Source organism: Vampirovibrio sp. (genome assembly GCF_041737375.1).
GTDB lineage: Bacteria > Cyanobacteriota > Vampirovibrionia > Vampirovibrionales > Vampirovibrionaceae > Vampirovibrio.
The window spans coordinates 1-114,080 of the sequence record NZ_JBGSRV010000018.1; the positions used below are offsets into that span (position 1 = coordinate 1).

Here is a 114,080-nt window from a genome sequence, read left to right on the forward strand (position 1 = left end):
TAGCGGCTTTCCAACCGGTTTTTTACAGCCGTTTCTTCTGATTTTTTTACGACGAAGTTTTTTTTGTAACCCAAAGAACTGGTCGTGATAAAATCCAAAAATCTCTAATTCAAAGTGGATCTAAATTAAGGACCCGGTCAAATGATCGGCAATTGATTGAGGACATCCAGTTGCTTACCATTGATTCAGCTAAATATGAGGCAGGGCAGCTAACTAAACAGGCCCAGACCAGTAATGCTGCTTATAATCTCTTCGCAGGGCCGCGTATTGGCACCATTGGATGGAAAGAAAAATACTGGGATCAGGGTAAACAATATGAAATCGATCAGGATGGCAATGAAAAGCTCATTAACCAGGCCCATCACTTTACCTTTTTCTTTATAAAATCCATTGAATATAAAGATAATCCAGAAGGTATAGCTTTACTGAAAAAAGCTGCGTACCTAATTGACACTGATAATCCTCAAGATGTAGCACTTGCCAAGCTTGCAATTGAGTTAGGAAAGCAAATAAATGACGGTAAACAAGTTTGGAATAAATTACCTGAAGCAATTTATAAGGAGCTTAATGGTTAATGATTATAAAAAAGACTGCAATCCCAATAATTAGAATTGAAAATTGAATGCCAATAATTGTACTTATCAGTTTTAATAGTGGATTTTCTTTGTTTTTCAAAAAGCTTATCCAGGCTATAAAAGGACCTGTTATAAGGATGATAGCTTCAATGATTAAAACCGCTGGTCTTGAAATAGCAAACATCATAGAAGCAGCACTAATTCCAGCATCATAATCAGTACAACAAAGATTGGCATACAGAACCAATAAAAACATTGGTAAAAAATAAGCCAAACCTATCGTAAAAAACACAATGGATAACCAGAACCAAAGCTTTGGCTTTGCTAAAAGTATAGATGTCTTTTGTAAAATTTTCATATTTCCACTCTACTACAAGCCTACAATTCCTGTAAAAGCCTATATGCTCGGTTTTTTGCTTCTTAACCACTCTCCCAAGTTTGACGACTGGCTTGGCTCACTCTATCCGAGATGCGAAAAGGCCCCCTGGGGTACCTGATTCCCAGAGACACAACGGGAACATCAAGGTGGTCGAGGATGTCGGTTTAGTGTAATTGTACCTGGAAACGATAAGACGCTGCAATTGACAGCCCTCACTGATGCATTCCGAGGCACGTTCATGGACGGCACCCTCATGCTGAGGCATCCGGGCTTTGCCGGAAGAGGCGCAAGTGACGGTCCGTCCGTTTAAGGCTTGCACGATCCGGTCAGGGACAAGATTTCTGCTGCGCTCACCGTGGCGATATCCCGGTGTAAAAGGGTCGTGTCGGGGTGATTCAGCCCGTAGGTCTCCACAGCGTTCTGCTCCCATTCAATGGCCAGCAACACCCGGCCACCCGCCATTTTGATAGCCGACCGAAGAGCCTCCCGCCCCGCAAAAGGTGGAAACCACCGAAAGGGGCCTGAGTGACGTGCATCAGGCATGAAAACGTTCTCCACACGCCGGGCATTGCACCGGCTTTGTATCCTGAGCACTCATCCCCTCAGCGGTCAGCTCCGGCTCCGTATCGGGAAAGCTGGGTAAGGTGAACAGGATGTCAATTTCGGCGGGACGAAACCCGCTTAAATTCAGGTCAAAATCAAGTTCCTGCAACCGTTGCAGCTCCAGTCTCAACAAGTCCAGATCCCAGCCCGTATTTCAGGCACAGCTTGTTATGAGCCAGTATATACGCCTTCTTCTGCGCTTCAGATAAATGAGGCATCGGATAACAGGGACGGTCTTCAGACCCAGTTGGCGAGCGGCTAGCAACCGCCCGTGGCCTTCAATGATCACGTTCTTCTCATCCACTGCAATAGGGTCGTTAAAGCCAAAAGCCTGAATGGAGGCCGCAATTTGGGCCACCTGCTCAGGGGGATGCAGCTTCGCGTTGCCCGCATGGGGTATCAACTGCTCGACCGCAAGGGCTTCTACCCGCAACTCAGCCAGCGGCCCTTGCATCGCAAAAGTTTTCTCTATCATATTAATTGCCTTTAAATTTATTAATCAATAATAACCAGGCTCAACTATACCTGTTTTTAAAAAATAAACAATACTTTTTGAAGCATTGTTACATTCAGGGCTGAATGCCCCTATTTTTTTTAACAATTCCCACAGGTCTATCTTTTGGAGGCTTAATATTCGGCGGCCAACATTACCATCAACACTCGCTGGATTTGACTGGCATCGGCAGGGTCTTCGCTGCCATCGGTTCAAGTGAGGTCGTAGTAGGTACTTTCACCAGCCAGTCCCAGTCCACCGCCTTGTGAAACAACTGTGAAATCAACCGCCAGATACCCAGATACCGGTTGCTTGTATCCTGTGACAAACCTTTCTGGAGCAGGTGACGCTTGTCTGAGATATTCCGCCCATTCGACAAATCCAGATTCTCCAGGTAGTGCTGGGCGCCTTGCTCGAAAGCCAGTGAGGCCATTTGCGGTAAGTCCTTGTTTCTCCCCCCCTCATCCAGTGTCAAAAGTAGGTATGGCTGACACCCCTCCCTTGCAAATCCTTGCATTCTCCGTCTCGGTTGGCTGGCCGGGATGACCACTCAAGAAAGCCGAACCTCGGGCTCCCTTTTTATAAGCACGACTTTCAGCCCGATTTTCACGATCCTGATCCGGTAACGGCTGGGGTTTTCACCCCATCCCCTACCCTGAAAATCGGTTTTTTGGGGTTCAAAATCGGGTTTTTCCAGATCATCGTCCTCAAAACACCCAAAAAGCCTCCAAACACAAGGGAGGCTTCCAAAAAGAAGGTGGTGCCACCTCGGAGAATTGAACTCCGGACACGCGAATTTTCAGAGGGTTTTGTCGTTTCTAAAGATAAAAGTAGAATCCGCGAGACCTTAGTCACGCTTTGCTTTCAGCCGAATCATTATCATGCGCTGAAAAACTTATATTCTCGAAATTGACTGGTATCCGTCCCCATAACCTCCCATGATTTTCTTTTACCGAAGAAAGCAAACTTGGTAACGCTCAAACGCTCTGATTGACCGGCCTGCTTTAAAGTGCATTATGGGCAAGTCACACATCACAGGAAAATTCTGAATATGGCGACCTTTGTGCGGCTTGTCAAAGCCGCCCTTCATTCTCTTGCCCCGGGAGAGCGCATATCCGAACATGGCATCTGTTATGAACGTCTGCCGGGAAATGATGGACGTTATTCCATCCAGCTTCGCATCGACGGGCAGAAAGTTCATCGGGTAATCGGCAAGGAAAGCGAAGGAGCCAGCCGACAAAATGCCGAAGCCGTGATTGAACGGCTGAAGACCGAAGCCAGAGAGCATCGGCTGCAACTGCCCAAAGCCCGTAAGTCCGCCATTTCCTTCAAGGAGTTATCTTCGCAATACCTGGAACGCTTACGCCAAATCAACGGCAAAAATACCAAGCGCAAAGAGGAGCAGCTTCGGCTTCACCTGATTCCGTTTCTGGGCACGCCCCCTTGCGACCGGATTAGCAGTTTTGATATCGAGCGCTACAAGGCGCACCGGCAAAGATCAGGATCGGCTCTTGCGACCATTAATCGGGAACTGGCTACCCTGTCCCATCTGTATTCTTGCGCCAAATCCTGGGAGTGGATCAAAGAACGGCCTTTTCAGTTCAAAAAGTTTCCTGAAGTAGTTACCAGAACCACCTACCTGACCCCGGATCAGTGTCGAGCCCTTTTGGATGAAGGGATCCCGAACTTTACCTGTTTATCCGCCTCGGCCTGGCGACTGGAATGCGAGCATCCGAGATTCTCTCCATCCGCATCGGGCATATTGATCTGCCAAACCGGTGCATTTTTCTTCAACAGGCCAAGGCGGGGGCTAGAAATCAGCCGATTGGCTTAGATATTGCGGAGTACCTTGATATCTATCTCAAGCAGCATTGTTGTTTGCGTCAAGTCTGGCTCTTTCCCTCCAAAAGCTCCAAGAGTGGGCATCGAATGGGAATCCGAAAGTCCTTCATTGCAGCGGTTAAAGCAATTGGCCTGGATCCTGAGCTAGTCGTCCGCCACACCCTGCGGCATACGGTTGTCAGCCTGCTCATCCAATCCGGGGTCGACATCCATACCGTAATGAACATCACCGGCCACAAGACCCAGGAAACACCCGCCAGAGAAATCGAAACGGCAAGAAAGCGCCGGGCTGACGACATTACCCAGCAGGAGGAACGAAAAAATGGCCAAAAAATTGAGTGATCTGGACAAGCTCGAATCCCGGCTGATGGAAGAACCGGCTTTTGTCAATGAATACAAGGCCAGCAAGCCCTTTGCCGAGGTTACCATGCAAATCATCCGGGCCCGCTACGATGCCGGGCTGACTCAGCAGCAACTGGCCGAGAAGATCGGCACCCGCCAGTCCGTAATTTCCCGGATCGAGTCCTTTGACTACAGCGGGATGAATCTGCGGACACTTCAGCGAATTGCCGAAGCCCTGGGTCTGGAGGTGGATATCCAGCTCAAGCGTGTGGCGAGTTAAAATCTCAAAAAGCGCTTAAAACAATGTTTGTCACTGTAACCAGAAAACCGACCTCATAATGAAGTCGGTTTTTTATTGAAGAGACAGGGTGGCCCTCATATGTCCCCGGAAATTTCAGAAAAAAGTTGTCACACATCATCTGGAAAACCGCTGGGGGAAGGTGGTGCCACCTCGGAGAATTGAACTCCGGACACGCGGATTTTCAGTCCGCTGCTCTACCAACTGAGCTAAGGTGGCTTGGTGTGAATATCACAAAGCTATTAACCTCTAAAGGTGTGAGGCTGTCAAGCGGAGGGTAAACGTTGGTTTTTCAAGGTAGCGAAACGCTTACTGATAGCCAGTTGATATCCACTCACTTTGACTCGCCATTGCTCCGTCTCTAAACTCCGACAATCCCAGAAATGCCAATGGAATGTTTTTCTAAAAACAAGTAAATCAGGGGCTAAAAATTTTTTTGTCAGCCTTTGTATTGCCATTGATATTTTTATACTGAATGCCTGCCGGGACTGCCTTCTAGCAAATGGCATCAAAATTTACCGGCTATTTCGCTCCTTAACGTATTACCAGCTGGCATTTGTTGGGGTGGTTTGCTACTCTGACGTAGTTCGCAGCGTAATACCAATTGCGCCATATAAAACGGAACGAACAGCGAAACAATCTGCTAAAGTTCAGTGGGTGGGGGGGGGCTCTGTGAGTTGGGCTGGCGTGGGGAGAGGAAACAGTTTACGAACCAGATTGATTAACAGAAAAGCCAAAACGCACATGCTGGCCAAACACGCCACATAAATGGGCAAGTAGTTCACATACCAAACCGAAATTAACCCTCCAACCACACAAAGGCTGTAGAGGTACGTCACGGTCTTCACTTGACCCATTCCGGCCTTCAGGAATTGATGATGAATATGATCAGAATCGGCTAAAAATGGATTTTTACCTTTTAACAACCGGCGAAAAACCGAATAGGTAATATCCAGAAGCGGTACACTGAGAACAAACATGGGCAGCAACATAACCGCCACCTTTGTCTTCAAAACCCCGGTTACCGCAATACAGGCCAGTAAAAAGCCACAAAAAAGAGCCCCGCTATCGCCCATAAAAATACGGGCCGGGTGAAAGTTGTAAACCAGAAAACCCAGGCTGGAACCGGCCAGCAAAGCCGCCAGCAAAGCCGAGGAGGGCTGATTGGTAAACATGGCCACAATGGTTAGGGTTAAGGCTGATATGGTGGTGACCCCTGCCGCCAGCCCATCAATCCCGTCAATAAAGTTCATGGCGTTCATTAAGCCCACTAGCCAAATTACGGTAACTGGCAAACTTAAAGCGTTTAACACCAAGAGCTGAGCGCCGGGTAAATCCAGATTGTTAATCTGAATGCCCAAAAAGAAAGCGGTTAAAGCGGCCACAAACTGAATGGCCAGCTTCAAATAGGGGGACAGGTTAAACAAATCATCCAGCAAACCCAGGGTGAATACGATGGTGCCACCGGCCAAAATACCTGGCAGCGCATTGTTCAGCTCTGGCTTCCACCCTAGTAACACAATAGCGCCCAAGGCCAGCATAAAACCCAGCCAAATGGCGATGCCCCCCAATCTGGGAATGGGGTACTTGTGGATCTTCCGCTCTCCGGGCGCATCGTAATAACCGGCGGCAATCGCTTGCCTACGAACCAGGGGGACCAAAACCAGGCTTATGATTAAAGCCACTGCAAACCCACTCGCATTCAATAAAAATAGCGGATGGGATCCTTCCAGCTTAATGATGGCTGAGTGCCTCCGTTTTTAGAGGGGTATTCAATTCCGGGTACAAAGGAAACCGCTGGCTTAATGCCTGCACTTTCACACCCAAACTTTCTGTATTCTGACCCTTTTTCAACGCTTCGGCAATAATCCAGCCCAATTCTTTCATGGCAGGCACATCAAAACCACGACTGGTCAACGCAGGAGTCCCCAGTCTCAACCCGCTGGTAATGAATGGCGATTGCGGATCGTTGGGAATGGTATTTTTATTGGCCGTAATCTGAATCTCTTCCAGCAGGTTTTGAGCGGCCTTGCCAGTTAAGTTCACATTTCTCAAATCCAGCATCATCAAGTGGTTATCGGTGCCGCCGCTTACAATATTGATGCCGTTCTCTATCAGGGAATCCGCCAGCGCCTTGGCATTGAGAATGACTTGTTGCGAGTAGGTTTTAAATTCTGGAGAAAGGGCCTCTTTAAAAGAAACCGCCTTGGCCGCAATCACATGCATGAGCGGGCCACCCTGAATGCCGGGGAATACCGCTTTATCCACCGCTTTGGCATAGGCTTCCTGACACATCACCAATCCGCCCCGAGGCCCCCGTAAGGTTTTATGGGTGGTGGTGGTTACAAAATGACAATGGGGAACGGGACTAGGATGCAACCCACTGGCCACCAATCCGGCAATATGAGCGATATCGGCTAGCAGCAAAGCGCCCACTTCATCAGCAATAGCCCGAAATTTGGCAAAATCAATAATTCGAGAGTAAGCGCTGGCTCCGCACACAATCAGTTTGGGCTTTTCTCTGAGCGCGATTTCCCGCACCTGCTCATAATCAATCAAGCCGGTATCGGGATTCACGCCGTAGGCCACCGCCCGGAAAAACAATCCCGAAAAGTTGACCGGGGAACCGTGGGTTAAATGCCCCCCGTGGGATAAATCCATACCCAGAATAGTATCGTTTGCTTTTAGCCCAGCGGCCAAAAAGACGGCCATGTTGGCCTGAGCGCCACTGTGAGGCTGAACGTTGGCATGATCGCATCCAAACAGCGCCTTTACACGGGCAATGGCGATTTCTTCAGCGGTGTCCACAAACTCGCAGCCGCCGTAGTAGCGCTTGCCGGGGAGTCCTTCGGCGTATTTGTTTGTTAAAACACTGCCCATGGCCTGCATCACCGCCAAGCTGGTGAAGTTTTCGCTGGCGATCATTTCAAGGGTGTTTTGCTCCCGGTCCAGTTCGGAGGCAATGGTTTGAAAAATTTCAGGATCGGTCTGTTTTAACAAATCAAGGTTTAACATGTAGGCGTCTCCTTTGGGGCGTCCATCCGGCCTTTTGGCCTGTGATGAACTGGGTTATCAACTTGCATATCCGTCATCATATCCACCCGCTTTTGATGGCGTCCTCCGTCAAAGGGCGTCTCCAGCCAGGTTTCAATCAGGGTTAAGGCTAGTTCGGGGGCCAGGATGCGTCCCCCCAGGCACAGCACATTGCTGTTGTTGTGGTTACGGCTTAATATCACCGTATTGTGATCATGAGCCTCCACTGCCCGAATCCAGGGGAAGCGATTGACCGTAATGCAAACCCCAATGCCACTCCCACAGCAAAGAATACCGTAGTGGCCCTGCTGGGGGCTTTCAGACTGAACGGTTTGAACGGCTTCGGCCAGCCGGGTAGAAATGGCCGGATAGTCCACTGAGCCTTCATCCAGACAACCCACGTCAATCACCTCAAACCCTTTTTGAGCTAGGTAGGCCGCAATTTTTTGTTTCAGGGCAAAACCGGCATGATCGGAGCCTAGAACTATTTTTTTCATAGCTGTTTTTTCATAGCTCTCAAAAGTACGCCTTCCACACTGATGAAACGTCACAGTAAATGATACCGGGACTGAAATGCGATTAGTCTAGCACAATGACCCCACTTCTCAAAAGATGAACCGCATCCATCTGGCAGCACCCAAACCACCGTGGGCGCTGAACTTTCCAGCAAAACGGTCATACCTGGACTTGCCTATGCGGGGTCAAATCAAGACTGCTATTTTACCCGAATTCAGGGCATGACTATCACAGACGGTTAAGCACCATTAACAATGCAACGCCATGATTCGGGGATACACTTAACAAAACGCTGATTTTTCCGTAGCATAGAAGAAGAGTGCTACCGTTTAATAGAGAACGAATGTAAAGAACAGAGAGTTTTCGATGGCTTCGAATTCCAGGATTTTAATTACCGGCGGCTCCGGTTTTATTGGCAGTTGGCTGATTCGTCATTTGCTGAGCGCGCAAACACCCGTTGAAATTACCAACCTGGATTTATTGACCTATGCGGGCAACCCCGAGAACCTGAAAGACGTTCAGCATGATCCTCGATATCGCTTTGTGCAGGGGGATATCTGCGATGAAGCCCTAGTGGGGCGTTTAATGGCTGATGCTGATATTTGTGTGAACGTGGCCGCTCAAACCCATGTGGATCGCAGCATTAGCGGCCCCGGAGAGTTCATTAGAACCAACGTGCTGGGTACGCAGGTGTTACTGGAAGCGGCGCGTAACAACCGCATTCAAAAATTTGTGCACATTTCTACCGATGAAGTGTACGGCAGCATTGAAGGCACCCAGAAATTTACGGAAACCTCCCCGCTGGACCCCAGTAGCCCTTATTCCTCCAGCAAAGCGGCGGCGGACCTGATTGCGCTAAGCTACTGGAAAACCTACGGCCTGCCGGTTTGCATTACCCGTTGCACCAACAACTACGGGCCAAACCAGTACCCGGAAAAGTTAATTCCCCTGTTTATTCTGAACGCTTCCAACGATCAGCCGGTGCCCGTATATGGCGACGGGTTGAATGTGAGAGACTGGATTCATGTGAAAGACCACAGCGCCGGGGTGAGCGCGGTGATTGAGCACGGTCAACCGGGTCAGGTTTACAATATTGGCTCGGGCAATGAATATAACAATCTGGAAATCACCCGCTTAATTTTGAAAACGCTGGGCAAACCGGAGCAACTCATTCGCTTTGTTACCGATCGCCTCGGGCATGACCGCCGTTACGCGCTGGATGCCACCAAAATTACCCGGGAATTAGGGTGGAGCAACACCATTGCTTTTGAACAGGGCCTGATGGAAACCATTGAGTGGTATCAAAAAAATGCCGAGTGGGTGGACGGGGTTCGCCAGCGTGAGCAACATCAAGTCGCCGCTTCGGTTTCGGCATGACCCTGAATTTAATCACCATACAACCGTCTCACAGTAAGGGTGTTTTGAATTATGGCCTTTAAAAATATTGTGGTGGTAGGCGCTTCCGGCATGCTGGGCCAAGCCTTAACCGGCTATTTAAGGGCCAAGGGCTACACCGTTTTTCCCACCACCAGCGAAACCCTGAACCTACTGGTGACTGAAGACGAGATGAAAGAAAAACTGGAGCCGTTTCAGCCGGAAGTGGTGATTCAATGCGCCGCCTTTACCAATGTAGACGGGGCCGAACGCGATCCTGATCTGGCAATGGCCATTAACAAAGATGGCACCCACAAGCTGGGGCTGGCTTCCCAAAGTCTGGGCGCTATTTTTGCCTACATTAGTACCGACTATGTGTTTGACGGGCTGAAAAACGAACCCTACTTGCCCACCGATCGGCCCAACCCCATCAACACTTACGGTTTATCCAAATATTACGGGGAACTGCTCACCTCTGAACAGCTGGAAGCCTATTACATTATTCGCACCAGTTGGCTGTTTGGCATTCATCGCAATAATTTTGTGCAATGGGTACTGGATCAGGCCCGCAGCGGCGGCACTATCAAGGCGGCAGAAGACTGGATAGGTACGCCCACCTGGACCGGCAATCTAGTGGTGGCCATTGAGAACATTATCAATTCCGGGGTCTACGGCACCTATCATGCAGCCGATTCAGGCGCCATTTCCCGATACCAGCAGGCCCTGCAAGTTTGCCATATGGCGGGCCTGCCCACCGATAACATTATTCGGGTCAATAGCGCCGATTTGGCCCTGCCCGCCAACCGGCCCAAGCAAAGTCCGCTGGCCTGCCCGGATTTAGCGGTTCCTAGCTGGGAAACCGGCTTTCAGGCTTACCTGTTACAGTACCAGCATCAATTAACGGCATCTTGAAAAACGTGATGAAAAAAAATAGCAAAGCCCCCCCAAATAAAAAAAATTCCCAAACCCCGCCTCAAAAACAAAAAGCCTCCAAAAAGTTCAAAAAATCGGGGGATCTGCATCCCAGTGTTTTGATTTCTGGCTATTATGGCTTTGACAATCTGGGGGATGAGCTGATTTTGAAGGTGTTGGTAGATGAGCTGAAAGCCCGTCAGGTCAACATTACGGTGCTGTCCCAAAACCCTAAAAAAACGGCTGAAACCTATGGGGTAAAAGCCATCAAGCGAACCAGCTTTATCGACGTGGTGGATGCGTTGACCCGCACTAATCTGTTTATCAGTGGGGGCGGTGGGTTGTTTCAGGATGTGACCGGCCCTATGAGCGCCCTGTATTATGGCGGATTGATTCATTTGGCCCGGTTTTTTGACGTGCCGGTGGTATTTTGGGCGCAAGGAGTGGGGCCTTTGAAAGGCAAATTATCCCAAAGCATGACCGCCTCGGCACTTAAAAAGTGTGAAAAAATTACAGTGCGAGACGAAAAAAGCGCCGCGCTGGTAGAAAGTTTAATGGGCCAAAAGCCCGATATTACAGCCGACCCGGTGTGGCTGCTGAAGGTCAACAAGCCTAAGGCGCTCAAAAGCGGAGCTAAGCAGAAGCCGGGCCGAAAGCTGGCCCCTTTTACGGAGTCGGCGGCTCCAACGCCTTGGCGGGTGGGGCTTTCCTTGCGCCCCTGGCACGAGCTGAGCGCTGACAAACTGGAGGCGCTGGCGGATTGCCTGAACGCTATGGCCGAACAGCGGGATGGCCCGGTGCAATTTATATTGCTTCCCTTTCAGAAAACAGAAGACACCGAGTTGCTGGAAAATTTTGCCAAGCGCCTGAATGTCAGTCGTCGTATTACGGTTGAAATGGTGGCGCCCATGGCGGTGCTTGAGGCGGTGGGCACCTGCGATATTTTACTGGGTATGCGGTTTCATAGCCTGATTTTAGGGCTGTTGTACGGTGTGCCTGTTTACGGCCTGACCTATGACCCCAAAGTGGCCTCCTTGCTGGCCATGTTTCATTTAAAAGGAACCAGCATCGCTACTTTAAAAACCATTAGCCCGGATGCGTTGAATGCGGCTTTTGCCCATTATCCCGACATTGATTTAAAGCCTTTTCGTGAGCAATCTCGCAAAAACCTGAAAGTTTTAGAGCAGTTACTGGAAATTCCCGAATCCAAACTGGTGTTATAGAACACTTTATCAGCCCAATTTCCGGGCTCATCCAGCTAGGGTATTTTAGGAGGCTGGCGCTGCACTGGGCGCTGGAACTCTTTATAATGAAACCAGTTCAGCTTTTTGGCACCAAACGTTCAATCAAAGGTCACTAACGGGGACATGAGATCGGGGTCGCATGCGGAAGCTCGTAAAATCTGGCCTTTTTTGGAACAAGCTTCCTCAACTGCTTAATTTGGCTCGCTATCGAATGCTTTCCACCCAGCAGGAAGCGGTTCTGGATTATGAGCCGTTGCACTTAAGCATAAACCCCCTGGAAACCTGGCCACAATTAGCGTTATCCCAAAGCACCCGACTGGAAACAGAAAATGCGAAGCTGGACAAGGACACCTTTCGCTTTTTACTGGAGCAAGTGCCTAGCATTCGAACCATCGAGTTTTCTTGTCAAAAGGCGGACCCTCTGGAAATGCCGGATTTATTCCGCCTGATTGATTATGCCTATCAGTTTAACGGCACCGAAAGCACCGTAATCACAGAAGGGTGGCATCTGGCTTCTCGCATGAGCGATATTTTATCCAGCCGTTTATCCACGCTGGTGATTCCATTGGGTGCCCATCGGCCTTCTCAATATTTCCGAATGACGCGCCGTCCCATGCAGCATTTTGTGACCTTAAAAAACATGATAGAAGAGCTTGTAAGGCTTAAGAAAAGTGAAAACCCCATGCTGGATATTGAGTTGGTCATGCGGGTTGATATCCACAATTACCGGGAAATGCCGGAGATGATCTCTTTTTCTGAAAATTTAGGGGTCAATGGCCTGCGGTTTGAAACCTACTATGATCCGGTACAGGATCCTTCGCTGGAGCGCACCTTATTTTCAGATATCAAGCCGGTGGTGCGCTTTCTGGAATGGATGCGCACCACCGTTCTGCCCGTCTCCCGGCTGTCGGTAGAATTGCCGCCCTTGCTGGATCGCGATATGCGTGAGCATCGGCATTGTCTGGATGCTTACAGTATTGTTTCGGTAGATGCTGAGTTGAATGTGTCGGGCTGTTCTCGCCATTTACTAACGTATCCGACCCTGGGCAAAATCTGGGATGAAAACTTTTTTAACAACCCTATGTACCAGTGGATGAGAGCCATTCATTGTAAAAATACCGCCTCCGAAATTCGGGAAGCCGTGCCGGTTGCTTGCCAGTCCTGCGCTCGGAATTTACCTAGAGACGGTTCCCCAAGTTGCGCGTTGAAATGATAAACCTTTTTAAGGCACGGCTACGCCTGTAAACAGAAAGATACCTTGGGTTTTGAGTTGTTTTGCTATAATATCAAGGCGTTGGATTCTGAGCACTGGGCTTGGTTATCGAGTTTCATAACAGGTCTAACGGAAGTTTTTAATGGACGGGGTCAACGAGATGATGGACTATACGGCGGTTTCCGCATATCCGCCAACTGAAGGCGCGGACAAAAGAAAAGCGGAGATGGGCAAACCAGAGTCAGGAAGTCCTTTCGCCAATCGCCCCGGAGCCGCAAGCGCATTGCCCGTGAACAATAATGGCACCTTTCAAATTTATCAACCGGCCCAACAGGACTATTCAACCTTTCAGTTTCGCCAACCGCTGGCCCCACCCCGTCCGGGTATTCCACAATCGCCTCAGCAACAAATTACCCCGCTGGGTTTATTGCCCGCCAATTTAGCCCAAATGGCAAATGGCAACCTTGAAAAACTGGCGGGCCAAATTATGAGCTTTTTTAACGGCAACCGAAAAGAAAAGCCCAGCGAAGAAGAGCGTTTGAACCGTCAACTCAATGATGCCTTTGGGGGCGGCTTGCTGGGCGAGGTTTTAAAGGTGGAAGAAGCCGCCAAAGGGCAAATGCAAGACGGCGGAGACAGTTAACACCGCTACCTGTCCCTGATTTGAACTTGCTTTGCTTACGCCACAAAAAAGCTGGTGACGTAATTCAGCAAGCGGAAAGCCAAAAAAGCATAGGCCGCGTTTTTGTGGAAAATCCGGCTGACCTCTTTGCCTTTTGCCAATCGGATGCCCGTGCCAATTTGAACCCAGTACAACACCAGCATAATGGCGGATACCAGCACATGAAAGTACAGCAGCCACTCACTCGCTGCCGTTGACACATCGGTTTGCAAGGTTTCAATGGCGTGTCGGGTCCACTCGATATAAAGCAGTAAAGAGAAATCAATGACAAAGGCAGAAACCATCAGCGGAATATGCACTTCCGCCCGTTTTCTGAACTTCCATCCCGCAAAAATCAGTAGTACAGCTACTGTTGAAACTACAATGAGCATGGGTGCATTCTAGTTTAAGGGAGCGGGGTATGCAAGGGCTTAATCACCCAAGGCAGCCTAGGGTTTTCTCTTTAACAGAAAGAAAACCCCAAAAAGCAGTAATTTGGGCAGTTGAAAGACCCTTCTAAAAGCCCGAGGCGCATTGATTCTGGATAGGCCGGAATGAATCCAGTCAAACGGCTTTGAAAGATGCCTGAAAAAGCTTTTACCGAGGGCCAGCTTGGCATTGATCAAATCTTTTAGCCCAGTGTAAATTTTACTGGATTTTTTGTTGGTGCCAATCATCAGGGCTTGCCGGGTTTTGGCGTCGTGCGCGTCGGGCAACAGATTTTTTACAAAGTCATCATACTGATCGGCCAGAACATCCAGAATCTCTTTGTTGTTTTTATCTTTTTTAATCTTTTTCCAGTCCCCGGACCAGGTTTCAGACATTTGAATCAGGTGGGTAAAAGGGTTGTTTTGGTTGGAAGCGTTTTTGCTGGCTTTTTCCACCAGAGCCCCACCCTTTTTGTTGGCCCAGTTGGCAACCGCAATACCGGGAAGCCCCAGCACCCAACCCACCACCGGAATGCTGAAAACCGCAGGCAAGGCCACATCGGGGATGTATTTAACCGCATAGCCTTTTAAATACTCTTTATTGCCGGGTTTATTCAAATGAGAAGCCAAGGTGGACAGTGTTTTTAACAGTCCCGGCTTTTCTGCCTCCTCTCCAAAGCGAACCTGAGCTTTGGCCAGTAAAGACGAACCAAAATCCCGCAACGCCACATTTTTGGGTGGGCTGAGCGGGTAAACCGGCTTTGGCTTTGGGTAAGTCGAACTGGGTGGTATCAAGGCAGGCCTTTTCTGTAGCAGATCATGGAATATGTCCGTGTGGCTATAAAACCCTGAGCATCAAAATTGTTGCGCCTTATTATAACGAAGTATTACGAAAATTTTCGATTCTCATCACACTCCCTTCAGTTTTGTGGAAACAAATCGATATTATTTAAATACAAACTATAAAGCGAAAAGCTTTCCCTTCAAGTCCAGGTAGCAACTGAGGAATTCCATATGGCTGGTGTGGTACTTAACTGTAAACGGTGCAACTCCATTTTTCAAAAAGTCACCACCAGTGTGAATTGCTCCGCTTGCGTGCGACTGGAAGAAGAACAAGTGACCCAGCTTTATCGACGGTTGCAAAAAAGCGCCAACGATGGCGGGATTAGCTTACAGGAGCTTTCCGCCGAACTCGACATCCCGGCTGAGGAGATTGAACGCTACTATCTGGACGGGAAACTGACCACCGGGGTGATGTTTCTGAAAACCCCTTGCCAAGGGTGCGGGGAAACCATTCGGGAAATTCAGCGAAAAGGGCGTTTCTGCGTCACCTGTAGCGAGGATACCGCCAATAAAGCGGGGGTTGAGGTCAAATACCTGCAATCCATTCAAAAGGAAGAAGAGGCAGAGCGTCGGCGTCAGGAGCAAATCAATTTGCTCAGAAAAAGCCAGCCTGTGAAAGAGCAGCCCCGAAAATTCGGGTTCACCCGTTCTGGCCAATAATTCATTATCTCAAGGCGTTTTTGGGCCAACCCATGCCAAATATGCGGCAATGGGATGGTCAAGACTGGGGAAAAGCAGCATAATAGAGGGTGGGGATAACGTGATGTTTGCGCTTTAGGGATGAGGGTTTTGATGAGCGATCCAGTAACTCGTGATTTGGCGGGGAAATCGGATGAAAAAGAGAGACTGGCCGTAGAAGAGGGACGGCGTTCGTATCGTCGTACCAGCGTGGCCGACCCCATTCATGGGTTGATTCAGTTTGACCGCAACGATCCTTCCCAAAACCTGCTGCTCAATGTAATGAACAGCAAAGCCTTTCAGCGGCTTCGGCGGGTGAAGCAAATGGGGCTGGCTGAATTTGTATTTCCGGGGGCCACCCATTCCCGGTTTGTGCATAGCATTGGTTCCGCCTCTTTAATGATGCAGGCCCTGGATCAGCTGAACCGCTCCCCTCATGGCAAAGCCTTGCTGGACAGTCATTACGGAACCACCAACATTCCACTCAGCCGATTGCTGTTGCTGGGCATTCTGGTGCATGACATTGGCCATGCCCCATTGTCTCACACCCTGGAGGATATTCTGGGGCTGGAAGCCCAGGGCTTGCTGCACGACAAGCACTGGAACCGAAAAATTCTGACCGAGGACAAGGAACTCCACCGAATCTGGAAGCGCTTTGGCGCCGATTTGCCTGAGGCCATGCTGAATTTTATGGGCGATGGAGCGCCCAAGCACTTTCTGGCCCAACTGGTGTCCAGCCAGCTGGATATGGATCGGCTGGATTATTTGCAGCGAGACAGCCACTTTTTGGGGGTTCAGTACGGGCGCATTGAGGCGGCTCGCATTATCGCCAACCTGGAAATTACCAAACTGCCCAATGGCAAAGAGGTGGTAGCGGTGCGGGAAGAAGCGGTGCCCGCCATTGAGCATTACCTGTTTGGTCGCCATCAGGCTTATAAAATGGCCTTGCACTCACTGGATAAAGCGTCTGAAGCCTTGTTGAAAAAAGTATTGCAGCGCTTTCAGTGGGCGCGTCAGCAAGGGATATCCACCGGGGCCCCCGCCGATGAACTCTACCAGCTGATGACCGACGGCAAATCGCTGACCACTGACCAGTACCTGCGCATGGATGACTGTTACCTGTGGGAAAAAATTAACCAATGGGCCAGCAGCAGCGAAGATAAACTGCTCAGTGATTTGGCTAACCGCATGCTGCGCCATAATTTACTCAAATTTGTGGACTTGGCCAAGTATGGTTTTGGCGGGGCCTCCGTTCAGGAGCTGGAACCGGTTTATGAAGCCCTGAAAGCCCATTATCAAAAACGGGGCCTGCCCATGGAATTTTGCTTTGAGGAAACCATTGTACATTCCAAGCCCATGTACCAGCCGCCCGATTACCGGGAACCCATCTGGATTCGCACCACTCGGGGCAACGTGGTGGATTTGCGGGAAGTGTCCTCTTTTTCGCTATCGGTTAAGCCCAAGGCCAACCTGAAGCATTTGCTGTTTGTGTGGGACCGGGATGCCATGAAGGTGCTGACCGAAGCGCTGGAGCATCACCTGCCCATTCCGCCTTTGCCCGATGAGGAGGATCAACTGGAGAACGAAGGTTGGTTATAATGATTTGCGGTTTGAAAAAACATTAAATCATCCTAAATATTTGGGGGGATTGGGTGATTAAACGTTGATAATACTGAAAATAGCACCGGTCAAAAATCCAGTTGGAAATACCTGTTTCCACCGGGTAACGACCGATAATTATTGAGATAGGGGACCACGGATCCGATGATCAATATGGACAAGCTGACCACCCAGGCGCAAGATGCGTTTGTGGATGCCCAAACCGTGCTGAAACGCTTTGAACAGAATCAGCTGGATGCCGAGCATTTATTGCTGGCCCTGATTGAAACTGAAAAAGGGCTAATTGCCAAAATTTTAAGCAAGCTGAATGTGGAAACCAAAGCCATGAGGCTGGAACTGGAAGCCCTGCTGGCCAAGCGTCCACGGGCCACCATTCATTCTCTAGAGTCCGGTCAGGTGTTTGTCACCCCCCGGTTGAACAAACTGTTGGAGGAGGCCACAGGTGAGGCCAATCGGCTTAAGGATTCCTACGTGAGCACCGAGCATATTTTGCTGGCCATGGTGGAAACCGGCGGTGAGGTTTCCGAGGTGCTGCGAAAAGCGAATATCAGCAAAAATAACATTTACGCCATTCTTAAAGAGATTCGGGGGGGGCGCAAAGTGGATTCTCCCAACGCGGAAGGCAATTACGAGGCGTTGGAAAAATACGGCAAAGACTTAACCGAAGTGGCCCGATCCGGCAAGCTGGACCCGGTCATTGGCAGACAGGAAGAAATTCGGCGGGTCATTCAGGTACTCAGTCGGCGCACCAAGAACAATCCGGTGCTGATTGGAGAGCCGGGGGTGGGTAAAACCGCCATTGTGGAAGGGCTGGCCTTACGCATCATTAACGGGGATGTGCCGGAAAGCCTGAAAAACCGCAAGCTGATTACCCTGGATATGGGGGCCTTGATTGCCGGGGCCAAGTTTCGGGGGGAATTTGAAGAGCGCCTGAAATCCGTGCTGAAGGAAGTTCAGTCTGCGGAAGGTGAGATTATTTTGTTTATTGATGAATTGCACACCGTGGTGGGGGCCGGAGCCACCGAAGGGGCCATGGACGCCAGCAACCTGTTAAAGCCCATGCTGGCCCGAGGGGAGCTGCATTGCATTGGTGCCACCACCATTAATGAATACCGCAAGTACATTGAGAAAGACGCCGCGCTGGAGCGCCGTTTTCAACCCGTTATGGTGAATGAACCTACCGTGGAAGACACCATTAGCATTTTGCGGGGCCTGAAAGAACGCTATGAAGTCCATCATGGGGTCAGAATCAAGGATTCCGCCATTATTGCCGCCGCCACCCTGTCGGCCCGTTATATCAGCGATCGGTTTTTGCCGGACAAGGCCATTGATTTAATTGATGAATCGGCCTCTAAAGTGCGTATGGAAATTGACAGCTTGCCTCAGGAACTGGATGAAATTTCCCGTCACCTCATGCAGCTGGAAATTGAGGCCGAAGCGCTGAAGAAGGAACAGGATGAGGCCTCTCGCGACCGATTGAGTAAACTGGAGCAAGAGATTGCCGGATTGCGTCAGCAAAAAGACAGCTTTGAAACCGCCTGGAAAGCGGAAAAAGAAGACATTAACGCCACCCAGCGCATTAAAGAGGCCATTGAGCAAACCAAAGTGGAAATTGAACGGGCCGAGCGGGAAACCGATTTGGCCAAGGCCGCTGAATTGAAATATGGCCGCCTGCGGGAATTGCAAACCCAATTGGTGGGAGAGGAAGTGCGCCTGACGGGCAGCCGAAAAGGCAACGGCAATGGCAAACCCATGCTGAAGGAAGAAATTGATGAAGAGGACATTGCCGAAATCATCAGCCGCTGGACGGGTATTCCCATTTCCAAATTGATGGAAGGGGAGGTGGAAAAACTGCTGAAAATGGAATCGTTTTTGCAAAAGCGCATTGTGGGTCAGGCCCAGGCGGTGCAAATTGTGTCGGAGGCGGTACGTCGGGCGAGGGCAGGCTTGAAGGATGAAAGTCGCCCCATTGGCAGCTTTATGTTTTTAGGGCCAACCGGGGTGGGCAAAACCGAATTAACCAAGGCCTTGGCCGAGTATCTGTTTAACGATGAAAACGCCGTAGTGCGAATTGATATGAGCGAGTACATGGAAAAACACGCCGTGGCTCGCCTGATTGGGGCGCCTCCCGGATATGTGGGCTACGATGAGGGTGGACAACTGACCGAAGCGGTACGCCGCAAGCCTTATTCGGTGGTTTTGTTTGATGAAATTGAAAAAGCCCACCCCGATGTGTTTAATGTACTGCTGCAAGTGATGGATGAAGGCCGATTGACAGACAGCAAAGGGCGCACCGTGGACTTTCGCAATACGGTGATTATTCTCACCAGCAATATTGGCAGCCCCATTATTCTGGAAGCACGCCTGAAAGGCAGTTTGGGGCAGCCTGACAACGATGAAGAATTGCGAGAACGGGTGATGGAAGAGGTGCGGGCCAGTTTTCGCCCCGAGTTTATCAATCGGCTGGATGACATTGTGTTTTTTGAGGCCCTGAAGCCGGAAGATTTGCGCCAGATTGTGGATATTCAACTGGGGCGTTTGCGTAAACTGCTGGCCAGCCGCAATATTGAGATGACCCTGAGCGAAGAGGCCAAGGATTATCTGGGGCGGCTGGGGTACGATCCCATTTATGGGGCTAGGCCTTTAAAGCGGGTGATTCGCAAGTACCTGGAAAACCCGCTGGCCACGCAATTACTGGAGGGCAGGTTCAAGGATGGTGATTTTGTGGAGGTGGTAGCAGACACCGATCATGACAAGCTGGTATTCACTCAAAAAACCGCCCCACAACCCACTCAAAAAGCGGGAGCAGCCAGCCAGTGATTGAAGTATCTCGTCTGAACGGCAGTATTTATTTTTTGAACCCGGACATGATTTTAACCCTGGAGGCCACCCCGGATACCGTGATTACCCTCACCAGCGGAGAAAAGCTGATGGTACGGGAATCACCGGCGGATCTGATCGATCGCTTTGTAGCCTTCAAGCGCCGCATTGTCAGCGAATTGCCGGAAATCAAGCCAACAGCGCCTTTATAAAACGCTTAGAGTCTAAAAATAAAAGAACCTAGGGCGCCTTAAAACGCTGCACAACCGACTGGCCTTCCGCTTCGGTAAACCCGTGTTGTTTCAAAATCTGGATCAATTCCACGGGATTGCCCCCAAGCCGCAGGTTGTCCTCAACCCAGCTGACCCAAGTTTCGGATAACACCAGCTCTGCGGGGGATTCCGGCAGATCAAGATCTAGAATATGCTGGGCCAGCACCCGGTCCATTTGGCCTTGATCAATTAAATGCTGCACCACGGCATGCCCGGAGTGGGGGTAAGGGAATAACTGGCATTGCGGCAGCGCCGCATAACGAAAGGCATGCAGGACATCCAGATTGACCGATTCTGTGGCCCCGGCATTGGGCTGAGTGCCAAAGAAAATCCGCAAATCCGACTGACAATGACGCTCCCGGAACAGCGTCGGTAAATCCAGATATTGAACCGGGGGCGGGTTCTCCTGTAAGTCCAGCATCACACTCAGCCAGCGCCGATCATGATAGGTCAGGGCTTGCGCCACAGTAAGAAAAGACAGCGGCCCAAACGAAAGAATGCGATCCACGTTCAGCAAAATACCAAATAAAATGGCCGCATAGCCGCCCATGGATTGCCCAATGGTGATCACCACACTGGGCTGAATCATGGCAATGACCTGGCCCAGGCTCTCGGCCACGGCATCCACATGCTGGCCCAGGCCGGGGATTTCACGATGGTACCACCCGTTGCTGCAATCCCGAACCAACACCCGGTTCAGGGGGCGCTGGGTGGTGGCTTCCAGCTTTTTTACCCGACCGTAAAAATCAAAGGCCGGACGAGCCTGCCAGTCCACAAAGCCAAAGCTAATCAGCAAAGGCGCTCCGGGGTGAATGGTATCAATCAGAAACGAGGCGTCGGTGTTTTCAACCAACGGGTTGGTTAAAGGGGTGACTGGAAACATGGTAATCCGCCCTCCCGTTTAGGCTAGGCCATTATGACAATAAGTCCGGGCGAAGGCGGCGGGTGCGTTCCTCGGATTGGGCCTTGCGCCATTGTTGAATGGCCGCATGGTTCCCGCTCAGCAACACATCGGGCACTTTTAGCCCTTTGTATTCCGCAGGGCGTGTATAGTGAGGGTGATCCAGCAACCCGTCATAAAAAGAATCCGCTTGCACCGAAGTGAATTTTTGAACGGCCCCCGGAAGCAGGCGGGTGATGGCATCCATCATGCTGAGGGCGGGAAGTTCTCCCCCGGTCAGCACATAATCGCCAATGGAAACCTCTTCAATCTGGGGAATCAATCCTTTAATCCGTTCATCAAACCCTTCATAATGCCCGCAAAAAATCACCAGTTGCTGGGCCTCAGACAGTTCCAGGGCGAAGGCATGATCAAAACGTCGCCCGGTGGGGGTTGTCATCAGCACCCGAGCGGGCTGTTGTAAGGGCAATAAGCTCTCAAAGGCGCTTTCCAGCGGCTGGCAAGTTAAAACCATGCCACTGCCACCCCCAAAGGGAGAATCATCCACCTTGCGGTGCGGATCGGTGGTGAAATCCCGGAAGTTAATGGCTTTCACCTCAATAACGCCCTGCTTGCAGGCCCGTCCCATAATGCTGGCAGAGGCGTAGGCGTCAATAATTTCCGGAAATAAGGTCAGAATGCTGAATTTCATGGGGAATGGCTACTGTTCCAGCCGTTCGGCAGTCACCGGCGCTGTAGACATCTCCAGAAAGTCGCTCAGCAAGTCAATGGTCACCGTCCTATTTTCCAAATCCACTTTTGGGAAAAAGCGATCGATAAAGGGAATCACCACAGTTTGCTCGGTTTCCTCAATCTGAATTTCCAGAAAATCAGAGCCGGTGGAAGAAAGCAGATCTTTGATCACGCCTCGCTTACGACCGTTTTCAGCGTCCACCACGTTCAGCCCAATCAGGTCATCCACCCAGAACTCATCCGCCTTTGGGAGGGGTAATTCGGCGATGTCCGCAAACAGGGTGCTGCCCACCAGAGGTTCCACGGCATTGCGATCTGGCACGCCCTCAAACCCAATAATGATTAAGGGGCCCTGTTCTCGGGCGGTTTTGATGGTGAAGTGCTGATGCTCTCCGGTTTTAACGTGCTTGAGGGTTAACTTTTGCCGGGGCTTGGCCCAGGCCGGATCATCAGAAGCCGGTCGCACCTTCAGATCGCCACGAACCCCGTGACAGCCCACGATTTTGCCGATTCTAACCAGTCGCTCGTTCATTTAGCCGTTAATGGCGGTAATCACGCCATCTTCCACCAGAATTTCAGCGTTTTGCAGGTGGTCATACAAGTTATCGCCAAGGCGTAGCTCCACGGTATTTTCCAGCATGCCGGTTACAATGAACTGTCCGTTTTCAATTTTGTCCAAATTGCCAAGCTCGGAAGAGATTTGCATTTTCAAGGAAGCCATTTGGCTGCGCTTTTGCTGGGCTTCCTGATTGAGTTGCTGCAACTGGCCCTGCACATTTTGACCCTGGTGGGCCATTTTTTCCAATTGTTGCAAAGAGTATTGAAACTGGGCTTCCAGCTGTTGTGACTGGGTGTCAATCAGTTTTAACTCATTATCCAGTTCACTTTTGGCCCGAACTCTAAAATTGTCGGTCACCTTGGTTTTTACGGTAATTTGGCGCTTGAGTTGAATGCTATGGTTGGAAGTCATAGGGGCGGCCTCAGTTAATGTGTCCATTGCTTTGTCTACTGTGGATTGCATCATGCGGTGGGAACCTTTAATCCAATGAATGAGTCCATTCTATCAGAAGCCAACGTGAATGTGCTTGAAACCACCATGCCTGCTTACGGTTGCTGTCGCATTTCCACTGTGCGAAAATACCCGGTAGTAATAACTGGTTTTGAATAAGATCCCTCCTCCTTCACTGCATCCGCCCAACAAAAGGCATTTTGTTATGACTCAAATTACAGTTCTGTACTCCAAAATTCATCGTGCCACGGTTACTGATGCCCAGCTGCATTACGAAGGCAGCCTGACCATTGACAAGCACTTGATGGATTTGGCTGGTCTGGTGGAATATCAACAGATTGATATCTACAACATCACCAATGGCGAGCGTTTTACCACTTACGCCATTGTGGGAGAACCCCATACCGGCATTATTCAGGTAAACGGAGCCGCTGCCCACAAGGCCAGCACCGGCGATTTAATTATTATCGCCTCCTACAGCGCCATTGATCATGCCCAAGGGCCAGAGTGGAAGCCCAAACTGGTTTTTGTAGACCGGGATAACCGGCCATCGGCTAATAAGCCAGCCCTGCTTCCGGTTTAATTTTGGTATTCAGCTTTTTAAGCCCTGTTATTTTAAACTGATTGGCCTGAACTAATTGGGCGTGCTGATTGGCCTGATTACGAAAAAATCGATCAAAACTGCTCCCATCTTTCTTTTCAGGATTTTTAGCCGAGCCATTTTTAAATTCAAAATCCATCAAGGCTTGAAACATTTTTTGAATTTCCGCTAAACCTGCCGATTTTTTGCGTAAGCGATCGCTGGGCAAGGTCTGGGTCAAGCTCTCCAATTGATCGGTGAGGCCATGGGTCTCATCGCTTAACAAGGTTTTGAAATCCGGGGGTAACGGCACCTCTTCGGTTATTTCCGTTACTTTGGGGTGGAGTTCTCGCATATGAAGTTCCAGTTTGTCTAACTGGCCTTCCAGTTGCTGAGGGTGCTTTTGGGGGATGGCGTGCCGGGTTTCCTTAATATCAAGGGCCACTTGCTCAAACTTGCGATCAATATCAGGAAAGGTGCGGCTAAATTTTTGAGGCGTATCAGCGCGATAAGAAGAATGCGACGGAAAATACAACATGGCATGCTCCTGCTTGAAAAAGCAAAAATAAAAAATAAACGATATGAAACCAAGATAAAGTATTACTGTTAAACCCAGTTGGCGCTAAAAATTGACGGGTTTGAGTATATATAAAATATTAAAATTAAACAACCGGCATCCCCGGATTCTTAAAGGCTTCCACAATAGCGGCATCACGTTTCAGCAGCACACTACTTTCTATTTCGGTTAACGACCAGGTGGGTCGACCTTCCAGCAGCAAGGGGCCATTCAAGCGTTGTTTCAAAATCGTTTGAATCTCTGGCACGGCGCTATCTACAATATCCGCCAACGGTTTTTGGTGGCGAATGGCCAAAGCGGCAGCGATGCCCACCCCTTCACCCAGTAAGGCGTTGTGTTGCACAATACGCCCAGCGCCCTGCCCAATGGGAGAGTAACCCGCCGAGCGACTCACAAAGGCAAAGTTTTGAACGCAGGGGGCATGCGGGGAGACATAAGGCAGGACCACATCCAAACCCACGTTAAAAACGGGTTTGGGCAAATGCTCCCCCGGATAAAGCTTCCAGAGCTGAGTACCCCGAAGATCCAGCCAGTAAGAGAAAGTACCAATTGATTTTTCAGGAGGCACCCCACCCTCAATGGCTTTGCGGGCCGTCATGTTTTCTCGGGCCATCAGGGTGGCGGTTTGACGCACGTACAACGATTCTGGCGGAATGACACAAGCGGCCTGAAAGCCACCCACTTCCCGCAGATAGCGCTCAAATTCACGCATTTCAGCATACAAAACCTCGGGGGTAGGGCCATCCTGAGACAGCCCAACCAGATGATCAAAGCCCAGATTCAGCGCGTTGGCCTGGGCCACCAGTCCGTTAAACCCCAAACTGCCATCGGCCAAACGGGAGACATTGCCGCCATCAATCAAAATATCGGCGTCCGCATAAGTACGGGCAGAGCCATGCCGCCAACAGTGATAATCAATGCCAATCACCGGATTCAGAATATCCAGATAATCCTGCCCTTCTGGGGCATAGGTGGGTCGATCTATCAATTCCTCCCGCAAAGCGGAGGGGTGGTAGGGTAAGGCTTCCTTTAGGATTTGGGGCAACAATGGGTTTTTGCGTAGTTGGGCTTCAAAGGCCTGAAATTCGGCCACCAACACCCCGGTAATTCGAAAAACGGGTGAAATCCCCAGAAAATCTTGATCCTCACCCAAAATCCCCCCCAAGCCTTGAATATAAGCAAGCCCGAGCGATCGGGCCACATCCGCATCCGGGGTGGCATCTATTACCACTTGCGGGGTTAAGCGCACGCTTTGATTGGGGGCGGTTAAAACCACCTGTCTGGGAAAACCTTCACCATCCAGCGTCAGCTGCGCTTCAACCCCGCTGAGGACTTCCACCTGGGCTTCTTGTAGCATGTCCCGCAAAACCTGATCCGCTTTATCGGGATTGAGGGCCACCCGAATGAACCCGCAGCGATCTAGAAAGGTTTTAAACAACCCGCATAAATACTCGGGGGTGATGTCCATATAAGACAAGCCACCCCGAACTGAAAGCCCCCCCAGCCGTCCTGAACTGCGGCGGGCCAAAACGGTTTTCGCCCCGGTCTGACTTGCGGAAATAGCGGTGAGGATGCTTTCAACTTCATCACCCATCACCAAAACCTGACAAGGATGCGGTTCCATCATCCAGAGGTCGCTTCAGTCTCTTCCGCTGGTTGGGAAGCGGCGTTGGGCTGAGGGCGGGGCTGATTTTTAAGCTCGTCTATTTCAAGCAAGGGTGGCCCGCTGACCACTTCCAGCTCTCCCCAGTAGCCCGCTAAAAAGTAGGTGTTTTCCTGCTTGTAAAAGTAGTCGATGGAGCCGTAATCCACGCTGCCGGTGCGAGGATCGATGTAGGGCTGAATGCGGCTTTGCCATTTGACCTGCTCCATATTGGGAAAAAACAGGCGGCCTCGTCGAAAGCTGAACTGAGACGATTCGGCTTCGCCTTCTTTAGACATATCAAACCCTTCCGGGGCTTCACCGTCAGAATCCTCATCCTCAAGCGGTTCAACGCTTTGAGGGGCTTCCGGTGGGGTGTAGAGCGGATAATTTTCATTAATGGCCAGTTCTAACTGGAAATCCACATAGCTCATGGTGGTTTTCAGGTTCAGCACAAAGCTCTCTTCCAGCACCACCATGTTAAAGCCGCCTTCAAAATCCGTATAATTCACCCGTTCCATCATCCACACCTTCATTCCGCAAACTGTATTTACTCCATATTATACCCAATACCCACCGCCACGACATCCCGCATCGCTCCCTTTCATTTATGCCAGCAGAACGAGATAACCAGAGACCCACCATTGAAAAAACGAATCTTATCAAATGGGATGGATCAAACGGCGTCCGTCAAAGGGCATCGCCAAAAGCGGCAATTAACTGTAGTGCTTTAAAGTGAATTGCTTGTAGGCCAGCATGCCCACAATGCCCACGGCAGGCAGCGCATAGATATAACTGGCCAGATCCTCGTTCAAATAACGGGGCATAAAGCGTGAATAGACCCCGCCAATGGCCTGAATATCCTGATAGGTAAGGGCCGCAAACAGAATCAGGGCCAAAATGGCCACTATAAAAGCCCCCATGCCCGCTAAATCATCTTCCATTTTCTGGCGAATTAACACCCCTGCCACAAAAACACTCAGTCCCATCAGGGCTGGCGCCATCCAGACTTCGTGAAACAGGCTATTTCGGGTGAATAAATAAACCGCCCAGCTCAGCAGTACGGAAGTTAAAACAGGCAACAGCGTAAAATAAAACAGCAAAAAGGCATGACGAGACAAGCTCACCCAAAATCCATCGGAGGACTTGTGGTTCTGGCGATTTACAGCCGAATAAGACGGTCGGAACAAACCAATCACTCCTTTGGAATCGCACTTATGTTAGGGGTATAATAAAAAACCACTCTTTTAATGCTGCTATCTATGTGCCAATATTGGTCGTTTTTTAATCAGCTTGCATCAATTTTCCGCCCTTGCCCCACAATTTCAGGACTTTTTTGAATGTATCGTTCCGGCTTCGTCGCCCTGTTGGGTCGTCCCAACGTTGGTAAATCCACCCTGTTAAACCGTCTGGTGGGGCAAAAAATCGCCATCACCAGCCCAGTGCCACAAACCACCCGCCATCGCATCAAAGGCGTTGTCAGTAACGAAAAAGGGCAGGTTATTTTTCTGGACACCCCCGGTTTCTCCAAGCCGCTGGACAAGCTGGGTACCTTCCTGACGGATGAAAGTCTGGCCGCCTTGTCTGAGGCGGACGCCTTTTTGATGGTGGTGGATGTCTCAGTGCCACCGGGCAAAGGGGATGAATGGGTGGCCGCTCAAATCAAGGCAACCGGCAAATTCGTACTGCTGGTGCTGAATAAAAGCGACATTCTAAAAAATAAGCCAGTGCAGTTGCTGGCCCATCGCAAGGCTTATAACGATTTGTTTACAGGGTACCCCAAGGCCAAAGCGCTTAGCGTTTCGGCCAAAACCGGGAAAAACCTCAGCGAGCTGATTGAAACCGCCATCCGCAAACTGCCGGAAGGCCCCGCTTATTACCCGGAAGACGCGGTGACCGATCAGCGCTTGCGGGAAATTACCGCCGAGATCATCCGGGAAAAAGTGCTTCTGAATACCCGTGAAGAGATTCCGCATAGCGTGGCCATTGGCATTGAAAGCTTTAACGAGGATAACCCCGAGATTACCCATATTGAGGCCACCTTGTACGTGGATCAAAAGTCTCAAAAGGGCATCCTCATTGGGCAAGCCGGTAGCATGATTAAGGAAATCGGTATTCAGGCCCGCTATGAAATTGAAAAACTGCTGGAGCAAAAGGTGCATCTGGCTTTGAACGTAAAGATAAAGGAAAACTGGCGTAAGGACCGGGTTTTCCTGAAATCACTGGGGCTGGCGCCGCCGGAACAAAAGTAATAGCCAAGCCAGCGATATGCGGCTTTGCATGAACATAAGTTCAATCAGCGGATCACAGGTTTGGGGTGATTGGCCCATTTGCGTTAAAATATTATATTGGCTCCAGTTAAATTTTGGACCCACTCATTTTGACCTCTCCCTGATACTTCAATCCTCAGGAATCCATAAGGAACCCCGCCCTATGATTTTTTCAAAAAAACGGTTGCTCACGGCTGTTTCAATCAGTGTGCTGGCCTTGCCATGGGCGGTCGCCCAGAATACGCCGACTCAACACAGCGTGGCCCCAGCCATCAAGGCGGGAGGGGTGATGGCGCTGGATTTACCCGATAGCAGCGCCCAGTCCATTTCTCTGGATATCCTGAAAGGCCGCTTTTCCGATTATTCGGTGGGTCGGGTGACCCTCACCGGCTCTGGCATTGACTTTAGAAATGGAACCCTGCAAGGGTTAAAAGCGGATATTTTGGCGGGCGACTTTGACAATTTGCTGGTTGATAAATTGGCCCTGACGGCCCCGGCCTTTTCATTTGACACCATGCAACTGCTGAACAACAGAGCCTTTGTGCTTTCTCAGCCAGTTAACGCTCAGGTGAATCTGGTTATCTCGGAAGCGGGCATCAACCGTTTTTTGGCCAACCCCAAAACCCTACATGTCGTGGAAAAGGCTGTGCAAAAGCAAACCGGTGGCATCCGGCTGGTAACCTTTTCCAACCCCAGCTTTAGCCTGGTGGGGGGCAATAAAATCAAGCTGAATGTGACCAGCGTGGTGGCACAGGGCTTGACGGTTCCCTTGCAGATGGATGGTAAATTGGCCATTCAGGCCGGTCAGCTCAGCATTCAGGATATGCATATCGCCTCTGGCGGCACCGATTTGGAGTTGCCGCTGGATGTGGCTCAATCTTTTCAGGCCAAAATCAATGAGCTGATTGATTTTAAACGACTGGGCAAAAACAGCATGGTGATTACCGCCGACAGCATGAAAATTAGCGGTAAAACGCTGATTATTGACGGGCATGCCCAGCTGACCAAATTAAAGTTTGGCGCCTAAGCGCACTTATCAATAGTGTTCGCGCTATTGCGGTCTGTTTATAAAAAGCCCCCGTCCACCGAAGCGGACGGGGGCTTTTTTCAGGCCTTAACTAGCCGCTATTGGCAGCATTCAGCGGTTGCGCCGCAGCAAGGGCCGGGGCAGCATCCACTGGCGGCAAAGGCAGCAGCGCCACCTAGTACGGTTGCCAATACGACCAATATGCTCAATAAAGTTTTCATAATATTTGACTCCTGAATTTATTCAATAAACAACTAAAAATGGGGGTAGGCACTTTCAGCGTCAACACGCCGAAAACACGACACCGGGCTCTTTCCTCTACCGGAGAAAGACCCCTGTTGTTTAAGTCAGAAGCACACCCAGTTCCAGATACCGTTTAGACTGATCGGGCCGAAATGCCAGATCCGTTCTGGATTGCATTAAAGCTGGCTGCTCGGCCAACAGCGCTTGATAGTCAAAGCCAAGCCCGCTGCTAGAAACCCATCCCATATTGGGCAAAGGGCCTGTAAAGCCGGTTTGATCGGGTTGAGTGACCGTAACCGGATTGACCACGCAGCAAGCGGGAAGCTGTTTTTGAGCCTCATGACGTCCCGGTGGGCAACAAGCATGAGAAGGGGGCATGAACAAGCACAGCGATACCAGCCATGCGGACACGGCTAAAAACAGCGCTGTTAACTTATGGGCGTTCATGATCAATGGCTCGTGTTTGAAGATAAGTTAGCATTCATGAGTAATGACGCGCCAGCATCTTAAAAGTTGCATGCCGCTTACAAGGCAAAGGCAAAATTAAAGTAAAAGACTACTTGAGCGACGGGCTTTTAATGTCCACCAAGGTGCACCAGTGGCTGTATTTGGGCACCTTGTTACGAACCACATCAAAGTAAAGATCTTGCACCCGTTGTGTAATGGGGCCGATTTTGCCATCGCCCACTGCCCGATGCTCAACCATGGTGACCGGAGCCACCTGAGCGGCGGTGCCGGTAAAAAAGATCTCTTCGGCCCGGTACAGTTCGGTGCGATCCACAATGCGCTCTTCAACTTCTAGCCCCAACTCTTCACGGGCCAACGTAATAATGCTGTCACGGGTGACGCCTTCTAGAATATTCTCGGTAGGGGGCGGGGTTACCAATTTGCCCTTACGCACCAAAAACACGTTCATGGCGCTGCCTTCAGAAACATGGCCTTCATTGGTGAGGGAAATGACCTCATCAAAGCCTTTGCGCTTGGCATCCGTAATCATAATGGCGGTATTCATATACGCCCCACCGGCTTTGGCCGCTGGCGGAATGGCATTGTCATCCACCCGTCGCCAGGCGGATACCATCACATGCAGGCCATCACGGGTATTCACGTAATCGCCCAGGGGATGGGTCCAGGCGCAAAAATCGGTTTTAACCTTATCCAGAAAGGGGCCAATGCTAACACCCGACTTGTACAGGGTAAAGCGGATATAAAAATCCTGCTGGTGTCCGTTGCGCTGGGCCAGTTCGCTGGTCATGGACATCAGTTGTTCCAGCGAGGCATCCGGGGTCATAAAGAAAATGCGGCTGTTGGCCAAAATGCGATCGTAATGCTCTTGCATACGAAAAATGGAAACCTGTCCGGTTTCCGGGAGCCAGTACCCACGAATGCCTTCAAACAGGGAGGTGCCGTACAAAAAAGAGTGGTTTTTGATGCCGAGATTGGCCTTTTCGGTCGGAATAAACTGGCCTTCAAAATAGGCAATATCGTTCATAGTGCGGTTGTTTCCTGTTTGCAGAACTACATATAGAGATTAGGATTGGCGGGGACTGTTATTCACTTTCAAAATACCACAAAGGAAACAGGCTGACTCAGCAGGAGGGATTGAAATATCAAACAAAGGTTACTGCAGCATCAGGCTGCTATTTTGGCACTCATACTGTTTCACTGAAATCAGGCAAACCTCATTCAACAAACTTTTATAAGCCGCTTTGGGTGGATGGTACTGGTTGCCGTTATGGCCCACTTCCCGCAGGTGAATTTCAATGACAGAACCCGGAGAAAAGGCGGGCATGCCAAAGGAATGAACCTGAAGGCCCCCACTCACAATGCCAACCACCCGGGTTCTTAGATCCAGCCGGTCCAGTTCGGCCCAGGAGGCCAGAATGTTATCGCTAAAATCATCCTCATACAGCAGAATAACCGTATCGTAGCTTTTAGCCGCCTCAACCATGCGCCGTATAGCAGGACCCAGCGTATCGGATATCACGATATCGGGTTCATTGAGTGGCTCAATCAAACGACTCATACCGTAGTGTCCCCAATCGAATTTATTATTTTTTGACTCAAAAAATGAACGAAAGGCATTTTCAAAAGTTCTGTAAACGAATCAGACACAGATACCCCACCGTGTTCGGCATCAACTACCAATGCCGTTTTGAAAGCCGGTGAAGCCATAGTCATAACAATAAGATGGTTGCCAACCGTAAATGTTCCCACCCATTCGGCCATTAACCGAATGAACAGGGGATATACCTTAGACCAACGAAGCTGTTAAGGGTTGTTTTCAACGTAGGCACCTGGCTTAAGAAGTTTGACTGACGGGTTGCTGGGCGTAGCGAAGCAATTTTTTATAAGCCGCCGCCAGTTCATCGGACTTTCCGGCTTCGGCCAATTCTCTGATAGACGCCATTTCGCCCACCCTTAATACCGCCTCATTGCTTAGCCCATATTGCTTTTGCAAGGCCAGAATTTTATTGGCGTTTATCAGCGCTTCATTGCGTTTTTCGGAATCTGCGGCGTTGTCCGCTTTATTCAGGGCCTCACCATCGGCAGACTCAGGCATGCGACTGCCGCCCACTGAGCCACTGGCCACGGGTGCGTTCAGCGATCGGACTGGGGGTTGGCCCCGGTTTACGCTGGTAGTTGGCGCTGGGGCATCTTCCCGTTCCGGGTCATCTTCAGTGGCAATGCCGAAAAACTTGAGATAGAAATATTTATTGGCCCCGGTCATGGCCTTGTAAATGGCTTTGTCAAAATTATCTTCTGCATAACCCGTAAACTGAGACTCTATGGCTTCCTCGCTGTCCACATCCACCACTCGGAATAACAGGGTGACCGAGGCCCAGCTTTTGCCATCCGGCTTAATGCCGGTTTGTTGATCCAGCACGGTGGGCAGCACCACCAGATGGTTGCTGTTAATGGCCTCTTTGACTGTTAAAATATCGGCTTCGGTGGCGTAATGATATTTATGGAAGGCGTTAAACCCTCGCTTGGGAACGGTATCAATGGCCTGTTGCACGGCCAGAATTTTAGCGTACAGTCCGTGCGCTTTGGTGGCGGACTTGGGAATGGTCATGTGCATAGCCCTCCTGTTTGCCCGGTAAAAAATGGGCGGATTCGTTGGCACGGCTGGCGCTGGCTGGCGGTTGCCGCAAAATATCCTGAAGCGCCTGCGGTCCATAACCGCCTTGCGGGGGTTGAAGCAGTCCCCGGATGATTAGGCCCAGCAAGTTGTATCCGCTGCCTTGGCAGTGAGGACAATCCTGAAGTTCATGGCCGGTTTCCGGGTCAAATACGCGAATGCCGCCTTGACCCTCGCAATAAAAGCAATCCAGATCGCTTAAGGCGCTCTGATCGCTAAAAATTTGCAGCACCCGGCACGGTGATGGCATGGAAATACTCACTTTCAAAATATGCGCTTTTAAAAAAATGGATGGCTGAAGCGTTCCGCTTTGGCGACAAATTCAAGGCAGTGAATGGAGATTGGCCGAAGCCAGCAGGACTGAGGTCGGTGATTTTACACAGTGGTTCACTTCTAATAGATCGCATCTTCTCGCACAAAGTTCCAATCTGTTAGAACGAATTTTCGATTTCAGGCGGGCCAGCGAACCGGCATGCGGAACCGCTCAGGTTTGACCGGCGGCGGCTTTGGTTTTACCGCCAATTCAAGTTTAAAGCAGGCGGGCCGATAATAAGGGTGGAGAAGCCCTATTGAATTAAAAGAGATTAAAACCACATGCGCTCAAGGCTTAACCCCAAACATTCAGGCTTTACGCTGGCAGAATTACTGGTGGCCTTAACCCTGCTGGGCATTATCGCCACCTTTGGCATTTCCAAAGTGTTAACCACCATGCAGTATCGCGATTATAAATACCGGGTACAAATGGCCGCCGCCCTCATTTCATCGGCCTACACCAAATACCGGGAAGACAATCAGGTCACAGGCGCCTTTAAACCCTCCGATTTAATCCCTTACCTGAACTACGCCAGTTTGGATACCAGCGGAACATTAGTGGATTACCATTATACTACATCGAGTTCTGCCGCTTGCAATAACACCAAGCCTTGTGTGGTTCTTCATAATGGGGCGCGCATTCGTTTTTATGATGATGAATCTTTTGGCCAGGTTGCTCCTGGATACGCAGTCATTTTCCAAGTCGATCCCGATGGGGTGTTAACCGACAACACCACCAATAACAATGGTAAGATGATTGAGCTTTATCTGTACGCCACTAATGGCCGAGTAGCCACACGGGGAGAAATTACCAACCCCACCTACAGTAATGCTACTTCTCGAACGCCTGATTCTGTCTATATTCCTCCCTGGTTCAGTTGGGATTAAACGCCCCCGGTGGCACTGAGCGTTATCATTGCCCATAAAAAAACCATTCTGACCCAAAAATCAGGATGGTTTTTCTGTATTCTGTAATTGAAGAGATAGGGTTACTTTGAATTAAACAGACCCTTATCCCATTCCGTAATACCCTGCTAACGCTTTTTAGAGGAAAAACAAATAGAAAAAATCGGAGAAGGCCCCACGCATGCGGGCAAACTCTCGCTGAATGCGGGAAACCGGTTTGGTTTGCGTCATTTGTTTAACCTGGCGGACAATGTCAGTCTGTGCCACAATTCCATCCTGTTCGCGTACTTAAATGCTCTAACTATCCTAAGAAAATAAATGTGCCAATTGATTGAATGTTTTAACCAGACTCTCACCTAAAAAAATTAACGACAACTGTTGAAACAACAGGAAGGCATTTCAAATTCCGAGTTCAGTCTAATGCGCTTCAGCCACCAAAACAATTACCTTGTTAGCCTATTATAGTGAACTGTTCGGCAAAAAGAAACGGTTCTGAAGGGTTGAGGGTTAAAGAATTTATAAAGATTCTCCATTGGGTTGACTGTTTCGGGCTATTTTGGGTTACATATCATTCAGCTAGAGTGTTTTCAGGGATTCTGGCAAAAGGAGACGGGCTTGTCCGAGAGAATTCTGTTTATTTGCCATGACGGGGATTTATACGGCTCTCAACGCAGTTTAAGCCTGATAGTGGCCCATTTACCGCCAGAACATTACCAGTGCTTCGTCTCCATGGCCCGCTCCGGCCCTTTGCAAGCCGTGCTGGAAAGCTATCCCAATGTGCAGGTACTCCGGCATCAGCGGTTGCAGTGGGTCAAACACGATCCTCGCAACTGGCTTCAAAAAATCGGGGATGTTATCAGCTTGGTGGCTTCCGCCTTTCCACGCACCTGGCTTCTGTTTAATACCATTCGCCGGGAAAAAATAAACCTGGTTCACACCAATGTAACAGTCTCTTTAGAAGGGGCCTTGGCGGCGGCCTTGGCGGGCGTTCCCCACGTATGGCATATTCGGGAACTGTTTATGGAAAAAAACCCCAAATTTCACATGGTGCTGGGCCGGGCCTTGAGCAGGCGCATTATTGACCGTTTTTCCGATCAGGTCATCTGTATTTCCCATGCGGTGCGCGATCAGTTTGGTCCCTGTGTGGAGGAAGACCCGGACAAATATCGCCTGATTTACAACGCCATGACCTTTCAGAACTTGCCCTCCCTGCTGCTGTGGAACGATCACCAGCGGGCCATGATGAAATCCCTGTCTCTGGCTTCGCTGCGGGTGGCCGAGCAGGATGTGTTCCGCCTGGGGTACATTGGCAGGCTATCAGCAGGCAAGGGATTGCACGAACTACTGGCCGCTCTGGCCATTTTGCGGCAGCGGGGTTACGCCCTTCAGCTACTGGTGGCCGGAAGTTTTGTGGATGCCCCTTACGAAGAGCGCATTCAGGCCATGGTTCAGCACGAAGGGCTGGCGGATGCCGTGGTGTTTCTGGGCTATCAATCAGACCTGACCCCCATGTACGAAGTGCTGGACTTGCTGGTGGTGCCTTCGGTGAATGAACCCTTTGGCCGGGTGGTGATTGAAGCCATGGCCAACGGAGTGCCTTGCATTGGGGCCAACGCAGGCGGAATCCCAGAAATTATCGAGCATGAGGAAACCGGCTGGCTGTATCCCCCCGGTGATGTGTGGGCGCTGGCCGATATGATTGAGCCTTTGACCAGTACATTCTGGAAACTCGAAACAATTCGTCAAAACGCTAGACGGATGGTTTGTGAACGGTTTAACATTGAGACTCAAATCAGGATGCTGCAAGAATGTTATCAGTCGGCGATGAATCGTCATCAGTTTTAACCCAACCCGCTCCCCGAAAAATCAGAATAGGCATGGTGCTGGATCAGTCCTTCCCGCCCGATGCCCGTGTGGAGCGCGAAGCCGTGGCCTTGACCGAGGCCGGTTTTGAAGTGCATTTGCTGTGCGTCGCCTTGCCAGAATCCAGAGACGCCTCTGCCAATAGCCCTTTGCAAGGGACCTTGAATGACGAAGCCTACCTGGGCTTTTACATCCACCGGGTCAACCCGCAGGAAGTGCGGATTCAACTGCCTTTTTCCAGCAAAACCTCTCGCTTTTTATACAAGGGACTGGTCAAGAACTACTTTCATCACTTTAAAAATATCGATACGGTGTGGCATACCCTGATCCATCGGTTTGTGAAGTCCTACGGCATTCAAATTTTGCACATCCACGATTTGCGTTTGGTGGATACCGGCCAAAGTGTGGCCCATCGCTACGGATTGCCATTGGTGGCGGATTTACACGAAAACTATCCCGCCCTGATGCAAATGATGCGGGGCCGAAACAACCCCAAAAAAGGCGAAAAGCAGCGGCTTCGCTGGGATAAAATTGAATCAGCTTCCATTCAGCGGGCCTCTCAGGTGATTACAGTGGCAGCCGAGGCCAAAGAGCGTCTGCTGGCCAAAGGGGTTCCCCCCGAAAAAGTGCTGGTTCTTGAAAACACGGTGGATGTTGAGAAGTTTCTGGCGGCCCCCGTCAATCAGGACGTGGTTCGACAATATCGGCCCCATTTTGTACTGACTTACGTTGGGCATTTGAACGATAAGCACCGGGGCATTCAAACCATTATTGAAGCCATGGCCATTCTGAAGGACGAAATCCCAGAAATGCGCTTTATCGGGGCTGGAGCCATTCGGGATCATTACTATCACTACCTGGAGCCCATGATTGTGGCGGCGGGCCTGCAAGACCGGGTTCATTTTACCGGCTGGCTGGATGAAACCGACTTTGTAACTTACATTGAGGCCAGCGACATTTGTTTATGCCCTCATATTGTGAACGATCACACCAACGCCACCTTTCCAAACAAGGTATACCTCTATCACTTACTCAAAAAATCAGTGATCACCAGCAATGCCGTTCCTTTACAGCGTTATATTGAAGAAACTGGCGGCGGGCTGGTTTATCAATCCGGCGATGCGGCCATGTTGGCTGATTTGATTCGCATGCTTTACAATCGTCCCGATGTGCGCCGTGAAATGGCTTTGCGGGGTCATCAAGCCGTCATCGATCATTACAATTGGAAGCAAACCGCCCAGGGTTTGATTACAATGTATCAACAACTGGCCAATCAAGTCCTCAGCCCGGTGGCTCATTAACTCTTTACCTCATAGCGGAGCTTATTTTCATGAATGTGTGCAGCGTTACCGACAATCCTGAAATCGTGGTAGTCAACGATTCCCATCCAGCCGTTTCCGAAAACTGGGCGGCTTTGGCCCTTTCCTATCGCCGCGTTTGCGTGGTGGGACTCGGCTATGTGGGCTTGCCAACCGCCTTGCTGTTTGCCTTACATGATTATTCCGTGCAAGGGGTGGATGTCAGCGAACGGGTACTGGGCAACATTCAAAATTCCAAAGTGGGAGACGTCTATCCCGAGCTGTCCGACTGGTGGTCGGAAGTGTCCGCAGAAGGGAATTTCCAAGCCTCTGCCAAACCCGAGCCAGCCGATGTCTTTTTAATTACGGTTCCCACCCCCATTCACGATGCTGATAAAACCTGTGATCTTTCCATGGTGCGGGCAGCCACCGCTTCTATTTTACCGGTTCTAAAGCCCGGTAACCTTGTTATTCTGGAGTCTACGGTACCTCCCGGCACCACCCGCAACGTGTTAAAACCCATGATTGAAGCCGAAACCGGCCTGCGGGTAGGGGAAGATATCCACCTGTGCTTCTCCCCGGAGCGGGTACTGCCAGGCAACACCACTTATGAGTTAATCCACAACGACCGGGTGATTGGCGGAACCACCCCGGAAGCCTCCATTTTGGGCCGCACCCTGCTTGGGCAGGTGATGCAGGGGCAGTTGCACGTTACCAATGATATTACCGCCGAATTCTGCAAGCTGGCTGAAAATACCTTCCGGGATGTGAACATTGCGCTGGCCAACGAGCTGTCGATTTTGGCCGATGAGTACGGGGTGGACATTACGGAAGCCCGTGAGCTGATTAACATGCACCCCCGTGTCAACTTGCTGAAACCCGGCATTGGGGTAGGGGGGCACTGCATTGCGGTTGATCCCTGGTTCTTTGTGGAAGCCTCTCCCATCAATACCCGCTTAATTTCCACCTCCCGGCTGGTGAACGATCGCATGCCCGAATACACGGTGCAAAAAATCCTGACTGCGGTTCAGGATATTCAAAACCCAAAAATCTGTCTGGCAGGCCTCTCTTACAAGCCAGAAGTGGGAGATACCCGTGAAAGCCCCGCCATGCGAGTGGTGGCCCTGCTGAAAGCAGAAGGCATTGACGTGGTGACCTTTGATCCCTTGTTGCCGGAGTATTCGGAAACGACACTGCTCCATGCCGCCAAAAACGCTGATTATTTAGCGGTTCTGGTGGGCCACTCCGCCATTTTGGAAGTGATTCGAGATCAAGAGCCAGAGCTGCACCAGGTAATGCGGACCCCACGCGTGCATGTTTTTTAAATCCGGCTTCAGAAGAACCTGCGTTCCAGGTTAGGGCAGCACAGGCTGCCTTAACTCAGTGGAATGGCGCCCAGCAATTCTTTTAAGGCTTTGGATTTCTGGGCATCGGTGTGACCAGTCATGGCATGGGCGAAATTAACCATAGCCTTGGCGTGCAAATCAGGACCAAAACCAGCTTTTTCAAAGCCCTCTGCCAGTTTTGAATGTCCAGCTCTGGACGCCTGAGCGGTTAAATTCCACCCTTTGTCATTCTGCTCAGGAATATCCAAAGCGGCAACCAAACGCCGCAAGGTTTCTGGATACTCAGCGGATTGATTGAACAGTTCCGCCGATTTCTCTTCTCTTAAAACCTTTAATCCCGCCTTTAATCCATTCTGATTTAAGTCAGACTGGATGCTTTTGGCAAAATCCTTTTTCAGGGCTTTGCCAAATTCAGAGAGGTCATAATGACCATCGTCTTGAATGAATTTTTCTAAAAAGCGTTTTCTTTCATTCGTAAAATTCAGATAAATATTTTTAATGGCATCGTTGTACGCAGTCGCCGCCAATTTCGGGTAAGTTTTCAATGCATTTTCATATTCAATCAGCGCAATTTCCGCAGGGGTAATACTCAAAGGCGCCCCTGATTTCAGGGCGGTAAACACATCAACAGCCGCACTGTCTTTGTTTATATCTTCATATCTAAAGCGCGGAAGATGGCCATTATTCCGCAAAGCGAATAGGCTTTTGAACAGCTTATAGGACATTGCCCGAGACTCACCCTCTGAAACATGGGTTGAGAAACGGCCCTGCGGATGGGTAGCTGGATTGATGGACATAACAAACAACTCCTTGCCCGACGGGCCAATGAACTGTCTATTTGAAAACAGAGTGCTTTCAAAAAGTGATCACGGCTCAATCAAACCTGCGACAGAGAGCTGATAATAAGGCCGCCAAGCAAGTTTTTTGACCGGTTTAAACTGTTTAATGGGCGTTTAAACGTTATAAACGCCCGTTTTGTACTGTTCCAGTGATGCGGCCACGCTGTCAATGGTTAATGCCAACCCTTCCCGAAAGCTGAACTGCGGGGTCCAGCCTAGCAAGTGCCGGGCCTTTTGGTTAGCGGCCAGCAACAGTCCCACTTCACTTTTTTCGGGGCGCACTCGTTGTTCATCAGTCACCACCGGAACGTGGGGTTGTCCTAAAATATCCAATATTAAATGCAAGGTATCGCCAATGGTTTGGGTTTGACCGTTGCCTATGTTAATGGTTTCCCCCACGCTGGCATCGCATTCCGCCACCCGGATAAACCCTTGAGCGGTATCTTTCACAAAGGTAAAATCTCGCTGCGGGGTTAAAGAACCCACTTTAATCGGCTCACCCGTTTGGGCATGCTTTAAGGCCTGACTGATGATGGTGGGAATAATGGCTCGGGCCGATTGACGGGGGCCAAAGGTGTTAAAGGGCCGAATGGTGGCCACCGGCAAATCAAAGGACAAGTAGTAGCTCTCCGCCATTTTATCGGCGGCGATTTTGCTGGCGGAATAGGGCGATTGCCCTTGCAGGGGGTGGGCTTCATCAATCGGCGTGTAGCGGGCGGTGCCGTAAGTTTCACTGGTGGAGGTATGCACCAGTTTTTCCACGCCTTCCTGACGACAGGCTTCCAGCACATTCAAGGTGCCTTGCACATTCACGTTGACATAATGCTGAGGGGCAATGTAGGAATAAGGAATCCCGATCAGGGCCGCCAGGTGAAAAACAGCTTTGCACCCTTTCACAGCCTCTCTTACAAAAAAGGGATCGGTGATGTCGCCAGCCATAATTTCAAGCCGGTTTTTCAAGGCATCCGGCAAAGCTTCCAGATTGCCCCAATCGTTTCGGGAATTGTATTTAATCATGGCCCGAACCTGGCAGCCTTGCTCTAACAAAGCTTCCACCAGATGACTACCGATAAAGCCACCGGCCCCGGTTACCAAGACTGACTGATTCCTTAAATCCATGTGGTAAAACCCTTTTGCTGAATGACTGAATGATCTCCCGAATAGAACCCTATTTTGATTGAACCAGGGGCAGCGTATCCCCAATGTTGGCCCGCCAGTACTGAAGCTCTCGGCGCAGGCCCTGCTCAAGCGTGACTTGAGGCTTCCAGCCGGTATGCTGACGAATTTTGGTGATATCCGCCCAACTGACATCTTTTTGCTGCAAGCCGTGCAGCTTTAAGGCCACGGTTTTCAGGGCGTCTTTACTCAGCGCTGAATGGGCCAGCAGCAAATCCAGAGCGGCGCTAATGGGGGTGCTAATCCCTGAGCCAATGTTATAGACCTGCCCGCTTAGTTCATTTTGAGTATGAATGGCGGATAAGGCCATTAAAGCCCCGGCCACGTCATCCACATGAATAAAATCTCGCCAGCTTCGGAGGTTATAAACCTGAATTTCGGACGGCAATGGCTGCAAGACTTCTGCCTGCACAATTTGGGCGGCCAGAGAAGCGATGGCTAAATGGCGCTCGGTGTTGCCATACACATTAAACACACGGGCAATCACCACCGGCAAATCGTAGCGACGGGCAAAGCTCTGGGCAATCTGGCTTTGGGCCAACTTGGAAATCCCATATTCGCCTTCCGGCTGACAAATGGTGTTTTCATCAACCGCCTCGCCCCGCAAACCATACTCCGCCGCTGAGCCAACAACAATCACACGGGGCCTCAAGCCATTATCAATCACCGCCTGCAACAAACGACGGGTGCCTTCGGCGTTCACCCGCAACTGATTTTCAAACGGAGATTTGGGACTGGTGCCAATGCAGTGATAAATGATGTGCGGCTGAATTTGCCCCAGCCAGTGCAATAAATTGGCATCCAGCAAATTGCCTTCCAGGCAGTGAGCGGCGGGCAGTTTCTCATCGTAGGTGCGGTTAAAACCGTAAACCTCGGTTTCCGGCAGACCCAACAACTGGCGGGTTAAATGGCGGCCAATGTACCCCGTGCTGCCAGTCACCAGAATGCGACGGTTCATGGTTGGGCCGACTCCGCCACAGGATCAACCACCGTGGGCAGCAATAATTCCCGCTTGTTTTGAAAATCGGTGACTGCGGTTTCATAGTCATCCACCCGGCCAATATCCAGCCAATACCCATTAAACGGGTAGGCCTGAATGGATTGCTGCTCGGCAATCAAGCGCTTCATGAGCTGATCAAAGCCAAAAAAAGTGTTTTCCGGTATGAAATCCAGAATGGCCCGGTTAAACAGGTAAATACCCATGCTTACGGAATGCTCCAGCATGGGCTTTTCAATAAAATTGTGAATGCGATGGGTGTCGCTATCAAATTCCAAAACCCCGAAATCAATTTTAGAAGTTCGACGGTAAACGGCAATGGTTGCCAAATTGGGTGCTTCTGACGGGTTGGCCTGACAGTGAAAATTAAACAAAGCGCCAAAGTTAATATCAGACACAATGTCGGCGTTCATCACCAAAAAATTTTCGGGCAAGTCGGTCATGGCCTTCAGGGGGCCTGCGGTTCCCAAGGGTTGATCTTCACGGGCGTAAGTTATCGAAAGGCCCAGTTTGCGGCCATCCCCAAAAAACGCTTCAATCAGCTCGCTCAAATGGCCAACGGCCAAGGTAATTTCTGTAAAGCCATGCGCTTTTAATTGACGCAACACCAGCTCCAAAACCGGCATTTCTCCCAGTGGCACCAGTGCTTTGGGAAACAGGGTGGTGTAGGGCTTCAGCCGGGTGCCTTGTCCACCCGCCAAAATAATGGCTCGACGACTGGAAGATGATGGCGTTAGGGAAGATGGGGGGACAGCGGTCATATCAGTCACGGATTGCTTACGATCAATGAGACAGGGACACAGGATTGGCCTAATATACCACAAACCCCTTGGTTTTCAGGGCAAGACCAAGACAGTTTAGCTGATCTTGTTTGGGAGTAGGCAAGGATCATACACTAAGGGGGCACTGATATTTTGGGAGACTGCACGCCAGATGACCATTCACACCAGCACCCTGCAATACCGGCTGGCACGGCCTGCGGATAGCGAGGCTTTAATTGAGCTGATTTTAGCCATGGCCTGGGAAAGCGAGCAAATTAAACTAAACCCGAAAACCCTTCAAGCCGGGGTGATGGCCGTATTCAACCACCCCCAACGGGGCACTTACTGGGTGATTGAACAGGAAAGCCAGCTGATTGGCTGCACCCTGATTACCGAGGAATGGAGCGATTGGAACAACGCCCCCTACTGGTGGATTCAAAGTTTGTATATCCAGCCCCCATTTAGAGGGCAGGGCATGTTTGAAGGGTTGCTGGCTGTGATAGAACAAGCCGCCAAATCACAAGGCGCGCCAGAGCTTCGCCTGTATGTGGCCCAAAATAACCAGCGGGCCATCCGGGTGTATGAACGTACCGGCTTTGAAGCGGATCACTACCGCTGTATGACCCGAGCGCTAACTTAAAACCCGGTTTACCGCCTGTTGCCAGCCCTGCATTAAACGGGCTCTTTCCGGTGCGGACATGGCAGGCTCAAAGCGTTCTGTTTGCTCGGCCAGCTGTTTAATTTCCTCCGGGTTTTGCCAGAATCCAACCGCCAACCCCGCCAGATAACCGGCCCCTTTGGCGGTCAGCTCCGGGTCATCGGCCCGCTCCACCGGAACATTCAGCATATCGGCCAAAAATTGAACCAGCACATTGGAGCGGGTCACGCCCCCATCCACCCGCAGGGTTTCCAGAGACAATCCCGCTTCAACTTGCATGGCATCCAGCACCGCCTTGGTTTGATAAGCCATGGATTCCAGTGCGGCCCGCACCAAATGGGCTTTGCCGGTATCCTGTGTAATCCCGAAAACGGCCCCTCGGGCGTTGGCATCCCAATAAGGCGCGCCCAAGCCCGCAAAAGCGGGAACCAGATACACCCCTTCATTGTGGGGAATGCTGCCAGCCAGGGTGTCCACCTCCCGCATGTCCTCAATAACGTCCAGTTTTTTGCTGAGCCATTCCAGAGCGGCCCCTGCAAAAAAAATGGCGCCTTCCAAAGCGTAAGCGGGTTGGCCTTCCGCATCGGTGGCCAGGGTGGTTAATAAGCCTTGAGCCGAATGCACCGGGGTTTGCCCCGTATTCATGACCAAAAAAGCGCCGGTGCCGTAGGTGCTTTTGGCGGTACCCGGCATCCAGCATTTTTGGCCATGCAAGGCGGCTTGCTGATCGCCCGCAATGCCCGCCAAAGGCACTTCTATGCCTCCGGTTAAAGCCAGATCCATCACCCCAAAGCGCTGATTGGACGGAATCACTTCCGGCAACAGAGTTCTCGGAATGTCAAACAAGGCCAGCAAATCGGCATCCCATTCCCGCTGGTGAATGTTATACAACATGGTGCGAGAGGCGTTGGTCATATCGGTTACATGGCATTTTCCGCCACTCAATCGCCACAAAATATAGGTATCCACGGTGCCAAACAACAGCCGATTGTCAGCCAGCAGGGTTTGGCATTCCGGCACGTTACGCAGCAACCATTGAATTTTAGAAGCCGAAAAATAAGCGTCAATCACCAGCCCCGTTTTTTGCTGAATCATGGCGGCATGACCGTTTTGCTTCAGTAACTCGCAAGCCTCCGCCGTGCGCCGACATTGCCAAACAATGGCGTTATGAACCGGCTTTCCGGTTTGGCGATCCCACAAAATGACGGTTTCCCGTTGATTGGTTAACCCGGTGGCCGCAATGTTTTCCCAGCCCAGTCCGGCGGTGGTTAAAGCCGCCTGAGCCACTTGCAAGGTGAACTCCCACAGGGTTTTGGGATCATGTTCCACCCAGCCGGGTTGCGGATAAATTTGCTCAAACCCTTGCTGAGCGCGGGCAATAATGGCCCCGCTGCCATCCATAATACAGGCCCGGATACTGGTGGTGCCATGATCAAACACCAACAAATGGGAACGACTCACTTCTTATAGCCTCAAATTAAGCCTCAAACGGGCGGGTCACGCTTTCGCCATCTTCCTGCAGGGTTTTCACCAATTCCTCAACCTTGCCTCTGGCTTCTGTTAATTTGGTTTGGCAAACCTTGATATGGCCCACGCCTTGCTCAAACAAGCCCAGCGCCTCTTCTAAGGGCAAAGATTCCGCCCGAAAGCGATCAACGATATCCTCCAGCGCCTGTGAAGATTCTGAAAAAGTGGGAAGCGATTGGGTCATGATCTTAGGTCCTTGATTCATTGGGATAATGCTTACATGGAAACGGCAGGAGCCGCCCCGATGGGGTGAGTTTCCGAAATGGTGGCGGACAGGGCGCCATCCGCAAGGCGTAGTTTAAAAGCGTCGCCTGTCTTTACTTGCTGAATGGATTGAATGACCTGCCCTTTTAAATCCGTGGCCACCCCGTAACCTCTGGCCAAAGTGGTTAAGGGGTTTAAGGCATTCAAAACCGCAGCGGCCTCAGCCAGTTGCTGCTCTTTTTTCTGAAAGGCCAAATCAAAGCGAGACAATAATCGTTCCTGCTTCTGAAGCAGTTGATGCCCACAGGTTTCCAGATAACTTTCGTGCAGCTCCACCATGCGGGTGGCGTTCAAATCCAGGGTTTGCTCATGATACAAAATGACTTCAGCCATGGATTCCAATAAATTTTGAGAAAGCTGGGTGTGATTTTCTATAATGGCTTGCAAGTCTGGCACCGCCCAGTCCGCAGCGGCGGTGGGGGTAGAGGCGGAATAATCAGCGGCAGCGTCCGCCAAGGCGTAGTCGGGTTCGTGACCAATGCCGGTAATCACCGGCACGTCACTTTCAAACACGGCACGAACTACCGCTTCCTCGCTAAAGCAGAATAAATCTTCAAATGAACCGCCCCCCCGGCCCACAATCAAAATATCCAGTTGGTACTGAGGATGATTCAACTCCCGAATGGCCGCCGCGATTTCCTGAGCGGCCCCTTCTCCCTGCACTTTGACCGGCCGTAGCAAGACATCCACCATGGGGTTTTTTCGACGAATCACCCGCAACATATCGTGAATCACCGCCCCGGTAGAGGAGGTGATCAGGCCAATTCGCTGAGGAAATTCAGGAATTTCTTTCTTGAATTCCTCCATAAACAGCCCTTCCGCTTCCAGTTGGGCCTTGATTTGCTGAAAGGCCAGTTGCAAAGCGCCCACCCCGACGGGTTCCATCTTGCTGCCCACAATTGAGTAATTGCCGCTGGGCCGGTATATTTCCAGCCGCCCGGTGAGATACACCTCCAGCCCGTCCTGCAACTCAAAATTCAGCCGATTGGCGGTGCTGGCCCATAAAATACAGCTAATGGAAGCGCCTTCATCCTTCAGGGTGAAATAGACATGCCCTCTGGAAGATCGTTTCACATTGGAAACCTCTCCCTGAATCACCATAGAACCGCTCAGGGCGGGATGGGCCTCAATGGCCTCTTCCAGCAAGGTGGTAATTTCAGACACCGAATAACTGGATTTCTGAGGGGCTGGTCCGCTTAAATCTCCAGCCAGCAAGGTGGTAAAATCCAGTTGCTGTTGCTTTGTATGGGATGCTTTTGGCTTTGGCACGTTGCCCGCTCCGCTTTTTCAGACCCTACCATTATAGACAAAACAAACTGAACAACCCAATGCCAAAGGCTTGAGCAACCCCAAAGCGCATTCCAAAAGACAGTAACTGACCATGAACGGTCGCCATCCACAGTAATTCGGCACTTAGTAATGATTTAAAAAAAACAGATGAACAATGAATGAAAAAACAGGGCCTCTAATCAGGCCAACACGCTATTGATCGGATTCAATCTCGCCTTCAAATTTGAAATCAGAAGCCTTCAAATCGGTTAAGAAGTTTTTGAACTCCTGAGCCTCAGCTTCGTCTCGCTCCTGATCAGTAGAAATGGTACCTTCGGCCATGACGTTGGCCGTTGCGAAAATTTGAACCTTGGCTTTCAGGGCAAGGGCAATGGCATCCGAAGGCCGGGAATCAATCACATGCACGGTACCATCGGAGTGGGCCATATAAATGCTGGCAAAATAGGTGTCTGAACTAATGTCGTTAATTTCAATTTTGGTAATGCTAAAACCGGTGGCTTCAACCACATTGGCCAAAAGGTCATGGGTCATGGGCCGAGCAGACTTGATGTCTTCCAACTGCCGAATGATGGCGCTGGCCTCAGCTGTTCCAATCCAGATAGGCAAGGCGCGGCGGTTTTCCTGATCGTTAAGCACCACAATGGGGGTGCCGGTCCGAGTATCCAGCGCAATCCCCATCACATACAATTCAACCAGAGGTAAACTCTCTAAATTTTTATCCTCAGCAGAAATAGCATAGCCCCTTTTCTCTCGATTCCATTGCTTTATTATACTTTATTTTTATTGAAATTCGGAAGTCTGCTCAGAGCAATGCTTCACTACTTAGTAAGCGGGCTTTGGCAAAGCGCCGATTCGATCCAGAGGCCAAATCCGAAACACGGCTCTTCCAATCACGCGTTCTTTTCGGGCAAAACCCCAGTAACGGCTATCCAGGCTTTGATTCCGGTTATCGCCCATCATATAGTATTGTCCATCAGGCACTTTGACGGCTCCGCAATAAGGCTCTGGCTTTACCAAAGTGCAGGTTTCAGAAACTTCGTTGACATAAGGCTCATCCAGTTTTTTGGAATTCACATAAACCCCGTCGCCGGGGCGAACCTCCACCATATCACCAGGAAGCCCGATTAAACGCTTGATGTAGGCCACATCAATGTAATCATCTTTTTTGTAAATCAGGCCAGAAAAACCTGTCCAGCGTAGAAACAAACTCCACGGATCTTTTTTCAACTGGCTCATGGGCGGATAAAACACCAGCACATCTCCCCGCTGATAAGGGCGGTTCAACCGGGTAACTCGCTCAATCACCAATCGATCGTTCACCTGAAGCCCCGGAACCATAGATTCAGAGGGAATCAGTCGTAACTCGCCCAAAAAGCTTTTGATTAAAATCAGGAAAAACAGAACAAAAACAATCACTTCCAGCAGCTCTTTGCCCAGAAACAATAGGGTATTTCGCCCCTGTTTCCGGTGAGCCTGTGCCATGGCCTGATCAACGCGCTCGGCAGAAACCCGGTTTTCTTGCATAATGGCCGAAACCACCGGATCGGGCGACAGGCAAAACGCTTTCAGTAAATGCTCCACTTCCATCAAGGCGGGTTTTCCAGCATTGGGCCGTGCGGCCTGCGCCATGAGTTCAGCGTTTTTTAACCAATCACTGGTGGGGGCAGGGGTGGGTGTTTTCAAATTATTTTTAAGGCGCTGAGCCGCTTTGCCGGGAGAAATCCCCAATTCCTGAAGCAGGCTGTCCAGCCGGTTAAATTTGCGATGGGTCATGAGCAAGCCCAACAAATAAACCCGATCCGAAATCGGGGCCTGTCCTTGCTTTTTGGCCAGTTTACCTGCCAGGTGAATGGCGTCCTTGACGTCTTCCGAGTAGCGTACGTCTTCCAATGGGGAATCCTCGTGCCTCTGAGTATGCTGACTGCCTTAACAAAACCTTCCAGTCAGGGCATCAGAACACTCATTTTAATATCAGTCGCTTGAAATCTCAATGCAATTACCCCCATTGTTACGGGCCTGAGTCAAAGCATTTTCTGCCTGATGAATCAGCACCGACATGGAGGGACACCCTTCACTTAATGAGGTTAACCCGCCGCAAATGGAAAGCTGGATGGAACCGTCCTGCCAACTCAGAGGCATTTCAGCAACCTTTAACCGGAACCGATCCAAGGCAATGAACGCCTGATCGCCCGGTGTTTGGGGTAACAAAATAGCCAGATTCTTGCCCCCAAAGCGGGCCAGAATATCCACCCCCCGAAAGGAGGCTTCCAAAACCCTGGACACATGACGCAGGATTTCATCGCCACAAGCGTGGCCCCATTCATCGTTAAGCTGTCTAAAGTTGTCAATGCCCACCAAGGCCAAGCTCAAGCACTGCTCATAGCGTTTTGCCGCTTTAAATTCTCGTTGCAGCACGCTCACAAAATGCTTGTGATTGACTAACCCGGTTAAACTGTCTGTAATGGCCAGCACTTCGGCCTGGGTGTACAAATGCCGCAGCTTCATTAGCAGGCGAATTTCATCTTCAATTAAATGCAAGGGGAAAATACGGGAGTAGTCCACCTTGTGTACCGAATAAAGCACCAAAGCGCCAATCAACCCCGAATCCAGCTGGATGTCTTTTACATACGTAGTGGCGTATTCCACCGGCACAGCCTGATCATCCAGCGCCCCAATCACTTCCGATTCCCGCAGTTCCAGTTGGGCGCTGGTTAATCCACGATCTTTGTAGCGGTTAAAAAAGGTGTCCATCAGTTTTTCAATTTGAGAGGCCGGTTGCTGGCGCCGCTCGGGCAGGTGAAAAGTTAAGACTCGGGGGCCTTTGTTGTTGTCGTTAAAGAAAATGGCCGCCGCATCATATTCCAGAATACTTTCCAGCAGGCTGAACAGCATGTAATTCAATAAAGCCGAATCATGCACCAGATCAGCCAGACTGCGAAACTCCACCATCAGCATGGATTCCACCAGCGCGGTATCTAAAATCTGATTGAGCCGGGTGCGGATATTAAATGGATTTTTTTCGTTGTTGATTTTTAAAAGCCGCTTTTCCTCAATATCCACCCGGTCATATATTTCCAGCACCATCTGAATTTTCTGGAGCAAGCGGGAAGACACTTCTTCCATAGACAGAAAATCATCCGCCCCGGCCTTCATGCCCCAGAACCGATCCATCTTGAAGGTTTGATCGGCCACCAGCAGCAATGGAATCTTTCGCATGACCGGATCATTTTTAACCAGTCGGCAAATCTGATAGCCATTCAATTCCGGCACAGCGCTGCCAGCCAGTATCACATCCGGGATCAACCGGTACACCTTCTGAATGCCTTCGGTTCCATCCAGGGCAAATTCAATCTCGTAACCGTGCTTTTCCAAAGCCAGCCGACAAGCGTTAATCATCAACTCATCCTGATGAATAATCAGAATCAGCGATTTATGGGCGCTTGTTGGGCTTAAGCCCTGCTCTGTAAGCTCTTGCGGTTTGTTTCTCTCTGAAACCACGGTAACACCAATCAAAAACTCTAAAACTTTAAACTCTATACTACCTCAATATCTCGTATTTGGGTCTTTTCTTGTCGAAACATCAAGTCGTTTGCCCGCCACATTCAAAACGCGCTTTCAAGTTCGGAAACCGGTGCTTTTTAAAACTCCATCAGTTGATGGACGCCAAATTCCGCATAATTTTCATATGATGCCTATAGGAGATTCTCTGCTTGTGCCAGTGCGTCCGTTTTTCTCCTTCAACCGCTTCTCTGGCTTATTCTTTACTGGCGGGGCGGACCCAGAGCGGTAAAGCCCGGATTGAGCATACATTGCACTTTAACCATTGCGATTACTGATAGAAAGCCCTATTGGAAGCATGACAAACGGTTCAGACAATCTGAATAGCAAGCCTTACGAAGATTACCCGCTCTATGATTCCATTGAGGGAATGGTGTCGGTTGGAGAGCCTGCGGGAGAAATTAACCAGTTATTTGCCGATCTGGAACCTGCACCTGTTCAAAATAAGCCCCTGAATGAAAAGGCCTCCGCCGAAGCCCGAACGCTTTACGAATCAGGGTTGCTGCTGAACTTCAAAAAGGATTCAGAAAAGGCGGTGGAAGCCCTGGAAAAAGCCTACGGGCTCTTTTTGATGGATCGTCATTTTTTGGGGGCCATTGAATGTTTGGTGGAACTGGCCTGGATTAAATACAACAGCGATGTTCAGGATGGCCCTATTAAGTCCGCTCGCCTGTTTACCGAATCACTCAAAATGATGAACGTGCATATGCATGAGCCGGGAATTAACGAGATCAGGGCCCGATTGCTGCACTATCAGGGCTTGACCAAATACCGGGAAAAGCATTACGGGGAAGCCGTCAAACACTTTATGTACGCCCGCACCTTCTGCCGGGCCGATGGCCTGGAAGCGGCCCGCATTCTGGACAGTCTGGCCGTTCATTATGAGCATACCAACGATTATTACCGGGCCATTCACTGCCTGCAAAACGCGCTGGACATTAAAAAACGGGTGGGCTGCGTGTATGAGCAGGCGGTCACTTGCCAGATTATTGGGCGCATTTATATTCTGCGGGAAGAATATGGCCGGGCCGAAGAGTTCCTGAATCAGGCCCTGCACATTGCCATCGATCTTCAGGATTTATACCGTTGCGCCCGGATTAAAAACGATTTAATCCGTTTGTGCATTTATCAGGCCGATCTGGACAAAGCCAAGGCGTTTATTCAGGAAGTAGAGCAGGAATGCACCAACAAAAGCATGCGGGTTCCTTACGGCAAAAGCCAGTTCTACAAAGCTTATATTCAATACAATCAAATGGATTTTGACAGCGCTTGCCAATTGCTGGAGCAGGAAGTGCTGCCCATATTCAAGCGTTATAATTACCGCAAGGGGTTTGCCATGGGCAGCCGCCTGCTGGCCTGTATCCATTACCGGCAAGGCGAAGAAGCCAAGGCCATTGAGGAAATCAGTGAAGTGATTGCCATTTTCAAGGAAGAGGGCAGCATTGCTGAACTGGCCAAAACCTATTATGAGCTGGGCAAAATTTATCTCAGCCTGAATGAACCCAAACTGGCGCTGGCCAGCATGATGGAATCCTTGAGAATTGCCGAGAGCAACGGCCTTAGTTTTATCATTAGCCATATTGAAGATGAGATTTTTCGGCTGGATGAGCGCAAGTGGCAAGAAATTGTAGAAAAACGGGCCAACCACGATCGGGTTTTTGAGAAAGAAACCAATCTGATGGAGGCTTTGTCTTCCCTCAGCGAAAAAGAAGCTGCTGAGGACCAGAAGAATCCCAACCAGCGACTGGTATCTCTCATGCGGGTAGGGCAAGCCATGGCTGCCGAGCGGGATTTGGAAAAACTGCTAACGCTCATTAAAGATGAAACCGAGCAAGCCTTAAGCGCCGATCGCTGCACGGTGTTTCTCTACGATCGCGAGCAGAATGAATTGTGGTCCAAAGTGGCCACTGGGTTTGATACCAGCGAAGAAGTGCGTTTTCCGGCACACCTGGGCCTGGCCGGTTATGTGGTTAAAACCGGCGAAACCCTGAATATTAAAGACGCCTATGAAGACCCTCGCTTTAATCAGGACATTGATCGCAAAACCGGTTATCGCACCCACAATATTCTGTGCATGCCCATGCGAAACCGGAAAATGGAAATTATCGGGGTCTTTCAGGTCCTGAACAAACGTGTTTCCCATTTTGACAAAGTGGATGAGGACTTGCTCACCGCCATTTCGGTGAACGCTGGCGTGGCCCTGGAAAACGCCACCATGGCCCAGGAAATGAAAATTTCTTTTGACAGTTTTGTTAAAACACTCTCCAGCACCATTGACGCCCGAGATCCCATTACCGCCGGTCATTCCGAACGGGTGGCCGAATACGCCCTGCTACTGGGCGAGGAAATGGAAATGCAGCACGCCGATTTGGAAGCGCTGAAATACGCTTCGTTGTTGCACGACATTGGAAAAATTGGCATTAAAGAAGAGATTTTAAAAAAAGACGGACGACTCACCGAAAAAGAGTACCGCCATATTCAAAAGCATGTGTACTACACCCACGAAATTTTAAAAAACGTACACTTTGAGCGCCATTTGCAACTGGTACCGGAAATTGCCGCCTCTCACCACGAAAAAATGGATGGAAGCGGTTATCACCGGGGGCTGAAAGGCAGTGAAATATTGCTCTCCGGTCGAATACTGGCCATTTCAGACGTGTTCGACGCCATTACCTCTCGTCGGCATTATCGAAACCGCATGGCTTTCGATAAAGTACTCACCATCATCAAGCGAGACGCAGGATCTCACTTCGATCCGGAATGCGTGGACGGCTTTTTCAACATTCCCCTGCACCGCCTCAGCCTGGTGCTGTTAATGGATCGGGGCAGCGGGGTGAGCGAAGAAGGGTTAATTCTGCACGAACAGGTGGATAAACAAATTACCATTGGCGAATATTACAAATGCATGAACAAGGAATCCATGAGTAAGGGCGAAGCCGATATTCACCGGGTGTTTACCAGTTTGTATCATCATAGTGGGGAGCTGGAGTAGAAAAAACGTTGCCCGCAAGGCTTTGGCAGCGATGACTCAAGAACAGCGGCGTTTTACAGGGGACAGGATTTTCCCTTAAGTGGATTTAAAGCGACGGGTTTTGTCGTTGGCGGGCGGGGTGTCATTTTTAGCGACCTCGCTTTTGTCCACCACTTGCAAATGCCGTTTAAATTCCACGTAAAAACCACAATTCTTGACCTGAACGTCTCCATCCAGATGAGCGACGCCAACTGCCAGCGCTTCCAGCAGCGGACACATTACCCCTTTGAGAAAATACTCACAGGAATAACACTGATCTTCTTCTTCGATATGGACGTGACCATCGTAGTACATGATTGGTATGTTCCTTCGAATGGGACTTTGGGTCGAATCCGATGCTCGCAAGTGGCATGTCGAGGACTTCGGAGGGAATCTGGTAATCGCCTGCATACCTTTCACTGCCACTTTAGTTCAAAAAGTATACCGACTTTCTTATTATAGATCTGATGGCCATGAATTTAAAGGGTCCCCTTGTTTTTTTTACACTACAAATGCATGACTTTTGTGGAATGATAGACCCTCAAACGGATTGGCCGACCTCTGCCAAAAAATTGGACTTTATATTCGTTTACAATTTGTTTGAAAGTCGTCTTTTTGTTACAAACAATGTAACCTGAAATCAGTATTGTTGGGTGATAAAGCAAATTAATGGCTTCTTTTAACCACTCAGACTTTTTAATCCGTTGTCAACACGGACTTTTTACCTTAGGCACCGTTTAGAATGAGGCAATCGGGGGCATGCGCACATCATGGATGTACTAAACACAACCATAAATACCCAGGACCCAATTTACCTGGAAAATTACGAAGCCATGCAACAGCAGGTAGAGTTACTTCGAGAACGGGTTAAAAAAGTTCATCAAGGCGGGGGCTTGGCCCTGATTGAAAAGCATACCCAGCGGGGCAAGCTGTTTGTACGGGATCGCATTAACGCCTTGCTGGACCCGGACGCGCCTTTTCTGGAATTCAGCCATTTGGCCGCCGACGAACTTTATGACAACGCCGCCCCCGGTGCGGGACTAGTAACCGGCATTGGGCGCATTCAGGGCATTGAGTGCGTCATTGTGGCCAATGACGCTACCGTCAAAGGCGGCACCTACTTTCCGCTGACCGTTAAAAAGCATTTACGGGCGCAGGAAATCGCTGAAGAGAACCAGTTGCCTTGCATCTATCTGGTCGATTCCGGCGGGGCTTTTTTGCCCATGCAGGATGAAGTGTTTCCCGATAAAGATCACTTTGGGCGCATTTTTTACAACCAGGCCCGTATGTCGGCCAAAGGCATCCCCCAAATTGCGGTGGTGATGGGATCTTGTACCGCCGGGGGCGCTTATATTCCGGCCATGTGCGATGAAAGTGTGATTGTGAAAAAGCAGGGCACCATTTTTCTGGCCGGACCACCGCTAGTAAAGGCTGCTACCGGCGAGGAAGTATCGGCGGAAGAGTTGGGTGGGGCGGATATTCATTGTCGCACTTCGGGCGTGACCGATCACTATGCCCTGGATGATGAAGACGCCATTGCCATCACCCGAAATATCGTGGAAAACCTGAACCGGCGCCCGAAAGCCCAACTGAATCAGGATACTCCCGAAGACCCGCTGTATGATCCCCATCAAATTTACGGCATCATTAACAAGGACATTCGCAAGCCCTACGATATACGGGAAATTATCGCCCGCTTGGTAGACGGCAGCCGCTTTCACGAATTCAAGGCCTTGTACGGATCAACGCTGGTGTGTGGGTTTGCCCGCATTTTCGGGTATCCGGTGGGCATTATCGCCAATAACGGGGTTTTATTTTCTGAAAGCGCTTTAAAAGCCGCCCATTTTGTGGAGCTGTGCGGGCAACGGGGCATTCCGCTGGTATTTTTGCAAAATATCACCGGCTTTATGGTGGGCCGTCAGTACGAGGCCGGTGGCATTGCCCGGGATGGGGCCAAAATGGTAATGGCGGTATCCAACGCTGCGGTCCCCAAATTTACGGTCATTATCGGGGGTTCTTACGGGGCTGGCAATTATGGCATGTGCGGACGGGCCTTTGGCGCTCGGCAAGTGTGGATGTGGCCCAACGCCCGAATCTCGGTGATGGGCGGAGAACAAGCCGCTAACGTGCTGCTCACCGTCAAAAAAGATCAGCTGGCCGCCCATGAAAAACCAGCCTTAAGCGCTGAGGCAGAAGAAGCGTTTAAAGCCCCCACCCTTGAAAAATATGCCCGTGAAAGCAGCGCTTACTACAGTACCGCAAGGTTGTGGGACGATGGCATTATCGATCCCGCCGACACCCGCATGGTTTTAGGCCTGGGCATTGCCGCTTCCCTCAATGCCCCATTCCCAGAGCGTGGCCACGGGGTATTCCGTTTTTAAACCGGTAAGGCTTGCACTGGAAATGGATCGCACACAAGCTCGCCCCTTCTCTCCCCCAAACAGTCTCTTTGCCGTTTTAGGGAAGAGGCTGTTTTTGTGGTCGCGGTTCTTCAAAAGCCCTCGTTTTCCTGCTACCCTATTGCAATGAGAGAGGCAAAGAAGAGAGCTAAGAGGGGAACCCCCAATGGGAGAATTTGTTCGGATTTCCATTGAGCAGGCCGCAGGCCAGCCCATAGCCCGCATCACCCTGAATCGGCCGGAATTGCACAATGCGTTTAATGAGGTCATGATTCAGGAGTTACAGTCTGCCTTCAGTGGATTCAACAAAAACTCACCAGTCAGGGCGGTCATTCTTCAGGCGGAAGGCAAATCCTTTTGCGCCGGGGCTGACTTGAACTGGATGAAAGCCATGGTGGACTATTCGTTTGAGCAAAACGTGGAAGACGCCCATGCGCTGGCCGCCATGCTGAAAGCCATTCACAACTGCCCCAAGCCGGTTATCGCCAGGGTGCATGGGGCCGCTTTCGGGGGTGGGGTTGGCCTGCTGGCCGCTTGCGATATGGCCTTCGCTGTGGATTCCGCCGTGTTTTGTTTAAGTGAAGTGAAACTGGGCTTGCTGCCTGCGGTTATTTCTCCCTTTGTGCTGAAAAAAATCGGGCAGGGTCACGCCCACCGCTATTTTTTAACCGCCGAAAAATTCAGCGCCGCCGAGGCCCAAAGAATCGGTCTGATTTCGGAAACACTGGCGGATGTGCCGACTTTGGATTTGAAGATTGATGCCATTGTTCAGTCCCTTTGCGCCAATGGCCCGGAAGCCATTACCCAAAGCAAGGTGCTGATTGAGCAAGTAAACCGCTACGATTGGGATCGGGCGGTGGATATTACCACCAAAATGATTGCCGAGCGACGCATTTCCAAAGAAGGTCAGGAAGGCATGAAAGCGTTTCTGGAAAAGCGAGCGCCTGAGTGGATCGCCGAAAGCGCCCCCATTCCATAGCCTAAAATTCATGTTAAAAAATTTAAAAAACTGAAAAAAGGGTCTGATGTGCAAAAGCCATTATTCAAAAAAATATTAGTCGCCAACCGTGGGGAAATTGCGGTTCGGGTCATGAAGACCATTCAGGAAATGGGCATTTTGGCCGTGGCTCTGGCGTCTGATGCCGACTTGAGCGCCGAGCATACCCGCACCGCCGATGAACTGATTCATTTGCCCGGAGAAAAACCGGCGGATACTTACCTGCAAGCGGACCTTATTCTGGAGCAGGCCAAAGCGCTGGGGGTGGATGCCGTTCACCCCGGCTACGGTTTTTTATCGGAGAACGCCGCCTTTGCCCAATCCTGCGCGCAGGCGGGCATTGTGTTTATTGGCCCTGAACCCGGTGTGATTCGGGATATGGGCGATAAAATCATTGCCAAAAATTTAATGCAGCAGGCCGGTGTGCCGGTGGTTCCCGGCTGGTCCGGCGATTTGCAAACTGAATTTTCCATCATTCAAAAAGAAGCCGCTGCCATTGGCTATCCGCTGCTGGTTAAAGCAGCCGCTGGGGGCGGTGGCAAAGGCATGCGGCTGGTGAAAGAAGCCGAAGGGCTGGAAGCCGCTTTTGCCGCCGCCGCCCGAGAAGCCCAAAGCGCTTTTGGAGACGCTCGGGTGTTTCTGGAAAAATACATTACCCGGCCCCGGCACATTGAATTTCAGATTTTTGGGGACCATGAGGGCAACGTGGTGCATTTGTTTGAGCGAGAATGCTCCATTCAGCGACGCCACCAAAAAATTATTGAAGAAACCCCTTCCCCGGCCTTAAATAACGACTTGCGGCAGCGCATGGGCCAAGCCGCCGTCAAAGCGGCCAAGGCCATGGGCTACACCAATGCCGGAACCGTTGAATTTATTCTGGCTGAAGATGGCGCTTTTTACTTTCTGGAAGTCAATACCCGCTTACAGGTGGAGCATCCGGTCACTGAGATGACCGTGCATCAGGATTTGGTTCGCTTGCAAATTATGGTGGCCGCAGGATTGCCGCTTCCCTTTACCCAAGCCGATTTAAAGCAGGATGGGCATGCCATTGAATGCCGCATTTACGCCGAAGATCCGGCCCGGAATTTTATGCCGGGCATCGGAAAACTGGCGGTGTATCGTCCGCCTCAGGGGCCTTTTATCCGGCTGGATGGCGGGGTTCGAGAGGGATCGGAAGTGACCGTGCATTACGATCCCATGCTGGCCAAACTGATTGTGTGGGGGAAAAACCGGGAGGCCGCTTTGCAGAAAATGAGCTGGGCCTTGTCCCGATTTGCCTTGCTGGGAGTGGCCAATAACCTGGCTTTCCTCAAGGCCATCATCGATCATCCTCAATTTCAGTCCGGGGATATTCACACCCATTTTCTGGAAGAAAACCCCATTCTCACCGAAGAAACCGAAACGCCTATTGAGGCCCTGCTACTGGGCGCTTTAAGTGCCTCTACTTTGAGTGCATCTACCCGCAATCAAAGCGGCACTCACTCACAGACCGGAAGCACCGCAAACGTCGTAATAAAACCATCGCCTTGGTCCCTCAAAGGCGGCTGGAGGCAACTGACATGTCAAAAATAAGCTTAAAAATTCCGAATCAAACGGAGCCCAAGCAACTGGATTGCCAGTTGGCGGGCCAGCAGTTTTCAATCACCCTGGATGGCGTGGTGCATTCCGGGCAGGTGAGCGTGACCGCCCCCGGCGAGGGATGGCTGCATTATCAGGGTCGCATTCTGCCCTTTTATCTCACTCAAAAACAGGACACGCTTTCCATCTGGCTGAGCGGAAAGACCTACCATCTCGACTTGGTGAACGCCGCCAGTCGTCGAGCCGGAGGGCAGTCCGCCGCCGCTGTTTCGGATGGCGCCATCAAAGCGCCCATGCCCGGAACGGTGCTGAAGGTATTGGTCAAACCGGGAGACTCGGTGGAAGCCAACCAGCCGTTGATTATTATGGAATCCATGAAAATGGAAATGACGCTATCCGCGCCTAAAACGGGCAAGGTAGAACAGGTGCATTGTCAGGAAAATCAACTGGTGGACATGGGCGCTATCCTAGTGACACTGTCCATTTAATGGCTATTTAAAACAGACAATTTACAATAAAATAACATTGGCAATCGGTGAAACAAGAGGTACCCCTCATGACTTCAGTAAAATCAGTCAAAATAACAGAAGTAGGCCCCAGAGACGGCTTACAAAATGAAAAAGCGCTGATTGGCACTGGCACCAAGCTGGATTTTATTCACAAGCTGGCCGATGCGGGCTTAAAGTATATTGAAGTCACCTCGTTTGTACACCCCAAAGCCGTTCCTCAGTTATCAGACGCACTGGAAGTGGTGCGGGGCTTGCAGCCCAGAGCCGGTGTTCACTACTCGGCACTGGTGCCAAATTTAAAAGGGCTGGAACGCGCTCTGGAGTCTGGCATTCGGGAAATTGCGGTATTTACGGCGGCATCCAATAGCTTTACTCAAAACAATATCAACATGACCATTCAGGAATCCTTTGCGGCCTTTAAGCCGGTGGTGGAAAAAGCTTTGCAGGAAGGCCTCTGGGTTCGGGGTTATATTTCCACCGCCTTTTATTGCCCCTTTGAAGGCAAAATTAAACACGAATCCGTACTAGAGGTTTGCCAACGCCTGCTGGAAATGGGCGTTCATGAACTGTCCATTGGAGACACCATTGGACAGGCCGTTCCCGACGATGTTCGCACCACCATGACCGCCCTTTTGAAAGCCCTGCCACTGGAAAAAATGGCCATGCATTTTCACGATACCAACGGCTTGGCCATTGAAAACGTACAAGCATCGCTAGATCTTGGGCTTTCCAGCTTCGATTCCTCTGCCGGTGGGCTGGGTGGATGCCCCTACGCACCGGGGGCTTCTGGCAACCTCTCCACCGATGCGTTGGTTCATTACCTGCATGCACAAGGCATTGAAACCGGCATTGACGCAAGCAAGCTGGCGGATGCCTCTGCTTCCATTCTCAGGGTTTTAAAAAACACCGATGATCTGGTTTCGGACATCGGCAATTTACAATATCTGGGAACACCCGATTGCCCCCCTATCCATCCAAGCGCATGAGTTCTTCACCGTCCAGCTTTCAATACATTGAATACACCGAACTGGATTCCACCAACGAGGAAGCCCGTCGTCTGCTGCAATCGGAAACGCTGGAACGCTTAACCCTGATTCGGGCGGACAGCCAGACCGCAGGGCGTGGCACGCAGGGGAGGCCCTGGATTTCGCCATCAGGCGCGGGGCTTTATTTTTCGCTGGTGCATCCTTTTAGTACTTTGGCCGAAATGCAACCCCACACTGTACCCCTCACCCCCACTTTCACCCTTGCGGCCGGTGCCGCTTGCGCCGAAACCATTGAGGAGCTGACCGGCTTGCGCATTCAACTCAAGCCGGTGAATGATCTGTATGTGCAGGGCCAAAAACTGGGCGGCATTTTGGTAGAAAGCCTCATGAGCAGCAACCAGTGCAAAGCCTTGATTACCGGCATTGGCATCAATCTGTTTCGACATACGGATGTGGCCGCCGGTTGCGCGCAAGAAGCCCGTGGCAATCAACCCGTTAGCTTGCAAGATTGCATTGCCGAGCAGATTTTTAACCAGTGGCACCCCGATGCCATCAAGCGGGAACTGTGCCAAGCCATTGCCCAAAACGTGCATCGCTTCTACCAGCAATTAATCAACGGACAAGAAGCGCTGATATTAGAACGCTACGAGCATTTTAAACAACAGAATGACGGCAAAACCCATGATTCCCCTGAAGACTAAACCAAAAGCCACCGGTTGGGCCGATGGCTTTTGGAGATTTAAAAAATATTCTTTGGATTAGAATTTAGGACTACAGTCAGGCCACGACATGATTCTGGCGATCGGTTTCCAAGCCGCTCCAAAAAGCGGCCAAGCCTTCCAGCATTTCTTTGCCTCCGGCTAAAAATTTAGCCCGATCAAAGCGTGGGTCCTGAAAAATTTCCTTTAGCTCTTCCTGAGTGTGGGCGGCATGCTGGGCTTCCAACCGGTTATGCCATGCAAAAAAGGCCAGCGATAAATCAGGAACCTTGCTTTTGCGGATTTTCAGCAACCCATCTTCCAGCTCTTGCCAAAAGCCAGCGGCGGCCCAATTCTCAATGGCAAAGCTGGCCCCGGCGGCAATACTGGCATCTTCACTGCCGTACAAGCGGGAAAGCTCATCACAGAAAAAGAGGGTAGACTGGGTGCCATGCCGACGCTTGCCCAAGTCATCAAACCCCAGATTGAGCGGCTTGCCAAACTTGAGCAACCACTCAAAGTGAGCGGCCCCAAAGCGAAAAGTACCGCCTTCAATGGTGCCTTCCGTACTCACAAACTCAGGATCGCCTTCCTGGTCCTGATTATCGGCATTCACCGCCACCACCTGCTTGCTTTTGTGGTTAAAAATCACACCCAGTTCATTGGCCAAAATTTCTTTGGCCTGATGCATGGATTCCAGCGAATCGGCGTTTAGCATTTTCTTCAACTGGGCAATCAAAAATAAATTGGAAAACACCGAAAACTGAATGGTGAAATGGCGCAACTCGGGCAAGGTGGCCTCGCCATGGGCGAACCATTGGGTGTAGCGGTTATTCACCACCACCGGGTGCTGCAAAAACTCGTGCTCCACCAGTTTGGTAAAGCTTTCATAGTCCATTTGGTTCAAATCCTGGGTTTGGTGAGCCATGATGTCGCCCTCTATCCCAATTGCTAATGTAGTCATGGTGCTTCCCCTCCTTCACTTTATACGATTTTTGACAAAAACGGAATGGTTGATTATTGGTTTATGTGCAACGCAGACAACGGCGGATGCGCCCGTTTCATAATGTTCAGCACGGTCATTGACTCCATGCGTTCAATGCAGCCCAAAGGCAGCAGCTTTTGATTGATAAAGGCAGACAGCCCCTGAATGTCTTTCACGGCGATATGGGCCAGAAAATCGGCATGTCCCAGCGTTTGAGCGCAAGTCAACACTTCGTCCATGTCTTGAATAATGGCCTCAAAGCGCGCAATTTCTCTAGGGTGCTGATCCTTGAGGGTAAACGTCATAAAAAGCTCCAGATTCAACCCCACTTGCCAAGGCTCTACCCGAACCGTGTAGCCCTGAATAACCCCCGATGCTTCCAGTCGCCGAACCCGCTCCAGCGTGGCTGATTCTGACAAGCCAATGGCTTTGGCCAGCTTGCTATTGCTCAGTCGGCCGTCCAGCATTAAAAGCCGCAATATCTGTTGATCGATAGCATCCATGAATATTATTTAGTTTAAAAATAGGTTAATAGCAATACCTTTTGTTTGGATGTCTCAATACCGAACAATCTAAGGCAGGCGTTTTTTGTGAAACCAACAGAACCCATCAGCGCATTGATTTGCTTTCAAGCACCAAGAGACTTTGAGAAAAGGCCTGAATCTTGATTGCCCCAACGATTACCGGGTTTCTACGTAGTAACCATATTGCTGAAGATTGAGGCCCGTCAACTGAGCCAGTTCACGATTATGATTCTGGTGTATCTTCATAATTTCAGCGCGAATGTTGGGCTTAATGAATTGATGTTTAATGTAAAACCAGCGGTCGATGGTGCGCTCAAGCAGGGGACGCAATAATTTTTTACGCGTTCCCCGGCCCAAAAACGTTAAACGGTTAAACCCAAGCGCCAAATAAGCGGAAATTAAAGAGTAACCCCGGTTTGACATTTTTTTTGACTGCGGAAAATAGGGTTTGATTTTAGCAAAATCATAAAAAGTACTTAAGAAACGACTGGGTTCATTGCGTAGCATTTCGAAAGGCAAAACCAGCACATTTTGAGGGCTAAACAAATGCTGATAATTCTGTATAAACCGACCCAGCTCCAGGGTGCGAACATCAATATTGGGGCCTTCTTTGTAGGCACTGGAAGCATAGCTGTGGAATCTTCCGTCAAAATAATTGAGAAAGTGATTGATGGAAATGGAAAGTCCAGCGTGAATGACTTGTTTGTAAGCCGATTCTAACCAGTCATCCTGTCTGCGAATTGTCACCAGAATTTTAGCATTGGGAAACATCAGCTTCAGGTAATCCGCAAACATTTTGTTGTGAGAATAATTTTCATGAAAAAATCCAAACAAAGACTCATTGCTGATCAGTATTTTGTTTTGAGGCAGGCTTTCTATAAAGGCCTCTATTTCAACCTTAATTTGCCCCAGATCCAGCAGTAAAACGTTTCTGGAAAAAAGGTGTTTCAAAAAACGCTTAATCGGATCAACAACAGTATTAACGCTCACCAGATAGACATCATCCAGTTTTGGAAAAATATGCTCTTGCAAATAAGTAGTGCCGGTTTTGTGCATACCGACATGGATAATGATTTCTTTTTCCATAATTGCGGTGTCCGATAATTCAAACAGGTGTTGGCGTTTGGCTGAATGAAAGCCCGTGCCTGTCTCTAATAAACTGTTGCGCTTGTTGATATACAGAAAACGTCAGTGATTCAATTTGCTCAATTTCATCCGCGCTCAGCGTGGCTTTATAGCGTTCTACCACCGCTGTATCGACATGATAAACCGCATCATAATGACTGTTGGACTGAATCGGCTTGCCATTAAAAGTGGGCTTTAACAGCGCCTCGGAAAACTCCAGTCCGGTAAAATGGCATATTTCAGCCATAATACGATCGGTGTCCAGTATCAAATCCTCAAAAAGCAGGGGATACACTTGCTCTGGATACTGCGCCGACATGGCCAGCGTAGCCAATGTGGACTCCATCCAGAATGCCATGATTTCGGGAATGCCCCCATGCTTTTGATAACCATGCTGAATCACTGAAGAATACCAGCTGGCCGGATGACGGATGGAAGAGAACATAAACCCATCGGGATAATCTCTGAAAAATCGATTCATGCTGTCGCTGTGCATGACCACACGGGGGGTGAAGCCGGTTACAAACTTTTTATGGGGTTGATGAAGGTCCTGATAATCACTCCAGGCATTAAAAAACGACGTATTATAAGCATCCAGAACGTCTCTTTGACTGAAAGGATTACAATGCGCCAGACATTCTGAAAAAATGGCGCGTTGTTGCTCTCGATCAAACTGGAATGGATAGGTTTCTACATTGGTTTTAGGATTTTTTTTGTAATAACCACGAGCGGCATAATCTTCCAGCCAAGGTTCATCCAAAGCGGAAAATAATTCAGAAGCAGATAAAGCGCTTAAATCCAAATTGGGCCAATGCCATTTTTTAGGCCGCCCCCAACTGATTTCATGAGGATGGGCAAAGCACTGAGGGTGGCCGTCAAACAGTTGAGACAGTAACGTACCCCCAGAGCGCTGCACTTCGGAAATTAACAGTAAAGGCTGATTAATTTTCACGACCGATCGGGTGTTAGAAGCCGGGGAAACGGGTAAAAATGAATTCATTAAAACCACTTTCAACTAATGAGAAGCTACAACTATTAAATATTAAAAAGGCCCCAGAATCAAACACAGGCATTATGACAACACCGCCGTCTGGCCCTCAGTCTTTGCCTGTGCGGACATCGCCTTGAGCGCATCGCAAACCTTCTCCATCAGCTCATGCACATTCCCAATGGGTTGGGAACTCACCTGTATCATGCTGGGATGCCACAAATCTTGCGAAGTGCCCGGCCAGACCCGCCAGGTATTGGCCGGGTGGGTGGTGTTAATCAGCCGCCAGGTTGGTTTACCCAAGGCCCCCGAAAGCTCCGCAATTAAAGTAGCGGCTGAGATCACCACATCCAGTTGATCGATCAAGGCTGCCATATCTTCCAAATCGTTTTTTAAATCCAGATCATCCCAACCGTGAATACGAACCCCCAAACGGGCCTCTTCTTCCTCAATTTCAGCCATGCCGCCATAATGCAGATTGACCCATGAAATATGAGGTAATTGCAGTACTTGTTCCCAGTGGCGGAGTAAGGTATATTCACGGCTCCGCTTGAAGTTGGAAACCCCGCTAGACCAACAAATCCCGACCTTTAAATCGGTGCCTAACGCTTGCACACGATCACGCCACTTTTCAACCAACGTAGGATTCGGCCTCAGATAAGCTTCCGATGCTCCGAAACTAGCGTAATCGGGTCTGAAAAAAACCGGTAAATCCCCCGCCAGAAGGTAATAATCAAACGAAGAGCTACCTCCCCATGTCGTTAAGCACACAGGATTTTTATTCGGCTTAACCGTACAACCCAGCGTAGAAAACAAGCGCCCCAAGCCCACCACGTTAGCCAGCGGAAAGGAGCGCTGAAACAGCGTCATCAAGCGTGGCTCACAGGCAATGGTGGTCTGACCCGCTGCCTCAATAACTTCATTGTAGATAGAAGCCAGTCTCACTTCATCTCCAATACCCTTCTCCGCGTAAATCAGAATATGCGCATCACTTAAGCTTTGGCCCGCCCACTCTGGCGTACTGTGAGGCAGTCTTAAATCCCGAGGTTTGTTTCTTAAACGAAGGCAAACCCAGGCTTCCTGAAGCCTGCCCAGTGACAGCAGAGGCAACGCTTGTAAATAACGCGCTTTGTGATCCTTGGGATTCAATAGAAGCGCCGTTTTAAAATAAGACAGTGATTCTTCAGGCAGGCCTTGTTCACCCAGAATTTCCGCAATCAGAGTAAAGGGTCTGGCAGTTTTAATGGTTTTATCTCTACTTACAATTTGTTTAAAATGCTCAAATGATTCATCGTTGATGGTTGAGGACCACCGCTGCATATCAATTAAAGAAGACAGCAGATGAACATTGTCCGGGTGGTGCCGTAGGGCTAAATTGCAAACCCTTAAAAATTCTTCGGAATGCCCAAAAATTTTGAGTATTTTTAATAAATGAATGGCCAGCTGAAGATCGTCAGGGTGCTTTTCAAAGGTCTTTTGATAATAGGGCAGGGCTTGCGCATAAAGCTCTTTTTTATAAAGAACAGAACCCAGGCCGTAATCAATTTTAATGAGATGGGGCTTGTGTCGCTTGGCACTTAAATAATAGTTAAAGGCGGCATCCAGCTGCCCTTTTTTCTCATAAAACTTTCCTACTTTGTAATAGAGACGGCCAGCTTTTGGAAAAAAGCAAAGCCATATTTTATAACTGGTGATTAATGTTGTTTTAAAAATTGATTTTTTGAGTCCCATAACGCCTAAAATTCTCTCACTACAATTTATTTAAAAAAGACTGCTGGCCCGTTGATATACCTGGCAACGCCTAAACTCGCATTGCCCAGGTTTCTCCCTCTTGGATTTGCGATACAAAATCCTTTAAGCGCTCGGCATAAGCGCGATCATCGTGGTGTAGGTAATAACCGAGACTTCCCTTTTGCGCTTCCCAGTCAACCTGCTCCTGATCGTTGCTGATGAAGGCCAAAAATGTATCTTGCAATTGCTGAAGTTCTTTTGCGAAATACCAGTGCGGGATTTCGGTAATGCCTTCAAAATGCAGATAATTTTCCAGCGCGTGAGACGGACTGGTCATATGCACCCCGTCATCATAAGCAAACGCCAGAATTTTTTTTCTAAAAATGGCGGCTTCAATCAACATGGTGGTCAATGGGCCGACCACCGACAGGGCGTTCATCAGCAAGCGGGGATAGTAATCCAGTGAGGGCTGAAACAAGCCCGTCGCTTGCGGGGTGTAGTACTGTTCCTTCAATTGTTCGTCCAGTTGCACATACCGAAAATCGGCCTGCTCAAAGCGGTCTGGACAGGCTCGCTTGATACGCCATGGGTGGGGCCTGTAGACCAGATACACTGGTTCGGCACGATTCTGATTATATTGAATCAACGCCTGATCCAGCATTTTCAATGACGTCATTTCATCAAACGGAATACAGCAGCCCACATACAAAATATAAGGAAACGCATAAGGACTACTGGGCCGCTCACCCGTGTTCAAATAGGTTTCCACCGTCTTGTAATAGGGTTCAAAACGAGGGGTACCCATTTCACAAATTTGATTGGGAGAAAACCCATGAATATTAATGGCGTGTTCTTTGCCTTGCGTCCCCCATACCCCTATATAATCAGGAAGACGCATAAACACGGATTTACTGGAAAGATTATCCCAGTTATCAATTAAGAAAAGCGTTTTATAATTTAGCGGACGCTGCAAGCGAATCAAATCATTGCCTGCCGCATCAATGGCCGTAGAAGGAAAAATAACCAAATCAGGCCGAATGGCTTCCAGCATTTCCTTTAACATTGGATTTGGCTTGATATTTCTTTGAAAATTCCACACAAACAATTCAGCCAGAACAGGGCGCCCCAACACCCACATTTTCAGCGTTTTTTTATCATTTTTTTTCATTTTTTTAATTTGGTTGAGACGTGCCCATCCCAACCGCAACGCTTTGGGCAAAACTCTGGGAAGGGCTCGATAAGTTTTCGACTTTAAGACTTCAGCCTCAGCCAACTGATCCCACACCTGCCAAGCCCTGCGACGAAAACGGAACTTGAAAGTTTTGGAGCGGTTTTGATGCCGCAACATCAGCACGTTGGACAGGTACATGTATTTTTGATGAAGATCGTTACCATACTCGAAAAAGCCCAGAAAGTTGGGCAAAGCCTCTAGTTCCTGTTTTAAAGAAACCTGGCTGGAGGCGATGAAATAACAATGCTCATCCTGAATTAAGTGCAAAGCATTGGATTGAATATAATTGCGAACGTATAAATCGGAGGTAATAACCACCAGTTTTTTCATAACCTTAGAATGCATTCCAACACAGCCCCTCAATACAATGAATCCGGTTTTGGTTAAAAGCAAAACAGCGCTTAAACACTAATGCCAACCTCTTCAGCCTCGGCGGCCGCTTGCTTGCTTTCTGCGAACTGCGCATGATAGAGTTCGGCGTATTTACCGTTTTGACGCATCAAATCTTCCTGAGTCCCTTCCTCTACCACCATGCCGTCCTCAATAACCAAAACACGGTCAACCCCTCGCAAGGAAGACAGGCGATGGGCAATCATAATAACCGTTCTGTCTTGCATCAGGGATTCCAAAGCCTCATAAACCTTGGCTTCCGACTTATTATCCAAAGAACTGGTAGCCTCATCCAGAATCACAATAGAAGCGTCTCTTAAAAGAGCGCGCGCGATTGCCAAACGCTGGCGCTGCCCTCCCGATAACATAACGCCCCGCTCGCCCACCCGAGTATAAAGGCCCTCTGGCAAACTTTCCACAAAGTCTTTCAGGCAAGCTTTATCCAGGGCATCCCAAATGGCCGCTTCATCATCTTTTTTGGCGATATTGCCAATGGCTACGTTTTTCAACAATTTTCCGTCAAAAATAAAAGTGTCCTGAAGCACAATGGCGATATGCTTGCGAATCGACTCCACCTTGTAGTCCCTGATATCCTTACCATCAATGCGAATCATACCACTTTGCACATCATAAAAACGTGGCAGAAGATTTACGATGGTACTTTTACCGGCCCCGGAAACACCCACGATGGCCACTTTTTCGCCTTTATTAATTTTAAGGGAAATGTTTTTTAAAACCGGCTGTCCTGGTACATATTCAAAAAAAACATTTTGCAATTCAATGCAGTCCGAAAACTGCTTGAGTTTTTTGGCATGTGGCCTGTCAGAAATGCTGGGCTGAACATTAAACAGGTTTTTAATGCGGGCAGCCGCAAGGTAAGCCGATTGGGCCGCCATCAAGTTGTTTCCCAAATTTTTCATGGGGTTGTAAAGCATAATCATGGCCACAATAAAGGAAACAAAACCACCTTCAGTCATGTCTCCCGCCAGCACCATTAAAGAACCCTGCCAGATGACCAGAGCGACGCCAATGGCAGCAATCATGTGCATTACGGGCGTGAGCCATCCACGAATTTTAACGCCCTTCATGGCCCGGTCATACAGTATTCTCTGGTATTTACCAAAAACCTTGTGGTTATAAGCAGGAAGATTGTAGCCATAAATAACCCTGGCACCGCCCATGGCCTCCGTATAAAACGACAGCACTTTGGCAGACACTTTGGTTTCTTTTTTATTTAAACTCTTGATAATTTTTCGAATCTGGGTGGAAGGGTACAGCATTAACAGAAGAACGGTGATTGAAATCAGAGACAGCTTCCAGGAAGTATAGACCAGAATCCCCATCAGACAAATGGTAGAGGAGAAGCGGGTGATCAGGGTCTTCAGGTTATTGAGGATATTGGTATTAACCGATTCCGCGTCTCTGTAAAAGCGTTGAATCAAAAAACCGGCAGAGGCCTGATCAAAATAGCTGACATCCATGGTCAGCAGTTTTTGGTATAAAGCTTTGCGAAGATCACTCATCACCCGAAAGCCCAGCCAGCCATTCAGGTAAATAGACAGGTAATTCAGCAACCCTTGCACCAAAGTGATACCCACCACCACCAACGGCACATAAGCCAAGCTATTGAAAGTTTGAGCCGATTGAAAACCTTCCACAAAAGGTTTTAATGAAAAAGCAATGGCCCCTTCCAGAGCGCCAATCGGAATGGGAACAGCCAGGGTTAGTATGGTTCTGAGCCAGTAAGGTTTAAAAAATTGAGCAATCCATTTATAAATATCCAGTGCGCTCTCTTCAGGCTCTTTGGATTCCCCTTCACCATCATCGTTATCATCAGAACCGCTTTTTGACCTGGCTTTTTTCTTGGCACTGCTCTTTGCGGCCATATCTAGCACTTTTTGATTTGGATTTTTAATTTGATTTAAAAAAGTCAGCATGGCAGCTCAAATTCAGACGAGAACAAATAGCATATTGAGTCATCAGATTATCTTCTCCAGATCCGTTATGTCAAGCGGCTCCCATCCTTTTTATACGAAGGAAAGTTAACAATCTTCCTTCTCTGAATGTAGTAGTTAAATTTACAATCTGTCTGCCCGTCAAAATTTCAGTCAAAGCGCCTAATCGGTGTTTTTATACCAGCGCCAATCAGAATCCATTGAGAATTCCTTTGATTGACACAGCAGAAGAAATTTTTCAAGAAGAGGCCGCTAAAGCCAGTAACTGGTCAAACACGGATTTTTCCAGCGGCATCACCGACAAGCGAGACTGCTTAATCAGCGGAATTTCCGCCAAAGCGGGCGTGGCTTTTACCTCAGCCAGTGTGACTTTACGCTTTAAAGGTTTGACAGGCTCCACCTCAACCACCACCCAGTCCCCTTTAGGATTGTCGGTCGGGTCTGGATAAAACTCCCGGCTTACTTTGGCGATGCCAGCCAGCGCTTTTTCAGTCACACTATGATAAATCAGCACCTGATCGCCCTTTCGCATGGCTTTCAGATTGTTACGGGCCTGAAAATTGCGCACCCCGTCCCAAACGGTGCTGCCGTCCCGCACCAGGTCATCAAAGGAAAACTCACCCGGCTCGGTTTTCATCATCCAGTACTGCATTGTCAATCAACCCCTTCCAGCCAAATGGCTTTTACGCTTGCGTTTCATTGTATCGTTCCATTCAGCAGTTCTCAAATAGCGAATTGGGTTGAGCGTGGTATGATGCTTGAAAAGAGAGTTAAAGACCGCTTCCCTGTGCCACAATCGCTAACCCTTTGCTATATAGCCGATGCTACCAACATCCATGTCCAGCGCTGGCTGGGTTATTTTGTGGAGCGAGGACATCGGGTGTACTGCCTCAGTGACAAGGGAGGGAGTATCGATGGGGTGACCGTCATCCCACTGCCCAACCGGGACCATCTCATTGCGGACGGCAAAGGGAACGTCTCTAAAACAGCGGTCATGAAAGCGCGGGCGCAAAAAATCAGGGAAGTGAACCGAGAAATCAAGCCCGATCTGGCGCACGCTATCTTTTTATATCAGCGAGGCTGGTCTGCCGCTTTGGCCGGATTTCACCCGCTAATCATCACCCTGTTGGGTTCCGACATTTATCTGCCCCGCCACAATTACCGGCATGTGGCACAATTGTGGCGAGATCAACTGATCAACGCCCTGTCCATGCGGCAAAGCGAAATGATTACCGCCGTTTCTTATGACTTAAACCGTTCAGCCAGCCTTATGGTGATGGGCTTGGCCCCTGTTGAACTGATCCCCATTGGCACAGATCCTCATTTATTCCACCCCCAAACCGATACCAGCAACCTACGAGAGCGCCTGAATATCTCGGAGCACAGTTTTGTGGTGCTAAGCCCGCGCCAAATGACGCCTCACTACAACCAAATCACCATTATTGAAAGTATCCCCAAAGTGCTGGAAGAGATTCCAGAGGCCTTGTTTATTATGAAGGACACCTTTTGCAACACCGCAGAGCGTCAGCAATATGTCCGCTCTCTTAAGGAACTGGCCGAAAACCTGGGGGTCAATCACGCCATTCGCTGGGTGGAAGAGGTGCCTATGGCTGAACTTCCTCAGTATTACTGTCTGGCCGATGTGGTGGTGTCAGTGCCGAGTACCGATGGTATGCCGGTCACTATTTTTGAGGCGATGGCCTGCCAAAAGCCTTTAATTGTAGGCGATTTATCGGCTTATAATGAAGTGATCATCCACGGGCAAACCGGCTTGCGGGTTCCCATTCGCAATCCTGAAGTATTGGCCCGCTCCATTATTAAAATTCATAAAAATCCGGCGCTGGCGGGTCGGCTGGTGGAAGAATCTCAGGTGATTTTGCACCAGTACGGCATTTTTAGCGAACAGATGATGCGCATGGAGCGCTACTATCAAGGCTTGATCAGCCGTAAATTGTCTGTGCCCAACTGTATTCGAAAAAAGCTGAATCGCTGGCTGTTCCAATTGATCGTTAATATCACTTAAAATTGCTCATTCAGACGTTTCAGGCGCCTGCTTCCACGCTGATGATTGAGAAGCGGGCCTGTTTCCGGTAAACTGTAAACATCGTCACACCTGTATTTACAAGGAACCTTCTCATGCAAGATTTAGAGCAAAGCACCAAAGATCGTTTAAAAGCTGAAATTGAGCGGGAAATCAGCGAAAACAAAATTATTTTCTACGGCAAGGGCACCAAAGATATGCCCATGTGCGGCTTCACCATTGAAACCATTCAATTTTTAAGCCAGTACGGCCATCCTTTTGAAGTAGTGAACGTGCTTCAGGATATGGAAAAACGGGCCGTTTTGGCTGAAATGACCAACTGGCCCACCTTGCCTAAAGTTTTTATCAACGGTAAATTTTACGGGGACACTGATATTTTAGGGCCCATGGCTGAAAATGGCGAACTGCAAGCCATTTTCAAAGAAGCGTTCCCTGAATCCGTAGCCCAGTAGGAACTATCCCATGTCGGCTCCATCCTGCGCCCACCAGCCTGAAACGCTTGTGGCAGTTCAAACTGTGCGTAAGCATTTTGGATTTTGCAAGCTCACTCACTACGCTCTGATTATGGTATCCGGGCCGGATGCCAGTTCTTTCCTGCAAAACAGGCTCAGCAACGATATTTTGGCATTGTCCAGTGGGCAAGGCCATCAAAACACGGTGCTGGATCGACAGGGGAAAATTCAGGGTGTTTTTGACCTCTACCGGGCCGATGAGCAATGGTTCATGCTGATTGACGCCGCCGAACGGGATAATGCGCTGGGCCAGATTGAAAAATTTCACATTCTGGAGCAGTTTCAAACGCAAGATACCGCTGCCGATTTTGAGATATGGACCCTGCAAGGGCCTGCCAGCGCTGAGGTTTTGAAGGCGCATTTGCCCCAAGAAGCAGAACTCCCCGCCCAACTCTTTGACTGGAAAACTCTTGAGCTGTTTGGCATTGCCACACGGGTGATTCGGCGCAGTTTAAGCGGTGAGGACGGCTTTGTGTTGCTGGTGCCAACAGCGCAAGCAGAAGCCTTTCAAGCAGCGCTGGTTCCCCACTGCCAAGCGCAAAACGGCGTTGAATTTTGCGATGAGACGCTGGAGATTCTTCGCATTGAAGCGGGCCTGCCCCGCTTTGGGAAAGACTATACGTTTGAAACCCTGCTGCCTGAAACCGGTCTGGAGCGGGTGGCGGTCAGTTACAGCAAGGGCTGTTATCTGGGGCAGGAAACCATTGCCCGGGTTAAAACCTACGGTATGGTTCAGCAGGCCTTGGTGGGGCTATTGCTGCCACCCGAATCGGTTCTGCCGCCAGAAGGAGCGCCCTGCCAGCTGGATGGAAAAACGGTTGGTCATATCACCAGCGCCACTTATTCTCCCACCTTAAAGCGGCCTGCGGCCATGGTGTATTTGGGCAAAAATGAGCGCATTCCCGGTAAAATACTGCCGCTGGTAATTAACGGCATCCAGTATCAGGCGGAAGTGGCCTTGCTGCCCTTTTATACCGGGCTGTCTCTGGCCAAAAGCGGAGAGGCTTTATTGCAGGATGGCTTAAAACTGTTTTCCGAAGGGTACGAGGAAGAGGCCATTCGCTACCTAAGAGAGGCCGTGGCCGCCGCCCCGGATTTGCTGGCCGCCTATGAGGCGCTGGGGGTCATTTTATCCCGTCATGGTCAGTATGATGAAGCCATTGAAATGATGAACCGGGTGTTGGCGCTGGATGCAAACCATGTGTTGGCCCACACCAACTTGTCGGTGTTTTATATGAAACTGGGCGACAAGGAAAAGGCGGAAGACGAGAAAGCCAAAGCTACCCTGGCCGCTTTCAGTCAAAAAGCCAAAGCGGCCGGTCTTACCTTTGATATTGAGGCCGAACGCCGTAAAAAAGAGCAGGCCACCCAAGAAAAAATAGCCATGTTTCAGGAAGCTTTAAAGTTCAGCCCGGAAGATCCGTTGGGGAATTTTGGGCTGGGGTCTTCCTTTTTAGAGCTTAAACACTATGAAGCGGCCATTGAGCCGTTTGAAAAGACATTAAAAGCCCAGCCGAAGCACTCTGTAGCCTATTTAATGCTGTCTAAAAGCCTGGAAGGGGCAGGGCAATTGGATCAGGCAAAAGCCACTTTGCAAAAAGGCATTGAAGTGGCTGCCGCCAAAGGCGACTTGATGCCTCTGAAGGAAATGCAGGCTCGTCTGGAAAATCTGAGCCGCTAAACAAGGCTCGGCCCGGTTACACTTCCAGTGGCTCGGTTGCGTCCTCAGTCTGCACCAGCCAGCCCAGACAGGATACAAAATTTCCACGCCCATCTGGATTGACCAACCCTTTGCGAACCAGATAATTGACCCGTGAGGAAATATCGGTCAATTCCACGTGTTCAAAGCTTTCCCCGCTGGAAGGTTGCCGAATATCGTGATCCAGCAGGTATTGCTTGATTTGATCGGTGTTGGCCTGTCCCCCGTTAAACACAATGGCCCGAAACAGCTCATAGTTCAAAGAGTTTTTGCGGCGCAGCACTTCACCCACTTGGCTAAATGCCATATCCGGCAAAAAAGTACCGGGTAAGCGCACTGGCTGATGAGGGCGGTACATGAAGCCGCTTTGATTCGCAAAACTGGCGGTATCCAGCCCTCGTTCGGTGGCCCCCAGCGAATGGGCGTTCAAAGTCACGTCTGAATGTAGTGCATTCAAGCCCAACGCAGAGACTTTATCCTCACTAAAGTTTACCAGTATTGACTTGATACTTAACTTTAACGTGATTAATTTTTGCTTGGCCAACTTTAACTGCCGCAGCTTTTCAATTTGCTTTTCCAGTTTGTCAATCTGGGGCTCCAGTTGCGCTAGCTCTAGTTCGGTTTCACTCAATAAATCTTCCAGCCGGGAAGCGCTTGAAATTTTCTGCGTATTTTTGGGTGTTTTTTTAGCAGGCATGCCCAACTGACTCCAATCCATATCATTAAGTTTATTCTAAGTTATTTTAATAAATACGGCAAGACTACATTAAGACATAATATAAACTTAACAATAAAATGACTTCAAAAAAACAGAAATAACGTCACAAAAGCGTCAATAATCTCAATCACTGAAATTACCAACGTAGCAGTAGAGTTTTGCTATCACTTGTCCAACCTTGCCAAGGATTCCTGGGCGTAATCATAATCCACTGCCTGATCTACGGCTCCCTGCTGAGCCAATGCCATTGCTCGCTGATAATGGCGAACAGCTTGCGCTGAATTGCCAAGCCCCTCGTAGGCAAAAGCCAGTTGATTCTCTATGTTCGCCCCGTGCATCTGGCTATCGTCACTGGGGGATTGCTCCAGCAGGGCTTGCCCCGCTTGAAATGAGGCAATGGCCTCTTGAAACCGGTCCTGATCCAGCAAAATATCCCCCAAGGTGAAATAGGCGTGATAACAATGGGGATTGAGGGCAATGGCTTGTCTGGCAGCCCGATTAGCCTGTGGGTACTGTTTCAGCTGGCGCAGCGCATTGGCCAGCGCGTTATACCCCCATTCAAACTGGGGCGCTTGCTGGGTTACTTTTTGATAGTAGCTAACAGCGCCCTGATAGTCACTTCTTACCGACCGAGAGTCCCCGGCCATTTGATAATACCGGGCCAAAGCCGACAGCTTATCGGTGCCTAACGGCATTTCAACCCGTTGAAATGCCTTAACCTGAAACGCCAGCGAGGCACTGGGGCGGCTGGCCAGCGTTCTTTGAATTTCCAGCTGGGCTTGTGGCAGTTTATAAACCGATTTTAATTCACGGGCCAACACCCAGTGCAAATCCGCCCGCTCCGGTGCTTCCAGTGCGTTTTGCAAAGCGGACAGCAAGTAAGCATTTTCTACAAAATCCTCAAAGCCGCTCAAGGCCGAAATTTCCGCAAGGCTGGCCTTGGGGTTGTCTTGCTCATAGTACAACAAGGCCAGTTTTTCGTGAGCTTGCGAGGCAAGGGGGCCAAGCATCCGCTGGTGGAGCCAATCAGAGGTGGTTTGTTCTATCGTTTTTTGGTAAAAGAAAATGGCTGCCTGATTTTTGCCCATGGCATTGAATAAATCGGCCAGTAACAGGGTGGGAACCGGGGCATACGGATTGCCAGATTTTAAAGCGGACTGGATCAACTGGCGCTGAGCGGCTTCAAAGTCTTTGGCGGTTTGAAAATCAAACTGGTTGGCGTTGATGGTGGACCAACGGGTGGTCAACGGTTCAGCCGCATAAAACCGGGGGATTACGCCGCTAAATAGCGCCCAACCAGCGGCGGCTATGATCAGTGACGCAAGCGAAAATGCGCCTATTGCCAGCAACCGGCCTGAAAAAGACCTGCCGTATTGCGGCTTGAACCCATGATTTAAAGACAAATCAGTTAATTTCATAATTGAGTTTCGGTGTTTAAGCCACGAACTGAAGGCCCAATCCTCTTTTTATATTAGGATCAGATGAACGGTTATTCAAAAAGCAACAGGACTGCAAATTGAACCATGCCATTTCAAATAATGCCCACCGATGACGGCTCCCTATCCTGCCTGGATTTGGAAACTGGACAACTGAGCCATAACAGCGCCGGGGCTTATACCGAAGCCTTTCAAAATTACGTGCGCCCCTCCCTGCTTTTGGAAAAACCTGAAAAGGCAGACCAGATTAGGGTTTTAGACGTTTGCTATGGCATGGGCTATAACAGTTGGGCTTTGATTAACGAAATCCTCAAACAGGGCCTGACCTGTCAACACCCCACCCGCCCGCCATTCACAATATCCATTACCGCCATTGAAAAGCACCTGGAAGCCGTCCAGTTTTTGCCCCATGTTTTGAAGCATCCCACCTTCGATGCCCTGAGAACTTTTTTAGCCCCATCGGAACATAATATATATTATCGGACGTTAACGGACACAAATGACACGAAGGAGGAACTTACAAACCCTCGACGGTTTATGATGACTGTAGCAGGTTGGTTGCGGCTGGATATTACTTTATGGCTGGATGATTTGCGCTGCCGAGTGCCTCAATTACAGGAGGATTTCGACGCTATTTTTCATGACCCATTTTCGCCTCAAAAAATGCCGGAACTGTGGACTCAGGATCTGTTTCAGCATTATCATCGGCTTTTAATTGAAAAACAGGGCGTTTTGCTCACTTACAGCACGGCGGCGGCGGTGCGAGGGGGCTTAAGCGCGGCGGGGTTTCATGTGCTAAAAACACCTGGACTGGGCAGAAAAGCAGGCAGTACACTGGCTTTAACCACCCCGCTCACCGTGGCCAGCGATTTTACACTGCCGTTGGCTGCTTGGGAGGCCGAGTATATACAAAGCCGGGCCGGTATTCCTTACCGGGATGAAGGGTTGCAACAATCCCGCTCCCACATTCTTCAGCAGCGGCTTATGGCACAGGAAAATTCCGCTCGGCCTTCCGGGGCCAAGGCGTTAAAGCAAAAACCGATTTACGACCCGCACACGTGATCGTTGGGAGAATCCACTCACTTTTTTGGGGGTTAGGGTTATGCTCAGTCATTTTTTCGCTTGGGTTGAATAAGGCTGATCTGATCTGTTCTGATCCGATTCCAAGGTACATCCAAGACGCTTGGATTTTGCCATCCCTTTTTATGGATAAAGTCCCGATTTCAGAAATAATGCCTTTTTAAAGTATGTTTAGCTTATTTTAAGTCAAAGATGGAAATACGTCATTTTAAATACATAAAAGTTAAGCCGTACGCACAAAAGAGCAAACGAGAGTTAAGCATCACAAAACAAATTATGCTCTATACACTTTAGTTTTACGAGAGAAATGCATATAAAAGAAACCGCTTTCAATTTAGCGGAGATCCAGACGCCCAAAGCTGAAGCGCTACACCCGTTAGCCCAGCGCAATAAACGCCATTGAAGGCACGATCAATACCGTCCTCACCTTTTTAATGCCATTTTAAGGAGTCGGGCGCATGCCCAAATCCGGGGGATTAATTCTCGCCCACGGCGAGGGCAATGCCACGGTACCTGACGCGTTGGGAGGCATCAATTTTTGAGACGTGGCAGGCGGACTAGAGGATTGCGCATGCCCCCAAAACGTCGGATTTTTAACCGACTGCCACCGGCCGCTGGCATCTTTTTCGATTTTACGCATGCCCAGCAAAGGGCGAATGGTCCAGTTCTGAACCTTGATCATCAGCTCATCAAAGGGGTGAGCCACCAAGGGAACCATGCCCAGCCCCACCGCCACCGGAATGGGCTTTTGCAGCAATAGCCGGATCATGTTTTTTTCATTAAACTGAAATTGATCAAGCTTGCGTAAATCTTTTAAGTCATTGGGCAACCCGGATAACAACTCGCCAAAAATAGGAATCCGCTTCAGGTGCTTGGGGTTTTGCTTGGTAGCCCAATTTTCCAAAGGAGCCATCATCTGGGCAATTTTTTGACCGCTGCGGGCCAACCTGGGTTTTAATTGCTGATTGGCCCAAGGCATCCAGTTTTTTGCATACCGATTCAAACCAGCATGATTGCTCACCAACTGCCCATAGCGGCTGGTATCGGAAGTCAGGTGCTTGTCCACCATATGCGCCCCAGCCCCAATAATCATGGGCGGCACCAGCAAGGTAGCCACCCCGTGAAAGACGCTCAAATCCAGAGCCTCAGCCCCAGTTTTTTTGATTTTTTCCCATTGCGTCAACTCAGGCCCGGCATGGTGATACTTTTTAGGCAGGGAGGTCCCCATATCGGCCAAAACATAAAGGCTGGAAATGCCATAACCCAACATTTTGCCAACCCCGCCCAGATAAGGGGCCAGAAACTCCCCGGCCTCATCGGCATAGCCGCCATACCGCAGCGCCGTATCCCGCCAAACAGAAGCATCCTCGGGAGCCTTCGCCTCCGGCTCCTTGGGTTGAGACGCTGGCAGATTGGCATTCGGCTTTAACGCATTGTCCGGTGCCCCGGAAGAAAACTGAGCCGGACGAAAAGGAAGCGCACCATGATTACCGGTCCACAGATGAGGCCGCTGGAACGCCGTATTGGAATAAGCAGGTGGAGAATAGGGAAAGTTTAACATCAATGCCGTTCTTTGGGCTTCCTAAAAAATAAACGCTGCCAAGTCGGTAATATCATAAGCCACTTAGCCCTTCAATCACAGCGGGTGCGCTTTAAATCCTGAACCAACCACCTCAGCCGCCGAATGAATAAGCAAATGGACTGAATGTCAGGCGTCTCTGGTAATAAAACGGCCATACTGATTTGTGTGCCATCAAGCGCCCTAATAAAATCACCCCCGGTTTATCCGGGCTGGGCCATCATCAGCGTGGTGGCCTCGGTATTCTCTCGATACAGGGGTACGGTGAAGCAAACCTCAAAATGTCCATGAGCGTAAGCCAGATTGATACGGCCCCCCATGGCTTCCACCAAACCACGGGTAATAAACAGACCCAGTCCACTGCCCCGTGTGGTGCGAACCAAGCTATCATCCAGACGCTTAAACTTCTCAAACAGCGTTTCCAGATCATCCAGATCGGCCATAGGCCCCGGATCGCATTGATTGGCCACCGTAATCATCATCATGGGGTGGGCCAAAAGCCCATCATCGCTGCGCGCAATACTGGGTACCTCTTGCGGTTCCCGATGGACGGAAACCTGAATGGGGGTATCGGGCAAGGAATATTTAACCGCATTGTCCATCAGGTTCAGTAAAATCTGCTCCAGGCGATCCGGGTCCGCCAATACGGATAGGGCCTCATCCACGCTTTCATCTACATGAATCTGAATTTCACGTTGCTCCTTGGTTTGAATAAACTGGGCGCAATTCTCCAGCAGCGCTGGCAAATCCACCTGATCCGGGTATACCCGCAAATTGGCTTTTTCCAAATCAGGAATCACCAGCAAATCTTCGACCAGACGGCTTAAGCGATCGGCTTGCTGCTTGATGGCCTTGATGTGCTTTTGACGGGCTTCACTATCCAGCGTGCCATCATAGCGAATCATGCGGGAGGCGTTGCCCTTGATAATGGTCAGCGGGGTACGAAATTCGTGGCTCACCGTATCAATTAACGTGGACTTGAATTCATCCATCTGGGCCAGCTTGCGGTTGGCATCCTGAATGGCCTGCCAGGAGTCCGCTGTTTTGCGGGCCATTCGGTTAAATTCCAGGGTTAAATACACAATTTCATAAGGGGTAAAACTATTGGTTAGCAAGCGGATACGGCGAAAATAGTTGCCGTCTCCCATGGCCTTTACCCCTTTAATTAACTGCCGGAAGTTACGGCTAATGCCCAGAATATAAGGCAGCACCATCAGCAGCATCAGACCCAGACAGGCCAGGGTGAGTAACAGGGTTTGTCCGGCAGCCCGTTTGATGTACTTCAGTTTAACGTTATAGGGAGATTCTATAATGATGCCCCAGTTAATTTCGGGCATCTTGACGATCACTTTTTCCAGCTTGGGGGTTTCATCCCCTTCCTCAGTTTCCGCCTGAGGGATGGCTTGGGGGGTGGATGAAAACTCGTGGGTTACACCCGGATTGATTTTGGCGAACTGGGCGTAATCTTTCCCTTTAATCCGCTCCTGATTATCGGCCCCGGTGGGCCCGGCAATAATCACCCCGTTGCTATCAATAATGTAAAAAGCGCTATATAAAGAGTTATTGGACTGCACCAGCGTTTCCAGATAATGAAAACTTTTTTGATGCACATAGTAAGCGGCCTGACCGGTGGCTTGCATCGGAAAAACCGCCCGCAGAAAGTAGGGGCTATCCTGTGGGTTTCCGGTTTCAAAGTAAATCACCTGAAACGGCTGAAAACGATGGGGTTTTTCCATTAAAGTGGCCCCCTGGGAAGCCGGGGTGAGATCAAAGGGCAAGCGCAGCTCCGGGCTGAGGGTTTGAAAATCCCGGTAAGCATCCTCCAGCCGATGCCCCTGTGCATCATACAAACCCACCGCGTAAACATCACTGTCCAGCCCCATAACCTGCTGAGCGGCCTGATGAAAGCGCTGCCCCCCCTTCATATTGCCTGCGGTCAGCCGAGCCATCATATCCACCTGCTGCTTTTGCCAGGTCATTTCGGTATCGAAACCTTGATACAAGGCACGGGCGGTATATTCCGTAAAGCGTCCCATTTCTTTGCGTAACGCTTTTTGGTTGATGTTGTTAATTAAAAAAGTAACGCCCAACAGCGGCAAACTCACAATTAAGCCAAAGCAAATTAAAATTTGCTGGTAAATCCTGAGCTTGGGCATATTAAAGCGAATCATGGGGGCCAATCTGAAAAATTAATGGGGGGCAAACAAAGCGTTCAGCTAAAAAAAGTTAAAGACTCGTGGGGATTTCCGTAGGCACCGGGTTAAGCCGATATCCCACATTGGTGACGGTTTGCAGATACAACGGGTGCTTGTGATTGACCTCAATTTTCTGGCGCAAGCCGCCCACATGAACCCGCAACATCCGCACGTCCTCATCGGCCTCATAACCCCAAACTTCCTGCAAAATGGTGGCCAAAGAAACGGCTTCGCCCACATGTTGCATCAGGCAATATAAAATCTCAAATTCGGTGGGGGTCAGCTTGATAATTTGCCCATTCAATACCACTTCCAGCGAGGAGGGAATTAAGCGCATTTCGCCCGCCGATAGCACCTCATCTTTTTTAGGGGCGTTGACCTCTTTGTTCAAAGTCCCGGTTCGGCGAAACAAGGCCCGCATGCGAACCATCAGCTCCTGAAACTCAAACGGCTTGACCAGATAATCATCGGCACCGGCGTTAAAGCCTCGAATTTTATCCTCAATGGTGCCTTTGGCCGTTAATAACACAATAGGCACGCTGGCCGAGGCTCGGTTGGCCCGAATGCGTTTGCAGACCTCAAAGCCATCCAGCTTGGGCATCATGACATCCAGTACAATCAAATCGTAGATTTTGGCCTCCGCCTTTTTCAGGGCGTTCATCCCATCGTTGGCGGAATCCACCTGAAAACCCATCAGTTCCAAATCCAGCCGCAGCAGATCAATGATTTCCGGGTCATCATCCACTACCAGAATATTCACCATGCGGGTGCTGTCTCCAAAGTTCCGGCATTATAACAATCAGTGGCCTTCATCTTATCAGTTTTCAAGCCCCACACAGAGAAAAACAAGGGGTTTGCAAGGAATTTGAGAGAAGGCCTGAGAAGGCATTGCCTGATTATTGTAGCAAAGATGGCTTTAAACATTAAAGCGATCCCCATTCAGTTCACGGTTCACAATGAATTTTTTGTGTAGCTGCTTGGCCCCATGGCATGAGGCTGGCACGATTCTGGCCTGATGCCAAGCCGATTTCCAGCGATTTGGCGCATCATCCCACTTTAAATTGTTTATTTCGGGTTCTAGCAACAAAATCCCCCAGCGAGGTTTTATGCAAACAAGGCTAACAATACAGTAAGGGATGTTCAGGGACATATGGGTATGCAATCCGCATTTATGAATCCTCAGCCGTACGGCAATCCAATGCCGTTAGCGCTGAGCCAATATCAACCATTGGGAGCGACCTCTTCTTTAAATGCGCCCACCATGGCCCACCCTGGCATGACCCAACTGCCCAGCATGCCACGCCCTCTGTTCACGCAGCCCATGAGTCAACCGGCTCAGGCTTTCCCAACCTTACCAACCCCAGACCAGTTTTTGAGCGCCAATTCAGGCATGAGTGACCACCCGGCTCTCAGCGCCAGTGGTTTAAATAATAGTCTAAACAATGGCAGTTTGGCAGGGATAGGCGCTGCTTTGCCCAGTCCGCAACAGTTGGCCCCGGGGTTGTATCAACCCGCTAACGCTGCCTATCAAACCGCCGCCAGCATTCCGGTAGGGGTTATTCCCAATTTGGCGGAAGTACCCAGCCCTTATATGGTGGCGCCATGGCTCTATCTGGCCAAACCGGCAGCGCCCCAGTTGCCGCCTGCGGCGCCCTTATATCCACCCATGTATCCGCCCAATCCAGCGGCAAGCATGCAGCCACAGCAACCACCCATGCAGGCTCCGGTGCAACAAAAAGGACCACAGCAGCCTCCAGCGCCACCTGTGCCACCCGCACCACCGCCACAACAGCCCCCGGCGCAACCACCAGCAACTCAACCCAAAGGGCCAACCACCCCGCTGGATGATGGGGGGCTGACGGACACTCAAATTCAATCTTTAAACGATCGATTGAACAGCGATAGCGAAGACACCCGGGCGGATGCCGCAATGGAGCTGTTCAAAATACTGGATAAAGATCCCACCCTATCCACTCGGGCCCCTTATAACCAGTATGTGAACGCTTTTATGGAAAAAATCATGAAAGATCCCAGCGCCGTGGTACGCACCGCCGGTGAACTGGCCATGCAAACCGGGCGGGTCAAACAGCCTTCTGAAGGATTGAAGAATCAAATCACCGTTCTCAATAAAAATCCCGGCGGCCTGAGCGGGGAAGGCGGCGTGATCTCTTCTTTAATGGGCTCTATCAAAAACAACACGCTGGGTCAGGGCTTTTCAGAGCTTCCCGGCGCTATGACCACCATTCCCGGCAGTGAAGAAGCGGCTGCGCTTCAGAGACAGGCCACCAACCCAGCGGCCCCAGCCGCACCCGGAGTAGCGCCCAATACGCCCAATGCCGCTCCTCCCAATCCCTATGCGGGAACCGCCAATCCAAACAATGGCCCCGCCCAACCCAATCCAGCCATGGGCACCGCTCCCACCCCCACAGAATATGGCCAACAACCGGCAGCCGCCGCCGCCTTGCCTACAGCCAACCCGTACGGGGGCTTCAACCCTGCTGGCGCTCAACCGGCCTATCCCAATCCCTATGGCATGGGCCAAGCGGGTATGCCTGCCGCCGCCGGTCAACGACTCAACTATCTCAGTCAGGCCCAACCACAGCAGCCCGAAGCCATGATGAGACAACAAGGACAACCGGGCCTGCCGCCCCAAGCCGGACAAAGACTTAATATACAGGAGGGTTATCGCTAGTGACCACCCCACTCACAAATTCAACGTCATCCAACGGCACCAATGCCTTGGCAAGAGCAGGGCTTAGCAAGCCGGTACTGGGCGTGTTCACCCTGGGTGCTTTGGGATTTAGCGCATGGCGAATGAAGGATGCCTTTGTGGGCAGCCAGCAAAAAGCCAATCAGCAGGTGTCCACCCTGAAAGCCGATAACGATTACCAGTTAACCGAATATAACTTTGGCCAGTATTCCGGCAGTCCGGGTATGGATAAACTGGCCCTTAAATATGATGGATTAAAGCGCTACGGCCCTTTCCGCCTTAAAGAAAATTACCAGTCCGCTAAAATTCATGTCAACAACTTTTTCAGCAACGTGATAGGGCCAAACTTACTGCCACTAGGCGTGGGCCTGGCTGGCTTATACGGCACCATTGGCCACGAAAAAATGATGGGCTACGGAAAAAATATAATAACGTGGTGGAATGGTTGCAGCATTCTGAATTCTCAAGCCTGGACCACCCTGAAAGAAGTGGGCAAAAGCATAGGCTCAGGCTTATGGCAAGCCACCAAAGCGCCCGTAGAAATGACCTTCAAATCGCCGCAACATTTTGCCATTGCCAGTGGTATTACGCTGGTAGGCGCCTTTTTTGCCAAGCGCTTTGTGGATAACGTGAACGGAGACGCCCAGAAAGATTTTTACCGGGATGACCTGTTCCCTTAAATCACAAGCAGTATGCACAAGCCTTTTATTTATCCAAAATCCGTCTCTTAAAAAAACGCCAAATGCCAAAAGCCCACTGACAAACAGTCCGTGGGCTTTTTTCAATTTTTTTTATAAAACCAGCCTAACATTTTCCGGGTTAGAAGTTGGGATTGTAGCCTCTGCGTTGCAGTTCCAACTTAATTTTATCCAAACCGGCTTGCACAATGCGAGAGGTTCTGGAGGGGGAAATATTAAAAGTCTCCCCAATTTCACGCATCTTCATGTTTTTGAAAAAACGGGCTTCAATAATTTGCTTTTCACGTTCCGGCAATTTGGAAATGGCATCCCGAACCACTTTGGCCATTTCTTTCAGCTCTGAATTTTCTTCCGGGGTGTAGGCGTTGTCTTTAATTTCATGTGGGTTATCGGATTCCATCATGCTGTCTACCGACAGAATGGCTCCATAGACCGCTTCACGGGCCTTGCCTTTTTCGGCTTCAAAGCCAGCGCTTACTTCATCGTCCGCACCCGCTTCACCGGATGAAGCCTCCTGATTGGACTCCATGCTGACATGCTTGAGAGAGTACCACTTGTAGCGGTAACGTAACTCATTACGAATGGCCCATTTAATGGCCGTGGAAAGATAAGTTACATTAAATTCCCGCTCGGGGTTGGAGGTCAGCATCACGTGAATGGCGATTGCGCCAATATTAACCACTTCACTGAAATCAATGAGGTGGTTGGGAAGTCTGCTAAACTCTACTCTGGCCACGGTTTCAATCAAATCAACATAATCGTTGACTGTCTTGCGAGGCTTTTGAGGTGAGTCGGATGATGATGACTTGGACGTCATTAACGCTTGTCGAGCCGCCATAATTTAATACTCCACTTTAATATTCTACACTGAAGAGGGATAAAAGAGGCATATCATCCATTAAGTCTTTACCTGGAAACGCAAAAGCCACTCATCACGCAATGGTTAACCTTCACAGCCGCTCAATCAGGCTGCGGGCAATACTCTGCGCTTGATAATGATGATGAACCTTCGTGCTGCACTCAAAATCAGCTCCCACATAAAACACCACGGGCAAACCACTGTACTCAAAGCCGGTTTACCACACTGACTCAAACCTGGAATGATTCGCACACCCTCAATCCAAATATTGCTGGATAGAGCCTCCTCTTCTAGCTCCTATTCCCAATTGAGGTGAATTTAAAGTAACTTAAATTCAATCTTCATACTAAAATAAAAACAATGGAAACTCGGGAATTGTCCTTTTCGATAATCAGATTAATGTTCAGTTACACGGAAACCGTGACCGCAGTACCGGGAAAACAGGCCCGCTGACCCTCCCAAGATTCATATCAAACCTCATGTCACACCTCAAAAAAGAACGCCCGATTTTGCAATCGAACGTTCTCTAAAAAATAGGCTTTGGAAACGGATTCCCCAACCCTTATGCCAGGTAGTTCAAGCCCATTCCGGCTTGTGGAGCGGGCATCATGCCGGGTTGAAACCCACCCATGGGGGGTATAGAGGGAGGCTGTTGCTGAGGCAGCGCAAACTGGCTCATATCAGGCATGCCACCAGGTTGTGGGCCACCGGGCTGAGGGCCAGGTTGTGGACCAGCCATGGGCATCATCATAGCAGCAGGCGGCATAGGCGGCTGAGCCATAGGAAACTGCTGCTGAGGCATGAAGGGAGCGGGCATGGACATGGGAAAATTCGAACTCATGAAAGGATTCCTTTAAAATCTGATACAAAAGCGCAAGGCCTCGCCATGCTAACTGCCTCAAGCGATCAGGGATAGAGCGGCTTATTGTTTCTTCATACGCCAAGGCCCATTTACACTTTTAGAAAAGGCTTTAATTTCTCAAACTTCTTGGGGCCAATGCCTTTCACCTCAACAATTTGGGCCGCATCCCGAAAAGCGCCATGGGTTTTGCGATAATCCACAATACGCTGCGCCATTTTGGGGCCAATACCCGGTAATAATTGCAACTGGCTCAAACTGGCTGTATTCAGATTCAGCACTGGCGGGTGCTTCGGCTTTTTTGCGGCAACCGAACGCTTGTGGGATTTCGATTTTTTGCGGGGAGGCACTGCCAAATCGGCTTCCGGCGCCGTAAAAGCTTCCTCTGGCGCAACTTGCGGCAAAGAAACCACCAACTGGGCGGGTGGTAGCGGGGTCATCACAATTTGGGCTTTGGGCTGAGGCCATAACAAACAAGCCAGCATCCAAATCATCAGCCCGGTTAATGCCACCAATAGCCACAAACACCAGTTTGCCTGCCATTGCACAGACAATGGAGCCGCATCAATACCGCTATTATAGGCGATATCCGGCAAGCGTTTGTCATCCGCTGGCAAGAAGGGTTCCTGTGGAAGTGGGTCCATCAACCGTTGGCTCGCTTTGGGCTAGGCTTTTACCAGCGTTTGCTCGTAAAGCCGTTTCAGGTCATCATCTTCAACCCGCTTTTGCTCATCGGCCAGTTTTTTAAACGCCTCAAACAAGGCCACCGTTTGCTCATCGCTTACCGTTAGCCCCAGCTTTTCCAGCCGAGACTTTACGGCGGCCCGACCGGAACGAGGCCCTAAGGGCAAATAAGACTCTCCCAGCCCGATCCACTCAGGCATCATAATCTCGTAAGTGGCGCGTCCCTTTAAAAAACCGTCCTGATGAATGCCGGATTCGTGGGCAAAAGCGTTACGCCCCACAATGGACTTGTTGTACTGCACCGGCATACTGGTTAAATCGGAAACCATTTTGCTGGTTTCCGCAAAATGGACGGTATCGATATCGGTGTAAAGCCCTTCAAAGTATTCCGGGCGCACTTTCAAAGCCATTACCACTTCTTCCATGGCCGCGTTTCCGGCGCGTTCCCCAATGCCGTTGATGGTGCATTCTATCTGGCGGGCCCCGTTTTGCACACCGCTCAAACTGTTGGCGGTGGCCATGCCCAGATCGTTATGGCAGTGAACAGAAATAATGGCCTTATCAATGTTTGGCACGTTGATCATAATGCCTTTAATCAAACGGCCAAATTCATCGGGAATGGTGTAGCCCACCGTATCAGGAATGTTCACCGTTTTGGCCCCGGCGTCAATCACCGCCTCAATCATTTTATACAGATAAAAAGGATCGGTGCGACCAGCGTCTTCCGCCGAAAATTCAACATCGTTGCACTTGGAAGCGGCCAGCGCCACCATATCCCGTGCGATATTCAGGATCTCTTCACGGGTTTTCTTGAATTTGGCCTGAATATGAATGTCACTGGTGCCAATAAAGGTATGAATTCTGGGTTTTTCAGCATGTTTAACCGCATCCCAGGTGGCTTCAATATCCTGAGGGGTGGTGCGGCTTAAGCCGCAAATGGTAGGCCCTTTAATCTCAGTGGCAATTTGCTTGACCGAGTCAAAGTCACCGGGACTGCTAAAGGGGAAACCCGCCTCAATGACATCCACTTTTAAATCAGCCAGTTTACGGGCAATCAAAAGTTTTTCATGGTTTCTGAGAGAGGCGCCAGGACACTGCTCCCCGTCCCGAAGGGTGGTATCAAAAATAATAACCTTGTTATCCGGGTTTCTTTTGGGGGTGGGTTTGTCTGGGGCGCTCATAAACAGGGGTTTCCCTCTCTAAAATAATCACGACAGGGTGAAAGGGGTATTAAAATGCTATGATAACAGAAAATAAAAGTAGCCAACACCATTCAACAGCCTTCATTTGGGTATTTATGCGGCTTCTGGCAGTTGAGGCCACCTGAATGGAATGACCTTTCCCATAAGCCCGCTTAAAATTGAACGAGAGTAGAAAATTTTCAATGAATGGACACGTTCTGATGAAACTTCGCTTATCCGGGTTCAGCCTGAAACAGTCAATGACCGCTTTCAGCACATTCGCCTTGCTAGCACTGTCGGGCGTAATGCTCAACGTGTGGGCGGAAACCCCGCCCCTCTCAGACACCTTTCGTAAAGAGGCTGATGGCAAACTGGTTTTACTAGATTTTTATTCCGACTACTGCGGCACCTGCCAGATGATGGCCCCCAAGCTCAAGCTGATGCAGCGCAAAACCCGAGATCAAATTGTATTTCGGCATATTGACGTGGCCAGCGAGGCCAATAAAAAATACTGGGAGCAATATCAGCTGCACGGCACCCCCACCTATGTGCTGTACGATGCTCAGGGCAAACCGATTTATAAAATGGAAGCCCTGATTACCCCCGTGGTGCTGGAAAAGCAATTGCTTCGACACATCGATCGCTTAAAGCCGGTCACCATTCCTGAGGGAGTCGAAATTCCCCGGCTGGGTCTGGAAAACGGCGCTCCGCTGAATCAGCTGCTGCTTTTTTCCTTTGAAAATGAAGCCTGTGAGCCTTGTCAGGAAATGGCGCCTTTTTTGAACGGCTTTGAAATTAGCGGCAAACCGAACTTAAAAATATTGCGCCTCAACACCAACACCGATAGCGCTAAAAAACTAATGGGGCAGCTGAACATCAAAAAACTGCCAGCTTATGCCTTGCTGGATAATTCACTGGTTTCTCCAGCCAATTTGGCCAACAACCGGCGAGGCGAACTGTTTGTGATGACCGGCAAAGTTCCGCCTCGTGCCTTGTGGGATATTATCCGCATGTTTGGCGAGCCGGGCGTTTAACGGGGATTTGAAAAAGTCAGGCCTCATCCCCTGAAAAACACTGGGCCACCGGGCAGCCCAGCACATCGGCCAATTGAATTAACAGGGCCTCCGGGGGGTGCTGCGGATCAGTCTGAATGGCAAGCTGTTTATAGCGGGATTGATGCCCGCTGGCGAGTGTTACTCTGCGTTTGGGCAGCTTTAAAACTTCAGCCAGCAAAGCAATCACTGCCGCATTGGCCTTGCCCGCATCCGGCAAGGGCTTTACTTTCAAGTGGAGGGCTTCATCCCCGGTGGCGTAAGGTAGTATCTGGTTGTGCGCACTTTTGGGAGTGACCTTTACAGGCAAAACTAATGCCTCGCCTTTAATCCGGGCATGAATGGCCATGGCGTTGATAAACTAGTAGTTGAAGCCGGACTTCCGTAAGTGAACCATGGGCGCTTGCTCGTGATTCAGGTAGGCAGCGTCAATCACTTCGCCGATAAACAAATGATGCTCGGTGGTATCGCACTTGCAAACCACTTTGCAATGCATCACCGCCACGGCTTCATCCAGCACAATGCCGCTTTCAGAAACGGTGTGCGCCACTTCGTTAAACTGCTCGGGGGAGTAGCGTGAAAACGCTTTCATCAAATTCATGTTTTCGTTGCTCAGTACATTAATACTGAAGTGGCCGCTTTCCTCAATGGCCTTGTAAATTTCCCGATCGGGATGGATGGCCACCGAAACGCAAGGAGGCTCAAAGCCAGCCTGAGCAACCCAGGAACCCATCATCCCAATTTTCTGATCGCCTTGCTGGGCGGTAATGATAAACACGCCGCTAGGAATCCGGCCAATGGCTTGTCCAATTACTTCTTTGTTCAGCAGTTGTTCTGTCACTTTAAAATCCTCCACCTCAAAACACGTTTCCCCTATACTGTACTTGAAACCAGAGTGAAAATGAAACCGTCCCTTTCCAGGTGGGAAAACCCCTATTCAATTTTGATGAAATCATTGGACTGTAAGGAATTTTAAACGCCATGAGTACGCAACTGGATCCCATCGAGCTGGCCCTCAAGGCCCCCGTTACCAAAGCCAACCTGAACACCCATGTGTTTGTTTGTACCGGAACCTCCTGCAGCAAAAACAACAGCGAGGCCACCCTGGCCAAATTTTGGGAAGTTTTGGCGGAAAAAGGGCTACTCTACGGCAAACGGGGTTCTATGGAAGGTACGGTCATTGTAACCACTTGCGGCTCTATTGGACTGTGCGCCGTGGGGCCAGCGGTGATGATTTATCCCGCCGGGGTTTGGTACTACAACGTTCAGCCGGACGATGTACCTGAAATTGTAGACCAGCACATCATTGGCGGACACCATGTGGAGCGCTTGCTGGCCCTGCACTTTTAGTGCCAATACTTATCACGCCCTAATTTTGAATTATAACCACCACAAAAAAGCCTGAAGCGTTATGCCTCAGGCTTTTTAAATGGGTCAAAACAAATTAGCGTTTGGTGGGTGGCTTTTTAATACTGCGCTTGGCCGGACGCCCACCCCGACGGCGGTTCTTTGCCGCCTCGGCCTGAGCCACGGCAACAGCGGTGCCGCCACCATCTTCATCCTCTACAAAGTCATCATCATCATCGGCGTCATCGTCATAGTCTTCAGAATCATCCGAATCTGAAAGCCCCGCACTCATCCCGTCCGATTCATCATCGGCAGGTTCAATATCAGGGGTTTCCACAGGTTCAGTCTGCAATACATCCAGATCATCAAGGCTTTCCTCGATTACCCGCTTGACGGCACGACCACGGCGAGGTTTCTCAACCACCTCCACCTCGTCGACCTCCTCTTGCTCGGGGGCCGTATAGCGAACTTCACCGGCGGCTACGGCATTGACATCAGCAATCACCACCTCGGTGCCATCCTCATCATCAGAAGATTCCACTTCATCAGAGGCGCCATCGTCATCCGCTTCTTCCTCAGCCTCTTCCGGACGAGTCATTCTGCCACGGCGAGGTCTGCCAGCGGCTGGATGCTGCCGAGCCGGGGCTTCTTCAGCAGTAACTTCTGCCTCAGGCTCCTCAGCCCCTTCTTCGCTGCTGTCCTCTTCAAACTCATTGGCGTCTTCCAGCTCTCGACGTTCGGAAAAAGGAATATGCGCCGAGTTTTCAATGGAATGCACCAAAGAAACAATGTCGTTGGCCTTGGGATTGATGCGGGTTAAAACACTGTTAATGGGTCCGGGCAAGTAAGCCAGCTTGGTCACCAGCGATAGGCGAACCCCGGTCAGTTTGTAGAACTTCTCGCTGAAGTAATCCACCAACCCTTCCTGTTCGCTGGCCGGGTTCTTTTTGTTAGCCAAATTATTCAGCAATACCGTACCGGGTGTAATGTTGGATTGCGGCCCTTGTGGCTCGCCACCCTTCTTTTGAGTGGCCGCTTCCGCCAAATTGCCAAGCGCCACACGGGCTTTGTCTTTTTTGTTGCTGAGCGAAACCGCCGGTTTAGGCAGCTGCTGCAAGCGATTGGGTTGACGGGTGGGCAACTTGCTGCGGCCTTGCTGATGACGCCCGCCCCGGCCTTCGCCGCCTTCGCCGGTGTGCATCCAGCTGAACTCTTCCAGGGCATGCCCGGTGCCGCCGCAGGTGTTACAGCGCCTTGTAAAAATTTCGCTCAGAGATTGACCCTGACGGTGCCGGGTCATTTCCACCAGCCCTAAATCGGACAACTGGCCAATTTGAGGCTTGGATTTATCCGGGGCCAGCTCGTTTTCAAAGCTCTGTAGCACGGTCAACTGATTGGCCCGAGATTCCATATCAATGAAATCCACCACAATCATGCCGCCGATGTTCCGCAACCGCAGTTGCCGAGCGATTTCCTTGCAGGCTTCCAGGTTGGTTAGTTTAATGGTTTCCGCCTGCGATTGCAGACTGGTAAATTTGCCGGAGTTGACATCCACCACGGTTAAAGCCTCGGTGGGCTGAATGTAGAGGTAACCGCCACTGGGCAATGGTACTTTGGTGTTCAGGGCCAGCTTGATTTCCTTGTCCACCCCGGTGCCTACCAAAATGGGCTGGCTCCCTTGAAAATGGGTGACCTTCACCCCTTTGTCCATATTCCAGTTTTGCAACAGCTGCTGAGCCCGTTGTTGGCCAAAGGCGCTATCCACAATAATTTCGGTGACATCTTCATTCACCGCTTCCCGAATGACGCGGTACAACAAGTCCTGATCCCGATACAGCAAGGTAGGCGGGGCCGCCGTATCCGCCATGGATACGATATTCTGCCAGCGCTCCAGCAGGGTTTCAAAGTCTTCGGTAATATCCGATTCTTTCTGGTTAGAGGCTTCTGTACGAATGATCACCCCCACCCCAGGTGGTTTAATGAGGCTCACCACCGATTTTAAACGGGAGCGCTCAACGGTTTCCACAATTTTGCGGCTAATGCTAATACCCTTGGATTCCGGCATCATGACCAAAAAACGTCCGGGCAAACTCACATTGGTACTCACCCGAGGGCCTTTGTGGCCGGTGGGTTCTTTCATAATTTGAACCACCAGCTGCTGCTTGGGTTCCAAACGAGCCTTCAGGTCGCCTTTTCCGGGCACATCACTGGAGTGCAAAAAGCCCATTTTATCCCCGCCCACATTCACGAAAGCGGCATCAATACTGGGCAGAATATTTTCCACCGTAGCCAGATACACATCCCCTAGCAGCATATCGCCCCGGTGAATGATAAATTCAACGGCCCGATCATCTTCCATTAAAGCGGCGATGTTATCGTTTTCCGAAATTACAATTTTGCGTTTTGCCATAACTGAAATCCTTAAAACTTAAAAAACTTTCAATAACTGTTAAAAAACTCTTCATCAACTCGATTGGGTGAAAACAGGCTAAGTCTGGGAAGCCGGAATTGCTTCTTTCAACGGTTCCATTTCAATGCTGGTGCGGGTCAAAGACCATTTCAGCGTTGGATTGATTAAATCTAGCACCCAGGAGGGTTTGACAGAGGCAAGCCCGCGCTCCGTTAAGGCTGTTTCACCCAAAGCGTGGCCTTGAGCTGGAATACCCTGCTCATCAAGGTCATTGCTTTCGGGACGCGTTCCCTGGCTTGCGTTTGCATCAGTTCCCGTTTCTACCCCGTTCATGTGGTCGGCGTTCTGCGGTTTAATTGAAGCAGAGCTACCGTTTGTGCTGTTTCTTGCACCACTTCCGGCTTCAAGTCGCCGGAGGGTGAAGGAAACAGCCCCGTCTCCGTCGACCTCAAGATGTTCAAGGTATGGTACTAAATCTAAAACTTTTTTGGATGTCTGCTTGCGAGTGCCTGACTTTTGAGTCACCTCGACTTCGACTGGCAAAATCGATTGTGATTTCAGGAACGCAATGCGTTCACTCATATTAACCTGACTTCCCGAATCGGCGCAAGTCGTGTTTACAGAGTAATTTGCCCGATAACGCAAGGTGCGGATGCTGCGATCGATACTAGGGGTACCAATGGGGATTAAACGCTCCTCCAGAATCTGGCTCAACGGTGAAAGATACGGGTTCAAACGGGCCTGAACCCCGGTCATGCGCTCGGTCAGCTCAATATCCAGATATTCACCTTCCGCTTCCGTAAATAGAGGCAGGGCGGGGGCAAAGCCTATTTTGGGGCGAGGGTTAAACCCCTGACTGTAAGCCACGGGCAGTTTGCTGCGGGAGATGGCCCGGTAAATCATCCGAAACCAGTCCAGGTGAGAAATAAACTTTAAATCGCCTCGTTTTTCAATCTTCAGGCGAACCTTACACACCGGGTCTTTCTTGTTCTGGGGCGTCTCTTCCGGTTCCGACTCTCCCGAAATCGAGTTTTGAATGCGCTTTACGTTTTTAAAAGTAGGCGTTTCAATGAACTTGGGCCAGGTGCTATACGATCCGCACACCCCGCACACGCTGCACTCCTCAAAACAAGGGGTGGTGCTGCTGGCCTGAGTTGCTTTGCGGTATTCTTCCTGAAGCCATTGCTTGGTCAAGCCCACGTCAATGGGGTCCCAAGGCAAAACTTCATCCAAATCGCAACAGCGATCACGGGTATAGGCTTCATAATGAATGCCCTTTTCCTCCAGGGCCTCAAACCAGCGGGCGAAGTTCTTGGTGTCATCCCAGGCATCCAGATAAGCGCCTTTGCGATAAGCCGATTCAATCACATCGGCCAGCTCCACCCCTGCCCGAGAAATGACCGCTTCCAGCTTGCTGATTTCAGGATCGGTAAAATTCAGCTTCACCCCCCGAAAGGCCCGAAACTGCTCCCGCAGGTACTCAATCTTGTGGTAAAGCTGCTCCATGGTATCTTGGGCAAACCACTGAAAAGGGGTATGGGGTTTGGGCACAAAATTAGACAGGGTAACATTGATTTCCAGAAAGGTTTTTTTGGACAAGCCCGGTTCCCGCTTGATTTCCAGGCATTCCTGCTGCATGCGGCGCACAATGTCCACAATGCCATCCAAATCCGCATGGGTTTCGGTGGGCAGGCCAATCATAAAATATAGTTTTACCTTGTTCCAGCCCGCCCGGTAAGCGGTGGTAACCGCGTTCATGATTTCCCCATCGGTCAGGTTTTTGTTGATGACATCCCGCAGGCGGGTGGTACCAGCCTCGGGGGCGAAAGTAAGGGTACTTTTGCGAATGCTTTGCACCGCCTCGGCCACATCCAGACTAAAACGATCCGCGCGTTGACTGGGCAGCGACAGGGACACGTTCTCTTCGGCCAGCGCCTCAGACACTTCCAGAATCAAGGGCTTGAAATAAGAATAATCGGCAATAGACAACGACAATAGCGAACACTCTTCATAGCCCGTTTTTTGAATCTCTTTTAAAGCGGCGTTCTTGATGTTTTCAATGCTCTGCTCCCGCACCGGCAGGTTGATAAAGCAGGGTTGGCAAAAGCGGCACATCCGGTCGCATCCACGACGGGCCTCTACCGTAATACGGTCATGAACCGCCCCAATCAGGGGAATCAGTGGGGCCACATCCACCGGATTTTCGGCAATGTCCACAATGCGTTTATAGGCCTTGGCCGTCACACCCGGCACATACAAGCCTTCCAGCTGACCCAGCTGTTTAAGCAGTTCCGGCTTGGCCCAGCGTTCCTTTTTGCTTTTTTGAATCAAGGTTAAAACTTCAAGCAAAACCTCTTCGCCATCCCCAATAATAAAGGCGTCAAAAAAGGGAGAAAGGGGCATGGGATTGGCCGATCCAGGGCCTCCCGCAATCAGCAACGGGTAGCGCTGATCGCTGCGGTGTTCGCTGCGAAAGGGGATTTGGGCCGTTTCCAGCAAACCGAAAATGGTGGTGTAATTCAGTTCGTACTGCAGGGAAAAGGCCAGCGTGTCGAAATCTTTAAGCGGCACGAAGCTTTCCACCCCGTACAGGGGCATTTGATGCGCCAGAATTTTTTCCTTGAAGTCCGGGGCGGGGGCATAGACCCGATCGCACATAAAATCAGGCTGCTGGTTCACCAGAGAGTACAACATTTTCAGGCCGTAGTTGGAAAACCCAATCTCGTATAAATCGGGGAAAGCCACAGCCATACGCACCGCCGAACGGTCAAAGGACTTGTGGTAAGTACCCTGCTCCAGACCCAGGTAGCGCGCTGGCTTGAAAACATGTGGCAAGATTTCTTCCTCAAGGAATCGTTTGTCGATTTGAGGGGTGCTGGGGGTTTTGGAAACCTGGGATGTCTTGGAAAAAAGACTCATTGAACGAGCCAATCGTTATCAAATCTGGGTAACTGGGGAGTCCGACGCTTTAACTGGAACCACAAGGGGCATTCAGCCTAATTGGAGTATCGGCTCCCGATTTAAGATGGAAAGAGTATAGCTCAAATGCAGGCGCTTTGAAAGAGCATACCCGCTTTTAAAATGTTAAAAAAGCCAAAAAGTGACTGATGCCAAGGCAAAACGGGCGCTAGTTTTTAAATCCGGCAGCCTTAAAGGGTGTTCCCTGATCTTTTTTTCCATCCATGCTTTTAGCGCCCGCTTGTTTCAGTGCTTGAGCCAACTCAGTGTAATTCATCATTTCAGCCAAATACAAAGCGCTTTTGCCGGTGGACTGAACTTTGTCATGCACATTTGCCCCCGCTTCCACCAGCCGAAGGCCCACTTTTTCAGCATCCGGAGAACCGGATCGCAAGGCCAGCATCAAAGGCCCAAAGCCCTGAGCATCTTTCTGGTTTACATCGGCCCCGTTGTTTAACAACAAGTCAACCGCGGCCAGATGACCGTAGCGGGCGGCCCCAGCCAGTGCCTCATTTTTATTTTGCGGGGTGATACCCTGAGCCAGCAGCAAGGCCAAAACATCCACTTGTCCTTCCCGTGCGGCGTACACCATGGGGGATTGAGGCCAGGGAGCTTCGTAACGATAATTAGGGTCGGCTTGATGCCGAAGCAGAATGCCAGCCAACCAGACATTCCCCCGCATGGCGGCCAGCATCAAGGGAGACTCCCCATGATGGCTGAGTACATCGGGCTTGGCTCCCATTTGCAACAAACTACGGGCGGTGGTGCGATCATCGATAAAAGCCGTGTAATGCAACGGAGCAAAACCCTGGCAGTCCCGATAATCAGGACACAGGGCGGTTTTATTCAATAACATCCGCCACGAATCATTTTCGGTATTTTTAAGCGTGTTCAGGCGGTTAAATTCGGGTTCTGGAATTGTGGAAAAAGCCTCAAAAGTATCCTGACTGATTGAGAATTGCCACGCCCGAGCTGGAGGGAACGCTCGATTTTCCACTTTCCCAACGGCAGGCCCCTCACCACCGTGCGCCCTGGCACCCGCAGGCAACGGGCTCGCTTTTAACCTGGGTCTGGAAAACAGGCCAAAGGAACGAACATCCAACGGAGCAGAGGGATTAAACAGGCTCATCAAAATATCCAGCATTTTAAGAAACGTAATTACTACACTCTTAACAGAAAATCAGGAGACTGTCACCTGTCAACTTCAATGCGTTCCGCCCCTTAGCGATTGCGATTTTGAACCATTTTGCGTTTTAAGCGATTCATTCTGGATTGGGCGGAGCCTGATTTTTCCCCCAAAGGTGCTAGCCCAAGGTAGGCATAGTAATGATCGGCGGCCAAGGCATCCAAATCGCTTTTTTCATACGCTTCGGCCAGCCGGTAATGGGCTTCTGCGTTGCACTGGTTGTGGGTCAGCGCTTGTTTTAATTTTTCAATAGCAAGTGGGCGGGTTTGGGCAGAAGTCCAGTCTCTAGCCTCAGCCACCCCCATTTGAGATTGCCGCTTGGCTTGTGCCGCCCTGGACAGCCCCAGTCGGGCCGCGGCATTGTCAGGCAGGCTTTTTAAAACCAGTTGAAATGATTCTTCCGCCAAGTCGGGCAAGCCCATGGTTAAAAACAATTCGCCAAACACCATATCATTCCGATTGCCTTCTCCCGTGCGGCGGGCTTCACGCAAAGCGCTTTGCGCCTCCTGAAACTGAAAACGGGCCAACAAGAGCGTTCCTTTTTCAAAAGATTGATAGGGCTGTCGGCCGGGCTCTCGCAAGGCCACCTCAATCAACTCGGGGGCCTTGGCTTTATCAGGCGAAAGTTCCGCACCCATTTCCCGATCCAGTCGGGCGCTGATCAGGCGGGCTTCAAAGTTATTGGGTTGGTATTGCAACGCTTGTTCCGCATAGCGTTTGGCCTCGCCCTGACTGATTAAATCATCATCTCTCAGCTTTTGGCGGGCCAGTGCCGTTTTGGCCACAGACAGAGCCTGACCAACTTTGGCCTGATCCTCCGGGTGTTGGCCCAGCCAGGCACGATAGAGGGCAATGGCCACTTCTGGCTGCTGATTTTGAACGGAAAGCCGCCCCAGCCGCTCGGTGGCCTCCCAATCGGGCGAATTCGATTCCTGTAAGCGTTTCCAGTGAGACAAAGCCGCCGCGATATCGCCTCTGGATTCCAGATAGCCAGCCAGCCGCTCCCGAGCCTTGGTGAGTTCGGGTTTTAAGGCCAGCGCCTGCTGATAATGTTCCACCGCAGCGGCCCCGTTCCCCTGTTTTTCATAAATAAGCCCCAGTTGATAGTGGGCCGGGGCATGGGCCGGATTAAGCCACACCGTGCTGTTTAATTGAGCCAAGGCTTCATCCAGCCGGTTTTGCGCCGTATAGGCCACCGCCAGAAAATAATGGGCGGCATCATCGGCGGAATACCTTTGAATGGAGCGTTCTAAATAAGGAACCGCCTCATTATATTGTCCTTGCCGAACCAGCCATTCGCCCTGCCCGGTTAAAACCCGGTAATGATTGGGCGCCAGCAAAGAGGCCTTGCCAACTGCTTCACCCGCCTCCTGCATGCGGCCTTTGTCCATATAAATACGGGCCAGATGAAGATGGGCATCCACATAGCCCGGTTCATAACGCAAAGCGGTTAAAAAATGCTGAATGGCCTCATCCTGAAGCGCCTCTTTTTGATTGCGCACATGCTGATTGGAAGCGCTGGTTTGATAGTAGGCAATTTTGCCCAACCCATTCCAACCACCCGCAGCACGGGGGTTTTGGCGAATCGCTTGCTGGTATAAGGCTTTGGCCGCCCCCAGTTTATATTGCCCGGCCAGCCGATCGGCTTTGAGAATCAGCCCTGATGCGGGGAAATAGGCATGAACCGAAGGCGGAAGGGTTTGCGACTGTATCTGGCTGCTGAAGGAGGCGGACCCCTGCAAAGGGGACATCGCCAAGGCCGCAGGAATGGGCCAGTGGTGAAGCAAGGCACCGCAGGGGCCATACACACAGCCCATCATCAGGAGGGCGATGCACACAGGTGCCCGGTATTTTCTGTACTTTTTGTCAGGCTGTTTCCAGGCCATTGTAAACCCGTTCGATTGGCATAAAGCGGTCTTTCGCTGTTTTTATCTTCCTGCTTTTTAAAGCCCAACACTTCCTCTAAATTCCTGAGATCCATTGAGGTCCATTGAGATCCAGGGGGGGGAAGAAGAACAGGCGTTGTTCTGAAAATTACACCCCCATGGGGATGTTTGTTACGAATTATTACTCCCCACATGGGGAAGGACACCAAGGCATTTGCAGACTATACGGCTTGTAGCGTAAACAAATAGATGATTATACGGATTTGTAGTGGTGCAAAAGGCCGGTTTTAAAGTACTTTCCAGCGGTGGATTGAGTAGCCGGACGTTCGCATTCACCGCGATTTGATAAGATGATTTAAACAAATTACCCAGATTCAAGAGTGAGGGTTGTCGCCAGAATGAATTTTTTGAGCAAAGTTCTCAATTTTTCGGCGGAACGGTACCTGAAAACCGCAGGTGACCTGTTTATTTACGAAGGGGATTACGAATCCGCCTTAGGAATGGTGGAAAAAACCCTGGAAATGGAGCCTCAGGATATTCGGGCGCTGGTGCTGCGAGGCGACATTCTGTATTGCCTGAACCGGGATCAGGAAGCGTTGGAAACTTTTAACCGGGCGCTGGTCATTAATCCCCATAGCGTGGAAGCCTTAATTTCACGAGCCGGTGTTCTGGATGTATTGGGTAAATACCGTGAAGCGCTGGAATGCTGTAATCGGGCCTTTGAACAAATCCTGCCCTACCAAAAATTTTTACTGCCCAGCTTATACGATCAAAATATTGTGCTGCTGTTGCGGCTTAAAAAATACAGGCAAGCCCAGTTGTTACTAAGGGGCAGTGAAAATCGCCTGCCCAAAGAAGAACACGAGTATTTGCTGAGTTGTTACAGCCATATTCTGACCCGTTTGTCTGAAACCCGCCAAAAATCACGAGCCAAGGCCAAAGCATTAAACCTGGCCTTGCTCACGCAGGAAAAGACAAACCTGTAAGCACGCTTTATCTCCACTGGACACACCTTGTACCACTAGACGTGATTCTAGTGGTTTTTTTTTGCCTGCCCGTCCAACCCACGCCACCCACCTCAAATGCGCATCATTTCAAAAAACGATACGCATGATATCCGCGATGTTAACCTTTATAACTCGTTCCGCAATCCAGGCTTGTTAAATGTTTTTATTTAATCAAGAGACATACAGACGGTGGCTTCAATCCAAACCCTCCCCTTCCGTTCAGACCGTCCAAATTGTTTGATGTCGAAAGCAGCAAGCTTTCAGGCATTCAACATCAAACAGATTTCAACCCAGCCTATGTCCAACCCTGTAACAGCAATGTTACAGGGCTTTATTTTATCCGGCTTTAAACAATCAGGGAGCCACCTGTTGCATGGCCAACCGAATGGTTACCATCAACTTAATGGGTGAGCCGGGATCATAAAGCGTGTCCGTGGCCCCAGCGGTGTCTTTGTTATTGGATTCATTCACCACGTTAATGGCGGTCATTTCCATCAACTCTTTTTCCTGGGCCATCAATCTCAAAAAGCTCTGAATGGTATTGTAGGTGCCGCGAACCGCCAATTGATAACCAAAGGTGGTCAACATGGGTGGCGGCGGTGCCACAGGCTCTCCTTCCGCACCTTCTTCAGGCGTGGCAGCGTCCGCCGGTGCATTGGTGGCATCAGCGGCGGGTTCTCCCTCTGCCGAAGCTGTTGCGGAACTACTGATCAAAGGGTCCACCTCGGCAGGCGCCAGACTGATAAATTTATTGCCCGCCCCCGTGGCCAACCCCACCACCTGATCCAGCATCTGCTTAATGACCACTTCGCGGGTATCTTCCGTAAAGGTCTTTACTTTAATATCGGGTGGAATATCCGTATTTTTTTCAAGAATAGCAATTTGGCCGGTCAAAGAGTCTTTTTCAATTTGCAGGTTCTTTAACTCATCGCTTAACGCGTTAAACTGGGTGGTATTGGCTGTGTAAGCGTCAAACTGAGGAAGCCCCAGCCCCACAAAAATGGCAATGCCACCAGCCACCAAAGCGGCCCCAACCAATGTTTTTTCGTTTTGCCTTAATGCCATACCTACCTCAAGCTCCGGGGTTGGCGGGTGGGTTTTCCCCACTACTATCCGCACCCGGTGACACCTTGGGCGGCAGCAGGGAAGGATCCAGGTTGATGCCGCCGCTGATTTTAAAATCGTAAACCAAAGAACTGGCCATGCGGCCTTCTACAATTGAATCAATTAAAATGGCCTTGGTGTAAGGGGCCGCATCAAAACTTTTGGCAAAATTAATCACCGATTTATGATTCAGCGCCTTGCCGGTCAGCAGCAAGCCCTCGTTCACCTCTAAAGCCTGAATCCAGACTTGTTCAGGGGTCTTTTGTCTCAAGTCATCGGTCAGGGCCACATAAACCAGGTTCCGAATCTTGGCCTTTTCCAGCAGTTGAATCAAACTTTGATCCAGCTCCGCCTTACGCTTTAACTCCTCCTGCCGACTTTGCAGACCGGAAACCTCCACCTTGGCGCCCTCCACTTTGGATTGCGCCTCTGGAATCTGAGCACCCACTGAGCTGGCCATCAGCCATAAAACAATAGAAGCAAGCCCACTCAACACCATCAAAGTTACACCCAAGGGCATTAGCCAGGGCAATTTTCCCGAATCAGAACCACTGTCTCCAACATGGGAACCACTGGCCCCACTACTCACAGAAGTGCCTCCCGATTGATTCAAACCCGCATTGATATCCAAATCAAAAGGAAAGGGGACCACTGAAGTCATGGACGCCCCAATGGTAGCAAGCGATATGGGGTGAGACATGGAAATAGCGTTACCGATAGGGGCGCTGCGTACCGGACAGCCCAAATGGCTTGCCAGAACCGCTTCCATGGCAGGAGGCAGGTTGTGGGTCATCCACAAAACGGGTTGCAAGGTTTTGGTGGTTCGGCGAATCTCTTCCAGTAAATCTTCCACCACCATGTTGTCCTGGGCGGCGTTGGCAAAATCACGGGTGTCCATAGACAATTCCCGGAACTCCATAAGCTGATCAAATTGCCACAGGGAAAAGCGAATGCGAGAGGGATCCACCAGAATCATGCCCCAGTGAGCATCCTGACCCGCTTGCTGCACCAAGCTATCCAGAACCCCGGTACCGGCCATACCCCGCAGAACATTCAAAGGTTCCAGCCCAATGGTATGGACTTTCAGCTTTAAATCTTTCATCACTTTCAAATAAGCGGACAGCGCGTCGCTGCGCAGCGCCCCTAACATGAGTTGCTGCATGCTATGGGGCAATTGAGGGTTATCAATCACCACAAAATCAACGGCGGCCTCGGTGTTGTCAAAGGTTTTATAGCGCTCGGCTTCGCTGGATAGCGAAACATACAAACTGGAAGCATCCATGCCCTTGGGCATTTCCACCATGCGCAGCAAGGTGCCGGGAAGCGACAGATGAACGAGAGTAGGCCGGGGCTTGGCGGAACGCAACAGCTGGGAGATTAACTCTTTTAAAAACGTGATGTCCTGAATGGTATCCAGCTCAGGGTGAATCAACCCCTCTGGCATGGTCATGGATAACGCCTGTTGAATGGACAGGGTTTTATGGGAAAAAACCGCCAGTTCAACCGCATGATGTGAAATCGACAAGGCGGCAAAAACCGGCTTTTTGATCTTAGGGCTTACTGTCATGAAATCGCAGCCACACTCCAACGCTCACTCAAGATGTGAACAATATAGCATAGCTTGCCCGTTGTGGGGGCAATGAACCCATACAGGCCACAACCTTCATCCAAACAGAGGAGTAAAGTAATACCCTGAAGAAGAGGTTAGAGTGGCAAATTATCGAAATTTAACGCTCACTTAAAAAACCGATAACCCCGTAAGCGGCACTTTTTTGCAAGTGCCGGGGAGCGCTTTTGAGTAAATTGAAGCATTCCGCAATTAATGGGTCATCCGCCTCACTTTGGGGACGGCTGGAAATAAACAGGTAATCGGGGCGCTCGTTGAAAAACCATTCCATGGGCTTTTTGTACAGCTTGGAAAGCATGTACAGCTCCACGGCTTCCAGCTTCCGATTCCCGGACTCGAATGAGGACACCGCCGACGTGGGAATTTGTAAATAACGGGCCACCACTTCCTGCTTTAATTTAGCCTCTTGTCGGGCCTGTTTCAGGAGAAGACAAAACTGTTTTCGATCATTTATCATAAAGGGGCTGAACCTCCAGCTATTCCGCTGAATAAAAAGTCGACCCATTTCCGGGAAACTTTAATTTTTAGTATGAAAGCTTAACCTATGAGTGATTCCCCCATTTCCGACGCTTCCAAACAGACCCTTAGAAAACAAGCGCTTGCCCTGCGGGCCACCCTGCCCATGGCCAGCCTGAGCGCGCTGATCTGTCAAAAAATCGCCACCCACCCGGCCATTATTAAAGCCAGCCGGGTGCTGTTTTATTACCCTTTACGTACAGAACCCGACTTGCGAGCGCTGGCGAACCAGTTTCCTGACAAAAACTGGTTTCTCCCCGTCATGAAATCCGGGCAAGGCATGAGGTTTTACCCCTACCAGCCCCAAAAGCCGCTAAGGCCCGGAAAGCACGGCATTCTGGAACCGGAGGCATCAGAGGAGGCGGCAGCCATTGGCCCAGAACACTTGCAAGCGGATGATGTCATGATTCTGCCCGGATTGCTGTTTGACCAAAGCGGGTACCGCCTGGGTTATGGGCAGGGCAATTTCGACCGCTTTTTGGGGCAGGCGCATGAGCAGGGGCAGACCTGTGTGACCATCGGCGCTGTTCCCAGTGATTTATTATGGGAAAACCTGCCCGTGGAAGGGTGGGATTTGCCGGTAGACTGGCTGATTACCGAACATCACATCTGGTCTGCCCATGCGGAAAGAGAGGGGTCGTCAAATTTTGACGGTTGACCGACTCATCCGCTTTGGGTATAACTAAATTCCGCAACAAAAGCGGGCGCTTAGCTCAGTTGGTAGAGCGTCTCGTTTACACCGAGAGGGTCGGCGGTTCGAGTCCGTCAGCGCCCACCATTTGATTTTAAAAGCCTTGAAACCTTTTCAAGGCTTTTTTAACGTTAATAATTCGCGCGCCTCAAAATACGACGTTCCGCCTCGATGGAAGCCTGCATTTTCATCAAGTCCAGGGTACTCATGGTGAGAAACGGGTTTTTATCACACACTTGCAATTGCTTTAAATTTTCGTCCAACCGATCAAAAGCTTCCAGGTAATCGTGATGGATTTGGGCCGATTTTTCGTCTGTAAATTTTCGGGCCAACAAAATAAAGCCATCTCGGGTTACCCGAAACATGGTTTGCAATTCGCCTTCGGGATCGGTGTAGCTCACTTCGGTAAAGTTAGTGTTGCGAAACGTCAGAGAACATTCCAGGTGCCGGATGTCTTCTAACAGTTCCTCGTGCTGGATGCGAAAGACCCACGCCATGTTTTGTGTATTAGTCACTGGCCCCCCATCAATAATTCTAACCTCAGGGTTGATGGGCCGGGACGTGTAAGCCATATCGCACTCCTTATCTTGCTTGAAGGAACCTAGTAAATTGAGAAGGGAATTTACAAATCGTATTAATTGCTTTGACTGCTTTGTTTTAGTCAGTCGTCACTCCTGCTTTTAACGGATATCGCCGGATTCGGGCAAAACTTTAATTTTTGTCTTTCCCCCTGAATCCAGCGAGCAAAGGCCATTACCAAAAACAAAAACGCTGCTTGGGAAAGGTCTTGGCACCCAAAGCGGGCGGTCTTTAAAATTCAAGGTTTCGGATTTCAGGCCGATAATCCGGTAGAATCAACCGGGGCAAACGGGAGTCAGAAACACCATGTCATTCATCCTTCGTAACGGCCATAACGGCATTCCTTATTTACTGGCCGGGTTGCTGTGGATGGGACCAACCGCAATGGCGGCCAAGTATCAGGATGTTTATTTAAATGACAACCGGGTGTGTAAAGCTTGTCGGCTTGAGGTGGTCAATCCTGATAGCGTTCGCTTGACCAACCGGGAAGGCCATCGGGTGTTGGTGAAACCCAAAGACATATTGGGCATCGATCAGCATCCGGTATGGCGAAAACTGATTTTTAGCAGCTTGCATGGCATTGGTCTACCCGGCCCGGTAATTGTGCCAAATGCCTTTGAAGACGGGCGGGACTACGCCTGCAAGTATTGCGAGCCCCCTTAGCCCTCTATGGATCTGTCTAGCGATTCATGGAGCCGTCCGGCCATTGTGCGGCGCTGGCTGTCTGATTGCGGTTTAAAACCTGACGGGCCCGCTCAAAAACCTGATCAAACATAGGTTCCGTTAATCGGCCGGTAAAGGTATTTTGCTGGCTGGGGTGATATGAGCCAATCAGGGTTAACCCTTGCTGCAATTCATACACCAGCCCATGGCCAAATTTAGGCTTGGGCTGCCCTTTGGGCAAGGCCAAGCGGGGTTCCCGCAAAATAGCATCCCAGGCCACTTTGCCCAAGGCCACCACCACCTGAATATTTTTAAGCAAGGCCAGTTCAGTGGTTAAATAGGAACGACAATTCAGGATTTCGGCAGGCAGTAGCTTGTTATCAGGGGGTGCGCAATGGGCCACCGCGCTCAGGTAGCAATCGGATAAATACAAGCCATCCGACAGATTGATGGATTCCGCCTGATTGGCAAAACCCGCCTTGTGCAAGGCCCGATACAACCAGTTTCCGCTGCGATCGCCGGTAAACATGCGCCCGGTTCGATTTCCCCCATGCGCCGCCGGGGCCAAGCCCACCAGCAAAACACGGGCGTTGGGATCTCCCAAACTGGGCACCGGACGGCCCCAATATCGATCATCCGCAAAGCGTTTCACCTTCACCTCGGCAACCAGTTCCCGCCACGCCACCAACCGTTCGCACCGTCGGCAGCCGATCAAATCCGACATCAGGCCAGCCAGATCCTTCTCAGGCCCCAACGCCTGAGGGGAAGGGGTAACGGTATTGTTTGCAGTAGGGGCGGTTGTTTTTTTGTGGGGCATCATCATTCTATTAATGCCAAATCAAAGGTAAATTTCAATTTTTAAATGCGCCTGATGATCTCCTTAACACCCAAAAAGGCCGAAACGCATTCGACCTTTCTGGTGTGCTTAAAGCGCAGTGCTAAATCATGGCAGGACTATCGCCGGTTCCAAAATTTGCGAACGTAATGATAACCAGCGCCGCTACCCGCACCCAACACAGCGCCGTTGGTTTTGCTGCGTCCGGTGGCATAGCTGGCTCCGGTGCCAATCACAGCGCCCTGAGCGGTATTTCGTAATAAGGGCTTGTCCTTGAAAAATCGGGACTGGGTCATCAGGCCGGTGCCAACACCCACGGCGGCCCCGGTTGCAGCCCCTTTACCCACGGAGGTACGATCCGACATGACCCCCACAGCGGCACCGGCAGCGGCGCCAATAGCACCCTGTTTCACGGCTGGTTTACGCCAGATATCATCGGCAAAAGCGCTGGATGTTAAACCGGTTGTCACCAATGCGGCCACAACCAAAATACTGGCTTGCTGATAAAGCTTGTGGCTCAAAATGCGATCATTCATCATGTTCCCTCCTTAATTCCAAATTGCGAACCTGGCTATCGCGCGTGCTGTTTTTTATCTGTAAACTATCAGGACGCCCCAGCCATTTTATGGTTCCGCTTCACGGGCGAAGCACTCTTATTCTATCCTATGCTAATCTACCACTCAGGGGTTCAAAAAGTTTCACAGGGGGATTGTCCTATTACACATCAGCCTGACTCTATCAGTATTACAGGGAAACCCGGTTTCATCGGGAAGGCTTCGTATGGGGCCAGTCAAATCGTGTCGTTTCTTAAAACGCTGACCCAGCGAATGATTCAGCATGATTGCGCCGGACTGGCGGCGGAAATGTGCTACAACTGGATGATTTCACTGCTTCCCATGATTATTTTCATTTTCACCTTGTTTGGCCTCATGAACGCCCAACCCGAATTGTTTGCCCAAGTGGCCCGAGTGCTACAGCGATTGATTCCGGGAGAGGCTTTTCATATGGTGGAAGCCAGCATTCGGGCCTTGATTGCCGACAGTACCAGTGAACTGGCCCTTTTAAGTTTGCTGGCCTCGTTGTGGACCGCTTCCAACGGGGCGGTCACCCTGGAAAAAGCGTTCATCCGTTTTTATGGCATGGAGTCCAGAACACCGGGTTTTTGGCAGCAACGCGCCATTGCCATTCTCTTGATACTGGGGCTGGCTTTTATTGTGCTGGTTTGTGCCAACCTGATTATTTTTGGAGAGCTGATTATCCAAATTTTGCAAACCGGGTTAAACCTGCCCAACAGCGCTATCGACTTTATGAGCTGGGGCCGGTGGGCCTTGTCTGTTTCCAGCCTTCTGGTAATTAGCTGGTTTGTGTATTCCATGGTGCCAAGGCCTCTGGGTCCTCAGTCCTGGAAAAAAATGTGGCCTGGCGCTTTGGTGTTTGTGCCGTTGTGGATTCTGTTTTCATTCCTGTTTAGCCAATATGTCCATAATATGGGCAATTACAGCAAAATTTACGGCCCCATGGGCGCCATTATTATTTTGATGATTTGGCTCTATCTCACCTCATTTGCGCTACTGGTGGGGGGAGAAGTGAACGCCTTATTGCTGGAACAAGAACTGGAACCTGCTCCCAGCGAGTCACTTTCCTGAGTCTCCAAAACATCATTTCTGCCAATGGTTACTCTGCTTTTTCTGTGCATTTTTTTTCAATCCTTCCAGTAGGATGGCCTCTTGCAATTGTGACGTTTCTAAAACAATTTTAAGATTTAAAACGGCTTTCAAAAAATTTTTAAGAAAGCAACTATTTAAAGTATATTGATTGCAATTTAAATAGTAATGTTGAAAAAATAGGTAATTTCGAACTACGGCAGTTGCCAAAAAATATTTGTTTTGAGCCAGTGTATTTTAAATTGAAGGAGTGTAAAGCATTATCTCAACAATTTGGGGTTCCTTGTGCTAGGATAAAGTGAGTTGAAACTATTCATGTTGTTTAACGTAGCAGGTTATAGAACTTTTAATAGGGTAGTTATTAGGGCTTTTTGTTAATTTGAAAGAGGGCCTGCTGTCATTTGAAAAATGACCCAGGAATACAGTCGGACATTCAACATAAGAAATTCCAACCACCGTCAATTCCTCAATTTATCAACCGGGCAGTGCTGTTCTCACCCTGCTTGACAAACTCTATTCACACCCTGAATTGGATTCAGAGATGAGTGATGGTGTCTTAAATTGAGCAATGAACAAGATTCCATAACTTAAAGACGCTAAACCCAGCAGCGGTGTCTTTGCAAAATCCAGTTTTCTCAATCAGCCTGTACAAACCATACGCCATCGTATAAACACCGGCTGATGCCACTTCAAAATCGCAAAAAAATACTATCGTTAAAAAGGAGATACTATGAAAACCCAAGCTAAAATTATAACCTTGGCATTAACCATCCAAATGGTGGCCTCCCCCCTGATGGCCATGGCGGCGTTTTTCCCGGACAGCCAAAACAACTGGGCCAAAAATGCCATTCAAAGCCTGTCGGATCAAGGGATTTTAACCGGATACCCGGATGGCTCCTTTCGTCCCCAAGGATTGATTACCCGTGCTGAGTTTTCAGCCATGATGGTGAAGGCATTAAGCCTGAATCTCAACGCCACCGGTAGCCAAACATTCAATGACGTGCCAACCGGCCACTGGGCTTACCCTTCCATTGAAACCGTACGTGCCACTGGTTTGGTGAGCGGATATCCCAACGGACAGTTTATGCCCGCCAAAAGCATTAGCCGCGCCGAGTCCATGGCCATTTTGAGCAATGCCGCCCGCATTCCAATGCCCAGCGATGCCACCATTAATCAGGTGCTGGCAGGCTACCGGGATGCCGCTTCTATTCCCACCTGGGCCCGTCCCGGTGTAGCTGCCGCCATTCAGGCCGGTATCTTCGCCAACGAGCCTAACGCCGGAAATGCGATTGAACCGTTGCAACCTGCCACCCGGGCCGAAGTTGCCGCCATGGTTGAGAACCTGCGGGCTCGTATGAACCTGGCAGGCGGACAAGCCCCAGCGGCCACCACGCCTCCAACTCAGGCTGGCACCGCCCCCACCACCTTGCAAGGGCGTGTGTCTTCCGTACCTGCTGAAACCAAGTTCACCGGCACACTAAGCAGCGGCGTCATTAGCTCGGAACTCAATAAAGTGGGCGACATGGTCAACCTGAAAGTGGATCAACCCTTGATGAGCTCCGACAATATGGTTATCATTCCTACCGGTAGCCAGATTATGGGCAAAGTCACCGAAGTACAATCCGCAGGGCGTACCGGCAAACCCGGCACCATGGATATCGCGTTCACCGAAATCGTCACCCCCGACGGTCAACGCTATGCCATTCAAGGTTCGGTAGCCACTGAAGACGGCATGCTGAGAGGCGACACCACCAAAGGCCGGATTCTGAAATCCGCCGGTGTGACTGCTATCGGAGCTGGTTTGGGCGCTGCGCTGGGAACAGCCATGGGCCCTCTCTCCGGTGGTAAAGTGGGCAAAGGCGCCATTTACGGAACCGCTGTAGGAGCGGGCGCCGGTGCTTTGGCCGCTGCTGCCAAAAAGGGTAAGGAAGTCTCCATCAGTTCCGGCGACAAGCTGGAAATCAAGCTGGATCAACCCATTACCGTGCAAGTCAACACCCCTCAATAAATACAAACCGGCGGGCTGACTCATTCCAGTTAGCCCGCCGCTTTATTCACAAAAAATCCCTGCTGGCAAACGCTGGCAGGGATTTTTTGTGAACAGGAATTTTTTCAAAAAATTTTAAAAAAACGGTTTATTTTCCAGAGAAAAAATTCATTAAAGTTTTTAAAGGATGACTCATCCGGTACTTCAATAAGGAGTTTTCCTGAGAAGTTTCAGCTAGGCGAACCGCCAGCGTTTTAATCATGGATAGCACCACGGGAGGGGTGGCCGATAGATGTCGTTCCATTTCCTCTTTCGGAATCACCTCCAGCAGCACATCGCCTTGGGCCACCACAGAAGCGGTACGAAACCCGATGTCATCAAACAGGTACATCTCTCCAAACACTTCGCCCGCCGTTAACACCGAAATGGGGATACGACAGACCCCGCCGGTTTCCTTGCAAATCACCACCCGGCCTTCTTGGATCTGAAAGGTTTGGGTGCCATAGGTACCTTCGGCAATAATCACCTCACCGTCGGTGTATTTTCTTGTATTCATCAGTAATCATTGCCCTCTATCGATCATCACCAAACCCAGCTTGCCCAATGGTGCGCCCGACTCTACGATTGAATCAATCTGAAACACGACTGCTTATTATTTTAACGGTTGCTTTGCCTTTTGTGTGAAACAATCCCAAATTAAAAGCCTTTCCCAATGGGGAAAGGCTTTTAAAGGGCTTAAAAAAAAGAATTTTCAACCATAAAAGGCGCAACGCCTTTTACTAACAGACAAGCGCTTACACATGCAAACTTAAATTTTTATCCCGAATGGTTTTGGTCAGTTCTGGCACAATGGTTAGCACATCGCCCACAATGCCAAAATCGGCCGATTTGAAAATAGGGGCATTTTCATCCCGGTTAATGGCGATAATCATCTGGCTGGTATTCATGCCCACCAAATGCTGAATGGCCCCTGAAATACCCAGCGCGAAATAAAGCTTGGGGCTCACCGTTTTACCAGTCTGCCCCACCTGTTCGGAATGAGGACGCCAACCGGCATCCACCACCGCCCGAGAGGCCCCAACCGCGGCACCCAGCGCTTCAGCCAACGATTCCAGCAAGTGGAAGTTGCCCGCCTCTTTCAGCCCCCGACCACCGGATACGATAATGTCAGCCTCTTCCAGTTTTTTAGCCCCTTTGCTTTCGGTTTGCTGAACATTCAGCACGGTTACCCCGGCCCGAACACTGGATAAGTCGGGCTGGAAATTTTCGGTAGGGGCCTGATGCGCTCCGTTGCCAATGGGCTTTGGGAACGCTTTTTTCTTGATGACCACCATCTGCGGAAACACGGTAGCGCTTACGCTGGAGAGCAACCCTTCCGCATAACAGGAACGGGTCACTTCCACTTTTCCTTCCGGGTTCAAATCCAGATCAATGGCGTTGGAAATCAAGCCCCCCCCGCTGCGAACAGCCACCCGAGGCAAGTAGTCCATGGTAGTGGTAGAAAATCCGGCCAGTACAATGTTGGGCTTTTTAGCGGTTATTAAGGTCGAAAGCGCTGCCGTATAAGCCTCCACATGATATTCCGCCAACTGGTCATGGGTTACCCGAATGACCTGACTGGCCCCCAGTTGACCCAGCAAGGCTTCAGCGGCGGTGGTATCCTGATTAGCAGCCAAAATCACCCCGGTTACGGTTTGACCCAGCTTATCCCCCAGACGACAAGCCGGGGTTAACAGTTCCTGACTGGTTTCGCTTAACTGACCTTCTGCGGTTAATTCAGCCACCACCCAGATGCCTTGAAATTCACTCATTTTAAAATCCTCTTCAAAAATTGGCTCAATGCGTTCAACCCCTCACCGGGCGGCTTCCTAAAGTACCTTGGCCTCTTTCAGGAAATCCAGCAGTTGCCCCACGGCCACAGCGGGATCGGCGCCATCCACAATTTTGCCGCCCGCTTTGGCAGGGCGTTGCCAGGTTTTGGACACCCGTGTTACGGAGCCAGCCACACCCGCTAACGCCGGTTCCAGCCCCAAATCCGCCAGTGTTTTAATGGGAATCTCGGTTTTATTGGCCTTCATAACCCCTTTGATATTTGAGCTTCTCAGTTCATATTCGCACTTCATCATGCAGGCCACCGCAGGCAGTTGAATGGAAACCTCTTCGGTTCCCCGCTCGGTTTCTCGAAAAACAATCAGGTTCTCGCCATTGAATTTGGCGTCTTTGCCATAGGTCACGCTGGGCATTGCCAGACATTCAGCCAGCATGGGGCCGACCTGACCCGCCGCGTCATCCAGCGCCATTTGACCAAACAGCAGCACCCCGGCATCCGGCACCAACGTCTGAACCCCCTTGGCCAGCGCACGGGCGGTGGTCAAGCTGTCCCCGTCATTCAACCCGGCATCCGACAGCAGAAAAGCGGCATCCGCGCCTGCCGCAATGGTTTTTTTAATCATTTCCTTGGCGTTTGGCGCGCCCAAACTTAGCACCGTAACCGTGGCATCGCCACCCGCTTGTTCCTTTAAACGCAAAGCCGTTTCCAGCGCGTATTCATCAAACGGGTTCATCATCATGGGGACGCCTTCCAGCACCGGCTTGCCATCGCTGAACCTTAATTTGGTGTTATCCAGAACCTGCTTGATAAAAACCACGATTTTCATGGCCAGCCCTCTTCTCTAAAATCAGTATCGTTTTTCTAATGCCTCAAAACCGACCCCTCGGCCTCGCTTGGATTCAATCTCCACTTTATTGGAAAATGCAGCTGTTCGCAAGTGAATGCCCGACAGGCCCCGCTTTGGCTGCAAAGAAATGTAAAGCGTTTTCCCCAGCCTGACACAGATTTGCGTTTTGAGCCGTTAAAAGGCTAGATTCATAGTTACCCGGTTTTTTAACGGATTTTTTATGAGCCTTTCCAGAGTGACCTCCGCATTTTTGCATCAAGCACAGCCTCGCCGCCCGTTGGCCCGGTTGCCTTACAATGGCCAGTCGTTCCCAACCCGACCACCCAATGAGGCTTTCAAGTTTCAGGGGGGCGCTAATCCGCCCGCCAAACCCGGCATGTTTAAACAGGCTTGGCACGGCTTCACTTATGCCATCAAGCGCACCGGGGCCTTTTTCAATTATTTGGGCAGTCAAATTAAAACGGGCGCTTTTTTATTAATGGGTGTTTTTGCCTTTATGCCCTTGAATGCGGGGCTGCGTAACTGGGTGGAGCGCATGGCTATTTTTCCGCCCGCCAAAATTTATGACTTGCCCTTTAAAAACGCCGATGTTTTAAAATCCAAAATTGAAACCCACCATTTCAATATGATGGATACCCTGCAAGGCAAACTAAAAGGCTTAACGCACGAAGTCCGGCTGGATGCGAAGGCCGATAAAATCCAGCTGCGGGCTTGGCATATTCCGGCCCAGCAAAGCAAGCCCACCGTGTTGTTTCATCAACAACGCAGCAGCAACCTCAGCTATCTGGGGCCCATTATGAATGTGATGCGGAAAAAGGGCTACGGTATTTTTGTGTACGACTATCCCGGCTACGGCAAAAGTGAGGGCAAAGCGTGTGAAGAGGCCATGTACAAAGCCGGGCTGGCCGCCAGTCAAAAATTAGCGTCCCTGTCAAAAGGGGCTGTTCCCATTAACCAGCAAATCCAGATGGGGTATTCTCTGGGAACCCCCGTGGCCTCGCATGTGGCCTATTACCAAAGCCTGCAAGGGCAGAAGCCCAAGGCGCTGGTGATGGTTAACAGTTTTCCGTCTCTGGAAAAAATCATTCGTTATAATCTGGATCATAAGTTCCCGTGGGCGAAATGCCTGATTGGCGATAAGGCCATTCAACGCATCAACACCCGCCTCAATTGCGAACGCTATCTTGGCAAGCTAAATGACGTACCCACCCTGTTTTTGCAAGGCGAAAATGATAGCAACGCCCCCCGTTCACTGGTGCAAGCCATGAGTGACGGAATGCCCCACAAAAAATCATTGAATCAGGTAGACTCCTTACCGGGGGTTTACCATAAATTAAAAGATCAGGATTTTGAAACCGTGGGGAAACACTTCTTTCAATTCATGGAAAACCGGGGCCTTCATCGCTCTTGAAAAAAAGCCCGATCCATCCATTATTAGGCATCGCCCGGATTGACCTGTGTTTGAAACGACCCGTACAATACCCCTAGAATAAAGCTTGCTGACATTGGCAAGCCCCTTCCCAGATAACGTTTGTGGAAAGCCCCCATTTTTGATGCCGCAACTACGCTACTTCCTCAAGGGAGCCTTGATTTTAATCCCCCTTAGCATCATCATCGGCTCGGTTTGCGCCTTTTTTTTGTGGAGTTTAGAAGCCCTGACCCTGCTGCGGTGGGAGCAGCCCTGGCTGTTGTATTTTCTGCCATTGGGCGGCTGGCTGGTGGGTCTGCTGTATCAGCATTACGGGCAATCGGTGGTGGCGGGAAATAACCTGATTGTGGAGCAAATTCACCAGCCCGGCGGCGGCATTCCCAAACGAATGGCCCCATTGGTGCTGATGGGAACCCTGATCACCCACCTGTGCGGCGGATCGGCAGGCCGGGAAGGCACCGCCGTGCAAATGGGGGGCAGTATCGCCAGTGCCATGGCAAGCCCCTTCAAGCTGGAAGGCCGAGCGCTGCAAACCTTTTTAATGGCCGGTGTGGCCGCCGGGTTTGGGGCGGTTTTCGGTACCCCGGTGGCCGGAGCCGTATTTGCCATCGAGGTGGTGGCCATTGGCCAACTCAATTACAAAAACCTGCTGCCCTGCCTGATGGCCGCCTTTGTGGGCAACGGGGCCTGTGCCTGGTGGGGCATTCATCACACCTCCTACGCCATTCACTCAACGGCCCCCACGTTTCAGGCCGATCCGTTTTTTGGGGCCAAAGTGATTCTAGCGGCCATGGCGTTTGGTTGGGCCAGTCGGTTGTTTTCGGAGTTGGCCCACGGGGTGCAGCGGGGGTTTGCATGGCTGATACCCGTTGCGTCTTTAAGGCCAGTGCTGGGTGGGGTGGTGGTGATAGGGCTGGTAGCCACCCTAGGAACCCAGGACTACTTGGGCTTGGGGGTTACCGCACCCCAGCCGGATGGCATTAGCATTGTGCAGGCCCTGAGCGGTCAATGGGTTGACCCATGGGGCTGGTGGTGGAAACTGCTCTTTACCGCCGTTACCATTGGCAGTGGCTTTAAAGGCGGCGAGGTGACCCCTCTGTTTTTTATGGGCGCTGCGCTGGGCAATGCGCTGGGGTGGTTTTTGGGTGCTCCGCCTGATTTGTTGGCCGCTTTGGGCTTGGTGGCCATTTTTGCGGGGGCCGCCAACACCCCCATTGCCTGCACCCTGTTGGGAATGGAGCTATTTGGGGCTGAAAACGCCGGATACTTTGCGCTGGCTTGCTTGATTGCTTATTTATTCAGCGGCCATACTGGCATTTATCTGTCTCAAATCCTGATCCGCTCCAAGTTAGGCGGGCCGAACCTGCCACAGCACACCACCCTGAGGATGGCCAGACAACACCAGAATTCCCGCTGGAAAACACAGTGGGCAAGCCGGTGGGGACGGATTCAAGCCCTGCTAACCCGCCGCATCAAACCCTAAAATAACCCGTGCGCCAAAGCAAAGCGCCACGAAGCCGGGTATGATTTCAATGGGGTTAGGGTGTGGCTGATTTTAGGCAGGGGTATCTATTCGGCCATCAATAAGCTACGTTAGAAGAGACATCACCAAGTGAACAAGGGGAACCCAATGTCTAAAGAAAAAAACGTAAAAAAAGACGTTAAAAAGAAAGCCGTCAAAACCATGAAAGAAAAGAAGGCGGACAAAGTTCAGAAAAAATCAAACAACAAGCTGATCTAAAGGATTGCCAATTTCGGGCCACTGAACACTCACCCACGACCCCCCGCAATCCAGGGGGCCTGATGGGCCTTGGCTTCATTCATGTGGATGGCAAGCCACGACATTCAGCACAGGCTTCTCGGTTAAGCGCAGGATTAAAGTTTTTGGGGGAGTGAACGATAATAAATTATATTTAAAAAGCCAACCGGGGAGGCTCCAACCAAACCCCTTGATGGCTGGAATGTGTGTGGATTTTTTTATTGTGAAGCTCCCCCTGAGCGCTGCAAAACGAACGATGGCCGGATATGGCCTGGCCATGC

112 protein-coding genes, 2 tRNA genes and 1 pseudogene (1 of these 115 running past the window's edge) are annotated in these 114,080 nt (G+C 50.2%); 46 read left to right on the top strand and 69 right to left on the bottom strand.

Features of this window, described 5'->3' with window-relative positions; all coding sequences use genetic code 11:
* Positions 1-170 precede the first annotated feature (170 nt).
* Positions 171-575: a hypothetical protein gene (locus ACEW81_RS11425; RefSeq protein WP_373533116.1), complete on the top strand. Its 405-nt coding sequence runs from the start codon at positions 171-173 to the stop codon at positions 573-575.
* On the opposite strand, the gene ACEW81_RS11430 is transcribed toward ACEW81_RS11425, so the two are convergent.
* From ACEW81_RS11430 to ACEW81_RS11450, 5 genes are all read right to left on the bottom strand, one after another.
* A complete protein-coding gene (locus ACEW81_RS11430) occupies positions 565-933 on the bottom strand; it encodes a hypothetical protein (protein ID WP_373533117.1) in 369 nt (122 codons plus the stop codon). The genes ACEW81_RS11425 and ACEW81_RS11430 overlap by 11 nt on opposite strands.
* A 327-nt stretch (positions 934-1,260) precedes the next feature.
* On the bottom strand, positions 1,261-1,497 hold the full coding sequence (locus tag ACEW81_RS11435; protein ID WP_373533118.1) for a DNA cytosine methyltransferase: 237 nt from the start codon (positions 1,495-1,497) through the stop codon (positions 1,261-1,263).
* The gene (locus ACEW81_RS11440; protein WP_373533119.1) at positions 1,490-1,690 is read right to left on the bottom strand and encodes a hypothetical protein; all 201 of its coding nucleotides are present in this window, start codon (positions 1,688-1,690) and stop codon (positions 1,490-1,492) included. Before ACEW81_RS11440 ends, ACEW81_RS11435 begins: the two co-directional genes overlap by 8 nt.
* 21 nt (positions 1,691-1,711) lie before the next feature.
* Entirely contained in the window at positions 1,712-2,032 is a 321-nt protein-coding gene (locus tag ACEW81_RS11445) for a ParB/Srx family N-terminal domain-containing protein (protein WP_373533120.1), read from the bottom strand.
* Between the two features lie 178 nt (positions 2,033-2,210).
* Positions 2,211-2,483 carry a hypothetical protein gene (locus ACEW81_RS11450; protein ID WP_373533121.1) on the bottom strand — a complete coding sequence of 91 codons (273 nt, stop codon included), beginning with the start codon at positions 2,481-2,483 and terminating at the stop codon, positions 2,211-2,213.
* A gap of 618 nt (positions 2,484-3,101) precedes the next feature.
* On the opposite strand from ACEW81_RS11450, the gene ACEW81_RS11455 reads away from it, so the two are divergent.
* From ACEW81_RS11455 to ACEW81_RS11465, 3 genes are read left to right on the top strand one after another with little or no spacing between them, the layout of a single operon-like run.
* Complete coding sequence (locus tag ACEW81_RS11455; RefSeq protein WP_373533122.1) at positions 3,102-3,884, top strand: hypothetical protein; 783 nt, start codon at positions 3,102-3,104, stop codon at positions 3,882-3,884.
* A complete protein-coding gene (locus ACEW81_RS11460) occupies positions 3,773-4,234 on the top strand; it encodes a tyrosine-type recombinase/integrase (protein WP_373533123.1) in 462 nt (153 codons plus the stop codon). The genes ACEW81_RS11455 and ACEW81_RS11460 overlap by 112 nt, the downstream gene beginning before the upstream one ends.
* Positions 4,215-4,514 (top strand): helix-turn-helix transcriptional regulator, encoded by a 300-nt coding sequence (locus ACEW81_RS11465; protein WP_373533124.1) that lies wholly within the window; start codon positions 4,215-4,217, stop codon positions 4,512-4,514. Before ACEW81_RS11460 ends, ACEW81_RS11465 begins: the two co-directional genes overlap by 20 nt.
* A gap of 161 nt (positions 4,515-4,675) precedes the next feature.
* Here the strand turns inward: ACEW81_RS11465 and ACEW81_RS11470 are convergent.
* The 4 genes from ACEW81_RS11470 to rpiB form a co-directional block, all read right to left on the bottom strand.
* Positions 4,676-4,751, bottom strand: a tRNA-Phe gene (locus ACEW81_RS11470).
* Between the two features lie 431 nt (positions 4,752-5,182).
* Positions 5,183-6,217: a glycosyltransferase family 4 protein gene (locus ACEW81_RS11475; protein WP_373533125.1), complete on the bottom strand. Its 1,035-nt coding sequence runs from the start codon at positions 6,215-6,217 to the stop codon at positions 5,183-5,185.
* A 49-nt stretch (positions 6,218-6,266) separates the two neighbouring features.
* Positions 6,267-7,547, bottom strand: coding sequence for a serine hydroxymethyltransferase (glyA, locus tag ACEW81_RS11480; RefSeq protein ID WP_373533126.1), 1,281 nt, complete (start codon positions 7,545-7,547; stop codon positions 6,267-6,269).
* Positions 7,541-8,062: a ribose 5-phosphate isomerase B gene (rpiB, locus tag ACEW81_RS11485; RefSeq protein ID WP_373533127.1), complete on the bottom strand. Its 522-nt coding sequence runs from the start codon at positions 8,060-8,062 to the stop codon at positions 7,541-7,543. The genes glyA and rpiB overlap by 7 nt, the downstream gene beginning before the upstream one ends.
* 385 nt (positions 8,063-8,447) lie before the next feature.
* On the opposite strand from rpiB, the gene rfbB reads away from it, so the two are divergent.
* The 5 genes from rfbB to ACEW81_RS11510 all read left to right on the top strand — a co-directional run bounded on the left by rfbB (position 8,448) and on the right by ACEW81_RS11510 (position 13,467).
* The gene (gene rfbB, locus ACEW81_RS11490) at positions 8,448-9,458 is read left to right on the top strand and encodes a dTDP-glucose 4,6-dehydratase (protein WP_373533128.1); all 1,011 of its coding nucleotides are present in this window, start codon (positions 8,448-8,450) and stop codon (positions 9,456-9,458) included.
* 51 nt (positions 9,459-9,509) lie between these two features.
* Positions 9,510-10,367: a dTDP-4-dehydrorhamnose reductase gene (rfbD, locus tag ACEW81_RS11495; RefSeq protein WP_373533129.1), complete on the top strand. Its 858-nt coding sequence runs from the start codon at positions 9,510-9,512 to the stop codon at positions 10,365-10,367.
* Positions 10,368-10,375: 8 nt separating this feature from the next.
* Complete coding sequence (gene csaB, locus ACEW81_RS11500) at positions 10,376-11,590, top strand: polysaccharide pyruvyl transferase CsaB (protein ID WP_373533130.1); 1,215 nt, start codon at positions 10,376-10,378, stop codon at positions 11,588-11,590.
* Positions 11,591-11,750: 160 nt separating this feature from the next.
* Complete coding sequence (locus ACEW81_RS11505; RefSeq protein WP_373533131.1) at positions 11,751-12,824, top strand: hypothetical protein; 1,074 nt, start codon at positions 11,751-11,753, stop codon at positions 12,822-12,824.
* A gap of 160 nt (positions 12,825-12,984) precedes the next feature.
* The gene (locus ACEW81_RS11510; RefSeq protein WP_373533132.1) at positions 12,985-13,467 is read left to right on the top strand and encodes a hypothetical protein; all 483 of its coding nucleotides are present in this window, start codon (positions 12,985-12,987) and stop codon (positions 13,465-13,467) included.
* Positions 13,468-13,502: 35 nt separating this feature from the next.
* On the opposite strand, the gene ACEW81_RS11515 is transcribed toward ACEW81_RS11510, so the two are convergent.
* Both ACEW81_RS11515 and ACEW81_RS11520 read right to left on the bottom strand, forming a co-directional pair.
* Positions 13,503-13,877: a hypothetical protein gene (locus tag ACEW81_RS11515; RefSeq protein ID WP_373533133.1), complete on the bottom strand. Its 375-nt coding sequence runs from the start codon at positions 13,875-13,877 to the stop codon at positions 13,503-13,505.
* A 57-nt stretch (positions 13,878-13,934) separates the two neighbouring features.
* Positions 13,935-14,708 (bottom strand): hypothetical protein, encoded by a 774-nt coding sequence (locus ACEW81_RS11520; RefSeq protein WP_373533134.1) that lies wholly within the window; start codon positions 14,706-14,708, stop codon positions 13,935-13,937.
* A gap of 219 nt (positions 14,709-14,927) precedes the next feature.
* On the opposite strand from ACEW81_RS11520, the gene ACEW81_RS11525 reads away from it, so the two are divergent.
* The 4 genes from ACEW81_RS11525 (at position 14,928) to ACEW81_RS11540 (ending at position 20,086) form a co-directional block, all read left to right on the top strand.
* A complete protein-coding gene (locus ACEW81_RS11525; RefSeq protein WP_373533135.1) occupies positions 14,928-15,416 on the top strand; it encodes a hypothetical protein in 489 nt (162 codons plus the stop codon).
* A gap of 132 nt (positions 15,417-15,548) precedes the next feature.
* Positions 15,549-17,033: an HD domain-containing protein gene (locus tag ACEW81_RS11530; protein WP_373533136.1), complete on the top strand. Its 1,485-nt coding sequence runs from the start codon at positions 15,549-15,551 to the stop codon at positions 17,031-17,033.
* 165 nt (positions 17,034-17,198) lie between these two features.
* A complete protein-coding gene (clpB, locus tag ACEW81_RS11535) occupies positions 17,199-19,874 on the top strand; it encodes an ATP-dependent chaperone ClpB (protein WP_373533137.1) in 2,676 nt (891 codons plus the stop codon).
* The gene (locus ACEW81_RS11540) at positions 19,871-20,086 is read left to right on the top strand and encodes a flagellar FlbD family protein (RefSeq protein WP_373533138.1); all 216 of its coding nucleotides are present in this window, start codon (positions 19,871-19,873) and stop codon (positions 20,084-20,086) included. Before clpB ends, ACEW81_RS11540 begins: the two co-directional genes overlap by 4 nt.
* Positions 20,087-20,114: 28 nt before the next feature.
* Here ACEW81_RS11540 and ACEW81_RS11545 read toward each other — a convergent pair whose 3' ends face one another.
* The 4 genes from ACEW81_RS11545 to ACEW81_RS11560 are packed head-to-tail and all read right to left on the bottom strand — an operon-like array spanning position 20,115 to position 22,803.
* Complete coding sequence (locus ACEW81_RS11545; protein ID WP_373533139.1) at positions 20,115-21,029, bottom strand: hypothetical protein; 915 nt, start codon at positions 21,027-21,029, stop codon at positions 20,115-20,117.
* A gap of 31 nt (positions 21,030-21,060) precedes the next feature.
* Positions 21,061-21,738: a tRNA (guanosine(37)-N1)-methyltransferase TrmD gene (gene trmD, locus ACEW81_RS11550; RefSeq protein WP_373533140.1), complete on the bottom strand. Its 678-nt coding sequence runs from the start codon at positions 21,736-21,738 to the stop codon at positions 21,061-21,063.
* Positions 21,739-21,747: 9 nt separating this feature from the next.
* The gene (gene rimM, locus ACEW81_RS11555; protein WP_373533141.1) at positions 21,748-22,311 is read right to left on the bottom strand and encodes a ribosome maturation factor RimM; all 564 of its coding nucleotides are present in this window, start codon (positions 22,309-22,311) and stop codon (positions 21,748-21,750) included.
* Positions 22,312-22,803: a YlqD family protein gene (locus tag ACEW81_RS11560; protein ID WP_373533142.1), complete on the bottom strand. Its 492-nt coding sequence runs from the start codon at positions 22,801-22,803 to the stop codon at positions 22,312-22,314. It abuts the gene before it with no gap.
* Between the two features lie 21 nt (positions 22,804-22,824).
* Here ACEW81_RS11560 and ACEW81_RS11565 point away from each other — a divergent pair, with 21 nt between their 5' ends.
* Both ACEW81_RS11565 and panD read left to right on the top strand, forming a co-directional pair.
* Entirely contained in the window at positions 22,825-22,947 is a 123-nt protein-coding gene (locus tag ACEW81_RS11565; RefSeq protein ID WP_373533143.1) for a hypothetical protein, read from the top strand.
* Positions 22,948-22,993: 46 nt separating this feature from the next.
* A complete protein-coding gene (gene panD, locus ACEW81_RS11570; protein ID WP_373533144.1) occupies positions 22,994-23,371 on the top strand; it encodes an aspartate 1-decarboxylase in 378 nt (125 codons plus the stop codon).
* On the opposite strand, the gene ACEW81_RS11575 is transcribed toward panD, so the two are convergent.
* From ACEW81_RS11575 to ACEW81_RS11590, 4 genes are all read right to left on the bottom strand, one after another.
* Positions 23,343-23,906, bottom strand: coding sequence for a hypothetical protein (locus tag ACEW81_RS11575; RefSeq protein WP_373533145.1), 564 nt, complete (start codon positions 23,904-23,906; stop codon positions 23,343-23,345). The two genes, panD and ACEW81_RS11575, sit on opposite strands and share 29 nt — an antisense overlap.
* Positions 23,907-24,030: 124 nt before the next feature.
* Complete coding sequence (locus tag ACEW81_RS11580; protein WP_373533146.1) at positions 24,031-25,572, bottom strand: FAD-dependent oxidoreductase; 1,542 nt, start codon at positions 25,570-25,572, stop codon at positions 24,031-24,033.
* Complete coding sequence (locus tag ACEW81_RS11585) at positions 25,569-26,111, bottom strand: hypothetical protein (RefSeq protein WP_373533147.1); 543 nt, start codon at positions 26,109-26,111, stop codon at positions 25,569-25,571. The genes ACEW81_RS11580 and ACEW81_RS11585 overlap by 4 nt, the downstream gene beginning before the upstream one ends.
* A 192-nt stretch (positions 26,112-26,303) precedes the next feature.
* A complete protein-coding gene (locus tag ACEW81_RS11590) occupies positions 26,304-26,777 on the bottom strand; it encodes a hypothetical protein (protein WP_373533148.1) in 474 nt (157 codons plus the stop codon).
* A 150-nt stretch (positions 26,778-26,927) separates the two neighbouring features.
* Here ACEW81_RS11590 and era point away from each other — a divergent pair, with 150 nt between their 5' ends.
* On the top strand, positions 26,928-27,839 hold the full coding sequence (era, locus tag ACEW81_RS11595) for a GTPase Era (RefSeq protein ID WP_373533149.1): 912 nt from the start codon (positions 26,928-26,930) through the stop codon (positions 27,837-27,839).
* A 181-nt stretch (positions 27,840-28,020) separates the two neighbouring features.
* Positions 28,021-28,884, top strand: coding sequence for an LmeA family phospholipid-binding protein (locus tag ACEW81_RS11600; protein WP_373533150.1), 864 nt, complete (start codon positions 28,021-28,023; stop codon positions 28,882-28,884).
* Between the two features lie 98 nt (positions 28,885-28,982).
* On the opposite strand, the gene ACEW81_RS11605 is transcribed toward ACEW81_RS11600, so the two are convergent.
* The 6 genes from ACEW81_RS11605 to ACEW81_RS11630 form a co-directional block, all read right to left on the bottom strand.
* Positions 28,983-29,105, bottom strand: coding sequence for a hypothetical protein (locus tag ACEW81_RS11605; protein WP_373533151.1), 123 nt, complete (start codon positions 29,103-29,105; stop codon positions 28,983-28,985).
* A gap of 121 nt (positions 29,106-29,226) precedes the next feature.
* A complete protein-coding gene (locus ACEW81_RS11610; protein WP_373533152.1) occupies positions 29,227-29,574 on the bottom strand; it encodes a hypothetical protein in 348 nt (115 codons plus the stop codon).
* 109 nt (positions 29,575-29,683) lie between these two features.
* Positions 29,684-30,619 carry a branched-chain amino acid transaminase gene (locus ACEW81_RS11615; RefSeq protein WP_373533153.1) on the bottom strand — a complete coding sequence of 312 codons (936 nt, stop codon included), beginning with the start codon at positions 30,617-30,619 and terminating at the stop codon, positions 29,684-29,686.
* A 129-nt stretch (positions 30,620-30,748) separates the two neighbouring features.
* Positions 30,749-31,153, bottom strand: coding sequence for a hypothetical protein (locus ACEW81_RS11620; protein WP_373533154.1), 405 nt, complete (start codon positions 31,151-31,153; stop codon positions 30,749-30,751).
* Between the two features lie 276 nt (positions 31,154-31,429).
* Positions 31,430-32,203, bottom strand: a complete 774-nt coding sequence (locus ACEW81_RS11625; protein ID WP_373533155.1) for an ERF family protein — start codon at positions 32,201-32,203, stop codon at positions 31,430-31,432.
* Positions 32,157-32,519 carry a hypothetical protein gene (locus ACEW81_RS11630; protein WP_373533156.1) on the bottom strand — a complete coding sequence of 121 codons (363 nt, stop codon included), beginning with the start codon at positions 32,517-32,519 and terminating at the stop codon, positions 32,157-32,159. Before ACEW81_RS11630 ends, ACEW81_RS11625 begins: the two co-directional genes overlap by 47 nt.
* A gap of 344 nt (positions 32,520-32,863) precedes the next feature.
* Here ACEW81_RS11630 and ACEW81_RS11635 point away from each other — a divergent pair, with 344 nt between their 5' ends.
* The gene (locus ACEW81_RS11635) at positions 32,864-33,469 is read left to right on the top strand and encodes a type II secretion system protein (protein ID WP_373533157.1); all 606 of its coding nucleotides are present in this window, start codon (positions 32,864-32,866) and stop codon (positions 33,467-33,469) included.
* A 156-nt stretch (positions 33,470-33,625) separates the two neighbouring features.
* Here the strand turns inward: ACEW81_RS11635 and ACEW81_RS11640 are convergent, their stop codons facing one another.
* Entirely contained in the window at positions 33,626-33,754 is a 129-nt protein-coding gene (locus tag ACEW81_RS11640) for a hypothetical protein (protein WP_373533158.1), read from the bottom strand.
* A 348-nt stretch (positions 33,755-34,102) separates the two neighbouring features.
* On the opposite strand from ACEW81_RS11640, the gene ACEW81_RS11645 reads away from it, so the two are divergent.
* From ACEW81_RS11645 to ACEW81_RS11655, 3 genes are read left to right on the top strand one after another with little or no spacing between them, the layout of a single operon-like run.
* Positions 34,103-35,332: a glycosyltransferase family 4 protein gene (locus tag ACEW81_RS11645; RefSeq protein WP_373533159.1), complete on the top strand. Its 1,230-nt coding sequence runs from the start codon at positions 34,103-34,105 to the stop codon at positions 35,330-35,332.
* Positions 35,296-36,651: a glycosyltransferase gene (locus ACEW81_RS11650; protein ID WP_373533160.1), complete on the top strand. Its 1,356-nt coding sequence runs from the start codon at positions 35,296-35,298 to the stop codon at positions 36,649-36,651. Before ACEW81_RS11645 ends, ACEW81_RS11650 begins: the two co-directional genes overlap by 37 nt.
* A 29-nt stretch (positions 36,652-36,680) precedes the next feature.
* The gene (locus tag ACEW81_RS11655; RefSeq protein ID WP_373533161.1) at positions 36,681-37,973 is read left to right on the top strand and encodes a nucleotide sugar dehydrogenase; all 1,293 of its coding nucleotides are present in this window, start codon (positions 36,681-36,683) and stop codon (positions 37,971-37,973) included.
* Between the two features lie 50 nt (positions 37,974-38,023).
* Here the strand turns inward: ACEW81_RS11655 and ACEW81_RS11660 are convergent, their stop codons facing one another.
* The 4 genes from ACEW81_RS11660 to ACEW81_RS11675 form a co-directional block, all read right to left on the bottom strand.
* Positions 38,024-38,791, bottom strand: coding sequence for a hypothetical protein (locus ACEW81_RS11660; RefSeq protein WP_373533162.1), 768 nt, complete (start codon positions 38,789-38,791; stop codon positions 38,024-38,026).
* A gap of 156 nt (positions 38,792-38,947) precedes the next feature.
* Positions 38,948-39,952 (bottom strand): SDR family NAD(P)-dependent oxidoreductase, encoded by a 1,005-nt coding sequence (locus tag ACEW81_RS11665; RefSeq protein ID WP_373533163.1) that lies wholly within the window; start codon positions 39,950-39,952, stop codon positions 38,948-38,950.
* A gap of 49 nt (positions 39,953-40,001) precedes the next feature.
* Entirely contained in the window at positions 40,002-40,967 is a 966-nt protein-coding gene (locus ACEW81_RS11670; RefSeq protein ID WP_373533164.1) for an NAD-dependent epimerase/dehydratase family protein, read from the bottom strand.
* The gene (locus ACEW81_RS11675) at positions 40,964-41,767 is read right to left on the bottom strand and encodes a nucleotidyltransferase family protein (RefSeq protein ID WP_373533165.1); all 804 of its coding nucleotides are present in this window, start codon (positions 41,765-41,767) and stop codon (positions 40,964-40,966) included. The genes ACEW81_RS11670 and ACEW81_RS11675 overlap by 4 nt, the downstream gene beginning before the upstream one ends.
* A 172-nt stretch (positions 41,768-41,939) precedes the next feature.
* On the opposite strand from ACEW81_RS11675, the gene ACEW81_RS11680 reads away from it, so the two are divergent.
* On the top strand, positions 41,940-42,407 hold the full coding sequence (locus tag ACEW81_RS11680; protein WP_373533166.1) for a GNAT family N-acetyltransferase: 468 nt from the start codon (positions 41,940-41,942) through the stop codon (positions 42,405-42,407).
* Here ACEW81_RS11680 and glpK read toward each other — a convergent pair.
* The 6 genes from glpK to ACEW81_RS11710 form a co-directional block, all read right to left on the bottom strand.
* A complete protein-coding gene (gene glpK, locus ACEW81_RS11685; RefSeq protein ID WP_373533167.1) occupies positions 42,399-43,886 on the bottom strand; it encodes a glycerol kinase GlpK in 1,488 nt (495 codons plus the stop codon). The two genes, ACEW81_RS11680 and glpK, sit on opposite strands and share 9 nt — an antisense overlap.
* 16 nt (positions 43,887-43,902) lie before the next feature.
* On the bottom strand, positions 43,903-44,136 hold the full coding sequence (xseB, locus tag ACEW81_RS11690; RefSeq protein WP_373533168.1) for an exodeoxyribonuclease VII small subunit: 234 nt from the start codon (positions 44,134-44,136) through the stop codon (positions 43,903-43,905).
* 32 nt (positions 44,137-44,168) lie between these two features.
* Positions 44,169-45,485 (bottom strand): exodeoxyribonuclease VII large subunit, encoded by a 1,317-nt coding sequence (gene xseA / locus ACEW81_RS11695; protein WP_373533169.1) that lies wholly within the window; start codon positions 45,483-45,485, stop codon positions 44,169-44,171.
* A 213-nt stretch (positions 45,486-45,698) separates the two neighbouring features.
* A complete protein-coding gene (locus ACEW81_RS11700; RefSeq protein ID WP_373533367.1) occupies positions 45,699-46,184 on the bottom strand; it encodes a bifunctional nuclease family protein in 486 nt (161 codons plus the stop codon).
* A gap of 144 nt (positions 46,185-46,328) precedes the next feature.
* On the bottom strand, positions 46,329-47,396 hold the full coding sequence (gene lepB / locus ACEW81_RS11705) for a signal peptidase I (RefSeq protein WP_373533170.1): 1,068 nt from the start codon (positions 47,394-47,396) through the stop codon (positions 46,329-46,331).
* Positions 47,397-47,477: 81 nt separating this feature from the next.
* The gene (locus tag ACEW81_RS11710; RefSeq protein WP_373533171.1) at positions 47,478-49,019 is read right to left on the bottom strand and encodes a GGDEF domain-containing response regulator; all 1,542 of its coding nucleotides are present in this window, start codon (positions 49,017-49,019) and stop codon (positions 47,478-47,480) included.
* 343 nt (positions 49,020-49,362) lie between these two features.
* On the opposite strand from ACEW81_RS11710, the gene ACEW81_RS11715 reads away from it, so the two are divergent.
* Entirely contained in the window at positions 49,363-52,056 is a 2,694-nt protein-coding gene (locus tag ACEW81_RS11715) for an HD domain-containing phosphohydrolase (RefSeq protein ID WP_373533172.1), read from the top strand.
* A gap of 75 nt (positions 52,057-52,131) precedes the next feature.
* Here the strand turns inward: ACEW81_RS11715 and ACEW81_RS11720 are convergent, their stop codons facing one another.
* Positions 52,132-52,389: a hypothetical protein gene (locus tag ACEW81_RS11720; RefSeq protein WP_373533173.1), complete on the bottom strand. Its 258-nt coding sequence runs from the start codon at positions 52,387-52,389 to the stop codon at positions 52,132-52,134.
* Between the two features lie 455 nt (positions 52,390-52,844).
* Here ACEW81_RS11720 and ACEW81_RS11725 point away from each other — a divergent pair, with 455 nt between their 5' ends.
* From ACEW81_RS11725 to ACEW81_RS11750, 6 genes are all read left to right on the top strand, one after another.
* Positions 52,845-54,455 (top strand): carboxyl transferase domain-containing protein, encoded by a 1,611-nt coding sequence (locus ACEW81_RS11725; RefSeq protein ID WP_373533174.1) that lies wholly within the window; start codon positions 52,845-52,847, stop codon positions 54,453-54,455.
* A 184-nt stretch (positions 54,456-54,639) separates the two neighbouring features.
* Positions 54,640-55,452, top strand: coding sequence for an enoyl-CoA hydratase/isomerase family protein (locus ACEW81_RS11730; protein ID WP_373533175.1), 813 nt, complete (start codon positions 54,640-54,642; stop codon positions 55,450-55,452).
* A 48-nt stretch (positions 55,453-55,500) separates the two neighbouring features.
* Positions 55,501-57,042, top strand: coding sequence for an acetyl-CoA carboxylase biotin carboxylase subunit (locus ACEW81_RS11735; RefSeq protein WP_373533176.1), 1,542 nt, complete (start codon positions 55,501-55,503; stop codon positions 57,040-57,042).
* Positions 57,030-57,536, top strand: a complete 507-nt coding sequence (locus tag ACEW81_RS11740) for an acyl-CoA carboxylase biotin carboxyl carrier protein subunit (RefSeq protein ID WP_373533177.1) — start codon at positions 57,030-57,032, stop codon at positions 57,534-57,536. Before ACEW81_RS11735 ends, ACEW81_RS11740 begins: the two co-directional genes overlap by 13 nt.
* A 68-nt stretch (positions 57,537-57,604) precedes the next feature.
* A complete protein-coding gene (locus ACEW81_RS11745) occupies positions 57,605-58,543 on the top strand; it encodes a hydroxymethylglutaryl-CoA lyase (protein WP_373533178.1) in 939 nt (312 codons plus the stop codon).
* Positions 58,516-59,244, top strand: a complete 729-nt coding sequence (locus ACEW81_RS11750) for a biotin--[acetyl-CoA-carboxylase] ligase (protein WP_373533179.1) — start codon at positions 58,516-58,518, stop codon at positions 59,242-59,244. The genes ACEW81_RS11745 and ACEW81_RS11750 overlap by 28 nt, the downstream gene beginning before the upstream one ends.
* A gap of 76 nt (positions 59,245-59,320) precedes the next feature.
* Here the strand turns inward: ACEW81_RS11750 and ACEW81_RS11755 are convergent, their stop codons facing one another.
* The 8 genes from ACEW81_RS11755 to ACEW81_RS11790 all read right to left on the bottom strand — a co-directional run bounded on the left by ACEW81_RS11755 (position 59,321) and on the right by ACEW81_RS11790 (position 68,822).
* The gene (locus ACEW81_RS11755; protein ID WP_373533180.1) at positions 59,321-60,205 is read right to left on the bottom strand and encodes a hypothetical protein; all 885 of its coding nucleotides are present in this window, start codon (positions 60,203-60,205) and stop codon (positions 59,321-59,323) included.
* Between the two features lie 53 nt (positions 60,206-60,258).
* Complete coding sequence (locus ACEW81_RS11760; RefSeq protein WP_373533181.1) at positions 60,259-60,729, bottom strand: Lrp/AsnC family transcriptional regulator; 471 nt, start codon at positions 60,727-60,729, stop codon at positions 60,259-60,261.
* Positions 60,730-60,906: 177 nt separating this feature from the next.
* Positions 60,907-61,836: a sulfotransferase domain-containing protein gene (locus ACEW81_RS11765; RefSeq protein WP_373533182.1), complete on the bottom strand. Its 930-nt coding sequence runs from the start codon at positions 61,834-61,836 to the stop codon at positions 60,907-60,909.
* A 19-nt stretch (positions 61,837-61,855) separates the two neighbouring features.
* On the bottom strand, positions 61,856-62,875 hold the full coding sequence (locus ACEW81_RS11770) for a sulfotransferase (protein WP_373533183.1): 1,020 nt from the start codon (positions 62,873-62,875) through the stop codon (positions 61,856-61,858).
* Positions 62,876-62,947: 72 nt separating this feature from the next.
* A complete protein-coding gene (locus ACEW81_RS11775; protein ID WP_373533184.1) occupies positions 62,948-64,594 on the bottom strand; it encodes a tetratricopeptide repeat protein in 1,647 nt (548 codons plus the stop codon).
* 70 nt (positions 64,595-64,664) lie between these two features.
* Positions 64,665-66,170: a hypothetical protein gene (locus ACEW81_RS11780; RefSeq protein ID WP_373533185.1), complete on the bottom strand. Its 1,506-nt coding sequence runs from the start codon at positions 66,168-66,170 to the stop codon at positions 64,665-64,667.
* A 56-nt stretch (positions 66,171-66,226) separates the two neighbouring features.
* Positions 66,227-68,101: an ABC transporter ATP-binding protein gene (locus tag ACEW81_RS11785; RefSeq protein WP_373533186.1), complete on the bottom strand. Its 1,875-nt coding sequence runs from the start codon at positions 68,099-68,101 to the stop codon at positions 66,227-66,229.
* Between the two features lie 307 nt (positions 68,102-68,408).
* The gene (locus tag ACEW81_RS11790) at positions 68,409-68,822 is read right to left on the bottom strand and encodes an EVE domain-containing protein (protein WP_373533187.1); all 414 of its coding nucleotides are present in this window, start codon (positions 68,820-68,822) and stop codon (positions 68,409-68,411) included.
* 135 nt (positions 68,823-68,957) lie between these two features.
* Between ACEW81_RS11790 and ACEW81_RS11795 the strand changes: the two genes are divergently transcribed.
* The 3 genes from ACEW81_RS11795 (at position 68,958) to ygfZ (ending at position 72,404) form a co-directional block, all read left to right on the top strand.
* Entirely contained in the window at positions 68,958-70,193 is a 1,236-nt protein-coding gene (locus ACEW81_RS11795) for a glycosyltransferase family 4 protein (protein WP_373533188.1), read from the top strand.
* 113 nt (positions 70,194-70,306) lie between these two features.
* The gene (locus ACEW81_RS11800; protein ID WP_373533189.1) at positions 70,307-70,663 is read left to right on the top strand and encodes a glutaredoxin family protein; all 357 of its coding nucleotides are present in this window, start codon (positions 70,307-70,309) and stop codon (positions 70,661-70,663) included.
* A gap of 10 nt (positions 70,664-70,673) precedes the next feature.
* Positions 70,674-72,404 carry a CAF17-like 4Fe-4S cluster assembly/insertion protein YgfZ gene (ygfZ, locus tag ACEW81_RS11805; RefSeq protein ID WP_373533190.1) on the top strand — a complete coding sequence of 577 codons (1,731 nt, stop codon included), beginning with the start codon at positions 70,674-70,676 and terminating at the stop codon, positions 72,402-72,404.
* A 16-nt stretch (positions 72,405-72,420) separates the two neighbouring features.
* Here the strand turns inward: ygfZ and ACEW81_RS11810 are convergent, their stop codons facing one another.
* Both ACEW81_RS11810 and ACEW81_RS11815 read right to left on the bottom strand, forming a co-directional pair.
* The gene (locus tag ACEW81_RS11810) at positions 72,421-73,119 is read right to left on the bottom strand and encodes a hypothetical protein (protein WP_373533191.1); all 699 of its coding nucleotides are present in this window, start codon (positions 73,117-73,119) and stop codon (positions 72,421-72,423) included.
* Between the two features lie 185 nt (positions 73,120-73,304).
* The gene (locus ACEW81_RS11815) at positions 73,305-74,558 is read right to left on the bottom strand and encodes a tetratricopeptide repeat protein (RefSeq protein ID WP_373533192.1); all 1,254 of its coding nucleotides are present in this window, start codon (positions 74,556-74,558) and stop codon (positions 73,305-73,307) included.
* Between the two features lie 105 nt (positions 74,559-74,663).
* Here ACEW81_RS11815 and ACEW81_RS11820 point away from each other — a divergent pair, with 105 nt between their 5' ends.
* Complete coding sequence (locus ACEW81_RS11820) at positions 74,664-75,638, top strand: MnmC family methyltransferase (RefSeq protein ID WP_373533193.1); 975 nt, start codon at positions 74,664-74,666, stop codon at positions 75,636-75,638.
* A gap of 460 nt (positions 75,639-76,098) precedes the next feature.
* Here ACEW81_RS11820 and ACEW81_RS11825 read toward each other — a convergent pair whose 3' ends face one another.
* The 3 genes from ACEW81_RS11825 to ACEW81_RS11835 form a co-directional block, all read right to left on the bottom strand.
* Positions 76,099-77,217 carry a hypothetical protein gene (locus tag ACEW81_RS11825; protein WP_373533194.1) on the bottom strand — a complete coding sequence of 373 codons (1,119 nt, stop codon included), beginning with the start codon at positions 77,215-77,217 and terminating at the stop codon, positions 76,099-76,101.
* 221 nt (positions 77,218-77,438) lie between these two features.
* Positions 77,439-79,391, bottom strand: coding sequence for a sensor histidine kinase (locus ACEW81_RS11830; protein ID WP_373533195.1), 1,953 nt, complete (start codon positions 79,389-79,391; stop codon positions 77,439-77,441).
* Positions 79,392-79,461: 70 nt separating this feature from the next.
* Positions 79,462-80,193, bottom strand: coding sequence for a response regulator transcription factor (locus ACEW81_RS11835; RefSeq protein ID WP_373533196.1), 732 nt, complete (start codon positions 80,191-80,193; stop codon positions 79,462-79,464).
* Between the two features lie 393 nt (positions 80,194-80,586).
* Between ACEW81_RS11835 and ACEW81_RS11840 the strand changes: the two genes are divergently transcribed.
* Both ACEW81_RS11840 and ACEW81_RS11845 read left to right on the top strand, forming a co-directional pair.
* The gene (locus ACEW81_RS11840; protein ID WP_373533197.1) at positions 80,587-82,122 is read left to right on the top strand and encodes a hypothetical protein; all 1,536 of its coding nucleotides are present in this window, start codon (positions 80,587-80,589) and stop codon (positions 82,120-82,122) included.
* Positions 82,122-82,820 (top strand): hypothetical protein, encoded by a 699-nt coding sequence (locus ACEW81_RS11845; RefSeq protein ID WP_373533198.1) that lies wholly within the window; start codon positions 82,122-82,124, stop codon positions 82,818-82,820. The genes ACEW81_RS11840 and ACEW81_RS11845 overlap by 1 nt, the downstream gene beginning before the upstream one ends.
* A 139-nt stretch (positions 82,821-82,959) precedes the next feature.
* Here ACEW81_RS11845 and ACEW81_RS11850 read toward each other — a convergent pair whose 3' ends face one another.
* From ACEW81_RS11850 to ACEW81_RS11865, 4 genes and pseudogenes are all read right to left on the bottom strand, one after another.
* Positions 82,960-83,676, bottom strand: a complete 717-nt coding sequence (locus ACEW81_RS11850) for a sigma-70 family RNA polymerase sigma factor (protein WP_373533199.1) — start codon at positions 83,674-83,676, stop codon at positions 82,960-82,962.
* Between the two features lie 583 nt (positions 83,677-84,259).
* A complete protein-coding gene (locus ACEW81_RS11855) occupies positions 84,260-84,538 on the bottom strand; it encodes a hypothetical protein (protein ID WP_373533200.1) in 279 nt (92 codons plus the stop codon).
* Between the two features lie 110 nt (positions 84,539-84,648).
* Complete coding sequence (locus ACEW81_RS11860; RefSeq protein ID WP_373533201.1) at positions 84,649-85,200, bottom strand: ComEA family DNA-binding protein; 552 nt, start codon at positions 85,198-85,200, stop codon at positions 84,649-84,651.
* A gap of 24 nt (positions 85,201-85,224) precedes the next feature.
* Positions 85,225-86,421, bottom strand: a pseudogene (locus ACEW81_RS11865) (2-isopropylmalate synthase); the annotation flags it as partial.
* 221 nt (positions 86,422-86,642) lie between these two features.
* Between ACEW81_RS11865 and ACEW81_RS11870 the strand changes: the two are divergent.
* A complete protein-coding gene (locus ACEW81_RS11870) occupies positions 86,643-87,455 on the top strand; it encodes a thioredoxin domain-containing protein (protein WP_373533202.1) in 813 nt (270 codons plus the stop codon).
* A 16-nt stretch (positions 87,456-87,471) separates the two neighbouring features.
* On the opposite strand, the gene ACEW81_RS11875 is transcribed toward ACEW81_RS11870, so the two are convergent.
* Both ACEW81_RS11875 and ACEW81_RS11880 read right to left on the bottom strand, forming a co-directional pair.
* Positions 87,472-87,822: a DUF167 domain-containing protein gene (locus ACEW81_RS11875; RefSeq protein ID WP_373533203.1), complete on the bottom strand. Its 351-nt coding sequence runs from the start codon at positions 87,820-87,822 to the stop codon at positions 87,472-87,474.
* 12 nt (positions 87,823-87,834) lie between these two features.
* On the bottom strand, positions 87,835-88,314 hold the full coding sequence (locus tag ACEW81_RS11880) for a flavin reductase family protein (RefSeq protein WP_373533204.1): 480 nt from the start codon (positions 88,312-88,314) through the stop codon (positions 87,835-87,837).
* A 140-nt stretch (positions 88,315-88,454) separates the two neighbouring features.
* On the opposite strand from ACEW81_RS11880, the gene ACEW81_RS11885 reads away from it, so the two are divergent.
* Complete coding sequence (locus tag ACEW81_RS11885; RefSeq protein WP_373533205.1) at positions 88,455-88,823, top strand: (2Fe-2S) ferredoxin domain-containing protein; 369 nt, start codon at positions 88,455-88,457, stop codon at positions 88,821-88,823.
* Between the two features lie 94 nt (positions 88,824-88,917).
* Here the strand turns inward: ACEW81_RS11885 and ACEW81_RS11890 are convergent, their stop codons facing one another.
* The 4 genes from ACEW81_RS11890 to ACEW81_RS11905 all read right to left on the bottom strand — a co-directional run bounded on the left by ACEW81_RS11890 (position 88,918) and on the right by ACEW81_RS11905 (position 97,260).
* Positions 88,918-91,230: an Rne/Rng family ribonuclease gene (locus ACEW81_RS11890; RefSeq protein WP_373533206.1), complete on the bottom strand. Its 2,313-nt coding sequence runs from the start codon at positions 91,228-91,230 to the stop codon at positions 88,918-88,920.
* 78 nt (positions 91,231-91,308) lie between these two features.
* A complete protein-coding gene (locus ACEW81_RS11895; RefSeq protein ID WP_373533207.1) occupies positions 91,309-94,149 on the bottom strand; it encodes a TIGR03936 family radical SAM-associated protein in 2,841 nt (946 codons plus the stop codon).
* Between the two features lie 208 nt (positions 94,150-94,357).
* A complete protein-coding gene (locus tag ACEW81_RS11900; protein ID WP_373533208.1) occupies positions 94,358-95,317 on the bottom strand; it encodes an ankyrin repeat domain-containing protein in 960 nt (319 codons plus the stop codon).
* Between the two features lie 92 nt (positions 95,318-95,409).
* Complete coding sequence (locus ACEW81_RS11905) at positions 95,410-97,260, bottom strand: tetratricopeptide repeat protein (protein WP_373533209.1); 1,851 nt, start codon at positions 97,258-97,260, stop codon at positions 95,410-95,412.
* Positions 97,261-97,658: 398 nt separating this feature from the next.
* On the opposite strand from ACEW81_RS11905, the gene ACEW81_RS11910 reads away from it, so the two are divergent.
* Positions 97,659-98,246, top strand: a complete 588-nt coding sequence (locus tag ACEW81_RS11910) for a tetratricopeptide repeat protein (RefSeq protein ID WP_373533210.1) — start codon at positions 97,659-97,661, stop codon at positions 98,244-98,246.
* Between the two features lie 375 nt (positions 98,247-98,621).
* On the opposite strand, the gene ACEW81_RS11915 is transcribed toward ACEW81_RS11910, so the two are convergent.
* The 3 genes from ACEW81_RS11915 to ACEW81_RS11925 form a co-directional block, all read right to left on the bottom strand.
* Complete coding sequence (locus ACEW81_RS11915; RefSeq protein WP_373533211.1) at positions 98,622-99,332, bottom strand: hypothetical protein; 711 nt, start codon at positions 99,330-99,332, stop codon at positions 98,622-98,624.
* Positions 99,333-99,339: 7 nt separating this feature from the next.
* Positions 99,340-100,938 carry a pilus assembly protein PilM gene (pilM, locus tag ACEW81_RS11920; protein WP_373533212.1) on the bottom strand — a complete coding sequence of 533 codons (1,599 nt, stop codon included), beginning with the start codon at positions 100,936-100,938 and terminating at the stop codon, positions 99,340-99,342.
* 160 nt (positions 100,939-101,098) lie between these two features.
* A complete protein-coding gene (locus tag ACEW81_RS11925) occupies positions 101,099-101,455 on the bottom strand; it encodes a helix-turn-helix domain-containing protein (RefSeq protein ID WP_373533213.1) in 357 nt (118 codons plus the stop codon).
* 87 nt (positions 101,456-101,542) lie between these two features.
* On the opposite strand from ACEW81_RS11925, the gene ACEW81_RS11930 reads away from it, so the two are divergent.
* Entirely contained in the window at positions 101,543-102,172 is a 630-nt protein-coding gene (locus ACEW81_RS11930; protein ID WP_373533214.1) for a 5-formyltetrahydrofolate cyclo-ligase, read from the top strand.
* A gap of 44 nt (positions 102,173-102,216) precedes the next feature.
* A tRNA-Val gene (locus ACEW81_RS11935) sits at positions 102,217-102,292 on the top strand.
* Between the two features lie 44 nt (positions 102,293-102,336).
* Here the strand turns inward: ACEW81_RS11935 and ACEW81_RS11940 are convergent.
* A complete protein-coding gene (locus tag ACEW81_RS11940) occupies positions 102,337-102,777 on the bottom strand; it encodes a Rha family transcriptional regulator (RefSeq protein WP_373533215.1) in 441 nt (146 codons plus the stop codon).
* 313 nt (positions 102,778-103,090) lie between these two features.
* Here ACEW81_RS11940 and ACEW81_RS11945 point away from each other — a divergent pair, with 313 nt between their 5' ends.
* Positions 103,091-103,447, top strand: a complete 357-nt coding sequence (locus ACEW81_RS11945) for a hypothetical protein (RefSeq protein WP_373533216.1) — start codon at positions 103,091-103,093, stop codon at positions 103,445-103,447.
* A 16-nt stretch (positions 103,448-103,463) separates the two neighbouring features.
* On the opposite strand, the gene ACEW81_RS11950 is transcribed toward ACEW81_RS11945, so the two are convergent.
* The gene (locus ACEW81_RS11950) at positions 103,464-104,270 is read right to left on the bottom strand and encodes a uracil-DNA glycosylase (RefSeq protein WP_373533217.1); all 807 of its coding nucleotides are present in this window, start codon (positions 104,268-104,270) and stop codon (positions 103,464-103,466) included.
* A 131-nt stretch (positions 104,271-104,401) separates the two neighbouring features.
* On the bottom strand, positions 104,402-104,821 hold the full coding sequence (locus ACEW81_RS11955) for a YMGG-like glycine zipper-containing protein (RefSeq protein WP_373533218.1): 420 nt from the start codon (positions 104,819-104,821) through the stop codon (positions 104,402-104,404).
* A gap of 258 nt (positions 104,822-105,079) precedes the next feature.
* Between ACEW81_RS11955 and ACEW81_RS11960 the strand changes: the two genes are divergently transcribed.
* Together ACEW81_RS11960 and ACEW81_RS11965 are read left to right on the top strand one after the other, a co-directional pair.
* A complete protein-coding gene (locus ACEW81_RS11960; protein ID WP_373533219.1) occupies positions 105,080-105,928 on the top strand; it encodes a YihY/virulence factor BrkB family protein in 849 nt (282 codons plus the stop codon).
* Between the two features lie 748 nt (positions 105,929-106,676).
* Positions 106,677-107,954 (top strand): S-layer homology domain-containing protein, encoded by a 1,278-nt coding sequence (locus ACEW81_RS11965; protein WP_373533220.1) that lies wholly within the window; start codon positions 106,677-106,679, stop codon positions 107,952-107,954.
* A 127-nt stretch (positions 107,955-108,081) separates the two neighbouring features.
* Here ACEW81_RS11965 and ACEW81_RS11970 read toward each other — a convergent pair whose 3' ends face one another.
* From ACEW81_RS11970 to ACEW81_RS11980, 3 genes are all read right to left on the bottom strand, one after another.
* Positions 108,082-108,489, bottom strand: a complete 408-nt coding sequence (locus ACEW81_RS11970) for a Crp/Fnr family transcriptional regulator (RefSeq protein ID WP_373533221.1) — start codon at positions 108,487-108,489, stop codon at positions 108,082-108,084.
* Between the two features lie 238 nt (positions 108,490-108,727).
* A complete protein-coding gene (locus ACEW81_RS11975) occupies positions 108,728-109,744 on the bottom strand; it encodes an electron transfer flavoprotein subunit alpha/FixB family protein (RefSeq protein WP_373533222.1) in 1,017 nt (338 codons plus the stop codon).
* Positions 109,745-109,801: 57 nt separating this feature from the next.
* Complete coding sequence (locus tag ACEW81_RS11980; protein WP_373533223.1) at positions 109,802-110,590, bottom strand: electron transfer flavoprotein subunit beta/FixA family protein; 789 nt, start codon at positions 110,588-110,590, stop codon at positions 109,802-109,804.
* 241 nt (positions 110,591-110,831) lie between these two features.
* Here ACEW81_RS11980 and ACEW81_RS11985 point away from each other — a divergent pair, with 241 nt between their 5' ends.
* From ACEW81_RS11985 to ACEW81_RS11995, 3 genes are all read left to right on the top strand, one after another.
* Positions 110,832-112,022, top strand: a complete 1,191-nt coding sequence (locus ACEW81_RS11985; protein WP_373533224.1) for an alpha/beta hydrolase — start codon at positions 110,832-110,834, stop codon at positions 112,020-112,022.
* Positions 112,023-112,164: 142 nt separating this feature from the next.
* Positions 112,165-113,523, top strand: a complete 1,359-nt coding sequence (locus tag ACEW81_RS11990) for a voltage-gated chloride channel family protein (RefSeq protein WP_373533368.1) — start codon at positions 112,165-112,167, stop codon at positions 113,521-113,523.
* Positions 113,524-114,022: 499 nt separating this feature from the next.
* Positions 114,023-114,080: the beginning of an arabinofuranosidase catalytic domain-containing protein gene (locus ACEW81_RS11995; RefSeq protein WP_373533225.1), read on the top strand. It continues 2,840 nt past the right edge of the window; only the first 58 of its 2,898 coding nucleotides appear in the window; the start codon lies at positions 114,023-114,025; its stop codon lies beyond the right edge, outside the window.

Coding starts and splice junctions, on each gene's coding strand:
- ACEW81_RS11965 (WP_373533220.1), top strand. CDS start 106,677: ATGAAAACCCAAGCTAAAATTATAACCTTGGCATTAACCATCCAAATG.
- ygfZ (WP_373533190.1), top strand. CDS start 70,674: ATGTCGGCTCCATCCTGCGCCCACCAGCCTGAAACGCTTGTGGCAGTT.
- ACEW81_RS11855 (WP_373533200.1), bottom strand. CDS start 84,538: ATGAGTTCGAATTTTCCCATGTCCATGCCCGCTCCCTTCATGCCTCAG.
- ACEW81_RS11840 (WP_373533197.1), top strand. CDS start 80,587: ATGCAATCCGCATTTATGAATCCTCAGCCGTACGGCAATCCAATGCCG.
- ACEW81_RS11775 (WP_373533184.1), bottom strand. CDS start 64,594: ATGGGACTCAAAAAATCAATTTTTAAAACAACATTAATCACCAGTTAT.
- ACEW81_RS11860 (WP_373533201.1), bottom strand. CDS start 85,200: ATGGACCCACTTCCACAGGAACCCTTCTTGCCAGCGGATGACAAACGC.
- ACEW81_RS11910 (WP_373533210.1), top strand. CDS start 97,659: ATGAATTTTTTGAGCAAAGTTCTCAATTTTTCGGCGGAACGGTACCTG.
- ACEW81_RS11760 (WP_373533181.1), bottom strand. CDS start 60,729: ATGGATGCTATCGATCAACAGATATTGCGGCTTTTAATGCTGGACGGC.
- ACEW81_RS11850 (WP_373533199.1), bottom strand. CDS start 83,676: ATGGCGGCTCGACAAGCGTTAATGACGTCCAAGTCATCATCATCCGAC.
- ACEW81_RS11990 (WP_373533368.1), top strand. CDS start 112,165: ATGCCGCAACTACGCTACTTCCTCAAGGGAGCCTTGATTTTAATCCCC.
- ACEW81_RS11545 (WP_373533139.1), bottom strand. CDS start 21,029: ATGTTTCCAGTCACCCCTTTAACCAACCCGTTGGTTGAAAACACCGAC.
- ACEW81_RS11770 (WP_373533183.1), bottom strand. CDS start 62,875: ATGAATTCATTTTTACCCGTTTCCCCGGCTTCTAACACCCGATCGGTC.
- ACEW81_RS11675 (WP_373533165.1), bottom strand. CDS start 41,767: ATGACCGCTGTCCCCCCATCTTCCCTAACGCCATCATCTTCCAGTCGT.
- ACEW81_RS11530 (WP_373533136.1), top strand. CDS start 15,549: ATGAGCGATCCAGTAACTCGTGATTTGGCGGGGAAATCGGATGAAAAA.
- ACEW81_RS11625 (WP_373533155.1), bottom strand. CDS start 32,203: ATGACCATTCCCAAGTCCGCCACCAAAGCGCACGGACTGTACGCTAAA.
- ACEW81_RS11445 (WP_373533120.1), bottom strand. CDS start 2,032: ATGATAGAGAAAACTTTTGCGATGCAAGGGCCGCTGGCTGAGTTGCGG.
- ACEW81_RS11505 (WP_373533131.1), top strand. CDS start 11,751: ATGCGGAAGCTCGTAAAATCTGGCCTTTTTTGGAACAAGCTTCCTCAA.
- pilM (WP_373533212.1), bottom strand. CDS start 100,938: ATGACAGTAAGCCCTAAGATCAAAAAGCCGGTTTTTGCCGCCTTGTCG.
- ACEW81_RS11665 (WP_373533163.1), bottom strand. CDS start 39,952: ATGGATTTAAGGAATCAGTCAGTCTTGGTAACCGGGGCCGGTGGCTTT.
- rimM (WP_373533141.1), bottom strand. CDS start 22,311: ATGAACGAGCGACTGGTTAGAATCGGCAAAATCGTGGGCTGTCACGGG.
- ACEW81_RS11510 (WP_373533132.1), top strand. CDS start 12,985: ATGATGGACTATACGGCGGTTTCCGCATATCCGCCAACTGAAGGCGCG.
- ACEW81_RS11825 (WP_373533194.1), bottom strand. CDS start 77,217: ATGTTAAACTTTCCCTATTCTCCACCTGCTTATTCCAATACGGCGTTC.
- ACEW81_RS11455 (WP_373533122.1), top strand. CDS start 3,102: ATGGCGACCTTTGTGCGGCTTGTCAAAGCCGCCCTTCATTCTCTTGCC.
- ACEW81_RS11515 (WP_373533133.1), bottom strand. CDS start 13,877: ATGCTCATTGTAGTTTCAACAGTAGCTGTACTACTGATTTTTGCGGGA.
- ACEW81_RS11870 (WP_373533202.1), top strand. CDS start 86,643: ATGAAACTTCGCTTATCCGGGTTCAGCCTGAAACAGTCAATGACCGCT.
- rfbB (WP_373533128.1), top strand. CDS start 8,448: ATGGCTTCGAATTCCAGGATTTTAATTACCGGCGGCTCCGGTTTTATT.
- ACEW81_RS11680 (WP_373533166.1), top strand. CDS start 41,940: ATGACCATTCACACCAGCACCCTGCAATACCGGCTGGCACGGCCTGCG.
- ACEW81_RS11930 (WP_373533214.1), top strand. CDS start 101,543: ATGAGTGATTCCCCCATTTCCGACGCTTCCAAACAGACCCTTAGAAAA.
- ACEW81_RS11810 (WP_373533191.1), bottom strand. CDS start 73,119: ATGCCTGCTAAAAAAACACCCAAAAATACGCAGAAAATTTCAAGCGCT.
- ACEW81_RS11890 (WP_373533206.1), bottom strand. CDS start 91,230: ATGGCAAAACGCAAAATTGTAATTTCGGAAAACGATAACATCGCCGCT.
- ACEW81_RS11460 (WP_373533123.1), top strand. CDS start 3,773: ATGCGAGCATCCGAGATTCTCTCCATCCGCATCGGGCATATTGATCTG.
- ACEW81_RS11755 (WP_373533180.1), bottom strand. CDS start 60,205: ATGACTACATTAGCAATTGGGATAGAGGGCGACATCATGGCTCACCAA.
- ACEW81_RS11660 (WP_373533162.1), bottom strand. CDS start 38,791: ATGTCCATCAATCCAGCTACCCATCCGCAGGGCCGTTTCTCAACCCAT.
- ACEW81_RS11650 (WP_373533160.1), top strand. CDS start 35,296: ATGTTATCAGTCGGCGATGAATCGTCATCAGTTTTAACCCAACCCGCT.
- clpB (WP_373533137.1), top strand. CDS start 17,199: ATGATCAATATGGACAAGCTGACCACCCAGGCGCAAGATGCGTTTGTG.
- ACEW81_RS11670 (WP_373533164.1), bottom strand. CDS start 40,967: ATGAACCGTCGCATTCTGGTGACTGGCAGCACGGGGTACATTGGCCGC.
- ACEW81_RS11950 (WP_373533217.1), bottom strand. CDS start 104,270: ATGATGATGCCCCACAAAAAAACAACCGCCCCTACTGCAAACAATACC.
- ACEW81_RS11720 (WP_373533173.1), bottom strand. CDS start 52,389: ATGTACTACGATGGTCACGTCCATATCGAAGAAGAAGATCAGTGTTAT.
- ACEW81_RS11620 (WP_373533154.1), bottom strand. CDS start 31,153: ATGAGTCGTTTGATTGAGCCACTCAATGAACCCGATATCGTGATATCC.
- era (WP_373533149.1), top strand. CDS start 26,928: ATGTATCGTTCCGGCTTCGTCGCCCTGTTGGGTCGTCCCAACGTTGGT.
- rpiB (WP_373533127.1), bottom strand. CDS start 8,062: ATGAAAAAAATAGTTCTAGGCTCCGATCATGCCGGTTTTGCCCTGAAA.
- ACEW81_RS11730 (WP_373533175.1), top strand. CDS start 54,640: ATGGGAGAATTTGTTCGGATTTCCATTGAGCAGGCCGCAGGCCAGCCC.
- ACEW81_RS11700 (WP_373533367.1), bottom strand. CDS start 46,184: ATGGGGATTGCGCTGGATACTCGGACCGGCACCCCCATTGTGGTGCTT.
- panD (WP_373533144.1), top strand. CDS start 22,994: ATGACTCAAATTACAGTTCTGTACTCCAAAATTCATCGTGCCACGGTT.
- ACEW81_RS11615 (WP_373533153.1), bottom strand. CDS start 30,619: ATGAACGATATTGCCTATTTTGAAGGCCAGTTTATTCCGACCGAAAAG.
- trmD (WP_373533140.1), bottom strand. CDS start 21,738: ATGAAATTCAGCATTCTGACCTTATTTCCGGAAATTATTGACGCCTAC.
- ACEW81_RS11820 (WP_373533193.1), top strand. CDS start 74,664: ATGCCATTTCAAATAATGCCCACCGATGACGGCTCCCTATCCTGCCTG.
- rfbD (WP_373533129.1), top strand. CDS start 9,510: ATGGCCTTTAAAAATATTGTGGTGGTAGGCGCTTCCGGCATGCTGGGC.
- ACEW81_RS11790 (WP_373533187.1), bottom strand. CDS start 68,822: ATGCAGTACTGGATGATGAAAACCGAGCCGGGTGAGTTTTCCTTTGAT.
- ACEW81_RS11610 (WP_373533152.1), bottom strand. CDS start 29,574: ATGAACGCCCATAAGTTAACAGCGCTGTTTTTAGCCGTGTCCGCATGG.
- ACEW81_RS11915 (WP_373533211.1), bottom strand. CDS start 99,332: ATGGCATTAAGGCAAAACGAAAAAACATTGGTTGGGGCCGCTTTGGTG.
- ACEW81_RS11630 (WP_373533156.1), bottom strand. CDS start 32,519: ATGCCATCACCGTGCCGGGTGCTGCAAATTTTTAGCGATCAGAGCGCC.
- ACEW81_RS11740 (WP_373533177.1), top strand. CDS start 57,030: ATGTCAAAAATAAGCTTAAAAATTCCGAATCAAACGGAGCCCAAGCAA.
- ACEW81_RS11940 (WP_373533215.1), bottom strand. CDS start 102,777: ATGGCTTACACGTCCCGGCCCATCAACCCTGAGGTTAGAATTATTGAT.
- ACEW81_RS11725 (WP_373533174.1), top strand. CDS start 52,845: ATGGATGTACTAAACACAACCATAAATACCCAGGACCCAATTTACCTG.
- ACEW81_RS11655 (WP_373533161.1), top strand. CDS start 36,681: ATGAATGTGTGCAGCGTTACCGACAATCCTGAAATCGTGGTAGTCAAC.
- ACEW81_RS11895 (WP_373533207.1), bottom strand. CDS start 94,149: ATGAGTCTTTTTTCCAAGACATCCCAGGTTTCCAAAACCCCCAGCACC.
- ACEW81_RS11435 (WP_373533118.1), bottom strand. CDS start 1,497: ATGCCTGATGCACGTCACTCAGGCCCCTTTCGGTGGTTTCCACCTTTT.
- ACEW81_RS11575 (WP_373533145.1), bottom strand. CDS start 23,906: ATGTTGTATTTTCCGTCGCATTCTTCTTATCGCGCTGATACGCCTCAA.
- ACEW81_RS11600 (WP_373533150.1), top strand. CDS start 28,021: ATGATTTTTTCAAAAAAACGGTTGCTCACGGCTGTTTCAATCAGTGTG.
- ACEW81_RS11875 (WP_373533203.1), bottom strand. CDS start 87,822: ATGGCCATTCATGCCCGGATTAAAGGCGAGGCATTAGTTTTGCCTGTA.
- ACEW81_RS11945 (WP_373533216.1), top strand. CDS start 103,091: ATGTCATTCATCCTTCGTAACGGCCATAACGGCATTCCTTATTTACTG.
- ACEW81_RS11605 (WP_373533151.1), bottom strand. CDS start 29,105: ATGAAAACTTTATTGAGCATATTGGTCGTATTGGCAACCGTACTAGGT.
- csaB (WP_373533130.1), top strand. CDS start 10,376: ATGAAAAAAAATAGCAAAGCCCCCCCAAATAAAAAAAATTCCCAAACC.
- ACEW81_RS11885 (WP_373533205.1), top strand. CDS start 88,455: ATGAGTACGCAACTGGATCCCATCGAGCTGGCCCTCAAGGCCCCCGTT.
- ACEW81_RS11465 (WP_373533124.1), top strand. CDS start 4,215: ATGGCCAAAAAATTGAGTGATCTGGACAAGCTCGAATCCCGGCTGATG.
- ACEW81_RS11765 (WP_373533182.1), bottom strand. CDS start 61,836: ATGGAAAAAGAAATCATTATCCATGTCGGTATGCACAAAACCGGCACT.
- ACEW81_RS11560 (WP_373533142.1), bottom strand. CDS start 22,803: ATGATGCAATCCACAGTAGACAAAGCAATGGACACATTAACTGAGGCC.
- ACEW81_RS11955 (WP_373533218.1), bottom strand. CDS start 104,821: ATGATGAATGATCGCATTTTGAGCCACAAGCTTTATCAGCAAGCCAGT.
- ACEW81_RS11780 (WP_373533185.1), bottom strand. CDS start 66,170: ATGCATTCTAAGGTTATGAAAAAACTGGTGGTTATTACCTCCGATTTA.
- ACEW81_RS11970 (WP_373533221.1), bottom strand. CDS start 108,489: ATGAATACAAGAAAATACACCGACGGTGAGGTGATTATTGCCGAAGGT.
- ACEW81_RS11905 (WP_373533209.1), bottom strand. CDS start 97,260: ATGGCCTGGAAACAGCCTGACAAAAAGTACAGAAAATACCGGGCACCT.
- ACEW81_RS11580 (WP_373533146.1), bottom strand. CDS start 25,572: ATGATGGAACCGCATCCTTGTCAGGTTTTGGTGATGGGTGATGAAGTT.
- ACEW81_RS11925 (WP_373533213.1), bottom strand. CDS start 101,455: ATGATAAATGATCGAAAACAGTTTTGTCTTCTCCTGAAACAGGCCCGA.
- ACEW81_RS11565 (WP_373533143.1), top strand. CDS start 22,825: ATGAATGAGTCCATTCTATCAGAAGCCAACGTGAATGTGCTTGAAACC.
- ACEW81_RS11585 (WP_373533147.1), bottom strand. CDS start 26,111: ATGATGGAACGGGTGAATTATACGGATTTTGAAGGCGGCTTTAACATG.
- ACEW81_RS11835 (WP_373533196.1), bottom strand. CDS start 80,193: ATGGTGAATATTCTGGTAGTGGATGATGACCCGGAAATCATTGATCTG.
- ACEW81_RS11450 (WP_373533121.1), bottom strand. CDS start 2,483: ATGGCCTCACTGGCTTTCGAGCAAGGCGCCCAGCACTACCTGGAGAAT.
- ACEW81_RS11830 (WP_373533195.1), bottom strand. CDS start 79,391: ATGCCCAAGCTCAGGATTTACCAGCAAATTTTAATTTGCTTTGGCTTA.
- ACEW81_RS11985 (WP_373533224.1), top strand. CDS start 110,832: ATGAGCCTTTCCAGAGTGACCTCCGCATTTTTGCATCAAGCACAGCCT.
- xseB (WP_373533168.1), bottom strand. CDS start 44,136: ATGACCCAATCGCTTCCCACTTTTTCAGAATCTTCACAGGCGCTGGAG.
- ACEW81_RS11745 (WP_373533178.1), top strand. CDS start 57,605: ATGACTTCAGTAAAATCAGTCAAAATAACAGAAGTAGGCCCCAGAGAC.
- ACEW81_RS11980 (WP_373533223.1), bottom strand. CDS start 110,590: ATGAAAATCGTGGTTTTTATCAAGCAGGTTCTGGATAACACCAAATTA.
- glyA (WP_373533126.1), bottom strand. CDS start 7,547: ATGTTAAACCTTGATTTGTTAAAACAGACCGATCCTGAAATTTTTCAA.
- ACEW81_RS11635 (WP_373533157.1), top strand. CDS start 32,864: ATGCGCTCAAGGCTTAACCCCAAACATTCAGGCTTTACGCTGGCAGAA.
- ACEW81_RS11525 (WP_373533135.1), top strand. CDS start 14,928: ATGGCTGGTGTGGTACTTAACTGTAAACGGTGCAACTCCATTTTTCAA.
- ACEW81_RS11430 (WP_373533117.1), bottom strand. CDS start 933: ATGAAAATTTTACAAAAGACATCTATACTTTTAGCAAAGCCAAAGCTT.
- ACEW81_RS11800 (WP_373533189.1), top strand. CDS start 70,307: ATGCAAGATTTAGAGCAAAGCACCAAAGATCGTTTAAAAGCTGAAATT.
- ACEW81_RS11715 (WP_373533172.1), top strand. CDS start 49,363: ATGACAAACGGTTCAGACAATCTGAATAGCAAGCCTTACGAAGATTAC.
- ACEW81_RS11785 (WP_373533186.1), bottom strand. CDS start 68,101: ATGGCCGCAAAGAGCAGTGCCAAGAAAAAAGCCAGGTCAAAAAGCGGT.
- ACEW81_RS11900 (WP_373533208.1), bottom strand. CDS start 95,317: ATGAGCCTGTTTAATCCCTCTGCTCCGTTGGATGTTCGTTCCTTTGGC.
- ACEW81_RS11975 (WP_373533222.1), bottom strand. CDS start 109,744: ATGAGTGAATTTCAAGGCATCTGGGTGGTGGCTGAATTAACCGCAGAA.
- ACEW81_RS11815 (WP_373533192.1), bottom strand. CDS start 74,558: ATGAAATTAACTGATTTGTCTTTAAATCATGGGTTCAAGCCGCAATAC.